The sequence below is a fragment of the Streptomyces sp. NPDC017520 genome, assembly GCF_044329855.1.
GTDB lineage: Bacteria > Actinomycetota > Actinomycetes > Streptomycetales > Streptomycetaceae > Streptomyces.
The window spans coordinates 86,407-201,749 of sequence record NZ_JBIRKB010000006.1 but is presented as its reverse complement, the minus strand read 5'-3'; the positions used below and the strand labels follow the sequence as shown (position 1 = coordinate 201,749).

At 72.4% G+C, this 115,343-nt stretch carries 86 protein-coding genes, 2 pseudogenes and 1 riboswitch (1 of these 89 running past the window's edge); of the genes and pseudogenes, 36 read left to right on the top strand and 52 right to left on the bottom strand.

The window, feature by feature from the left end; translation table 11 throughout:
- The 6 genes from ACH4KB_RS16660 to ACH4KB_RS16635 form a co-directional block, all read right to left on the bottom strand.
- Positions 1 to 1,161, bottom strand: the 5' end (the start) of a protein-coding gene (locus ACH4KB_RS16660) for an FtsX-like permease family protein (RefSeq protein WP_398066677.1). The gene continues 1,701 nt to the left of window position 1, outside the view; 1,161 of the gene's 2,862 nt are visible here — the first part of the coding sequence; its start codon is at positions 1,159 to 1,161; its stop codon lies off the left edge, out of view.
- A complete protein-coding gene (locus ACH4KB_RS16655; protein WP_398066676.1) occupies positions 1,158 to 1,940 on the bottom strand; it encodes an ABC transporter ATP-binding protein in 783 nt (260 codons plus the stop codon). The genes ACH4KB_RS16660 and ACH4KB_RS16655 overlap by 4 nt, the downstream gene beginning before the upstream one ends.
- A gap of 32 nt (positions 1,941 to 1,972) precedes the next feature.
- Entirely contained in the window at positions 1,973 to 2,113 is a 141-nt protein-coding gene (locus ACH4KB_RS16650) for a hypothetical protein (RefSeq protein WP_398066675.1), read from the bottom strand.
- A 20-nt stretch (positions 2,114 to 2,133) separates the two neighbouring features.
- Positions 2,134 to 2,757: a PadR family transcriptional regulator gene (locus tag ACH4KB_RS16645; protein WP_398066674.1), complete on the bottom strand. Its 624-nt coding sequence runs from the start codon at positions 2,755 to 2,757 to the stop codon at positions 2,134 to 2,136.
- Positions 2,758 to 2,862: 105 nt separating this feature from the next.
- On the bottom strand, positions 2,863 to 3,603 hold the full coding sequence (locus ACH4KB_RS16640) for a hypothetical protein (RefSeq protein ID WP_398066673.1): 741 nt from the start codon (positions 3,601 to 3,603) through the stop codon (positions 2,863 to 2,865).
- Positions 3,604 to 3,782: 179 nt separating this feature from the next.
- Positions 3,783 to 5,426, bottom strand: coding sequence for a protein kinase (locus ACH4KB_RS16635; protein WP_398066672.1), 1,644 nt, complete (start codon positions 5,424 to 5,426; stop codon positions 3,783 to 3,785).
- A gap of 353 nt (positions 5,427 to 5,779) precedes the next feature.
- Here ACH4KB_RS16635 and ACH4KB_RS16630 point away from each other — a divergent pair, with 353 nt between their 5' ends.
- On the top strand, positions 5,780 to 7,372 hold the full coding sequence (locus tag ACH4KB_RS16630) for a protein kinase (protein WP_398066671.1): 1,593 nt from the start codon (positions 5,780 to 5,782) through the stop codon (positions 7,370 to 7,372).
- 77 nt (positions 7,373 to 7,449) lie between these two features.
- Here the strand turns inward: ACH4KB_RS16630 and ACH4KB_RS16625 are convergent, their stop codons facing one another.
- The 3 genes from ACH4KB_RS16625 to ACH4KB_RS16615 all read right to left on the bottom strand — a co-directional run bounded on the left by ACH4KB_RS16625 (position 7,450) and on the right by ACH4KB_RS16615 (position 9,881).
- Positions 7,450 to 8,490, bottom strand: a complete 1,041-nt coding sequence (locus ACH4KB_RS16625; protein ID WP_398066888.1) for a phosphotransferase — start codon at positions 8,488 to 8,490, stop codon at positions 7,450 to 7,452.
- Positions 8,491 to 8,640: 150 nt separating this feature from the next.
- The gene (locus ACH4KB_RS16620; protein ID WP_398066670.1) at positions 8,641 to 9,132 is read right to left on the bottom strand and encodes a pyridoxamine 5'-phosphate oxidase family protein; all 492 of its coding nucleotides are present in this window, start codon (positions 9,130 to 9,132) and stop codon (positions 8,641 to 8,643) included.
- 89 nt (positions 9,133 to 9,221) lie between these two features.
- The gene (locus tag ACH4KB_RS16615; RefSeq protein ID WP_398066669.1) at positions 9,222 to 9,881 is read right to left on the bottom strand and encodes a response regulator; all 660 of its coding nucleotides are present in this window, start codon (positions 9,879 to 9,881) and stop codon (positions 9,222 to 9,224) included.
- 347 nt (positions 9,882 to 10,228) lie between these two features.
- On the opposite strand from ACH4KB_RS16615, the gene pdhA reads away from it, so the two are divergent.
- From pdhA to ACH4KB_RS16600, 3 genes are read left to right on the top strand one after another with little or no spacing between them, the layout of a single operon-like run.
- Positions 10,229 to 11,389 (top strand): pyruvate dehydrogenase (acetyl-transferring) E1 component subunit alpha, encoded by a 1,161-nt coding sequence (gene pdhA / locus ACH4KB_RS16610; protein ID WP_398066668.1) that lies wholly within the window; start codon positions 10,229 to 10,231, stop codon positions 11,387 to 11,389.
- Positions 11,390 to 11,391: 2 nt separating this feature from the next.
- Positions 11,392 to 12,372, top strand: a complete 981-nt coding sequence (locus ACH4KB_RS16605) for an alpha-ketoacid dehydrogenase subunit beta (RefSeq protein WP_398066667.1) — start codon at positions 11,392 to 11,394, stop codon at positions 12,370 to 12,372.
- A gap of 11 nt (positions 12,373 to 12,383) precedes the next feature.
- The gene (locus ACH4KB_RS16600) at positions 12,384 to 13,886 is read left to right on the top strand and encodes a dihydrolipoamide acetyltransferase family protein (protein WP_398066666.1); all 1,503 of its coding nucleotides are present in this window, start codon (positions 12,384 to 12,386) and stop codon (positions 13,884 to 13,886) included.
- Between the two features lie 59 nt (positions 13,887 to 13,945).
- Here ACH4KB_RS16600 and ACH4KB_RS16595 read toward each other — a convergent pair whose 3' ends face one another.
- The gene (locus ACH4KB_RS16595) at positions 13,946 to 14,374 is read right to left on the bottom strand and encodes an ATP-binding protein (protein WP_398066665.1); all 429 of its coding nucleotides are present in this window, start codon (positions 14,372 to 14,374) and stop codon (positions 13,946 to 13,948) included.
- A gap of 244 nt (positions 14,375 to 14,618) precedes the next feature.
- Here ACH4KB_RS16595 and ACH4KB_RS16590 point away from each other — a divergent pair, with 244 nt between their 5' ends.
- Both ACH4KB_RS16590 and ACH4KB_RS16585 read left to right on the top strand, forming a co-directional pair.
- Complete coding sequence (locus ACH4KB_RS16590; protein WP_398066664.1) at positions 14,619 to 15,497, top strand: helix-turn-helix domain-containing protein; 879 nt, start codon at positions 14,619 to 14,621, stop codon at positions 15,495 to 15,497.
- Positions 15,498 to 15,499: 2 nt separating this feature from the next.
- On the top strand, positions 15,500 to 15,685 hold the full coding sequence (locus ACH4KB_RS16585; RefSeq protein ID WP_398066663.1) for a DUF397 domain-containing protein: 186 nt from the start codon (positions 15,500 to 15,502) through the stop codon (positions 15,683 to 15,685).
- 75 nt (positions 15,686 to 15,760) lie between these two features.
- Here the strand turns inward: ACH4KB_RS16585 and ACH4KB_RS16580 are convergent, their stop codons facing one another.
- The 3 genes from ACH4KB_RS16580 to ACH4KB_RS16570 all read right to left on the bottom strand — a co-directional run bounded on the left by ACH4KB_RS16580 (position 15,761) and on the right by ACH4KB_RS16570 (position 17,754).
- Positions 15,761 to 16,660, bottom strand: coding sequence for a D-alanyl-D-alanine carboxypeptidase family protein (locus tag ACH4KB_RS16580; RefSeq protein WP_398066662.1), 900 nt, complete (start codon positions 16,658 to 16,660; stop codon positions 15,761 to 15,763).
- An 84-nt stretch (positions 16,661 to 16,744) separates the two neighbouring features.
- Complete coding sequence (locus ACH4KB_RS16575; protein ID WP_398066887.1) at positions 16,745 to 17,419, bottom strand: cation diffusion facilitator family transporter; 675 nt, start codon at positions 17,417 to 17,419, stop codon at positions 16,745 to 16,747.
- Positions 17,419 to 17,754, bottom strand: coding sequence for an ArsR/SmtB family transcription factor (locus ACH4KB_RS16570; protein ID WP_398066661.1), 336 nt, complete (start codon positions 17,752 to 17,754; stop codon positions 17,419 to 17,421). The genes ACH4KB_RS16575 and ACH4KB_RS16570 overlap by 1 nt, the downstream gene beginning before the upstream one ends.
- A 257-nt stretch (positions 17,755 to 18,011) precedes the next feature.
- Here ACH4KB_RS16570 and ACH4KB_RS16565 point away from each other — a divergent pair, with 257 nt between their 5' ends.
- The gene (locus tag ACH4KB_RS16565; RefSeq protein ID WP_398066660.1) at positions 18,012 to 18,695 is read left to right on the top strand and encodes a GntR family transcriptional regulator; all 684 of its coding nucleotides are present in this window, start codon (positions 18,012 to 18,014) and stop codon (positions 18,693 to 18,695) included.
- Positions 18,692 to 19,999: a nitrate/nitrite transporter gene (locus tag ACH4KB_RS16560; protein WP_398066659.1), complete on the top strand. Its 1,308-nt coding sequence runs from the start codon at positions 18,692 to 18,694 to the stop codon at positions 19,997 to 19,999. Before ACH4KB_RS16565 ends, ACH4KB_RS16560 begins: the two co-directional genes overlap by 4 nt.
- A 136-nt stretch (positions 20,000 to 20,135) precedes the next feature.
- Here the strand turns inward: ACH4KB_RS16560 and ACH4KB_RS16555 are convergent, their stop codons facing one another.
- Positions 20,136 to 20,960: a maleylpyruvate isomerase family mycothiol-dependent enzyme gene (locus tag ACH4KB_RS16555; protein WP_398066658.1), complete on the bottom strand. Its 825-nt coding sequence runs from the start codon at positions 20,958 to 20,960 to the stop codon at positions 20,136 to 20,138.
- Positions 20,961 to 21,182: 222 nt separating this feature from the next.
- On the opposite strand from ACH4KB_RS16555, the gene ACH4KB_RS16550 reads away from it, so the two are divergent.
- Positions 21,183 to 21,974, top strand: coding sequence for a carbon-nitrogen family hydrolase (locus ACH4KB_RS16550; protein WP_398066657.1), 792 nt, complete (start codon positions 21,183 to 21,185; stop codon positions 21,972 to 21,974).
- A 121-nt stretch (positions 21,975 to 22,095) separates the two neighbouring features.
- Here the strand turns inward: ACH4KB_RS16550 and ACH4KB_RS16545 are convergent, their stop codons facing one another.
- Positions 22,096 to 22,587 (bottom strand): LURP-one-related/scramblase family protein, encoded by a 492-nt coding sequence (locus ACH4KB_RS16545; protein WP_398066656.1) that lies wholly within the window; start codon positions 22,585 to 22,587, stop codon positions 22,096 to 22,098.
- A 64-nt stretch (positions 22,588 to 22,651) separates the two neighbouring features.
- Between ACH4KB_RS16545 and ACH4KB_RS16540 the strand changes: the two genes are divergently transcribed.
- Positions 22,652 to 24,469, top strand: coding sequence for a thioredoxin-like domain-containing protein (locus tag ACH4KB_RS16540; RefSeq protein WP_398066655.1), 1,818 nt, complete (start codon positions 22,652 to 22,654; stop codon positions 24,467 to 24,469).
- A gap of 62 nt (positions 24,470 to 24,531) precedes the next feature.
- Here the strand turns inward: ACH4KB_RS16540 and ACH4KB_RS16535 are convergent, their stop codons facing one another.
- The 6 genes from ACH4KB_RS16535 to ACH4KB_RS16510 form a co-directional block, all read right to left on the bottom strand.
- Positions 24,532 to 25,269, bottom strand: coding sequence for a DUF4232 domain-containing protein (locus ACH4KB_RS16535; RefSeq protein WP_398066654.1), 738 nt, complete (start codon positions 25,267 to 25,269; stop codon positions 24,532 to 24,534).
- Positions 25,270 to 25,445: 176 nt separating this feature from the next.
- Complete coding sequence (locus tag ACH4KB_RS16530; protein WP_398066653.1) at positions 25,446 to 28,223, bottom strand: AfsR/SARP family transcriptional regulator; 2,778 nt, start codon at positions 28,221 to 28,223, stop codon at positions 25,446 to 25,448.
- Between the two features lie 183 nt (positions 28,224 to 28,406).
- Complete coding sequence (locus ACH4KB_RS16525) at positions 28,407 to 28,628, bottom strand: DUF6458 family protein (protein ID WP_398066652.1); 222 nt, start codon at positions 28,626 to 28,628, stop codon at positions 28,407 to 28,409.
- Between the two features lie 103 nt (positions 28,629 to 28,731).
- Entirely contained in the window at positions 28,732 to 30,030 is a 1,299-nt protein-coding gene (locus ACH4KB_RS16520; RefSeq protein ID WP_398066651.1) for a M18 family aminopeptidase, read from the bottom strand.
- A gap of 60 nt (positions 30,031 to 30,090) precedes the next feature.
- Positions 30,091 to 30,717 (bottom strand): Uma2 family endonuclease, encoded by a 627-nt coding sequence (locus ACH4KB_RS16515; protein ID WP_398066650.1) that lies wholly within the window; start codon positions 30,715 to 30,717, stop codon positions 30,091 to 30,093.
- 108 nt (positions 30,718 to 30,825) lie between these two features.
- Complete coding sequence (locus ACH4KB_RS16510) at positions 30,826 to 32,652, bottom strand: acyl-CoA dehydrogenase (RefSeq protein ID WP_398066649.1); 1,827 nt, start codon at positions 32,650 to 32,652, stop codon at positions 30,826 to 30,828.
- A 167-nt stretch (positions 32,653 to 32,819) separates the two neighbouring features.
- On the opposite strand from ACH4KB_RS16510, the gene ACH4KB_RS16505 reads away from it, so the two are divergent.
- The 3 genes from ACH4KB_RS16505 (at position 32,820) to ACH4KB_RS16495 (ending at position 35,760) form a co-directional block, all read left to right on the top strand.
- Positions 32,820 to 33,287: an SseB family protein gene (locus tag ACH4KB_RS16505; protein WP_398066648.1), complete on the top strand. Its 468-nt coding sequence runs from the start codon at positions 32,820 to 32,822 to the stop codon at positions 33,285 to 33,287.
- Positions 33,288 to 33,500: 213 nt separating this feature from the next.
- Positions 33,501 to 34,457: a pirin family protein gene (locus ACH4KB_RS16500; protein ID WP_398066647.1), complete on the top strand. Its 957-nt coding sequence runs from the start codon at positions 33,501 to 33,503 to the stop codon at positions 34,455 to 34,457.
- 91 nt (positions 34,458 to 34,548) lie between these two features.
- On the top strand, positions 34,549 to 35,760 hold the full coding sequence (locus tag ACH4KB_RS16495) for an AI-2E family transporter (RefSeq protein WP_398066646.1): 1,212 nt from the start codon (positions 34,549 to 34,551) through the stop codon (positions 35,758 to 35,760).
- Positions 35,761 to 35,929: 169 nt separating this feature from the next.
- Here the strand turns inward: ACH4KB_RS16495 and ACH4KB_RS16490 are convergent, their stop codons facing one another.
- Positions 35,930 to 38,059 carry a SpoIIE family protein phosphatase gene (locus ACH4KB_RS16490; protein ID WP_398066645.1) on the bottom strand — a complete coding sequence of 710 codons (2,130 nt, stop codon included), beginning with the start codon at positions 38,057 to 38,059 and terminating at the stop codon, positions 35,930 to 35,932.
- 167 nt (positions 38,060 to 38,226) lie between these two features.
- On the opposite strand from ACH4KB_RS16490, the gene aspS reads away from it, so the two are divergent.
- Both aspS and ACH4KB_RS16480 read left to right on the top strand, forming a co-directional pair.
- Positions 38,227 to 40,026, top strand: a complete 1,800-nt coding sequence (gene aspS / locus ACH4KB_RS16485) for an aspartate--tRNA ligase (protein WP_398066644.1) — start codon at positions 38,227 to 38,229, stop codon at positions 40,024 to 40,026.
- 258 nt (positions 40,027 to 40,284) lie between these two features.
- Positions 40,285 to 41,076 carry a L,D-transpeptidase family protein gene (locus ACH4KB_RS16480; RefSeq protein WP_398066643.1) on the top strand — a complete coding sequence of 264 codons (792 nt, stop codon included), beginning with the start codon at positions 40,285 to 40,287 and terminating at the stop codon, positions 41,074 to 41,076.
- A gap of 221 nt (positions 41,077 to 41,297) precedes the next feature.
- Here the strand turns inward: ACH4KB_RS16480 and metG are convergent, their stop codons facing one another.
- Entirely contained in the window at positions 41,298 to 42,911 is a 1,614-nt protein-coding gene (gene metG, locus ACH4KB_RS16475; RefSeq protein WP_398066642.1) for a methionine--tRNA ligase, read from the bottom strand.
- A gap of 202 nt (positions 42,912 to 43,113) precedes the next feature.
- On the opposite strand from metG, the gene ACH4KB_RS16470 reads away from it, so the two are divergent.
- Both ACH4KB_RS16470 and ACH4KB_RS16465 read left to right on the top strand, forming a co-directional pair.
- Positions 43,114 to 43,767: a response regulator transcription factor gene (locus tag ACH4KB_RS16470; RefSeq protein ID WP_398066886.1), complete on the top strand. Its 654-nt coding sequence runs from the start codon at positions 43,114 to 43,116 to the stop codon at positions 43,765 to 43,767.
- Complete coding sequence (locus ACH4KB_RS16465) at positions 43,764 to 45,077, top strand: sensor histidine kinase (protein WP_398066641.1); 1,314 nt, start codon at positions 43,764 to 43,766, stop codon at positions 45,075 to 45,077. Before ACH4KB_RS16470 ends, ACH4KB_RS16465 begins: the two co-directional genes overlap by 4 nt.
- Here ACH4KB_RS16465 and ACH4KB_RS16460 read toward each other — a convergent pair.
- Positions 45,011 to 46,606, bottom strand: coding sequence for a VWA domain-containing protein (locus ACH4KB_RS16460; protein WP_398066640.1), 1,596 nt, complete (start codon positions 46,604 to 46,606; stop codon positions 45,011 to 45,013). The two genes, ACH4KB_RS16465 and ACH4KB_RS16460, sit on opposite strands and share 67 nt — an antisense overlap.
- A 293-nt stretch (positions 46,607 to 46,899) precedes the next feature.
- Here ACH4KB_RS16460 and ACH4KB_RS16455 point away from each other — a divergent pair, with 293 nt between their 5' ends.
- Both ACH4KB_RS16455 and ACH4KB_RS16450 read left to right on the top strand, forming a co-directional pair.
- Positions 46,900 to 48,969: a PhoX family protein gene (locus ACH4KB_RS16455; RefSeq protein ID WP_398066639.1), complete on the top strand. Its 2,070-nt coding sequence runs from the start codon at positions 46,900 to 46,902 to the stop codon at positions 48,967 to 48,969.
- A 64-nt stretch (positions 48,970 to 49,033) separates the two neighbouring features.
- Positions 49,034 to 49,435, top strand: coding sequence for a S4 domain-containing protein (locus ACH4KB_RS16450; RefSeq protein ID WP_018957216.1), 402 nt, complete (start codon positions 49,034 to 49,036; stop codon positions 49,433 to 49,435).
- A 143-nt stretch (positions 49,436 to 49,578) separates the two neighbouring features.
- Here ACH4KB_RS16450 and ACH4KB_RS16445 read toward each other — a convergent pair whose 3' ends face one another.
- Positions 49,579 to 49,824, bottom strand: a complete 246-nt coding sequence (locus ACH4KB_RS16445) for a DUF2630 family protein (RefSeq protein ID WP_398066638.1) — start codon at positions 49,822 to 49,824, stop codon at positions 49,579 to 49,581.
- 59 nt (positions 49,825 to 49,883) lie between these two features.
- On the bottom strand, positions 49,884 to 50,777 hold the full coding sequence (locus ACH4KB_RS16440) for a hypothetical protein (RefSeq protein ID WP_398066637.1): 894 nt from the start codon (positions 50,775 to 50,777) through the stop codon (positions 49,884 to 49,886).
- 131 nt (positions 50,778 to 50,908) lie between these two features.
- On the opposite strand from ACH4KB_RS16440, the gene ACH4KB_RS16435 reads away from it, so the two are divergent.
- The 5 genes from ACH4KB_RS16435 (at position 50,909) to ACH4KB_RS16415 (ending at position 55,504) form a co-directional block, all read left to right on the top strand.
- The gene (locus ACH4KB_RS16435) at positions 50,909 to 51,316 is read left to right on the top strand and encodes a hypothetical protein (protein ID WP_398066636.1); all 408 of its coding nucleotides are present in this window, start codon (positions 50,909 to 50,911) and stop codon (positions 51,314 to 51,316) included.
- 213 nt (positions 51,317 to 51,529) lie between these two features.
- Positions 51,530 to 52,156, top strand: coding sequence for an NADPH-dependent FMN reductase (locus ACH4KB_RS16430; RefSeq protein ID WP_398066635.1), 627 nt, complete (start codon positions 51,530 to 51,532; stop codon positions 52,154 to 52,156).
- Positions 52,157 to 52,214: 58 nt separating this feature from the next.
- Complete coding sequence (locus ACH4KB_RS16425) at positions 52,215 to 53,186, top strand: ATP-binding cassette domain-containing protein (RefSeq protein ID WP_398066634.1); 972 nt, start codon at positions 52,215 to 52,217, stop codon at positions 53,184 to 53,186.
- Positions 53,183 to 54,040 carry an ABC transporter permease gene (locus tag ACH4KB_RS16420; protein ID WP_398066633.1) on the top strand — a complete coding sequence of 286 codons (858 nt, stop codon included), beginning with the start codon at positions 53,183 to 53,185 and terminating at the stop codon, positions 54,038 to 54,040. Before ACH4KB_RS16425 ends, ACH4KB_RS16420 begins: the two co-directional genes overlap by 4 nt.
- A 132-nt stretch (positions 54,041 to 54,172) precedes the next feature.
- On the top strand, positions 54,173 to 55,504 hold the full coding sequence (locus ACH4KB_RS16415; RefSeq protein WP_398066632.1) for a MerR family DNA-binding transcriptional regulator: 1,332 nt from the start codon (positions 54,173 to 54,175) through the stop codon (positions 55,502 to 55,504).
- A 9-nt stretch (positions 55,505 to 55,513) separates the two neighbouring features.
- On the opposite strand, the gene ACH4KB_RS16410 is transcribed toward ACH4KB_RS16415, so the two are convergent.
- The 4 genes from ACH4KB_RS16410 to ACH4KB_RS16395 all read right to left on the bottom strand — a co-directional run bounded on the left by ACH4KB_RS16410 (position 55,514) and on the right by ACH4KB_RS16395 (position 61,687).
- The gene (locus tag ACH4KB_RS16410) at positions 55,514 to 59,101 is read right to left on the bottom strand and encodes an ATP-binding protein (protein ID WP_398066631.1); all 3,588 of its coding nucleotides are present in this window, start codon (positions 59,099 to 59,101) and stop codon (positions 55,514 to 55,516) included.
- A gap of 198 nt (positions 59,102 to 59,299) precedes the next feature.
- Positions 59,300 to 59,722: a universal stress protein gene (locus tag ACH4KB_RS16405; protein WP_398066630.1), complete on the bottom strand. Its 423-nt coding sequence runs from the start codon at positions 59,720 to 59,722 to the stop codon at positions 59,300 to 59,302.
- A 208-nt stretch (positions 59,723 to 59,930) separates the two neighbouring features.
- Positions 59,931 to 60,590, bottom strand: a complete 660-nt coding sequence (locus ACH4KB_RS16400; protein ID WP_398066629.1) for a CE1759 family FMN reductase — start codon at positions 60,588 to 60,590, stop codon at positions 59,931 to 59,933.
- Between the two features lie 5 nt (positions 60,591 to 60,595).
- Entirely contained in the window at positions 60,596 to 61,687 is a 1,092-nt protein-coding gene (locus ACH4KB_RS16395; protein WP_398066628.1) for an LLM class flavin-dependent oxidoreductase, read from the bottom strand.
- A 384-nt stretch (positions 61,688 to 62,071) separates the two neighbouring features.
- On the opposite strand from ACH4KB_RS16395, the gene trpS reads away from it, so the two are divergent.
- The gene (trpS, locus tag ACH4KB_RS16390; RefSeq protein ID WP_398066627.1) at positions 62,072 to 63,166 is read left to right on the top strand and encodes a tryptophan--tRNA ligase; all 1,095 of its coding nucleotides are present in this window, start codon (positions 62,072 to 62,074) and stop codon (positions 63,164 to 63,166) included.
- A gap of 158 nt (positions 63,167 to 63,324) precedes the next feature.
- Here trpS and ACH4KB_RS16385 read toward each other — a convergent pair whose 3' ends face one another.
- The 4 genes from ACH4KB_RS16385 to ACH4KB_RS16370 form a co-directional block, all read right to left on the bottom strand.
- The gene (locus ACH4KB_RS16385) at positions 63,325 to 65,352 is read right to left on the bottom strand and encodes an NAD-binding protein (RefSeq protein ID WP_398066626.1); all 2,028 of its coding nucleotides are present in this window, start codon (positions 65,350 to 65,352) and stop codon (positions 63,325 to 63,327) included.
- Between the two features lie 30 nt (positions 65,353 to 65,382).
- The gene (locus ACH4KB_RS16380) at positions 65,383 to 70,557 is read right to left on the bottom strand and encodes a DNA repair ATPase (RefSeq protein ID WP_398066625.1); all 5,175 of its coding nucleotides are present in this window, start codon (positions 70,555 to 70,557) and stop codon (positions 65,383 to 65,385) included.
- Between the two features lie 597 nt (positions 70,558 to 71,154).
- Complete coding sequence (locus tag ACH4KB_RS16375; RefSeq protein WP_398066624.1) at positions 71,155 to 73,311, bottom strand: flotillin family protein; 2,157 nt, start codon at positions 73,309 to 73,311, stop codon at positions 71,155 to 71,157.
- Between the two features lie 192 nt (positions 73,312 to 73,503).
- Positions 73,504 to 74,190 carry a hypothetical protein gene (locus tag ACH4KB_RS16370; protein ID WP_398066623.1) on the bottom strand — a complete coding sequence of 229 codons (687 nt, stop codon included), beginning with the start codon at positions 74,188 to 74,190 and terminating at the stop codon, positions 73,504 to 73,506.
- Between the two features lie 444 nt (positions 74,191 to 74,634).
- Here ACH4KB_RS16370 and ACH4KB_RS16365 point away from each other — a divergent pair, with 444 nt between their 5' ends.
- Positions 74,635 to 75,708, top strand: coding sequence for a PucR family transcriptional regulator (locus ACH4KB_RS16365; RefSeq protein ID WP_398066622.1), 1,074 nt, complete (start codon positions 74,635 to 74,637; stop codon positions 75,706 to 75,708).
- Positions 75,709 to 75,860: 152 nt separating this feature from the next.
- Here ACH4KB_RS16365 and ACH4KB_RS16360 read toward each other — a convergent pair whose 3' ends face one another.
- The 3 genes from ACH4KB_RS16360 to ACH4KB_RS16350 all read right to left on the bottom strand — a co-directional run bounded on the left by ACH4KB_RS16360 (position 75,861) and on the right by ACH4KB_RS16350 (position 78,305).
- Complete coding sequence (locus ACH4KB_RS16360) at positions 75,861 to 76,316, bottom strand: tellurite resistance TerB family protein (RefSeq protein ID WP_398066621.1); 456 nt, start codon at positions 76,314 to 76,316, stop codon at positions 75,861 to 75,863.
- Positions 76,317 to 76,542: 226 nt separating this feature from the next.
- Positions 76,543 to 77,832: a cation:proton antiporter gene (locus ACH4KB_RS16355; protein ID WP_398066620.1), complete on the bottom strand. Its 1,290-nt coding sequence runs from the start codon at positions 77,830 to 77,832 to the stop codon at positions 76,543 to 76,545.
- Between the two features lie 2 nt (positions 77,833 to 77,834).
- On the bottom strand, positions 77,835 to 78,305 hold the full coding sequence (locus ACH4KB_RS16350) for a cation:proton antiporter regulatory subunit (protein ID WP_398066619.1): 471 nt from the start codon (positions 78,303 to 78,305) through the stop codon (positions 77,835 to 77,837).
- 360 nt (positions 78,306 to 78,665) lie between these two features.
- Between ACH4KB_RS16350 and ACH4KB_RS16345 the strand changes: the two genes are divergently transcribed.
- The 5 genes from ACH4KB_RS16345 (at position 78,666) to ACH4KB_RS16325 (ending at position 82,162) form a co-directional block, all read left to right on the top strand.
- Positions 78,666 to 79,310, top strand: a complete 645-nt coding sequence (locus tag ACH4KB_RS16345; protein WP_398066618.1) for a dihydrofolate reductase family protein — start codon at positions 78,666 to 78,668, stop codon at positions 79,308 to 79,310.
- Positions 79,311 to 79,463: 153 nt separating this feature from the next.
- Entirely contained in the window at positions 79,464 to 80,003 is a 540-nt protein-coding gene (locus tag ACH4KB_RS16340) for a hypothetical protein (protein WP_398066617.1), read from the top strand.
- 300 nt (positions 80,004 to 80,303) lie between these two features.
- Positions 80,304 to 81,557, top strand: coding sequence for a helix-turn-helix domain-containing protein (locus ACH4KB_RS16335; protein WP_398066616.1), 1,254 nt, complete (start codon positions 80,304 to 80,306; stop codon positions 81,555 to 81,557).
- 94 nt (positions 81,558 to 81,651) lie between these two features.
- Positions 81,652 to 81,861, top strand: coding sequence for a hypothetical protein (locus ACH4KB_RS16330; RefSeq protein ID WP_398066615.1), 210 nt, complete (start codon positions 81,652 to 81,654; stop codon positions 81,859 to 81,861).
- 178 nt (positions 81,862 to 82,039) lie between these two features.
- Positions 82,040 to 82,162 (top strand): hypothetical protein, encoded by a 123-nt coding sequence (locus ACH4KB_RS16325; protein ID WP_398066614.1) that lies wholly within the window; start codon positions 82,040 to 82,042, stop codon positions 82,160 to 82,162.
- A gap of 59 nt (positions 82,163 to 82,221) precedes the next feature.
- On the opposite strand, the pseudogene ACH4KB_RS16320 reads toward ACH4KB_RS16325, so the two are convergent.
- Positions 82,222 to 82,582 (bottom strand): annotated as a pseudogene (locus tag ACH4KB_RS16320) (hypothetical protein); the annotation flags it as partial.
- 200 nt (positions 82,583 to 82,782) lie between these two features.
- Here ACH4KB_RS16320 and ACH4KB_RS16315 point away from each other — a divergent pair.
- Positions 82,783 to 83,862, top strand: coding sequence for a hypothetical protein (locus tag ACH4KB_RS16315; protein ID WP_398066613.1), 1,080 nt, complete (start codon positions 82,783 to 82,785; stop codon positions 83,860 to 83,862).
- 105 nt (positions 83,863 to 83,967) lie between these two features.
- On the opposite strand, the gene ACH4KB_RS16310 is transcribed toward ACH4KB_RS16315, so the two are convergent.
- Entirely contained in the window at positions 83,968 to 85,089 is a 1,122-nt protein-coding gene (locus ACH4KB_RS16310; protein WP_398066612.1) for a cobalt-precorrin-5B (C(1))-methyltransferase, read from the bottom strand.
- Between the two features lie 17 nt (positions 85,090 to 85,106).
- Between ACH4KB_RS16310 and ACH4KB_RS16305 the strand changes: the two genes are divergently transcribed.
- Positions 85,107 to 85,886 (top strand): cobalt-precorrin-6A reductase, encoded by a 780-nt coding sequence (locus ACH4KB_RS16305; RefSeq protein ID WP_398066611.1) that lies wholly within the window; start codon positions 85,107 to 85,109, stop codon positions 85,884 to 85,886.
- On the opposite strand, the gene ACH4KB_RS16300 is transcribed toward ACH4KB_RS16305, so the two are convergent.
- The 3 genes from ACH4KB_RS16300 to ACH4KB_RS16290 are packed head-to-tail and all read right to left on the bottom strand — an operon-like array spanning position 85,871 to position 89,416.
- Positions 85,871 to 87,391, bottom strand: coding sequence for a precorrin-2 C(20)-methyltransferase (locus ACH4KB_RS16300; RefSeq protein ID WP_398066885.1), 1,521 nt, complete (start codon positions 87,389 to 87,391; stop codon positions 85,871 to 85,873). The genes ACH4KB_RS16305 and ACH4KB_RS16300 overlap by 16 nt on opposite strands.
- A gap of 23 nt (positions 87,392 to 87,414) precedes the next feature.
- Positions 87,415 to 88,041, bottom strand: a complete 627-nt coding sequence (locus tag ACH4KB_RS16295) for a precorrin-8X methylmutase (protein ID WP_398066610.1) — start codon at positions 88,039 to 88,041, stop codon at positions 87,415 to 87,417.
- A 49-nt stretch (positions 88,042 to 88,090) separates the two neighbouring features.
- Positions 88,091 to 89,416 carry a cobalamin biosynthesis protein CobG gene (locus ACH4KB_RS16290; protein ID WP_398066609.1) on the bottom strand — a complete coding sequence of 442 codons (1,326 nt, stop codon included), beginning with the start codon at positions 89,414 to 89,416 and terminating at the stop codon, positions 88,091 to 88,093.
- 262 nt (positions 89,417 to 89,678) lie between these two features.
- Positions 89,679 to 89,758, top strand: a riboswitch (cobalamin riboswitch).
- A gap of 117 nt (positions 89,759 to 89,875) precedes the next feature.
- Here ACH4KB_RS16290 and cobN point away from each other — a divergent pair.
- Both cobN and ACH4KB_RS16280 read left to right on the top strand, forming a co-directional pair.
- A complete protein-coding gene (gene cobN / locus ACH4KB_RS16285; protein WP_398066608.1) occupies positions 89,876 to 93,481 on the top strand; it encodes a cobaltochelatase subunit CobN in 3,606 nt (1,201 codons plus the stop codon).
- 63 nt (positions 93,482 to 93,544) lie between these two features.
- On the top strand, positions 93,545 to 94,717 hold the full coding sequence (locus tag ACH4KB_RS16280; RefSeq protein WP_398066607.1) for a hypothetical protein: 1,173 nt from the start codon (positions 93,545 to 93,547) through the stop codon (positions 94,715 to 94,717).
- A gap of 80 nt (positions 94,718 to 94,797) precedes the next feature.
- Here the strand turns inward: ACH4KB_RS16280 and ACH4KB_RS16275 are convergent, their stop codons facing one another.
- Entirely contained in the window at positions 94,798 to 95,838 is a 1,041-nt protein-coding gene (locus ACH4KB_RS16275) for a ParA family protein (protein ID WP_398066606.1), read from the bottom strand.
- The gene (locus tag ACH4KB_RS16270; protein ID WP_398066605.1) at positions 95,835 to 97,034 is read right to left on the bottom strand and encodes an ATP-binding protein; all 1,200 of its coding nucleotides are present in this window, start codon (positions 97,032 to 97,034) and stop codon (positions 95,835 to 95,837) included. Before ACH4KB_RS16270 ends, ACH4KB_RS16275 begins: the two co-directional genes overlap by 4 nt.
- 269 nt (positions 97,035 to 97,303) lie before the next feature.
- On the opposite strand from ACH4KB_RS16270, the gene ACH4KB_RS16265 reads away from it, so the two are divergent.
- Positions 97,304 to 98,419 (top strand): DUF4037 domain-containing protein, encoded by a 1,116-nt coding sequence (locus ACH4KB_RS16265; RefSeq protein ID WP_398066604.1) that lies wholly within the window; start codon positions 97,304 to 97,306, stop codon positions 98,417 to 98,419.
- Between the two features lie 25 nt (positions 98,420 to 98,444).
- Here the strand turns inward: ACH4KB_RS16265 and ACH4KB_RS16260 are convergent, their stop codons facing one another.
- The 8 genes and pseudogenes from ACH4KB_RS16260 to ACH4KB_RS16225 all read right to left on the bottom strand — a co-directional run.
- Positions 98,445 to 100,532 (bottom strand): hypothetical protein, encoded by a 2,088-nt coding sequence (locus ACH4KB_RS16260; RefSeq protein ID WP_398066603.1) that lies wholly within the window; start codon positions 100,530 to 100,532, stop codon positions 98,445 to 98,447.
- Positions 100,529 to 102,586 (bottom strand): hypothetical protein, encoded by a 2,058-nt coding sequence (locus tag ACH4KB_RS16255; RefSeq protein WP_398066602.1) that lies wholly within the window; start codon positions 102,584 to 102,586, stop codon positions 100,529 to 100,531. Before ACH4KB_RS16255 ends, ACH4KB_RS16260 begins: the two co-directional genes overlap by 4 nt.
- A complete protein-coding gene (locus tag ACH4KB_RS16250) occupies positions 102,580 to 105,237 on the bottom strand; it encodes a hypothetical protein (RefSeq protein ID WP_398066601.1) in 2,658 nt (885 codons plus the stop codon). Before ACH4KB_RS16250 ends, ACH4KB_RS16255 begins: the two co-directional genes overlap by 7 nt.
- Positions 105,234 to 109,103, bottom strand: coding sequence for a tubulin-like doman-containing protein (locus tag ACH4KB_RS16245; protein WP_398066600.1), 3,870 nt, complete (start codon positions 109,101 to 109,103; stop codon positions 105,234 to 105,236). The genes ACH4KB_RS16250 and ACH4KB_RS16245 overlap by 4 nt, the downstream gene beginning before the upstream one ends.
- Positions 109,104 to 109,409: 306 nt before the next feature.
- Entirely contained in the window at positions 109,410 to 111,686 is a 2,277-nt protein-coding gene (locus tag ACH4KB_RS16240) for a VWA domain-containing protein (protein WP_398066599.1), read from the bottom strand.
- Between the two features lie 136 nt (positions 111,687 to 111,822).
- Complete coding sequence (locus tag ACH4KB_RS16235; RefSeq protein WP_398066598.1) at positions 111,823 to 112,374, bottom strand: Pycsar system effector family protein; 552 nt, start codon at positions 112,372 to 112,374, stop codon at positions 111,823 to 111,825.
- Entirely contained in the window at positions 112,371 to 113,420 is a 1,050-nt protein-coding gene (locus ACH4KB_RS16230; protein WP_398066597.1) for a hypothetical protein, read from the bottom strand. Before ACH4KB_RS16230 ends, ACH4KB_RS16235 begins: the two co-directional genes overlap by 4 nt.
- Positions 113,413 to 115,343 (bottom strand): annotated as a pseudogene (locus tag ACH4KB_RS16225) (hypothetical protein); the annotation flags it as partial. The gene ACH4KB_RS16230 and the pseudogene ACH4KB_RS16225, both read right to left, overlap by 8 nt.

Here is a 115,343-nt window from a genome sequence, read left to right as displayed (position 1 = left end):
TTCGCCGAAGCGGCTGCCCGCGTAATCCTCGATCATCGGGCGGAACAGGGCGGTCAGGCCGAATCCGGCGCCGACCCCGGCCACCGCGCCGACCGCGCCGAGCACCGCGCCACCGGCGAGCACCACGGCCCGGACCTGGCCCCGGCTGCCGCCGCACGAGCCGACCAGGCCGAGCTGCCGACGTGAACGGCGGGCGCCCACGGCGAACGCGGGACCGGCCAGCAGCACGATCTCCAGGACCGCCATGGCGGCCACCGTGAGCACCGCCGCGGTCAGCTCCGTGTCCGTGTCGTACGCCATGCTCGTCGCGGCCATCGGGACCTCGGAGCCCGGCGGCGGATCCAGGGCGACCTGGCGGGAGACGACCACCACCCCCCTGTCGTTGGCGGCGAGGATGTCCTGCCAGGTCACGCCCGCGCCGGGCGGGCCCTGGACCAGCCAGTCCGGGTCGCTCGCCTGGGGTGGCAGGACGTTCTTGTCGCGGTCGGCGGTCTTCTGCCACGGGGCGATGACCGAGCCGGGGACCGCGTACAGGGAGTCCGCCCGCAGGTCGGCGGGGAGTTCGACCGCTCCGGTGAGGGTGTAGGACCTGCCGGGGCCGCGCACGGTGACGCGGTCGCCGATGGACAGGCCGGACGCCTCGATGAACTTCTCGGTCGCCGCGATCTCGTTCTCGGCCCGGGGGTAGGCGCCGTCGGTCAGCTCGATCCGGCCGCGCAGCATCGGGTCGGCGATGGACAGTTCGGTGATCTGGGTGTCCGCGATGCCGTGCCGGGTGGTCACCGAGGCGGGAACGCTCCGCTCGGTGAGGTGCCGTGACCCCTCGGGGAAGGTGGCGGGCACGTCGACCGGCCGCTCCTGTTCCTCGGGGGTCGGGTTCGGCGCGCCGTCGAGCGGACCCCAGTTGACGCCGTCGGGCATCTGCTGGAGCTTCACCGGGCCCATGCTCGTGGCCGAGAACCGGGCGTCGGCCGCCCCCAGTTCACCGGTCAGCTCCTCGGCCCTGGTGGGCAGCGCGCTGCGGTAGGTGAGGTCGGCGGCGGTCACGCCGAGGACCGGCAGGGCGATCATCGCGACGACCAGGGCGCTGCGGCCCTTGGCCCGTACGGCGTCGCGCCGGGCTATGCGGAAGGCGGCGCGCCAGCCGGGGAGCGGGTTCACGTGGCGGCCTCGGCGGTTCCGGCGGAGAGCAGGGAGTCGGCCCCGGTGGTCAGCGTCTGGTCGACGATCGAGCCGTCCCGGAGGAACACGACCCGGTCGGCCCAGGCCGCGTACCGGGGCTCATGGGTCACCATGACGCCGGCCGCGCCCTGGTCGCAGCGGGTGCGCAGCAGGGCGAGGACGGCCTCGCCGGTCTCGGAGTCGAGCGCTCCGGTCGGCTCGTCGGCGAGGACGAGGCGCCGGTCGCCGACGAGGGCGCGGGCGATGGCGACGCGCTGCTGCTGGCCGCCGGACATCTCGTCGGGGAAGCGGTCGGCGATCTCCTCCAGCTTCAGCTCGGCCAGCGCGGCGAGGGCCTCCTTGCGGGCCTTGCGCACGGAGACGCCGTCGAGTTCGCGGGGCAGCGCGATGTTCTCGGCGGCGGTCAGGGCGGGGATGAGGTTGTAGTCCTGGAAGACGTAGCCGACGCTGCGGCGGCGCAGTGCGGCCATCCCCTTGGGGCCCAGGGCGGCGATGTCCTGGCCCTCGATGACCACCTGGCCGCTGGTGGCGGTGTCGAGTCCGCCGGCCAGGGTCAGCAGGGTGGACTTGCCGGAGCCGGAGGGGCCCATCACGGCGACCAGTTCGCCCGGGTGCACGGCGAGCTGGATCCCGCGCAGGGCGTGCACCTCGGCGACGCCGGAGCCATGGGTACGGGTCAGCGCCCGCAGTTCGAGTACGGGGCTGCCGCCGGGCGTCCCGGAGGACGGCGGGGGCGGGGGTGTGGCGGACGAAGGCATGGCGGGTGGTTCCCCCCTGGGAACGGACGGGGTCAGGTGTGGGCGGCGGTGGGGCCGGGGATGTGGGCGGCGCCGGTGGGGCCCGGGGAGTGGGCGGCGGCGGTGCTCGGGATGCTGGCGGTGGTGGTGCTGCCCGGGGTGTGGCCGGCGGCGGTGCCGGGACGGGCGCCCACCGGTACCGCGGGAGTCGGCGTCAGCGCCTGGACCGGGTCCGGCCGGCCAGTGAGCGGGCCGGACCGCGGGTGGCCGCGGGGCCGGGCTCGGCGGAGGGTTCGGTCGCGGCGGCCTCGGCGAGGCGGACGAGCCGGGACTCGCAGTGGTCGAGCCAACGGGCCTCGGCCTCCGCCTGGAAGATCAGCTGCTCCACGACGAGCAGCCAGGCGACCTCGTCCCGGTTGGCGGGGACGTCGGCCAGGGCCTGGGCCTTGAGCCGGGTGTAGTCCTGCATCGCCTTGAGCGTGTGGTGGCGCTGGGACTGGATGACGTCCCGGATGTCGACGCCGGGCGCGCCCACGGCCATGGCGAGCTTGATGGCCAGTTCGTCACGGGGCGGACTGGTGCGGTCCACCGGCGTCTCGAACCAGGAGCGCAGCTCCGTGCGGCCGTCGTCGGTGATCGCGTAGAGGTCGTGCCCGGCGTCGTCCGAGCCCTCCTGGACGATCATGCCGTCACGCTCCAGACGGCTGAGCGTCGTGTAGACCTGCCCGATGTTCAGGGGCCAGGTGGAGCCGGTGCGCGACTCGAACTCGGTGCGGAGCTGGGACCCGTAACGAGGGCCCCGCTCCAGCAGGGCCAGCAGGCCGTGACGAATGGACATACTGAGTATGTATACCGAGTATGTTTGTCCTGGCAAGTCCCGCCGGCCCGGCCCGGCGGGGACGCGACAGGGGGATGCGACGTTCAGTTCGTCCGGCGCAGGCGTTCAGTTCGTCCGGCGCATACGGAAGGCGAGGAAGCCGAGTCCCAGCCCGACCAGCGCGATGCCCGTACCGAGCGACACCTGTTGCACCCGGCGTACCGACGCGGCGTCCAGAGCCTGCCCGGACCGGGTCCCCGGAGCGGTGAAGGCGCTGGGCGGCGGGGTGGAAGCGGGCAGGTCGATCGGGTCCACGAGATCCGTAGCGGGCTCGTCCTCCGGCGCCGGCTCCTCGGCCCGCGCCAGCTCCAGCGGGGTCAGCGAACGTCCGGGCCGCGCCTTGCCCGCCCCGGCCTCGCGCCCGGCCAGGGGGGCGGTCGACCCGGATACGGCGGGGGAAGCGGAAGCGGAAGGGGAGGAGGAGGCGGAGGCCGGCGAGTCGGACCCGGGACCGGCGGGGGCCTGCGGCCCGTGCCCGGTCGCTGCCGGGGGAGGCGGGGCCGGGCCGGTTGCCGCCGCTCCGGAGACCGGGACGCCGGACCGCTCGGGCAGGGCGGAGGGGAGCGCCGACGGGGACGTGGAGCCCGGCGGTACGGGCCGTGGCGCAGCCGGACGGGCAGGGGCCGCGGACGCGGTGGCGGCGGGGCTCGACGTCCCCGGGGCTGAGGTCGTGGCGGTGCGGGACGGGCCCTCGGGCGCCGGTGCACCGTGGGCGGAGCCGCCCAGCGGCCCCAGCGCCGCTCCGGCCGCCGCCATCAGACAGACCGCACACCTCGACGACCATGCGGCCGGAAGTCCTGGAGCCATGAGATCAGCGTCACACGGGCCCCCTCATCCGGCATCCCGGACGCGGTATCCGGAAATACGGGCCCTGATAGTGCACCGATAGTGCCCTGATAGCGGTCCGGGACGGAGATGCGCGGGCCCGGAACGGTCACCTCCGGACACCGCCCGGCCGGACGGTGTCGCGACAGATGAACGGCGGATCAGGAGGGCTTGCCGGTGGAGACCTGGAGCTCGAAGTGGGCGCCGCGCTCGGAAACGGCCGCGCCGGAGGACGGGAACTGGCCGACGACCTGGCCGTCGGCGTAGGTGTTGCCCTTCTCCTCGATCTCCTTGATGGTCCATCCCGCGGCGGCCGCGCACGCCTTCGCGGACAGGATGTCCTTGTAGACGAAGTTCGGGGCCTGGACCTTCGCCGGGTCGTTGGAGTCCTCGGAGGCGTTCGTGCAGTCCGTGGTCTTCATCGTCCGGTTGCGCTCCGGCGGGCGGTACCCCTCCACCTCGGCGGTGCCCGGGTCGCCGCCCTTGCCCGCCTCGTCGTCCTTGTCGCCGTCCTGGAGGGCGATCGCGGTGATCAGACCGCCGACGGCCAGCAGCGCGACGACGATCGAACCGACGACGACCGGCATGTTCCGCTTGGAGCCGCCGGCGGCGGTGGTGCCCACGGCCGTCGAGTGCTGCGGGCTGATCGAGTACGGCGGCGGGGTCTGGTGGGCCAGCGGTCCCGGGCCCTGATAGCCCTGGGCCGCCTGCGGATAGCCGTAGCTCGGCGTGGGCGCCGGGGTCGGCCGGCTGTACGGGCCCGGCTGGTGGGGCTGCTGCTGCGGATGCGGCTGGTACGGCGTCTGGACGCTCTGGGGCGCCTGGGCGCTCTGGTCGACCGGCGGGAACACCGCCGAGCCGACACCGGAGCCGCTGTTGGCGGGCCCGCCGCCGGCCACGATCATCGGGGCGCCGGTCTGGCCGCCGGAGGCGTTCAGCACGCGGGCGATCTCGTCGCGCATCGCGGCGGCGCTGGGGAAGCGCTCGTTCGGGTTCTTCTTGAGCGCGCGGGCGACGAGGGCGTCCATCGCCGGGGTGACCGACCGGTTGATGCTGGACGGCGCGACCGGCTCCTCCTGCACATGCGCGTACGCGATGGCCAGCGGCGAGTCCGCGTCGAACGGGATCCGGCCGGTGAGCAGCTGGAAGAGCATGATGCCCACCGAATACAGGTCGGACCGGGCGTCGACGCCGCGGCCGAGGGCCTGCTCGGGGGAGAGGTACTGCGGGGTGCCGACGACCATGCCGGTCTGCGTCATCGAGGTGACACCGGACTGCATGGCACGGGCGATGCCGAAGTCCATGACCTTGACGATGCCGCGCTTGGTCATCATCACGTTGCCGGGCTTGATGTCCCGGTGGACCAGTCCCATCTCGTGGCTGGTCTCCAGCGCGGCGAGCACGTCCGCCGTCACCTTGAGGGCCTTGTCGGCGGGCATCGCGCCATGACTGCGGATGTCGGCGGCCAGCACCGAGCCGAGCGGCTGCCCCTCGACGTACTCCATGACGATGTACGGCATCAGCGCACCGCCGAGCTCGTCCTCGCCGGTGTCGAAGACGGAGACGATGTTGGTGTGCTGGAGCTTGGCGACCGCCTGCGCCTCGCGCCGGAAGCGCTCGCGGAAGGACTGCTCGCGGCCGAGCTCCGTGTGCAGGGTCTTGATCGCGACCTGGCGGTCGAGGGCGGAGTCGTAGGCCAGGTATACGGACGCCATCCCGCCCTCGCCGAGCAGGTCGCGCAGCTGGTAGCGGCCGCCCGCGACCGCCCCGCCCGCGTAGCGGCCCTGTGCGCCGTCCTGGCTCATGACTTGCATCCCCCTCGGCGGCGCGCGGTCGCACGCGGTGTATCCGTCTGACGTCGTTTCTGTCTGACGTGGTTGCGTGCGGCGCGGTTCCGTACAACGCGATTACGCGCCAAGTCTGCCGTAGGGGTCCGACACGTCAAGCCGGGTGCCCGTTCCGTGACCCTACGCACAAGAAGCGTCTCGGAAGCGTTACAGGAAACGCATCAAATCCATGGGTAGGACGCGCCGGGCGGTCCGATGTTCCTGCCGCAGCGGAACCGTGGTGTCCGGTGGAGGCTGTAGCGTGACGCTGCAATGCAGCAAGGCACCGTGAGAACCCGCGGACGCGCGGACAGATACGACGGCGAGGACTGATGGCACCCGATTCCGAAGCAAACGGCGGCGGAGTTTCGGATGGCTCCGACGCCTGGGGTGTCGGCGGCGTGGTCGGTGACGGACGTTACCGGATGACCTACCGGCTCGGCCGGGGCGGCATGGCAGAGGTCTACGCGGCGGAGGACGTCCGGCTCGGACGTACGGTCGCGGTGAAGCTGCTCCGTTCCGACCTGGCCGAGGACCCGGTCTCCAAGGCGCGCTTCACCCGCGAGGCACAGTCCGTCGCGGGCCTCAACCACCACGCGATCGTCGCCGTCTACGACTCCGGCGAGGACGTCGTGGGCGGCCAGACCGTCCCCTACATCGTGATGGAGCTGGTCGAGGGCCGCACCATCCGCGACCTGCTCCTGACCGCGGAGGCCCCGCCTCCCGAGCAGGCGCTGATCATCGTCTCGGGGGTGCTCGAAGCCCTCGCGTACTCGCACCAGCACGGCATCGTGCACCGCGACATCAAGCCCGCCAACGTGATCATCACGGACTCCGGCGCGGTCAAGGTGATGGACTTCGGCATCGCCCGCGCGCTGCACGGCGCGCAGTCGACGATGACCCAGACCGGCATGGTCATGGGCACCCCGCAGTACCTCTCCCCCGAGCAGGCGCTCGGCAAGGCCGTCGACCACCGGTCCGACCTGTACGCCACCGGCTGCCTGCTCTACGAACTGCTGGCACTGCGGCCCCCGTTCACCGGCGAGACCCCCCTCTCCGTGGTCTACCAGCACGTCCAGGACATCCCGGTGCCGCCGTCCGAGGTCTCGGACGTGGTGCCGCCGGAGCTGGACGGGATGGCGATGCGCGCGCTGGCGAAGGACCCGGACGACCGGTTCCAGAGCGCCGAGGAGATGCGCGGGCTCGTCCAGTACAGCCTCCAGATGCTCCAGGTGCAGGGCGGCCACACGGGCACGTGGAACACCGGCCCGGTCGCGCTGAACGAAGGGGGCCAGACCCCGCCGCACGGGATGTCCGGCTCCACCCGCGCGATGGGCCACCCGATGCACGGGGACACCTCGCAGGGCCCGATCCTGCCGCCGTACAACCCGGACGACGGGGGTTACGACGGCGGCGGCCGGCGCTCCGGCGGGCGCGGCAAGATGTGGCTCTTCGTCCTGCTCGCGCTGATCGCGATCGGCGCGGGGGTCGCCTTCGCCGTCAACGCCGCGAACGACAGCGGCGGGAAGAAGGACCCGGTCACCCCGTCCCCCTCGGTCAGTCAGTCCGAGAAGGAGAAGCCCTCGGAGTCGCCGTCCGAGGAGGAGGAGAGCGACGAGCCGGAGGACCCGGGCACCTCCACCGGCGGCCGGACGCAGCCCAACCCGCCGCCGTGGACCGCGGACCCGACCCCGAGCGAGCCCTCGTTCACCCCCTCCCCGGACCCGACCGGCACGGACCCCGGCACGTCGGACGGCAACACCAACGAGGGCAACAGCGGTGAGCCCACCGGCGACCCCGTCGAACCGACCGCCGATCCCGGCACGCCGGGCGGAAGCGGTGACGACGACGGCGGGGCCGGCGACGACGACGGCGGTACGGGCACGACGCCCGGCGGCACGCCCGTAGGAGCCACCACGCCGTAACGCACCACCGCACCACCCTGTGAGCCCGGCGTGCGCCCTCGTGGCGCGCGCCGGGCTCACGCGGTGCTGCAACCGCTTCACTCCGTGAAGGCCGCGCACACCGCCTCGTACTCCCGCGTCCACCACACCGCCAGGGCCGACACCGCGGGGAACTGCGGGTCGGCCCTGCGGTCGTCGAGGCGGTAGCGCCAGCGGAGTATCCAGAAGTCGTTGAGCCGCTCCCACCACACCCGGTGCACGGCCGCCGCCAGCTCGGCGGCGCCCGCCCCGGCGGCCCGCCGGTACGCGCGGGCGTACGCCCGCACCTTCGCGAGGTCCAGCTCCCCGGCCGGGCGGACGAAGAAGATCGCCGCCGCCCGTACCGCTTCCTCGGCGCGCGGCTGTACGGCCAGCCGGTCCCAGTCCACGATCGCGACCGGGTCGGAGCCCCGGTAGAGCAGGTTCAGCGGATGGAAGTCCCCGTGCACCCAGCCGGTGGCGGGCCCCTCCGGAGTGGGCGGCCGGCGGTGGGAGTGCTGTTCGAGCAGGGCGCGGCGCTCCACGAGCCGGTGCACGGCGAGTTCGTCGAAGGCGTCACGGGGGGCGCCCTGCCCGCCCTGCCCGCCCTGCCCGCGCGCGGCGGCCAGCAGGTCGTCGATCAGCGCGAAGGTGTCGGCGGCGTCCGGGCTGCGGTGGACCGGCAGGGCGGGCGGGCTCGCCGGATGCGGGCCGTCGCGCGGGGCCATCACCTGTTCCAGGCCGGTGTGCACGGCGCCGAGGAGCGCTCCGAGCCGGCGCGACTGGGCGAGGGTGAGCTGGGCGCCGACCCGGTGGAGGCCGTCGACCCAGGGGTGCAGGGCGTAACACCGTTCGCCGATCACGGTGACGGTGTCGCCCCGGGTGTCCGTCAGGGGCGGGACGACGGGAACGCCGAGCGATTTCAGGCGCTGGGTGGCGCGGTGCTGGCGCACGATCGCGGCGCGTTCGCCGCTGGGGTCGTCCAGGTGCTTCTTGTCGAGATGGTGCTTGAGGAAGTAGGACCCGCTCGTCGTGGAGACGCGGTACCCGTGGTTCAGCAGGCCCTTGGTGATCGGCTCGCAGGCGAGCGGCTCGCCCACGTTCGGGTAACGGCGCAGCACCTCGCCGACCGGGGGAACAGGTGGACGAGTGACATATGAGCGCGGCACTTACCAGATGTTAGATCACTCTGCGTGGCCGCTCGGCGGAGTTGCGGTCACACCCGGGGGTGCGCTAGAGGGGCTGCCACAGGCCCGCCGGGGCTCGACGCCTCAGAACGTCAGCGTGTGTTCCGTGACGAAGTGCGGATCGACCCGGAGATAGGCCGGCGCGAAGGGCTCCCCGTTGACGGAGACGGGCGCGGCCCCGAACAGCCGCTCCTGCTCGGGGCAGGGGTGCACGATCTCGGCGGGGCCGGTGAACTGCACCGACCACAGGTCGCCGCCGACGCCGCAGGCCGTGTCGTTGTAGTTGTCCGCGCCGTACGCGACGACGCTCCCGTCGCACGCCTCATGGTGGCCGAAGCCGCTGTGCATCCGGAGCAGGATGCGGCCGTCGCACACGATGTGCCGGGCCACCGTCAGGAACGGCAGGGCCCGCATGCTGGTCGCGAGGCGGCCGTACGAAACGCGGCGGAGCAGTTCGATGGGCTCCGCTCTCCGGATCGGCTCGGCCCGCTCGATCGTGCCGGTCGCCGGAGACCCGAGCGTGCCGGCCGGGGCCTGCCGGACCGTCCCGGTCGCGGGGAGTTCGTCGAAGGACATGGATTCCACTGTCCCCCGGCCGTAGGGACCGCGTAAGAGTCGCCTGCCCCGGGTGGCCCGGGACCAAAGTCCCTGCGGAGGGAGGCGACTCAGCGGCGCTCGGCCTGGAGCCGCGCGACATACGCGGCGGCCTGCGAGCGGCGTTCCATGCCCAGCTTCGACAGCAGGCTGGAGACGTAGTTCTTGATGGTCTTCTCGGCGAGGTGCAGCCGCTCCCCGATGACCCGGTTGGTCAGGCCCTCGCCGATCAGGTCCAGGATCTTGCGCTCCTGTTCGGTGAGGCCGGCGAGCTTGTCGTCGCCCTTGCCGCTGCCGCCGTCGCGCAACCGCTCCAGCACCCGGGCGGTGGCCACCGGGTCCAGCAGGGATTTTCCGGCCGCCACGTCCCGTACGGCATTCAGCAGTTCACTGCCGCGGATCGCCTTCAGCACATATCCCGACGCGCCCGCCATGATCGCGTCGAAAAGCGCCTCGTCATCCGCGTACGAGGTGAGCATCAGGCATTTGATGTTCTCGTCCTGAGAACGGACTTCCCGGCACACCTCCACACCGCTGCCGTCCGGCAGCCGCACGTCGAGCACCGCCACATCGGGACGCGTCGCCGGGATCCGCACCAGGGCGTCCGCGGCCGTACCGGCCTCGCCGACCACCTCGATGTCCGCCTCGACGGAGAGCAGCTCATGGACGCCGCGCCGGACGACCTCGTGATCATCGAGCAGAAATACCGTGATTTTTCCATCTTCGCGCACGATCGCAGTCTCACACACTCCCCTCTCCTCCGCTCTTCCCTGGCGCTGATCCGCGGGATAACGTGCCGTTGTTCCGGCGGCCCGCAAGGCTGCTTCCAGTGCCCTGACCAGCAGAGCTTCGCGTTTTTTTCGATTTACTTGGAAATCCAAGCAAAATCGCAGGTCAGATAGGGTTTCGCAGTTCTGCGACGCTGTGGGTAACGTGCCTATGACAGGGCACTCGCCGGGGCACCTGTCACGCCTGACTCCGGCCGACCGGCACCCACCCCGTGCACGGCTCCGGATCCAGGCGAGCCGCACTGGTCCCCGGCAGACCCCGGGGGCCGGACCGACGGAGGAGCACGCACGTGACCGTGGAGAGCACTGCCGCCGCGCGTAGACCGCGACGCGCCAGTAAGCGGACCAGCGCCGCCAAGAAGCCGCAGAGTTCCGAGCCCCAGCTCGTGCAGCTGCTGACGCCCGAGGGCGAGCGCGTCGAGCACCCGGACTACAGCATCGACCTGAGCGCCGACGAGCTGCGCGGCCTGTACCGGGACATGGTCCTCACCCGCCGCTTCGACGCCGAGGCGACCGCCCTCCAGCGCCAGGGCGAGCTGGGCCTGTGGGCCTCGCTGCTCGGCCAGGAGGCCGCCCAGATCGGCAGCGGCCGGGCCCTGCGCGACGACGACTACGTCTTCCCGACCTACCGGGAGCACGGGGTCGCCTGGTGTCGCGGCGTCGACCCGACCAACCTGCTCGGCATGTTCCGCGGTGTGAACCACGGCGGCTGGGACCCGAACAGCAACAACTTCCACCTGTACACGATCGTCATCGGCTCGCAGACGCTGCACGCCACCGGCTACGCCATGGGCGTCGCCAAGGACGGCGCGGACTCCGCCGTGATCGCGTACTTCGGTGACGGGGCCTCCAGCCAGGGCGACGTCGCCGAGTCGTTCACCTTCTCCGCGGTCTACAACGCCCCGGTCGTCTTCTTCTGCCAGAACAACCAGTGGGCCATCTCCGAGCCCACCGAGCGCCAGACCCGCGTGCCGCTCTACCAGCGCGCCCAGGGCTACGGCTTCCCCGGCGTACGGGTCGACGGCAACGACGTCCTCGCCTGCCTGGCCGTCACCCGCTCCGCGCTGGAGCGCGCGCGCCGGGGCGAGGGCCCGACCCTCGTCGAGGCCTTCACCTACCGCATGGGCGCCCACACCACCTCCGACGACCCGACGAAGTACCGGGCCGACGAGGAGCGGGCCGCCTGGGAGGCCAAGGACCCGATCCTGCGGCTGCGCGCCTACCTGGAGAAGGAGAAGCTCGCGGACGAGGCCTTCTTCACCGCCCTGGACGAGGAGAGCGAGACCCTCGGCAAGCGGGTACGGGAAGCGGTGCGCGCGATGCCCGACCCGGACCCGATGGCCCTGTTCGAGCACGGGTACGCCGACGGCAACTCCCTCGTGGACGAGGAGCGGGCCCAGTTCGCCGCCTACCAGGCATCGTTCGCCGATTCCGCCGAGGAGGGCAAGTAGCCATGGCCGTGAAAAAGATGTCCATCGCGAAAGCGCTCAACGAGTCGCTCCGCCTCGCCCTCGACACCGACCCCAAGGTCCTCATCATGGGTGAGGACGTCGGCAAGCTCGGCGGCGTCTTCCGCATCACCGACGGACTCCAGAAGGACTTCGGCGAGGACCGGGTGATCGACACCCCGCTCGCCGAGTCCGGCATCGTCGGCACGGCGATCGGCCTGGCCCTGCGCGGCTACCGCCCGATCGTCGAGATCCAGTTCGACGGCTTCGTCTTCCCCGCGTACGACCAGATCGTCACGCAGCTCGCCAAGATGCACGCCCGCGCGCTCGGCAAGATCAAGCTGCCGGTCGTCGTGCGCATCCCGTACGGCGGCGGCATCGGCGCGGTCGAGCACCACAGCGAGTCCCCCGAGGCGCTCTTCGCGCACGTGGCGGGGTTGAAGGTGGTCTCGCCGTCCAACGCGAGCGACGCCTACTGGATGATGCAGCAGGCCGTCCAGAGCGATGACCCGATCATCTTCTTCGAGCCCAAGCGGCGTTACTGGGACAAGGGCGAGGTCGACACCGAGTCCATCCCCGGCCCGCTGCACAAGGCCGTGACCGTCCGCGAGGGCAGCGACCTCACGCTCGTCGCCTACGGGCCGATGGTGAAGGTCTGCCTGGAAGCGGCCGCCGCCGCCCAGGAGGAGGGCAAGTCGATCGAGGTCCTGGACCTGCGCTCGATGTCCCCGATCGACTTCGACGCCATCCAGACGTCGGCGGAGAAGACCGGCCGGGTCGTGGTCGTCCACGAGGCGCCCGTCTTCTACGGCTCAGGCGCGGAGATCGCCGCCCGGATCACCGAGCGCTGCTTCTACCACCTCGAAGCGCCCGTGCTGCGGGTCGGCGGCTACCACGTCCCCTACCCGCCGGCCCGGCTGGAGGACGAGTATCTGCCCGGCCTGGACCGGGTGCTCGACGCCGTCGACCGCTCGCTGGCGTTCTGAGGAGAGGGTTCGTGACGACGATGACCGAAACGTCTGCTCGCTTCCGTGAGTTCAAGATGCCCGACGTGGGCGAAGGGCTGACCGAGGCCGAGATCCTCAAGTGGTTCGTCCAGCCCGGCGACACCGTCACCGACGGCCAGGTCGTGTGCGAGGTCGAGACCGCGAAGGCGGCCGTCGAGCTGCCGATCCCGTTCGACGGGGTGGTGCACGAGCTGCGCTTCCCCGAGGGCACGACCGTCGACGTCGGCCAGGTGATCATCGCGATCGACGTGGCCCCGGGCAGCGGCGACGCGCCTGCTCCGGCCCCGGCCGCCGCTCCGGCCCAGGAGCCGGTGGAGTCCGCCGATTCGGGCGACGGCGACGCGCCGAAGGGCCGCACGCCGGTCCTGGTGGGCTACGGCGTCGCCGAGTCCTCCACCAAGCGCCGCCCGCGCAAGGGGGCTTCGGCCGCTCCGGAGGCCGCCGCCGTCGCGGCGGCGGTGCAGGCCGAGCTGAACGGGCACGCGGCGCCGGCCGCTGCTGCCGCTCCGGCTGCCGCCCCCGTGGCCGGTGCTCCCGCTCCTCCTGCCGCCCCCGCTCCTGCGGTGCCGGCCCAGGGCGGCCGTCCGCTCGCCAAGCCGCCGGTACGCAAGCTCGCCAAGGACCTGGGCATCGACCTGGCGACGGTGGTGCCGACCGGCAAGGACGGCGTCATCACCCGCGAGGACGTCCACGCGGCGGCGGCGCCGGCCGAGGCTCCCGAGGCGGCCCCGGTTCCGCCGGCGTCCGCGCCGGTGACTGCCGAGGCTCCGGCAGCAGCCGTTCCCGCTTCCGCCCGGGAGACCCGTATCCCGGTCAAGGGCGTCCGCAAGGCCATCGCGCAGGCGATGGTGGGCAGCGCGTTCACCGCGCCGCACGTCACCGAGTTCGTCACGGTCGACGTGACGCGCACGATGAAGCTCGTGGCCGAGCTCAAGGAGGACAAGGACATGGCGGGGGTGCGGGTCAACCCGCTCCTCATCATCGCCAAGGCCCTCCTCGTCGCGATCAAGCGGAACCCCGAGGTCAACGCCGCCTGGGACGAGGCCAACCAGGAGATCGTTCAGAAGCACTACGTCAACCTGGGCATCGCGGCGGCCACCCCGCGCGGTCTGATCGTGCCGAACATCAAGGACGCGCACGACAAGACGCTGCCGCAGCTCGCGGCGGCCCTGGGCGAGCTGGTCAGCACGGCCCGGGACGGCAAGACGTCCCCGGCGGCGATGGCGGGCGGCACGGTGACCATCACCAACGTCGGCGTCTTCGGCGTCGACACCGGTACGCCGATCCTCAACCCGGGCGAGTCCGCGATCCTGGCGGTCGGTGCGATCAAGCTTCAGCCGTGGGTCCACAAGGGCAAGGTGAAGCCGCGTCAGGTCACCACGCTGGCCCTGTCGTTCGACCACCGCCTGGTCGACGGCGAGTTGGGCTCCAAGGTGCTGGCCGACGTGGCGGCGATCCTGGAGCAGCCGAAGCGCCTGATCACCTGGGCGTAGCTGCTTTTTCCGGTGGGCCCGTACGTTTCCGCGTACGGGCCCACCGGCATGTCCGGCCCTCACCGCACGGCGAGTTCGGCGAACACGGTCTTCCCCACCGTGCGCGGCTCGACGCCCCAGTCGTCGGCGAGCTGCGCGACGACCAGGAGCCCGCGCCCGTAGCAGTCGTCGGCGTCGGGCCGCCGGAGGCTGGGCAGCCGCTCCCCGCGCGGATCGCTGACGGCGATACGGAGTACGTGTGCGGTGAGGCTGAGGTGGACCCGGAAGAGGCGGCCCCGGATCGCCCCGTGCAGCAAGGCGTTGGTCGCCAACTCGCTGACCACGAGTGCCGTGTCCCCGGCGAGGGCGGGGTGCCCCCACTGGAGGACGAGCCGGGCGGCGCGGTGCCGGCTGAGGACGACGCTGTGCGCGGTGGGCGTGTAGTCGACGCGGTCCTCGCGGAGGAGGGGGGTGGGGGCGGGTACGGGGGTCTCCTGAGCTGCGGACATGGGCGCGTGCCTCCGGGGTGGGGTGGGCGGTGGCGATGTCGCTGCTGCGGTGGGCCGAGCCGGGAGTTCTTCGGTTCCGGCGCAGGGCAGTGCGGTGCACTTCCGCCGAGTTGGCTCCGCTGGGCTAGCGGCGGAGTACTGAAAGTATTGACCCTCCAGGTGCGATGCAAGTGAAACGGAGACAATTGTCCCCAACGGGTGACAGTGGTCGACGGCTCGACCCGGTAGGCGGGACACTGGAGCCGTGAATCCAGCGACACCGCAAGGAAACCGGTCGTCAACTGTCCTGGGGCGCAGGCTCGGTAGCGAGCTGCTGCGCCTGCGGGACGCGTCCGGGAAGACACAGCAGCAGGCCGCTCAGGTCATCAGCGCGACCAACTCGAAGATCGTGAAGATGGAACGGGGCTGGGTTCCCATGAGGGATCCGGACATCCGGACCCTATGTGAGTTCTACGGTCTGGAGGACGCGAAGTCCGTCGGGCGGCTGTTGGAAGTCGCCCGGATGGACCGTGAGCGCCGCAAGGCGAAGGGCTGGTGGAACCAGTACCCCGAGCTGCGTTCGCTGGTCGAGTACGTTGCGCTCGAAGACATCGCGACAGGTGTCCGGACCTGGCAGGGGGCTTTCGTTCCCGGGCTGCTCCAGACCCCGGACTACGCCAGGGCGCTTGCAGTCGGGAACGCGGACTGGGACGACCCCGACGAGATCGAGCGCTTCGTCGAAGCGAAGATCGCGCGGCAGGCGCGTCTCACGGAGAGCACTCCTCTGGCGTTGTGGGCGATTGTCGCCGAGGCGGCCCTACGTCAACTGGTCGGTGGCCGTGAGGTGATGCGCGCTCAACTGGCACACCTGGCGGACGCGGCTGCCGAGCCAAATGTCACGGTGCAGGTTGTCCCCTTCCTTGCGGGCTCGCACCCGGGCATGACCAGCGCTTTCAGCATTGTCTCGTTCGCTGAACCTGGTGCGATGGACGTGGTCTACATGGACACGACGTCGTCTACGCTGTGGCTGGAGAGCGAGACGGATGCCGCCCGCCACAACGTCACATTCGGTCGCATTGCCAGAAGCGGACTCGCTCCCCGCGATTCCATCGCTCTCATAGGGCGTATTCGCAAGGAGTTGTAGTTGTGCCCCACTTCGAGTTCGTCCGGTCCAGCTACAGCAGCGGCAACGGCGAGTGCGTCGAAGTGGCCCGCAACCTCCCCCGTACCGTCGCCGTCCGCGACTCCAAGCGCCTCGGTGGCCCCGTCCTCACCCTCGCGCCCGCCGCCTGGGACGCCTTCACCGCCGACCTGCGCCGCCGGCAGCCGTAAGCCTCGGCAACGCGAAGGGGCCCGGCCCGCACACACCGTGCGGGCCGGGCCCCTTCGCCGTACAACGCGTGCGGGCTACTTCTTGAAGCCGTAGTCCATCAGCTTCTTCGCGTCGGCGGTGCGGTTCGCCTCGGAGGACGACGTCAGCACCGTGCCGATGACCGTCTTGCCCTTGCGGGTCGCGGCGAAGACCAGGCAGTACTTGGCGGTCGGGCCGGAGCCGGTCTTGACGCCGACGGCACCGCTGTAGCTGCTGAGCATCTTGTTGGTGTTGCTCCACGACATGTAGCGGTAGCCACCGCTCTTCGTCGTCACCTTCTGCTTCGTCGACTTGGTCTTGACGATCGAGCGGAACGTGGAGTTCTTCATCGCCTTGCTGGCGATCTTCGTCAGGTCACGGGGGGTCGAGTAGTTGTTGCCGCCCCCTATGCCGTCGAACGAGTCGAAGCGGGTGTTCTTCAGCTTGAGGCTCTTGGCCGTGGCGTTCATCTTGCCGATGAACGACTTCACGCGGGCCGCACGGGTCTTGCCGGAGCCGAACTTGTCGGCCAGGGCGTACGCGGCGTCGCAGCCGGAGGGGAGCATCAGGCCGTAGAGGAGCTGGCCCACGGTGGGCTTGTCGCCGACGATGAGCCGGGCGGACGAGGCGTTCTTCTTGACGATGTAGTCGCTGTACGCCTTCTGGACCGTGACCTTGGATTTCAGGTTCACGTTCTTCTGCGACAGGACCACCAGCGCCGTCATGATCTTGGTGGTGGAGCCCGTGGCCCGACGGGTGTCCGCGGACTTGGTGAAGAGGGTCTTGCCGGTGCCGTTGTTCATCACGAAGCCGCCCTTGGCGACGATCTTCGGAGTCGGCGGCGTGGCGGCGTGCGCCGTGGAGGCGAAGGCGCTGCCCGCGAGCACCGCACCGGCGGTGAGCGTCACGGTGGCCGTGACGGTGACGCGATTGATGCGCTTGATGCCGATATTCAACTGAACGCTCCAAATGCCCCTGATATGCGGCCACATAAGGGTGCCGCTCGGAGGTGAGACTCCTGAGGCGGGGCAATGGATGTGTTACTGATCGGGTGAATTTGCGCAGGCTTGACCATGAGCCGTCGGGGCGCAGCAGCCCCTGCCCCGCCAGGCTTCGCGCCCTTCCTTGACGGCGAGGCCGGCGATAAGGAGTGCGGCGACCGGATCGGCCCAGGTCCAGCCAAGTGTCGCGTTGAGGAGCAGTCCGACCAGCAGCACGGCGGAGAGATACGTGCACAGCAGGGTCTGCTTCGAGTCCGCGACGGCCGAGGCGGATCCGATCTCGCGTCCCGCCCGCCGCTGCGCGGCCGACAGGAACGGCATGACCGCCAGCGAGAGCGCGGCGATGACGACGCCGAGAGGGGAGGGTTCCGCCTCGCCGGTCCCGGTCAGCGCCCGGACCGCGTCGACGGCGACGTAAGCGGCGAGCGCGAAGAACGACACCGAGATGATCCGCAGGGTGGTCCTCTCCCTGCTCTCGCGGACCGCGTGCTCCCGGGCGGAGAACTGCCAGGCGACGGCGGCTGCGGAGGACACCTCGATGACGGAGTCCAGGCCGAAGCCGATCAAGGCGCTGGAGGAGGCCATCGTTCCGGCGGTGAGGGCGACCGCCGCCTCGATGACGTTGTAGGCGATGGTGAACGCGACCAGCAGCCGTATGCGACGGGCGAGCGCGTCCCGGCGGGCCGGGGACGGGCCGAGGGAGACCATGGTCATCAGCAGCAGCCCTCCGTCTCCGCGTCCGCGCACGTGCGGTCGGTCTCGACTGCCACCACCGCGGAACGCAGGTCGTCCAGGGCGCTGCCGAGGCGTTCGTCGGCCAGTTCGTAGCGCGTCCGGCGGCCGTCCGGCACGGTGACGACGAGGCCGCAGTCCCGCAGGCAGGCCAGATGGTTGGAGAGCCGGGTACGCGAGATGCCCAGGGCGTCGGCGAGGTCGGAGGGGTACGCCGGCGCCTCGCGGAGCGCGAGCAGCAGGCGGCAGCGGATCGGGTCGGCGAGCGCGCGGCCGAACCGCGCGAGGACCTCGATGTCGGAAGCGACGGTCAGCATGACGTGACAGTACAGGGATCTCTGAATTCAGGGAAGCGTGAACTGTTGTTGTCGGGTGGTGGAGTGCCTGCGGCGCCAGCGGAAGCGCCGCGCCGTGGAAGCTCTTGAACGCGGTGAGACGTACCTCTTCGATGGCGTGACCTGTCACCCGCTTCACCCGCTCGACGTAACGCAAGGGGGTCGGTGCGGGCAGCTGGACGCCGTCCAGAATCCGGACGGTGGCCGACATGCGTGCATGTTGTATCTATGCTGTGCGCATGCCTGCCGCACCCTCCGCCCCCGTACAGCCGCCGACCACCTCCCTCAAGCGCCCGCCCGCCGCCGAGCGCGTCTACACCCACATCAAGGAAGCCGTCCTGGACCGCCGCTACGAAGGCGGGACGCTGCTCACCGAAGGGGACCTCGCGGACGCGGTCGGCGTCTCCCGGACGCCCGTGCGCGAGGCGTTGCTGCGGCTGGAGGTCGAAGGGCTGATCAAGCTCTACCCGAAGAAGGGCGCCCTCGTGCTCGCCGTCTCCGCGCAGGAGATCAAGGACGTGGTGGAGACCCGGCTGCTGGTCGAGGAGTTCGCCGCGCGCAAGGCGGTGCCCGCGTCTCCGCAGTTGATCGCCCGGCTGGAGCAGCTCCTGGAGGAGCAGCGGCAGTTGGCGGAGGACGGGGACCTGGCCGCTGTGGCGGTCAAGGACCGCTGTTTCCACGCCGAGATCGTGAAGAACGCCGGCAACGAGATCCTCTCGCGCCTCTACGACCAGCTGCGCGACCGTCAGCTGCGGATGGGCGTCGCGGTGATGGAGGCCCACCCGGGCAGGATCGAGGCCAACATCACCGAGCACGGTGAGCTGCTGGCGGCGATCCGCGCCGGGGACGCCGACGGGGCGGCTCTGGTCGTGCGCCGTCACGTCGGCCGGGTGCGCGTGCTGGTGCGGGGTGAGGACCGGTGAGTTCGGCCGCCCCCACGCTCTCCCTGCCCGGTGATCCGCCCGGCGGCCGGCGGGCCGCCTGGGTCTGGGGCATCGGGGTCGCCGTCTACTTCGTCGCGATCATCTTCCGTACCAGCCTGGGCGTCGCCGGACTCGACGCCGCAGCCCGGTTCGACGTCAACGCCTCGGCGCTGTCCACGTTCTCGATCCTTCAGCTCCTCGTCTACGCGGGCATGCAGATACCCGTGGGCCTGATGGTCGACCGGCTCGGCACGAAGAAGGTCCTCACCATCGGGGCCGTTCTCTTCACCGTCGGGCAGATCGGCTTCGCGCTCTCCCCGTCGTACGGCATGGCGCTGGCGGCCCGCGCGCTGCTCGGCTGCGGCGACGCGATGACGTTCATCAGCGTGCTGCGGCTCGGCAGCCGCTGGTTCCCGGCCCGGCGCGGGCCGCTGATCGGCCAGGTCGCGGCGCTGTTCGGGATGGCGGGCAACCTCGTCTCGACGCTGTTCATCGCGCGGGCGCTGCACAGCTACGGCTGGACCGCGACGTTCGTGGGCAGCTCGCTGGCCGGGGTCGTGGTGCTGGTGCCGCTCCTGCTGTTCCTCAAGGACCACCCCGAGGGCCACGAGCCGCCGCCCGCCGAGCACGCCGGGGCCGCGTACGTCCGCCGGCAGATCGCCGCCGCCTGGCGGGAGCCGGGGACCCGGCTCGGGATGTGGGTGCACTTCACCACCCAGTTCCCGGCGATGGTGTTCCTGCTGCTGTGGGGGATGCCGTTCCTGGTCGAGGCGCAGGGGCTGAGCCGGGCCACGGCGGGCACGCTGCTCACCCTGGTGGTGCTGTCCAACATGGTGGTGGGGCTCGTCTACGGGCAGATCATCGCCCGCCACCACGAGGCACGGGTCCCGATCGCGCTGGGCACGGTGGCCACGACGGCCCTGCTCTGGGCGTCAGCGATCTTCTACCCGGCCGACCACACGCCGATGTGGCTGCTGGTCGTCCTGTGCGTGGTGCTCGGCGCCTGCGGACCGGCCTCGATGGTCGGCTTCGACTTCGCCCGGCCGGCCAATCCGCCCGAGCGGCAGGGCACCGCCTCCGGAATCGTCAACATGGGCGGGTTCATCGCCTCGATGACCACCCTGTTCGCGGTCGGGGTCCTGCTGGACGCCACGGGCGACAACTACCGCGCCGCGTTCGCCTCGGTCTTCGTCCTGGAGGCGCTCGGCGTCACCCAGATCCTGCGGCTGCGCCGCCGGGCGGCGCTCAGGGAACGCGAGCACCACGTGGTGAGCCGCGTCGAGGCCGTGCACGTACCGGCTTAGCCGTCTCCTTCGCGCTCGGCAGCGCGCCCGTCGCCCATGGTCCGGGACGGGCGCCGCCGGGGCGCGGGGACGGTTCTACGGGGTCATGGAGCGCTGGGTCACGGGGTCACGGTCACGGGGTCACGGGGTCACGGGGTCACGGGGTCACGGCGAAGTTGTCCAGGATCGCGGTGGCCAGCTCCTGGTCGCCCTCGACCTTGATCCGGTCGGCGACGGCCGTGTGGCGGACGCGGCCGCAGGCGAGCCGGACGTACGTCTCCCAGTCCAGCGACAGCGTCACCGCCGGGCCCAGCGAGGGCGCGCCGTCCACGGAACCGCGGCCCTCCGCGTCGACCCGTACCGTCCGCAGGAACTCCACCGGCCCGTGCACGTCGAAGACGACCGCCGAGTTCGCGGGCGCGCCGGCCTTCTTGGCGACCACCTTCGGCAGCCCGGCGAGCAGCATGTCCCGGGTGATCAGGGCGCCGGGGGAGTCCAGGTTGCCGGGCTGCCCGAGCGTGGCGCGCAGGTCCTGCTCGTGCACCCAGACGTCGAAGGCCCGCAGATTCAGCGCTGTTTCGAGGGTCTGGTCGGCGCCCAGCGGCGCGCGGACCTTGGTCTCGGGGCTGCGCGACTCGTTGCGGATCTGACGGGCCCGGCGGATGAGGACGTACTCCAGCTCGGCGGTGATCTCCGGGGAGGTGTGGTGCCGCCGGACGTCGACCTGCATCTCCATGTAGCGGGCGAAGTCGCTCTGTACGTGGTAGAGGTCGCGCGGCAGGGTGTGGATCGGCCGGGGATCGCCGAGCATCTCGCACTCCATGCCGATGACGTGCGACACGATGTCGCGCACCGACCATCCCGGGCAGGGCGTTCGGCGGTTCCACTCGCCCTCGGGGAGGGGCTTCACCAGCTCGGCTATCGCCTCGATGGAGTGGGTCGCGGCGTCGGTGTAGGGCTGGAGGCTGGGATGGACGGTCACGGGACCCCTCGTGCGGTTCTGCGGTGCATGGGCTGGAGAGAGCAGGGAGTGCTGGCGGGTGGGCTGGCACTGACGGCGCTGTCGGCGAGCTGCGTGGGAGGTTCGACCGCCGGACCCACCGGCGGTGGGTCCAAGTTACGCTGCGAGCAGGCACCCCGGCAGTGCTTTGGTGTGACGATCGTAGGCCCGTGTTGACGGCTCGAATGCCAGGACGGTGGTAGTGTGCGCGCCTCGCTCATCCAGATCGCAGTGGACCCGGACGAATCCGTCGATGCCCGCAGGGCGCGAGCGGCCTCCTTGGTCGTCGCCCAGCGGGGCGCTGAACTGGTGGTTCTCCCTGAACTATGGCCGGTCGGGGCGTTCGCCTACACCGCCTTCGAGGCGGAGGCCGAGCCTCTGGAGGGCCCCACGCACGAGGTGATGGCTAAGGCCGCCGCCGAGGCCGGGACCTGGCTGCACGCCGGCTCCTTCGTCGAACGGGCGGACGACGGCACCCTTTACAACACCAGTCTGGTCTTCTCGCCCCAGGGCGAGCGCACGGCCGTCTACCGCAAGATCCACCGCTTCGGATTCGACAAGGGCGAGGCGGTGATGATGGGCGCGGGCGAGGAGTTGGTGACCGTCGCCCTGCCCGACACCACCCTGGGCCTCGCCACCTGTTACGACCTGCGCTTCCCCGAGCAGTTCCGGGGGCTCGTCGACGCGGGCGCCGAGACGCTGGTCGTCGCGGCGGGCTGGCCCGAGCGCCGACGCTCCCATTGGACGCTCCTCGCGCAGGCCCGGGCCGTGGAGAACCAGGCGTACGTGCTCGCCGTCGGGACGGCGGGCACCCACGGCGACATCCAGCAGGCCGGGCACAGCATCGTCGTCGACCCGTGGGGGGAGGTGCTGGCCCAGGCGGGCGCGGACGAGGAGGTCCTGACCGTCGAGCTGGACCCGGCGAAGGTGCACGAGACCCGGGAGCAGTTCCCGGCGCTGAAGGACCGCCGCCTGGGGCTCGCGCCGCCGCTCTGAGGGCTGCCCGGTGCGGGTGCTCGACGCGGGCGGCCGGGGCGCCCTGTGGCTCCACGTTTCACGTGAAACAACGAACTCCCGCGTGCGGGCGGGCGCGCGGCCTTCGCGAGCAGCCGGGCGCTCAGTCCTCGTTCTCCTTGTCCGCCAGCACGATCACGCACATCGCCACCGCGATGAGCAGCGCGGTGTCGGCGTCGTCCCGGACGACGTCGATGCCGTACGTGTCCCGGAGGGTCAGCCAGCGGCGCGAGATCTGGGCCAGCAGCTCGCCGTCGTACTCGATGGCGAACTCGCGGTCCAGGATCCTGCCGCTGACGTCCAGCTCCGTGCCGTCCACCAGCGTCACCCGGTAGTGGTTGCGGAGCAGCGACAGCCGCTTGCGCTTGACCTTGGCCAGCTCCTCGCCGCCCCGCTCGATGAGCATCGTGTCGCGCAGGCTGATCAGCTTCTGCCGCAGTTCGACCAGGACCCGGCCGTCGGCGTCCTTCAGCTCGAAGGTGTCGCGCAGCCGCATCGCCTTGCCGTCGACCAGGAAGACCTTGCGGCCCCCGTCGTCCTCGATCCAGTAGTCGTCGCCGATGGCGAACAGCCGCTCACGTACGAGAAGTCTCATGGGTCACAGGTTCCCCCGGGGTCCTGCGGAATGCGTGCAGGCGGTCACGGTGTTGACTGGTGTCATGGCAACACGTGCACGCGTCCGCGCCCCCGAACTCATCGGCAAGGGCGGCTGGCTCAATACAGGCGACCGGCAGTACACTCTCGCTGACCTGCGGGGACGCATCGTCATCCTCGACTTCTGGACGTTCTGCTGTGTGAACTGTCTGCACGTCCTGGACGAGCTGCGCGAGCTGGAGGAGAAGCACCGCGACACCGTGGTGATCATCGGTGTCCACTCGCCGAAGTTCGTCCACGAGGCCGAGCACCAGGCCGTCGTCGACGCCGTCGAGCGCTACGAGGTCCACCACCCCGTCCTCGACGACCCCGAGCTGGCCACCTGGAAGCAGTACGCCGTACGCGCCTGGCCGACGCTCGTCGTGATCGACCCCGAGGGCTATGTCGTCGCCCAGCACGCGGGCGAGGGCCACGCGCACGCCATCGAGAAGCTCGTCGAGGAGTTGGAGGCCGAGCACGGGGCCAAGGGCACGCTCCGCCGCGGTGACGGCCCCTACGTGGCGCCCGAACCCGTCGCCACGCATCTGCGCTTCCCCGGCAAGGCGCTCCTCCTGCCGGACGGGGGCTTCCTGGTCTCCGACACCACCCGGCACCGCCTCGTCGAGCTCGACGCCGACGGCGAGACCGTGCGCCGCCACTTCGGCACGGGCGAACGCGGACTGAGCGACGGAGGCCCGGACGAGGCCCGGTTCAGCGAACCGCAGGGGCTCGCCGTGCTGCCCGACGGCCGGGTCGCCGTCGCGGACACCGTCAACCACGCCATCCGCGCCCTGGACCTCACGACCGGTGTGACCAGCACCCTCGCCGGGACCGGCCGCCAGTGGTGGCAGGGAACCCCGACCAGCGGGCCGGCGCGCGAGGTGGACCTCTCCTCGCCGTGGGACATCGCCTGGTTCGGCGACCGGCTGTGGATCGCCATGGCGGGCGTCCACCAGCTGTGGACGTACGACCCGGAGAGCGCGACCGTACGCGTCGCCGCCGGGACCACCAACGAGGGCCTGGTCGACGGGCCGGCCGCCGAGGCCTGGTTCGCCCAGCCGTCCGGACTCGCCGTCTCCGCCGACGGCGAGCGGCTCTGGGTCGCCGACTCGGAGACCTCCGCGCTGCGCTGGGTCGACCGCGACCAGCACGTCCGCACCGCCGTCGGCACCGGCCTCTTCGACTTCGGCCACCGCGACGGGGCCGCCGACCAGGCCCTCCTTCAGCATCCGCTCGGCTTGACCGCCCTGCCCGACGGGTCCGTCGCGATCAGCGACACGTACAACCACGCCCTGCGCCGGTACGACCCGGCCTCCGGCGAGGTCACCACCCTGGCCACCGACGTCCGCGAACCCAGCGACGCGGTGCTGGTCGACGGCGATCTGGTCGTCGTCGAGTCGGCCCGCCACCGGCTGACCCGGCTCCGGCTGCCGGAGGAGGCGGTCAGGGTCGCTGACCAGGCGCACCGCACCCAGCGGGCCGCGACCGAGATCGCCCCGGGCACCCTCCGCCTCGACGTCGTCTTCCAGGCGCCCGCGGGCCAGAAGCTGGACACCCGCTACGGCCCCTCGACCCGGCTGCTGGTCTCCGCGACCCCGCCCGAGCTGCTGGCGGAGGGCTCCGGCCCGGGGACGGACCTCGGGCGCGACCTGGTCCTCGCGGACGGGGTCACCGAGGGCGTGCTGCACGTCTCCGCGATGGCGGCGTCCTGCGACGACGACCCGGCCAACGAGTACCCGGCCTGCCATGTGCACCAACAGGACTGGGGCGTCCCCGTCCGCGTGACCGCGGGGGGAACGCCCCGGCTGCCGCTGGTGCTGGCGGGCATGGACGAGCAGGGCTGAGGGGGGCCGACAGGCAGCCCGCCCGGCAGTCTGCCGGAGCGGGCGGCCTGCCCGGGACCCGCCTAGAAGTCGTCGGCGCCGTTGCGCAGCTCGGTGGTCCAGTAGCCCGTGGCCCACTTCTGCGGGTTGACGGAGAGGCCCTCGGCGGCGGGGGACCGCACGACCGCCATACCACCGCCGTTGGCCTTCAGCGTGACCGTGAACTCCTTCACCGTCTCGGTGCTCTCCTTCCGGCCGCCCTCGGACATGCGCACCGCGACATAGGCGGACTGGCCGGGCTCCAGGATCACTGGTGCCTCCGGCTTGCTCTTGGCGACGGGCGGGACGATGCCCCGCGCGTTGTCCAGGAAGTGGATGTGCGGGTACTCCTTCATCTCGCAGCCGGCGCCGGAGGTGTTCTTCGCGCTCAGCGTGAGGTGGGTGTACGGCGGGCCGTCCTGGCGCTCGGCGGTGATCGTCAGACCCTTCGCCGTGCAGAGGGGGGCGGAGGCCTTGGAGGCCGTGCCGCCGGTGGTTCCGGAGCCGTCGGAGCTCTGGGTGGTGCCCGCGGCCTGCGCGGTACCGGTGCCGCCGCCGACGGAGTCCGTGGTGCCGGACTCCGCCGCGTCGTCGGTGGTCTTCCCGGACTCGGCGGCCTTCCCGGACTCGGCGGCCGACGCGGCGACGGTCGCGGAGTCGCTCGCCGCCGAGCCCTCCGACCGGGTGCCGGTGCCGTCGTCACCGCAGGCGGTGAGCGTGAGAGCGAGAGCGGCCGCGGTCGCGGCGGCCAGGACGGTGGTGCGGTCGCGGAAGGTGCGCATGGAGATTCCCCCGAGGTGACGGTGGAGCGGGCGCCCGGTCAAGACGCTCGCCCGTGAGCGGCTTACGGGAACGACTCTGCCCGCCGCCGCTCACGTATCGCTGCTGTCCCGCTGACGTCCTGCTGACGTCGGGCCCCAGGGCCGGGGCTCACTCGGCCCCATGGCCGGGGCTCCGCTCAGCCTTCCTCCGCGAGCCGTCGCAGCGCCTCGTCGTGCCGCCGCCGGAACTCCGCCCGCGCGGACACCCGCAGCAGCGCCTCCAGGGCCCGTACGGCCCCCTCGTCGTAGCCGGCCCGCTCCGCCTCCTGTGCGGCCCGGTCCAGCAGCCGTACGCCGTCCTCCTCGTCGCCCAGCGCGAGTCGGGCCTCGCCGCAGACGGCCAGCAGCAGGGAGCGGCGCGCCGCCTCCTCGTGCTCGGGCCCCAGATCGAGCGCGGCCCGGGCACAGGCGAGGGCCTCCTCGGGGCGGTGCGCGGTGAGGTGCATCCGGGCGAGGTGCTGGAGTGTGAGCATCTCCGTGTGCCGGTCGCCCTCCCGGCGGGCCAGTTCGACGGCGCGCGCGCAGTTCTCCAGCGCGGTGGGGAGTTCGCCCAGTTCGGCCTGGACGACCGCCAGGTTGATCAGCGCGGTCGCCTCGCCCAGCGGGTCGTCGGCCTCCCGGGCGAGCGCGGGCGAGCGCTCCAGCAGCGCGGCGGCCTCGGCGGTGCGGCCCTCCTCCGTCAGCACCCAGCCCAGCAGGGTGAGCACCCTGGACTCCGCGTACGCGTCCTTCTCCGCGCGTGCCGACTCCAGGGCCAGTTCCAGCAGCGGGGACCAGCTGTCCCGCGCCCGCCACACCATCTGCGGCCACTGGAGCAGAATGATGCGCCAGGCCCGGTCGTCGAGCCCCGCCTCCCGGGCCGCGAGGGCGGTCAGCGCCAGGTCCTCGCGCTCGGTCGCCAGCCAGCGCATCGCCTCCGCACGGTCGGCGAAGTCCTGTACGGCGCTGGGCCGACGGTAGTCCTCCGGGAGCACGAAACAGGGTTCGCCGCCGGGCTCCGCCGTGTCGGCTGCGGCCAGGGCGGTGGCGATGCAGTGGTCGAGCACCCCGGTCAGGGCCTCGCGCGCGGACGCCGGGTCCAGGCTCCGGGCGTAGAGGCGCACCAGGTCGTGCAGGACCCAGCGCCCGGGGGCGGTCTCGGTGACGAGGTGGGCGGCGGCCAATTGCTCCAGCGCCGCCCGCGCGGTGACCGGGTCCGTCCCCGCGAGCGCGGCCGCCGCGTAGGGGTCGTAATGGCCGCCCGGGTGGTGGCCGAGCCGCGCGAGCTGGTGGACGGCGCCGGGCGGCAACTGCTGGACCGTGAGCCGCAGCGCGGCGGCGACCCCGGTGTCGTCCACGTCGAGATACGCCAGCCGGCCGCGCTCGTCGGCCAGCTCCCCCGCGAGCGTGGCCAGCGTCCAGCCGGGCCGTCCCGCCAGCCGGGCCGCGGTGACGCGCAGGGCGAGGGGCAGTCCGCCGCACAGCTCGGAGAGCCGACGGGCCGCCACCGGCTCGGCGAGGACCCGCTCCTCCCCCAGCACGCCGGCGAGCAGCGCCGTGCCGTCGTCGGTCTCCAGGGTGTCGAGCGGGACCGGCCGGGCGGCGTCCGAGGCGATGAGCCCCTCCAGCCGGTGGCGGCTGGTGACCAGCGTGACGCAGTCGGCACCGCCCGGCAGCAGGGTCCTGACGGTGGCGGAGTCGCGCGCGTTGTCCAGGACCACCAGCAGCCTCTGCCGGGCGGTCAGCGACCGGAACAGTGCGGCGGCGGCCGGCACGGACTCCGGAACGCGGCGCGGGGAGACGCCGAGCGCGAGCAGGAACTCCCGCAGGACGTCGATGAGTGCCGGCTCCCCGGCCGCGCTGAACCCGCGCAGATCGGCGAAGAGCCGCCCGTCCGGGAAGAGCGCGGGGTTGCGGTGCGCCCACTGGAGGGCCAGCGCGGTCTTGCCGACCCCGGCAGGACCGGTGACCAGACAGACGGGCGCCTCGCCCGCCGCCGACCGGCTGAGCGCGGCCAGTTCGGCGGTGCGCCCGTGGAAGCCGCGGGGTGCGCGTGGCAGCAGATCGACAGGGTGCGGTTCGCCGACGGGCGAGCCCCCGCCGCCCGCCCGGCCCCCGTCACCGGGCGGCCCGGCGGCGGGTGCGGGACCGGCGGGACCGGCCGGCTCCGACGGAGCGGTGCCCGTGGGCGGCCCGGGGGCTCCACGGAGGATCAGGGCGTAGGCGTCGGCGAGTTCGTGCCCCGGGTCGATGCCCAGCTCGTCGGCGAGGAGCCGCCTCGTACGGTGGAAACGGTCCAGCGCCTCCGACTGACGCCCCGCCCGGAACAGCGCCAGCATCAACTCAGCGGCCAGCGACTCGCGCAGCGGATGCGCCGCCGTCTCCGCCGTCAACAGGGCGGCGGCCCGGTGGTGCTCCCCGAGCGCCCCGTACGCGCGGGACAGGTGCTCGACCGTCGCCAGCCGCGATTCCTCCAGGGAGTGCGCGGCCACCCGGAGCGGCGGACCGGCGAACGCCCCGCTGAGCGCGGGGCCCTGCCACAGGGACAGGGCCTCCTTGAGCATCAGCACGGCGTCGGCGGGCTCGCGCTGCTCCCGCGCCAGCATCAGCAGCTCCTCGAACCGCTGCGAGTCCAGCAGCGTCTCCGGTGCCCGCAGCACGTACGCGTCGCCGAGGGTGGCCAGCTCCACTCCGTACGCCTCCGCGTCCGCGCCCGCCAGCAGGGCGCGCAGCCGGGAGACGTGCCCCTGAATGACGCCACGGGCCTGGGACGGCGGCTCGTCGTCCCACAGGCATTCCGTCAACCGCCCGATGGAGACGGGCGTGTTGGTGGACAGCAGCAGAGCGGCCAGCAGGCTGCGCCGTTTGGCCGGTCCCAGCGGCAGAGGCCCGGTGAGCGTTTCGACGGAGACCGTGCCGAGCAGCCGGAACTCCACGGGCGGCTCCCCTTCCGGGCGTGACGCGCCCACGGCGGGGGCGCGGGATCGGACCCAGAATATCGGGAATTCCGCAGGTCCCGCGCAGAGACGACCGCCCCGCGACGGCTTTCGGCCGTCCTCGCGGGCCGGTCGCCGCGCGGGCCTCTCAGCGCCGGCGAGGACCGGTCGTCACGCGGGCCGTCAGTGGTAGCGGCGCTCGTCGTCCGATACGACGGTGGTGGTGGGCGGCACGACCATACGGCGGCGCCGCGCGATGCTCATGTACACGAAGACCCCCACGAGGCCGACGAGCATCATGATCCAGCCGACCAGGTCGACGTTGACGGTGTCCATCTGCCAGTCGGTGGCGAACGCCAGGATCGCGCCCCCGCCGATCAGCAGAATGCATCCTCCGAGTCCCATGAATCACGCCTCCTCGACCGCCCGGTGAGTCCGGGCCGGTGTACAGGTCGCGTACCCGGCCCGGCAACAACCATGTGTGCGAGGGCGTTTGGGCGGGGGCGGGTCAGCCCGCGAGGAACGAGGTGAGCGCGTTCGCCAGCAGATACGGGTCGTCGGCGCCGCACAGCTCACGCGCGCTGTGCATCGAGAGGATCGCCACGCCGATGTCCACGGTCTGGATGCCGTGCCGGGCCGCGGTGATCGGTCCGATCGTGGTGCCGCAGGGCATCGCGTTGTTGGACACGAAGCTCTGCCACGGCACGCCCGCCTTCTCGCAGGCCGCCGCGAACACCGCACGGCCGCTGCCGTCGGTGGCGTACCGCATGTTGACGTTGACCTTGAGGATCGGCCCGCCGTTGGCGACCGGGTGGTGCGTCGGGTCGTGCCGCTCCGCGTAGTTGGGGTGCACGGCGTGGCCGGTGTCGGAGGAGAGGCAGACCGTGCCGGCGAAGGCGCGGGCGCGGTCCTCGTACGTGCCGCCGCGCGCGAACACCGAGCGCTCCAGCACCGAGCCCAGCAGCGGCCCGTCGGCCCCGGTGTCCGACTGGGAGCCGTTCTCCTCGTGGTCGAAGGCGGCGAGCACCGGGATGTACGGGATGGCGGCGTCGTCCTGCCCGGCGACGGCGGCCAGGGCGGCGGTCGCCGCGTGCACCGAGAGGAGGTTGTCCATTCGGGGCCCGGCCACCAGCTCCCGGTCCCGGCCGAGGTAGGAGGGCGGCTCGATGGCGTGCGGCATCAGGTCCCAGCCGGTGACGTCCTCCGCGTCGACGCCCGCCTCCTCGGCGACGAACCGGATCAGGTCACCCTCCTCGACTTCCCCGAGCCCCCAGATCGGCTGCATGTGCTTCTGCCGGTCGAGCTTGAGCCCCTCGGTGTTGGCCGACCGGTCCAGGTGCACGGCCAGCTGTGGCACCCGCAGCAGCGCCCGGTCGATGTTGACCAGCCGGTGGGTGCCGTCCCGCAGGGAGATCCGCCCGGCCAGACCCAGGTCCCGGTCGAGCCAGGTGTTCAGCAGGGTGCCGCCGTAGACCTCGACGGCGATCTGGCGCCAGCCGTGCGCCCCGGTGTCGGGCAGCGGCTTCACCCGCAGGTTCGGGGAGTCGGTGTGCGCCCCGGCGATCCGGAACGGGGTGTGCGCCTCGGCGCCCTCCGGCACGTACCAGGCGACGATCGCCCCGCCGCGCAGCACGTACTTCCCGCCGGCCGACGCGTCCCACGCGGCGGTCTCCTCGACCTGCCGGAAGCCGGCCTCCTCCAGCCGCGAGGCGGCGTTCGCCACGGCGTGGTACGGGGACGGGCTGGCCGCCAGGAAGGACATCAGGTCATCGGTGTGGGCGCGGTCGAACCGGAGAGGGGAACTCATGTTCTTCACTGTAACGAGGACTCGGGGTCCGGTATCCGGTGACCGGGGAGATCGGTAGCCCTACAGCTCGTCGATGGAGGTCAGGTCGATGTCGATGTCGTACGGGGCGGAGAGCTTGAGCCGGTCGTGGTGGACGCCGGTGGAGACGTACGTCTTGTTGACCGGGTCGAGCTCGTAGGTGATGACCATGGGGCGGTCCATCTCGCCGGTCATCTCGACGAGCCAGAAGTGCTGGATGCCCGCCGCCGCGTACTTGTGCGGCTTGGTGTCCCGGTCGCGGTCCTCGGAGTCGGGCGAGACGACCTCGACGGCGAGGAGGACGTCTGCAGCCTCATAGCGGGTCTGGCGGCGGCCCTTGATCGCTTCCGCCTTGACTACGACGAGGTCGGGTTCCGGGGCGTTTCTCTTGCCCAGCACGATCGCCATCTCGCGACGTACGCGAAGGTCGTTCGGGACGTGCTGCCGCAGACCCTGCTCCAGCAGGTACATCGCCAGCGTATGAAAGTCGCGCTGCGGACTCACGAAAACCAGGCTCCCGTCGATCAGCTCTGTGTGCGGCGGGAGGTCGTCAAGCGTGAAGAAATCGTCCACGGTGTAGCCGTCCGGTGGCGGGACCGGCCACCCGGGGTTGGTGCGCCGCTGCTGCGACGCTTCGGACTGTGCCTCGGCGGTCATGGTTCCTCCCATGGAAGGGATCCTGGCCCGTGCACTCAGCGTACCCAGCTGATACGACAGCGCCGCCACCCGAACGAATTCCGGATGGCGGCGCGTGTTGACGAAACAGCGAGCGATTCCCTAGAACGCGGCCTCGTCCAGCTCCATCAGCGAGTTGTCGATCGACTCGGCGAGCGCGCGCTCGGTGGAGACGCCCGGCAGGACGTTCGCCGCGAAGAACTTCGCGGCGGCGATCTTGCCCTGGTAGAAGGGGACGTCCTTGGCGGAGGCGGTCGGCAGCTTCTCGGCGGCCACGGCCGCGCCCTTGAGCAGCAGGTAGCCGACGACGACATCGCCGGAGGCCATCAGCAGGCGGGTCGTGTTGAGCCCGACCTTGTAGATGTTCTTGACGTCCTCGCCGGTCGCGGTGAGGTCGGTGATCATCGTGCCGACGATCGCCTCCAGGTCCACGGCGGCCTTGGCGAGCGAGTCCAGCGCCGGGGCCAGCTCCTCGTTGCCGTGGGCGCCCGCGAGGAACTTCTTGATCTCCTCGGAGAGCATGTTGAGGGAGGCGCCCTGGTCGCGGACGATCTTCCGGAAGAAGAAGTCCTGGCCCTGGATCGCCGTGGTGCCCTCGTAGAGGGTGTCGATCTTGGCGTCCCGGATGTACTGCTCGACCGGGTACTCCTGGAGGTAGCCGGAGCCGCCGAACGTCTGGAGCGACTGCGCGAGCTGCTCGTAGGACTTCTCGGAGCCGTAGCCCTTCACGATCGGCAGCAGCAGGTCGTTGAGGCCGTTGAGCGCCTTGGCGTCCTCGCCCGCGGCCTCCTGCTCCTGGATCGCGTCCTGGACGGAGGCGGTGTACAGCACGAGGGAGCGCATGCCCTCGGCGTACGCCTTCTGCGTCATGAGCGAGCGGCGCACGTCGGGGTGGTGCGTGATGGTGACCTTGGGCGCCGTCTTGTCCATGAAGTTCGCCAGGTCCGGACCCTGGACGCGCTCCTTGGCGTACTCCAGTGCGTTCAGGTAGCCGGCGGAGAGGGCGGCGATGGCCTTCGTGCCGACCATCATGCGGGCGAACTCGATGATGCGGAACATCTGGCGGATGCCGTCGTGCTTGTCGCCGATCAGCCACCCCTTGGCGGGGTGCTGGTCGCCGAAGGTCATCTCGCAGGTGTTGGAGGCCTTGAGGCCCATCTTGTGCTCGACGTTCGTCGCGTACACGCCGTTGCGCTCGCCCAGCTCGCCGGTGGTCCAGTCGAAGTGGAACTTCGGGACCATGAAGAGCGAGAGGCCCTTGGTGCCGGGTCCGGCGCCCTCGGGGCGGGCCAGCACGTAGTGGATGATGTTCTCGGACATGTCGTGCTCGCCCGAGGTGATGAAGCGCTTCACACCCTCGATGTGCCAGGAGCCGTCCTCCTGCCGCACGGCCTTCGTCCGGCCTGCGCCGACGTCGGAGCCGGCGTCCGGCTCGGTCAGCACCATCGTCGAGCCCCACTGCTTCTCGACGGCGATCTCCGCGATCTTCTTCTGCTCGTCGTTGCCCTCGTCGAAGAGGATGCCGGCGAACGCCGGGCCGGAGGAGTACATCCAGACGGCCGGGTTCGAGCCGAGCAGCAGCTCCGCGTACCCCCAGATCAGGGAGCGGGGCGAGGTGGTGCCGCCGATCTCCTCGGGGAGGCCAAGGCGCCAGTACTCGGAGTCCATGAAGGCCTGGTACGACTTCTTGAAGCTCGCCGGGACCGGAGCGGTCTTCGTCTCCGGGTCGAAGACCGGCGGGTTGCGGTCGGCGTCCGCGTAGGACTCGGCGAGCTCGTTCTCCGCGAGGCGCGCGACCTCGTCCAGGATGCTCTTCGCGGTGTCGACGTCCATCTCACCGAACGGACCGGTGCCATACACCTTGTCGCGCCCGAGGACCTCGAAGAGGTTGAACTCGATGTCGCGGAGATTCGACTTGTAGTGCCCCATGGGAAGGCTCCGTAATCAATAGCAGTGGCGCACAGCGCCCCGGGGAGTGATGCGGGTCGGGCGACAGGCAGGCGTAGGTCCATCAACTGACCTCTACGATGATGCTACCCGTCAGTAATAAGGTGCAACCCCTCTTGCCGTAGATGTGTCCGATTACTCTTTGCAGCATGTACGGCTACGACCAGAACCCTGGTGCTCAGCAGCAGATGGGTCAGATGGGCCAGATGGGTCAGATGGGCGGCGGCTACGGGGAGCAGCCGCTGTATCCCGAACCGTCGCCGCTCTCCCTGGCCGACGCGGTACGGGCCTTCACCACCGGCTCCCTCTCCGCCGAGGACTTCCAGCAGATCTTCGCCACGTCGAAGGTCTACTGCCCGCGCGGCGACAACCCTGGCTTCCTCGCGCTGCACAACACGCAGCAGCCGGTGATCCCGATGTTCACCACGCTGAAGGAGCTGCGGCTGTACGCGGGCAAGGAGTCCAAGTACTTCGTGATCACCGGGGCCGAGGTGATCGACCTGCTGCCGACGGGGTACGGCTTCGTCCTGGACATGGAGGGCGACCACCGGATGGTCTTCGACGCCAAGGCCGTCGAGCAGATGGTCGACTTCGCGATGCGCCGTATGTACGGGTAGGCGCCTACGCGGAGGGGTGGCCTTCCAGTGGGTCGCTGACCTGCGGTTCAGTTGTTCGGACGTGGGTCCGTGCCGAAAGTGGCGCGGGCCCTTTTCGCTGTCGGGGTCACGGGCGGGCCCACCGGCGTGGCCGCCCGGGAATGAAGGCCGCCTTGCAGGATGTTCATCATTCAACTAAATTGGTCGCAGAACACTCGCCCGGAGGTGGCTTCCATGCCCGCAGTGACCGTCGACAACCCGCTGACCCTGCCCAAGGTGACCGCTTCGGGTGACGCCGTGGCCCGTCCCGTGCTCACCGTCACGACCGCGCCGAGCGGATTCGAGGGCGAGGGCTTCCCCGTCCGCCGCGCGTTCGCGGGCATCAACTACCGGCACCTCGACCCCTTCATCATGATGGACCAGATGGGTGAGGTGGAGTACGCCGCCGGCGAGCCGAAGGGCACCCCCTGGCACCCGCACCGCGGCTTCGAGACGGTCACGTATCTCATCGACGGGTCCTTCATCCACCAGGACTCCAACGGTGGCGGCGGCACCATCGAGAACGGCGACACCCAGTGGATGACCGCCGGATCGGGCCTGCTGCACATCGAGGCCCCGCCGGAGTCGCTCGTCATGTCCGGCGGGCTCTTCCACGGCCTCCAGCTCTGGGTGAACCTGCCCAAGGCCGACAAGATGATGGCCCCGCGCTACCAGGACATCCGGGGCGGCGAGGTCCAGCTCCTCGCCTCCCCCGACGGCGGTGCGCTGCTCCGGGTCATCGCCGGTGAGCTCGACGGCCACGAGGGCCCCGGCATCACCCACACCCCGATCACGATGATCCACGCCACCGTCCGGCCCGGCGCCGAGGTGACCCTCCCGTGGCGCGAGGACTTCAACGGCCTCGCCTACGTCCTGGCCGGGCGCGGCACGGTCGGCGCGGAGCGCCGCCCCGTCGCGATGGGCCAGACCGCGGTGTTCGGAGCCGGCGGCTCGCTGACCGTCCGCGCGGACGAGCGGCAGGACGGCAACACCCCGGACCTGGAGGTTGTTCTCCTCGGCGGCCGTCCGATCCGGGAGCCGATGGCGCACTACGGACCGTTCGTGATGAACAGTCAGGCCGAGCTGCGGCAGGCCTTCGAGGACTTCCAGGCCGGCCGCCTGGGCACGGTCCCCGCGGTCCACGGCATGTGACCCCTCCCGCCGCCTCCGTCAGGTGACTCCCCGTCACCCGTACGGGGGCGGCGGACGGGCCGGCCGCCGTGCCCCGTGATCGGGTGGGAGGGTGCCCGCACCCCAGCCCCTCCTTCCCGAGAGCGCCCGCCGCGCGGCTGCCTGGTGCGGTGTCGTCCTGCTCGGCGTGGGCGTCGCCGCCGTCGCGATCTGGCTGGTCGTCGTCCTCAAGACCGCGGTCACCCCGGTGCTGCTCGCCCTGCTCGGCACCGCGCTGCTCGGTCCCGTCCACCGGTGGCTCATCGCCCGCAGGCTCAACCGGTCGCTGGCCGCCGGGCTGACCTGCGCGGCCCTCGTCGCGGTGGTCGGGGGCGCCGGGTACATCGTCGTCACCGCTCTCGTCGACTCCGGCGCCCAGATCGTCGACTCGCTGAAGGACGCCGGCCAGTGGGTCGTGGACCATCTGGACATCGCGGGGGCCACGGACGTCGACGACCTGGCCGACAACGCGAAGAACCTGGTCGAGAAGTTCGGGGCGAGCGCCGCGGGCGGTCTGCTCAGCGGGATCAGCCTGGTCGGTTCGCTGGTGGCGACCAGTGTGCTGGCCCTGCTGCTGACCTTCTTCTTCCTGCGCGATGCGGACCGCGCGGTCAATCTGGCCCACGCGGTGGCCCCGCGCGGCACCGGGGACCTGGTCGAGGCCATGGGGCGCCGGGCGTTCGAGGCCGTCGAGGGCTTCATGCGCGGCACCACGTTCATCGCCCTGATCGACGCCGTGTGCATCACGGTGGGCCTGCTGATCCTGGACGTGCCCGGGGCGGTGGGGCTCGGCGCGCTGGTGTTCGTCGGCGCGTACATCCCGTACCTCGGGGCGTTCCTCTCCGGCGCGGTGGCGGTGCTGGTGGCGCTGGCCGACCGGGGGCTCGTGATCGCCCTGTGGGCCCTGGGGGTGGTCCTCGCGGTCCAGGTGCTGGAGGGCCATGTGCTCCAGCCGATGATCCAGAGCCGTACGGTCCAGATGCACCCCGCCATGATCATGATCGCGCTGACGGCGGGCGCGAGCGTCGCGGGCCTGCTCGGCATGCTGCTGGCCGTGCCGCTGTGCGCGGCGGCCTTCGGTGTCCTGGGCGAGCTGCGAAACGGCCTCGGGCCGTCTCCGGGGCCGCCCGACGGCGGCCCCGGCCCGTCCGGCGGTGATCCCGGCCCGTCCGGCGGTGGTCCCGGCGCTGCGGGCAGCCACCCCGGCCCGTCCGGCGGTGATTTCGGCCCGCCCGGCGGTGGTCCCGGCGCTGCGGGCAGCCACTCCAGCCCGTCCGGCGTTTGAGGACGGAACCGTTACGGGGGTGGGCCCGCGCACTCCGGAAGCCAGGGCCGCAGGGGCCGGGGGAGCGCCAGGGCAGGGAGGCCCGGTTCCGGGGAACGGGCCGCGGGGGCCGGGGAACGGGCCGCGGGGGCCCGGGAACACCAAGGCCGCGGCGGCCTGTGGGCACGGCTCAGGAGGCCGAGGCCTCCACCAGCTCCTCCGGCTCGTCCGACTCGTACAGCTCGAACCAGGTCGACTTCCCCTCCCCGCGCGGATCCACCCCCCACGCGTCCGCCAGCATCTCCATCAGCACCAGCCCCCGCCCGCTGGACGCCATCTCGCCCGGCCGCCTCTTGTGCGGCAGTTCGTCGCTCGCGTCGGCGACCTCGACGCGCAGCCGCCGCTGCCCCTGCTCGCCGGAGATCTCCGCCACCATCAGCGCGTCCCCGTCGGTGTGGACGAGCACGTTGGTGGCCATCTCGGAGACCATCAGGACCGCCGAGTCGACCTGCTCGGCATCGCTCCAGTCGTGGAGCAGTTCGCGCACGAGCTGCCGGCCGACCGAGATCCGCTCGGGCTCGGCCTGCGCGATGGTCATGACGCTGCGGCGCGGCGGCGTCGCCCGGGCGGAGATGCTCTCGCGCCGCAGCACCAGGACCGCGATGTCGTCCTCCCGCCGGTCCGCGAGCGGCCCCGTCGTGTAGTGCGAGGTCGGCCCGTGCACGGCCTGGACCAGGGCGTCGGCCAGCTGTTCCAGGTCCTCGGCGGGCGCTTCCAGGACCGGGCGCAGCCGGTCCCAGCCGGTGGCCATGTCGTGCCCGCCGGTCTCGATGAGACCGTCCGTGCAGAGCATGATCGTCTCGCCGGGCTCCAGGACCACCCGGGTGGTGGGGTAGTCGGAGTCCGTCTCGATCCCGAGCGGCAGGCCGCCGGCCGTCTGCCGGATCACCGCGGTCCCGTCGGCGCTGATCACCACCGGGTCGGGGTGGCCCGCGCGGGCGATGTCCAGGGTCCCGGCCTCCGGGTCCACCTCCGCGTACAGGCAGGTCGCGAAGCGCGGCGTCGGGGGCTCCTCCTCGCCCTCGACGCTCTCGTACGCGTCGGTGAGTCCGGACAGGAAGCGCGAGGCCCGGGCGAGCACGGCGTCCGGGCGGTGCCCCTCGGAGGCGTAGGCGCGCAAAGCGATGCGGAGCTGGCCCATCAGCCCGGCGGCCCGCACGTCATGGCCCTGGACGTCGCCGATGACCAGGGCGATGCGGCCGTTGGGCAGCGGGATCATGTCGTACCAGTCGCCACCCACCTGGAGCCCGCCGCCGGTCGGCACGTACCGCGCGGCCACCGTCATGCCGGGGATCTCCGGGCCCAGGGTCGGCATCATCGAGCGCTGGAGCCCGAGTGACAGCTCGCGTTCCGTCTCCGCCACCCCGGCGCGGGCCAGGGCCTGGGCGAGCATGCGGGCAACCGTCGAGAGCACCGCGCGCTCGTCCGGCGTGAACGCCACCGGATGCCGGAACCCCGCCATCCAGGCGCCCATCGTGCGGCCGGAGGAGACCAGGGGCAGAAAGGCCCAGGACTGCCGCCCGAAGCGCCGGGCGAGCGGCCAGGTGGCCGGGTAGCGGCGGCGGTACTCCTCGGGGGAGGGGAGATAGATCGCCCGGCCCGTGCGGACGACCTCGGCGGCCGGGTAGTCCGTGTCCAGCGGCATGTCGGTGAAGGGCTCCTCGTCCCCCGTGCTGTGCCCGTGGTGCCCGATGATCATCAGCCGCTCCCCGGCGGAGCCGAAGACCGCGAGGCCGTCCGGGGTGAAACCGGGCATGGAGAGCGAACCGGCGACCCGCAGTACCTCCGCGGTGGAGCGGGCCTCGGCCAGCGCCCGCCCGGCGTCCAGCAGGAACGCCTCCCGGGACCGGCGCCAGTCCCCGGTGATCGGCGTGTGGGCGGCGTCGGTGGAGCCGGGCTGCGGCTCGGCTACCTCCTGGAGCGTGCCGAAGAGGACGTAGCTGTCGGCGTCCAGGTCCGGCGGGACGACCGGCTTGGAGCGGCTGCGCACGGTACGGAGCACCTGGCCGCGCTCGTCCACGATGCGCAGCCGCGCCTCCGCGAGCGTGCCCTCGGCGACCGCCAGGTTCACCACCGCGTAGATCTCGTTCCAGTCGACCGGGTGGAAGCAGGAGCGCACCGTGGACTCCCGGTAGCTGCCTGGCTCGGCGGGCAGCCCGAGCAGCCGGGCCGCCTCCGCGTCGAGCGTGACCGTGCCGGCTGCGTTGTCCCAGCGCCACAGGCCCGTCGCGATCGCGGCCAGGACTTCCTCGGTGCGCATTGCCCCACTTTAGGAAGATGTGCTCGGCGGACGCCACCGAGGGGCCGCCACCTGCCCCGGGGGCCGGCGAGTACGGCGGCGTAAAGGGAAATGAACCGTCCCGGTCCCGGGCGGTAGCCTGGGGAGGCTCCAATCCACCCCCAACCGCGAAGACTGGATGAACGACGATGCATCGGTACAGGTCCCACACCTGCGGCGAGCTCCGCGCCTCTGACGTCGGCACCGACGTCCGGCTGAGCGGCTGGCTGCACAATCGCCGAGACCTGGGTGGCATCCTCTTCATCGATCTGCGTGACCACTACGGTCTGGTGCAGCTCGTCGCCCGCCCCGGCACCCCCGGCAACGAGGCCCTGGCGAAGCTCACCAAGGAGACCGTCGTCCGGATCGACGGCAAGGTCTCCGCGCGCGGAGCCGACAACGTCAACCCGGAGCTGCCGACCGGCGAGATCGAGATCGAGGTCACCGAGGTCGAGGTGCTCGGCGAAGCCGGCCCGCTGCCCTTCACGATCAACACCGAGGACGGCGTCAACGAGGAGCGGCGCCTTGAGTACCGCTTCCTCGACCTGCGCCGCGAGCGCATGCACCGCAACATCATGCTGCGCTCGGCCGTGATCGCCTCGATCCGCTCCAAGATGGTGGCCCTCGGCTTCAACGAGATGGCGACCCCGATCCTCACCGCGACCTCCCCCGAGGGCGCCCGTGACTTCGTCGTTCCGTCCCGGCTGAACCCCGGCAAGTTCTACGCGCTGCCGCAGGCCCCGCAGCAGTTCAAGCAGCTGCTGATGATCTCGGGCTTCGACCGCTACTTCCAGATCGCGCCCTGCTTCCGCGACGAGGACGCCCGCGCGGACCGCTCCCCGGGCGAGTTCTACCAGCTCGACGTCGAGATGTCCTTCGTCGAGCAGGAGGACGTCTTCCAGCCGATCGAGAAGCTGATGACCGAGCTCTTCACCGAGTTCGGCAACGGCCGCGAGGTCACCTCGCCGTTCCCGCGCATCCCGTTCCGCGAGTCGATGCTGAAGTACGGCAACGACAAGCCGGACCTGCGCGCCAAGCTGGAGCTCGTCGACATCTCGGACGTCTTCGCCGACTCCGGGTTCAAGGCGTTCGCCGGCAAGCACGTCCGCGCGCTGCCGGTCCCGGACACCGCGGGTCAGTCCCGGAAGTTCTTCGACGGCCTCGGTGAGTACGCCGTCGAGCACGGCGCCAAGGGCCTCGCCTGGGTGCGCGTGGGCGAGGACGGGGCGCTGGCCGGACCGATCGCCAAGTTCCTCACCGAGACCGACGTCAAGACGCTCACCGAGCGCCTCTCGCTGGTCCCGGGCCACGCCGTCTTCTTCGGCGCGGGTGAGTTCGACGAGGTCTCCAAGATCATGTCGGCGGTCCGGGTCGAGGCCGCCAAGCGCGCCGGCCACTTCGAGGAGGGCGTCTTCCGGTTCTGCTGGATCGTCGACTTCCCGATGTACGAGAAGGACGAGGAGACCGGGAAGATCGACTTCTCGCACAACCCCTTCTCGATGCCCCAGGGCGGCCTCGCCGACCTGGAGGAGAAGGACCCGTTGGACATCCTCGCCTGGCAGTACGACATCGTCTGCAACGGCATCGAACTGTCCTCCGGCGCGATCCGTAACCACGAGCCCGAGCTGATGCTCAAGGCCTTCGAGATCGCCGGCTACGACCGCGAGACCGTCGAGCACGAGTTCGCGGGCATGCTCCGCGCGTTCCGTCTCGGCGCCCCGCCGCACGGTGGCATCGCCCCGGGCGTCGACCGCATCGTGATGCTCCTCGCCGACGAGCCCAACATCCGCGAGACGATCGCCTTCCCGCTCAACGGCAACGCCCAGGACCTGATGATGGGCGCACCGACCGAGCTGGACGAGAGCCGCCTGCGCGAGCTGAACATCCAGCTGCGCAAGCCGGTCGCGGCGAAGGGCGCGAGCGCGTCGGAGAAGCCCACGGAGAAGTAGCCCGCACGGTCCGCTCCACGGATGTTTCACGTGAAACAGCCCCCGATCACCTGATCGGGGGCTGTTTCGTTGCAAGCGGCTGAGTGCCGGTGACAGCAGGGCCGGGGGGTGTCCGGCGGATAGGGCGACGCGGTACAGCCGGATGGCCCCGGTTCGGGTTCGGTCGGGCCGGGCGCGGCAAAGACTGGCACCGAGACACCCCTCTCCCACCCCCTTGCCGCGTCGCGCCGTCCGCCGCCACCCGAGGAGTCCGCCACCGTGTCCGTCCCGCGCCGCCCGCCCGCCCTGCTCGCCGCACCGCTCCTCGTCCTGGCCCTGCTGCTCGCCGGCTGCGCCTCCGACGCCCCTCCCGCGAAGGCTCCCGTAGGAGCTCCGGGGCAGGGTGCCGCAGGTCCGGAGTCCGATGCCGCCTCCGTACGCCGGGCCTCGCCCAGCCCGGAGCCCACGCCGAGCCCCGCCGAGATCCCCGGTCTGGGACCGGAGACCCTGGCCCAGGTCCCCGCCGAGGCACGGCAGGTGTTCGTCGTGACCGGCGAGGAGGCCGACTCCCACCAGGCCGGCGCGGTCCTGTACAGCCGAGAGGGCCCGGCGAAGAGCTGGCAGCCGGTCCTGGGCCCCTGGCCGGCGCACAACGGTATGGAGGGCTGGACGGACCACCATGTGGCGGGCGACCTGAGGTCCCCCACGGGCGTCTGGGCACTCACCGACGCGGGCGGGCGGCTCCCCGACCCGGGAGCGCTGCTGCCGTATGACGAGCACCCCCGGTTCGCGCTGGACGGCGAGGGCTTCTTCGGAGAGCCGCTGGAGGGCTCCTTCGACTACGTCGTCGCGATCAACTACAACCGCACGGCGGGCGTCAGCCCCCTGGACCGCACCCGCCCGCTCGGCCTCGAACGGGGCGGCGGCATCTGGATCCACGTCGACCACGGCGGCCCCACCCAGGGCTGTGTCTCCATCCCGGAGGAACACATGGAGGAACTCCTGCGCACCCTGGACCCGGCCATGAACCCGGTGATCGTGATGGGGGACGCGGCGACGCTGAGGCGGTGAGGCGCTGATCGGACGTGCGGGCAGGGCCCCTTGCCCGCACGTCGAAGACGTTCCCGGTGCGAGTGACCGGGGGCGCGGTACAGGAGGTCGCTGTGAGCGTGGGCGCGGGATCGAGCTGGACACCGAGCCGCTCAAGAACTGGACGCGCTGACCCGAAGCCGGAACGCGAGGAGCCCGGGACCGCTGTTCACGGTCCCGGGCTCATCATGCGTACGAACGCGCTACGCCGGCTTCTCCTCCAGGCGCGGGAACAGCACCGCGCCCTTCGTCACCGTCGCGCCTACGGGCAGTACGCCCCAGGCGCCCGCGTCCTGGACCCTCTGGTCGGCCAGCGCTCCCAGGGACTCCTCGGCGCCCAGGGACTCCCACAGCCTCTGCGAGGTCTCCGGCATCACCGGGTTGAGCAGGACCGCGACCCCGCGCAGGGACTCGGCGGCCGTGTACAGAATGGTCGCCAGGCGGGCCTGGCCCTCCGGGCTGGTGTCCTTGGCCACCTTCCACGGCTCCTGCTCCGTGATGTAGCCGTTGACCTGCTTCACGAAGTCGAAGACCGCCAGGATGCCGGACTGGAAGTCCAGCTCCTCACCGATCTTCCGGTCGGCGGTCGCCACGGCCTTCGCCAGGCCCTCCCGCACGGCCCGCTCGGCGTCACCGGCGGCCGTCGCCTCCGGCAGCGCACCGCCGAAGTACTTGCCGACCATCGCCGCGACCCGCGAGGCGAGGTTGCCGTAGTCGTTGGCCAGCTCGGAGGTGTAGCGGGCGGTGAAGTCCTCCCACGAGAACGACCCGTCGCTGCCGTACGCGATGGCCCGAAGGAAGTACCAGCGGTACGCGTCCACGCCGAAGTGCGAGGTCAGGTCCTGCGGCTTGATGCCGGTCAGGTTGGACTTGGACATCTTCTCGCCGCCGACCATCAGCCAGCCGTTGGCGACGACCTTGCCGGGCAGCGGCAGACCCTGCGCCATCAGCATCGCGGGCCAGATCACCGAGTGGAAGCGGAGGATGTCCTTGCCGATCAGGTGCACGTTCGCCGGGAACGTACCGTCGAACTTCTCCTGGTTCGCGCCGTAGCCCACGGCGGTCGCGTAGTTGAGCAGCGCGTCGACCCACACATAGATGACGTGCTTGTCGTCCCACGGCACCGGGACGCCCCAGTCGAACGTCGAGCGTGAGATCGACAGGTCCTGGAGCCCCTGCTCGACGAAGTTCACGACCTCGTTGCGCGCCGACTCGGGCTGGATGAAGCCGGGGTTCGCCGCGTAGAACTCCAGCAGCTTCGGGCCGTACTCGCTCAGCTTGAAGAAGTAGTTCTCCTCCTTGAGGAGCTCCACCGGCTTCTTGTGGATCGGGCAGAGCTTCTGCCCGGCGAACTCGCCCTCGCCGTCGATCAGATCGCCTGGGAGCTTGTACTCCTCGCAACCCACGCAGTACGGGCCCTCGTACCCGCCCTTGTAGATCTCGCCCTTGTCGTACAGGTCCTGCACGAACTCCTGCACACGGTCGGTGTGCCGCTTCTCCGTCGTCCGGATGAAGTCGTCGTGTCCGATGTTCAGATGCTCCCAGAGGGGCTTCCAGGCCTCCTCGACGAGCTTGTCGCACCAGGCTTGCGGCGTGACGTTGTTCGCCTCGGCCGTGCGCATGATCTTCTGACCGTGCTCGTCCGTGCCGGTGAGGTACCACACCTTCTCGCCGCGCTGGCGATGCCAGCGCGTGAGCACGTCGCCTGCGACGGTCGTGTAGGCGTGGCCCAGGTGAGGAGCGTCGTTGACGTAGTAGATGGGGGTCGAGACGTAGTACGCCTTCGCCCCCTGCTTCTCGGATCCAGTGGCCGCCATGGTCGAAATCCTAACGGCCAGATCAGGATCCACTCACATCGATAAACGGGGGCCCCGTGCGGGCGGAGCGACGGCCTCCGGTGGAGAGCCCGGCGTATTCGGTGGAGAGCTTTGCGAAACATCCGTTCCCGTAATGGTTCCCGTAGGAAAGTCGCATCCTGGGAGGGAGCGGACAAGCGTGCACGAGGCAGGGGACATCACCATGCGGGTACTGGTAGCCGAGGACGAGGAGACCCTCGCGGAGCTGGTCGCCACCGGACTGCGCCGGGCCGGCTTCGCGGTCGACACGGTGTACAGCGGGGACGCGGCCCTCGCCTACCTCGGCCTGCACGACTACGACGTCGTCGTGCTCGACCGCGACCTCCCCCGGGTGCACGGCGACGACGTGGCCCGCCGGCTGGTCGCCTCCGGCTCCCGCACCCGGATCCTGATGCTCACCGCCTCCGGCACCATGGAGGACCGGGTCGCCGGGCTCGATCTGGGGGCCGACGACTACGTGGCCAAGCCGTTCGAGTTCCCCGAGCTGGTCTCCCGGGTGCGCGCCCTGCGCCGCCGCAGCGCCAGACCCGTACCGCCCCAGCTGGAGCGCCACGGCATCCGGCTCGACACCGTACGGCGCTCCGCGCTCCGCGACGACCGGGACCTGGACCTCTCGCCGAAGGAGTTCACCGTGCTGCAACTGCTCCTGGAGGCCGACGGCGGCACGGTCAGCGCGGAAGAGCTGCTGGAGCGCGCCTGGGACGCCAACGCCGACCCGTTCACGGGCGCCGTGCGCGTCTGTATGAGCAAGCTCCGCGCCAAGCTCGGCGAGCCCGCGCTGATCCGCACCGTGCAGGGCGTCGGGTACGCCCTGTGAAGCGGCCGTCCCTGCGGCGGCTGGTGGACGCCTCGAAGCTCCCGCACTCGACGATCCGGACCCGGATCGCCCTCGTGTACGGCGGTGTCTTCCTGGTGCTCGGCACCGCCCTGCTGGCCACCGTCAACCTCGCCTCCCGCGCCGGCACGGAGACCGAGGCCCGCTCCATCGCCTCGTCCGCCGCCGTCGCCCAGCCCGGCTACGCGGTGAACGGTCCGCTGATCTCCCGTCGGCACCTGGGGCCGCCCACCGTCTACGACCTCACCGACAACGTCAGCAACGCGGCGGGGCAACAGCTCCTGTACTGGTCGATCGCCGCCCTGCTCGTGATGACGGGCTGCGCGGTCGCGGTGGGCTGGTGGACCGCCGGGCGGGTGCTGCGACCCGTCCACGACATGACCGAGAAGGCCCGCCGCCTCTCCGCGCACACCCTGCACGAGCGCATGGCGCCCACCGGGCCCGACGACGAGCTCAAGGAACTGGGCGAGACGCTGGACGCCCTGCTGGCCCGGCTGGAGAAGGCGTTCGACAGCCAGCAGAGATTCATCGCGAACGCCTCGCACGAGCTGCGGACCCCGCTGGCCACCCAGCGCGCCGCGATCCAGATCGGTTTGGACGACCCGTCCCCCGAGGACCTCGTACGCACCCGGCAGACCCTGCTGGACACCAACCGGCGCAGTGAGCGGCTCATCGAAGGGCTGCTCGTGCTGGCCCGCAGCGAACGGGGACTGGCCGCGGACGAGCGCGAGGCGGTCCGTCTCGACCACGTGGTCAGGGAGGAGGCGGCCCGCCGTCCGGCGGTACGGGGCGCGAGCGGAGGACCGGAGAGCCGGGGAGCGGGGGGCGGTGGTCCGGAGGGCCGGGGGCCGGGCGGCGGGCCGGACGTGCACGTCGTGGTGGCCGCCTGCTCCGTGCGCGGCAACCGGCTGCTGCTCGCCCAGCTGGTGGCGAACCTGCTGGCCAACGCGGTCACGTACAACGTGCCGGGCGGCTCGGTGGAGGTCTCGCTGACCGGGGAGGGGACCCTGCTGGTGCGCAACACCGGGCCGGAGGTCTCGGAGGCCGATATCGCGGTGTTCTTCGAGCCGTTCCGGCGGGGCGAGGGCCGGGACCGGATGGGCCCGGGGTCGGGCCTCGGTCTCTCCATCGTCCGGTCGATCGCGGTGGCCCACGGCGGTACGGTCACGGCGATACCGGGCCCGGAGGGCGGCGGTCTCGCCGTGACCGTACGGCTGCCGGTCGATCAGGCGTCGGAGTCGCCCGCGCGCGCGGCGGTCCAGGCCGGCAGCCCGGCGAGGATCTCGCGGTAGAGCTCGGCGTCCGCGACCTCGCGGGGCGCGGGGCCCGCGTGGAAGAAGCCGGTGTTCGGGGCGTCGAGCTTCCGCAGGAAGTCGAAGCCCTTCGCGTCCTGCTCGCCGAAGGCGACGAACTGGAAGAACAGCGGCAGCCGCGCCGCCTCCGTGAGGGCCTGCCGGGCGGCCTGCTTGGCGTCCGGCGGGCCGTCCGTCTGGAAGATCACGAGAGCCGGACCGGTGGCCTCGGTCTTCTCGTAGTGCGCGACGATCTCCTCGACCGCACGGTGGTAGTGCGTCCGGCCCAGGCGGCCGAGGCCCGCGTGCAGCTCGTCGACGCGGCCCTCGTGGCCGGAGAGCTCGATGTCACCGGTGCCGTCGATGTCCGTCGAGAAGAAGACGACCGGAACGGTGGCGCCCTCGTCCAGGTGCGCGGCGAGCGCGAGCGTCCGGTCGCCCAGATGCTGGGCGCTGCCGTCCTTGTAGAACGGCCGCATCGAGCCGGAGCGGTCGAGCACCAGGTAGACGCGGGCGCGGAGCCCGGTCAGCCCGTGCGCCTTGAGCGCCGCCTGCGCCGCCTTGTACGGGGCGACGAGCTGCGGAGCACGCGACTTGACCCGCGCGAGCGTGGTGGCGGGCTTGCCGGGGGCGCCTTCCGGGGCGGTGGCGACGACCGGCTCCGGGGTGCCGACGACGGGCTCGGATGCGGTGGCGGCGGGCTCCGGTGCCGCAGGGGCCGCCGGGGTCTCTGCGACGGCCGGGGTCTCCGCGGTCTCCGCGGTCTCCGGAGCCTCTGTGGCTGCCGGTGCCACTGGGGTCTTGGGGGCTTGGGGGGTCTCGGGTGCCTCGGGGGCGGCCTGAGGTGCCTCGGGGGCGGTCTCAGGGGCCTTTGCCTCCGCTGCTTCGGGGGAGGCTTCCGCTTCTGCTGCCGGTTCCGCCTCCACCTCTGCCTCTGTCTCCGCTGCCGCTTCCGACTTGGCCTGCGGTTCCGGTGCGGGCTCCGGGGTTTCGTCGAGGTCGATCGTGATCGGCTCCGGCGTCGACTCGGGCTCCTCGGTGGCCTTGACCGGAGCCTCGGCGGTCACCGGCTCCTCGGGCTCCACAGCTTCCTCGGCGGTCACCGGCGCCTCGGGCTTCTCCGCCTTCTCCGCCTTCTCCGTCTTCGGAGTGTCTTCCGGGGCCGACTTCTGCGCGGGGACGGTCGGCGACGCCGGCGCGGCGGCCGCCTTGTCGAAGGCCTCCGCCACCAGGTCGGCGGCGAGCGAGCCGTCACGCTCCGTGGAGTCGGGCGCGGGGGAGGCCGTGGACGCGGTGGACGTGCTGGACGGCGTCTCCGTGGAGGAGACGGAGGACGAGGTGGGGGACGCGGGCGAGGCCGGGGCCGGGATCGACGCCTTCGGCTCCGCCGCGGGCTCGGCCGCCGAAGTGGTCTCCGGCTCCGTCTCCTTGGGCTGAACGCGCTCGGCCTGGGGCGGGACGGTGGCCGTGGTCGGCTCGTCCTGCTCCGTGCGGCCGAACACCTTACGCAGCAAGCTCCGAATGCCCATGGGCGAGGCCTTTCGCATGAGTTGGGTGCGGTGAATGTCCGACCTGGGTGAATTCATCCCTGGCCAGGACGGATACGTAAGGTTAGCGGCCGGATCCGGCCGTTCGCCGGTGCGGCCCGCCCCTGCGTCAACCGAGCCGAAACCGTTCCCGGACCGAGTCCACGACGGTGTTCTTCACCGGCTCCCAAGAGAACAGCGGTGGCCCGGACTTCACCCCCCGTTCACCGAGAGTCCCTCGGACCGCGTGGAGGCACACATACCGTCACGCACGACACCAGACGGAGGGAATCCACGTGCGCAATCTGCTGCCGTTCATCAGCTCGCATCCCGGTGGGCGTTCCGCGCTGACCTGCCGCTTCCGCTGCGGGGACGCCTGCTTCAAGGAGACGCCCAACAACAGCGACAACGAGTACGCCGGCGACATCATCGCCGGTGCCGTGTCGCGCCGCTCGATGATGCGCGCCGCCGCCGTGGTCACCGTCGCCACCGCCGCCGGCACCGCCGCCCTGACCGGCCCGAGCGCCCCGCAGGCCGAGGCCGCCGTGCTCGCCGGACACGGTCACAAACCGGGTCACCCCCACAAACCCGCCCCGTCCGGTGCGCGTGGCCTGCGGTTCTCGCCGGTCGCGCCCAACAAGGACGACAAGGTCACCATCCCCGACGGGTACGCCCAGAACGTCGTGATCCGCTGGGGCGAGCCGATCCTGCGCGGCGCGCCCGCCTTCAACCCGGACAAGCAGACGGCGAAGGCCCAGGCCGGCCAGTTCGGCTACAACAACGACTTCCTCTCCCTGCTCCCGCTGCGCGGCGAGCGCGGTCGGCAGGTCATGGTCGCGAACCATGAGTACACGGACGAGATCCTCATGTTCCGCGGTTACGATCCGGCCAACCCGACCCGCGAGCAGGTGGAGATTGCCTGGGCGGCGCACGGACTCTCCGTGGTCGTCGTCCAGGAGGAGCACCGCACCGGCAGGCTGGGGCCGGTCAACCGGCACCCGTTGAACCGCCGTTTGACCGCGACCAGCGAGTTCCGCATGACGGGCCCGGCCGCGGGCAGCACCCTGCTGCGCACCTCCGCTGACCGGTCCGGCCGCAAGGTGCTCGGGACCCTCAACAACTGCGCGGGCGGCACCACTCCGTGGGGCACCACGCTGCACGGCGAGGAGAACTTCAACCAGTACTTCGCCAACGGCAACACCGACATGCACAAGCGGTACGGGATCGGCACGGGCGCCACCGAGCGCAAGTGGGAGCGGTTCGACCGGCGGTTCGACCTGGCGAAGGAGCCCAACGAGGCCAACCGCTTCGGCTGGGTCGTCGAACTCGACCCGTACGACCCGGACTCCACCCCGCGCAAGCGGACCGCGCTGGGCCGGTTCAAGCACGAGGCGGCGGAGCCCCGGCTCACCTCCGACGGCCGTCCGGTCGTCTACATGGGCGACGACGAGAAGTTCGACTACCTCTACAAGTTCGTCTCCAGCAAGCGGATGAAGAAGGGCAACTCGCGGGCGGCCCGCGAGCACAACCTGACGCTGCTGGACGAGGGCACCCTGTACGTCGCCAAGCTGAGCGGCGACTCGCCGGTGACCGAGATCGACGGCACCGGAAAGCTTCCCAACGACGGGGAGTTCGACGGCAGCGGCGTCTGGATCCCGCTGGCCACCGGCACCACGTCGCATGTGCCCGGCATGACCGCCGACGAGGTGTACGTCTACACGCGCCTCGCCGGTGACAAGGTCGGCGCGACCAAGATGGACCGCCCCGAGGACGTCGAGCCCTCGCCGCGCACCGGCCGGGTGTACGTGGCGCTCACCAACAACACGGACCGCGGCAAGGCGGGCAAGGCCGGTGCGGACGAGGCCAACCCGCGCAACAACAACAAGCACGGGCAGATCCTGGAACTCGCGGAGAACTGGGACGACCCGGCGGGCGACGGATTCGCCTGGCGGCTGTTCCTCGTGGCGGGTGACCCGGACGACCCGTCGACGTACTTCGCCGGCTTCCCCAAGGAGAACGTCAGCCCCATCTCCTGCCCGGACAACGTGGCGTTCGACGACCACGGCAACCTGTGGATCTCCACGGACGGCAACAAGCTGGACTCGCACGACGGCCTGTTCGGTGTGGCGACCCAGGGTGACCGGCGTGGCGAGCTGAAGCAGTTCCTGACCGTCCCGGCCGGGGCCGAGACCTGCGGTCCGGTCATCCAGGACCGCCGGGTCCTGGTCGCGGTCCAGCACCCGGGCGAGATCGACGGGGCTTCCGTCGAGAAGCCGGCGAGCGTCTGGCCCGACGGCCCGGGCAAGATCGTCCGCCCCTCGGTCGTCGCCGTCTGGCGCAGGGACGGGCGCGACATCGGCGTGTGAGGTCCGGTGGGTGGGCGGCATTATTGCCGCCCACCCACCACCGGTCCGCATTACAGTCGGACCCATGGTTTCCGGTGACGCGCCGCAGGCGGAGGGAAGCGTCCGGGTCGACGTGTGGATCTGGTCGGTCCGGCTGACGAAGACCCGTGCCCAGGCGGCCGCCGCCTGCCGGGCGGGACATGTGAAGGTCGGCGGCGAGCGGGCCAAGCCCGCCCAGGCCGTACGCGTCGGCGACGAGGTGCGGCTCCGGCACGCGGGGCGGGACCGGGTGGTCGTCGTCTCGAAGATCGTGAAGAAGCGGGTCGGCCCGCCGGTGGCCGTGGAGTGCTTCGTCGACAACAGCCCGCCCCCGCCGCCCCGCGAGATCGCGATCCAGGTCCCCGTACGGGACCGGGGCACGGGCCGTCCGACCAAGCGCGACCGCCGGGAGATGGAACGCCTTCAGGGACAACCGCCGGAGCGCTGAGGCCGCCACCCGGTGTTTCACGTGAAACACCGGGCCGGCCGCCCCACGCACACCGCGGGCCCTCTGCCCCACGCGCGCCCTGGGCCCTCTGCCCAGGCGCACCCCGGGTCCTCTGCCCGGGCGTGCCCCGGGACCGGCCCTGGTCAGCTCTGGTAGCCCTCCACCTCGTCGGCAGGGCGGACCTTCGCCGTCGAGGGGTCCTCGCCGTACTCGCTGAGCGCCCGTCGTCGGCGCAGCAGGTCCCAGCACTGGTCGAGCTGGACCTCCACCGCCCGCAGCCGGGCCTTCTCGTCCGTGGACAGGCCCATCTTCGCCACGGAGCGGTCGCGCAGGTCGCGCTCCTCGGAGACCAGGTCGTCGATGTTCTCGAAGATGTCGCGGTCGGCCATGACGCCTCTCCCGGGTCGCTCGGCGGCGGTCAGGGTCCCACTCTCACCCCGGGGCCGTCTCATCGCACGTCGGCCGCGGACCGTCTGCTCCGCAGGAGCACCCGGGCCAGCACCGCACCCACGAGCAGGGCCGCACCGACCGCCAGCACCGCCCACCACGTGGTCCGCAGGGAGGCGGTCAGAGCGTCGACCACGGCGGCGGCCGCGTCCCGGTCGCTGTCCGGCACCTCGTCCAGCACCCGGCTCCGGCCGACCGCGACCAGCACCCGGAGCGCGATCGCGCCGAGCACGAATCCGGCCCCCACGGTCCCGGTGGCCCACAGCCCGGCCCGCGGCCCGCGCCGTACGGTGGCGATGCCCACCACCAGGACGAGGAACACCAGCGTGGCGACGGCCGGCCAGATGCTGCAGTAGCAGAGCCAGCGAAACGAGTTCCTGAGGTCGTCGGCCTGACCGGGGCCGAGCACGGTGATCTCCGTCCGCTCGACCGGAATCTGGTCGGCGAACGGCACGCCGTCACGGACCAGATCCTGCTTGACCTGGTCGATCACCGGGGCCAGATCGATCGTCACGGCCTCCCCGCTGTCGCCGTCCAGGGCGGCTGCCACGGCCTTGTGGGCGGTCCGGTTCGCGGTGTCCCAGGCGTTCCGGAAGGCCTCGGTGGTGGTGAACGACCGCACGGTCTCGTGCAGGAACTCCCGGACCGTGTCCTGGAGCGGCCCGAGATCGATCTGCCGCATCGCCTCCTCGGTGACCAGGTCCGCGACGGTGCTCCGCACCGCCGGGTCGGAGGAGAGCGGCGACACGGCGGCGACGTACCGGTCGGTGTCGTCGATCTCCAGGTCGACCCAGGCGGAGAGCGCGCTCAGCGGTACGAGGACGGTGAGCAGAGCGAGCAGGAGCGCCGAGAAGGCCGCGGTGGACGCCGGAATCGCCGAGGAAGAGGTCCGCACCCCTCCAGGGAATCGCGTACGGGGCCGGGCCGCTCCGGGCCGTACGCCATTCGAGTTGCCGGGCGGCGCGGTCGGGTGTGCTCTGGAGGAACGGGGGCGTGCGACGGGGGCGACGGAAGGAGCTGTCCGCGATGGCCACACATGCAGCCATGCCCGGCCGAAGCGGTTCCCGCGCCCATGCGCGGCCCCGCCACCACACCCCGCTCGCCTGGGCACTGCCCCTGGCGCTCGGCGTGGCCTACGGGTTCTACGCGGCGTTCATCCGTCGCGACGGCGGTCCCAGCACCGGCGGGCAGGTCCTGCTGGGGCTCGTCTCCGGTGTCGCTCTGGCGGTCCTCTGCTTCGTGGTGGGCCGGATCCAGCGCTCGCTGCCGCGCGAACTGCGGGCAGCCGTGTACGGCGCGCTGACCGCGTGCGCCATCGGCTTCCTGGTGAGCCTCACCGACACCAGCGTGCTGAGGTCGACCGTTCTGGGTCTGGTGGTCGGGGCGGGCGTCCTCTGCGTCTCGTTCTACGCGTTCTACACGCGGGAGAGCTGAATCCCGTCCGCCGTCCGCCGTCCGCCGTCCGGGACCGGGTTCCGGTTCTTCTGGTTCCGGTTCTTTCCGACCGCGTGCGCGGCCGCCAGATTCAATCTGGCGGCCGCGCCCCCGCGTCTGGCGCCCAAGAGGTGAGGGAGCGGAACGGGCCGGGCCGGACGGGAGGCCCGGAGGTCCGGGGGGCGGCGGAGATCGCGGGAGGAGGAGCGAGTGATGACGACGGACGGGAGCAGCGGTGGGAGCGCGGACGAGAGCGCCGGCGGGCGGCGGGACGCGGGGAGCAGCCTCCCCCTGCGTGTCGCGGTGATCATCGGCAGCACCCGCGAGGGCCGCATCGGCGATGCGGTCGGCCGCTGGTTCATGGAGCGGGCCCAGGACCGGAGCGAGCTGGATCTCGCCGTGCTGGATCTCGCCGATTACGACTTCCCCGTGCACTACCCAGGGCGGGCGACCGAGCAGATGACGGAGTTCACCGGGGAGATCGCCAGGGCCGAGGCGTTCGTCGTGGTCACCCCCGAGTACAACCGCTCGTTCCCCGCCTCCCTGAAGCAGGCCATCGACTTCGCCTATGAGGAGTGGCAGACCAAGCCGGTCGCCTTCGTGAGCTACGGCCACGGTTCCGCCGGGCTGTATGCCGTGGAGCAGCTGCGGTCGGTCTTCACCGAGCTGCACACGGTGACCCTGAGGAACGGGGTCGCGCTCGACTTCCTTCGGCAGCCGCTGGAGGGGCACCCCGGCGACACCGGCCGGGACCGGTCCGTGGGGCTGATGCTCGACCAGCTCGGCTGGTGGGGCTGGGCCCTGCGCGAGGCGCGCGCCGTCCGCCCGTACGTCTCATGAGCTCCCCGAACCAGACGCGGATCACCGACCTCCTCCGACGAACCACAAGGAATGGATCATGAGCACTGAACTGGCCATCGAGACCACGGGGCTGGTGAAGGTCTTCGGCGACAACCGCGCGGTGGACGGCATCGACCTCGCCGTCCCCACCGGCACCGTCTACGGCGTCCTCGGACCCAACGGTGCCGGGAAGACCACCGCCGTCCGCATGCTCGCGACCCTGCTGCGCCCGGACGGCGGCACCGCCCGGGTGTTCGGCAAGGACGTCGTGAAGGAAGCCGACGCGGTCCGCAGCCGGGTCAGCCTGACCGGGCAGTACGCCTCGGTGGACGAGGATCTGACCGGGGCGGAGAACCTCGTCCTGCTCGCCCGGCTGCTCGGCCACTCCAAGCCGGCGGCCCGGGACCGGTCGGCCCAGCTGCTCGAAGGATTCGGGCTGAGCGAGGCGGCGGGCAAGCAGGTGAAGAACTACTCAGGAGGCATGCGGCGGCGCATCGACATCGCCGCGTCCATCCTGAACACCCCGGATGTGCTGTTCCTGGACGAGCCGACCACCGGACTCGACCCCCGCAGCCGCAACCAGGTGTGGGACATCGTGCGGGCGGTCGTCGCCCACGGCACCACGGTCCTGTTGACCACCCAGTATCTGGACGAGGCCGACCAGTTGGCGTCCCGGATCGCGGTGATCGATCACGGCAAGGTCATCGCCGAGGGGACGAAGGGCGAGCTCAAGGCGTCCGTCGGCGCCGGAACCGTCCATCTGCGGCTGCGGGACGCCGACCAGCGGGTCGAGGCGCAGCAGGTGCTGGCGCTCGCGCTGGACGCGGAGGTCCAGCTGGACGCGGACCCGGTGGCGCTGACCGCCCGGGTCGACGGGCAGAGCACCGAGCAGGGGGCCGCGGAGCAGGCCGGGCGTGCCCTGGCCGAGCTGGCCCGTCGCGGCATCACGGTCGACAACTTCTCGCTGGGACAGCCCAGCCTCGACGAGGTCTTCCTCGCACTCACGGACAAGAAGGGAGTGGCGGCATGAGCACCGCGACCGCCAAGACGGAGCTGGAGGGCGTCGAGCTCGCCGCGCCGGACCAGGAACGCCTCTCGGCGCTCCTGGTGGGCCAGGAGCGCCCACCGAGGCCCAGCGCCCTGTCGGCATCGATGACCTTCGGCTGGCGCGCCATGCTGAAGATCAAACATGTGCCGGAACAGCTCTTCGACGTGACGGCTTTCCCGATCATGCTGGTCCTGATGTACACGTACCTCTTCGGAGGGGCGCTGGCCGGCTCCACGCAGGAGTACATCCAGTTCCTGCTGCCCGGCATCATGGTGATGAGCGTCGTGATGATCACGATGTACACGGGTATCGCGGTGAACACGGACATAGCCAAGGGCGTCTTCGACCGGTTCCGCACGCTGCCGATCTGGCGGCCCGCTCCGATGGTCGGCTATCTGCTCGGTGACGTCCTGCGCTATCTGCTGGCGTCGGCGGTGATGCTCGCCGTCGGCATGATCATCGGGTTCCGTCCGGACGGCGGTGTGCTCGGTGTGCTGGCCGGTGTCGCTCTGCTGATCGTGTTCTCGTTCTCGTTCTCCTGGATCTGGACCATGTTCGGGCTGCTGCTGCGCTCCGAGAAGTCGGTGATGGGCGTCAGCATGATGGTGATCTTCCCGTTGACGTTCCTCAGCAATGTCTTCGTCGACCCGAAGACGATGCCGGGCTGGCTCCAGGTCTTCGTGAACAACAGCCCGGTCACCCACCTCGGCACGGCGGTGCGTGAGCTGATGCAGGGCAACTGGCCGGCCTCCGACATCGCCTGGACGCTGGGCTGGTCCGGGGTGCTCCTGGTGGTCTTCGGTGCGGTGACGATGCGGCTCTACAACCGGAAGTGACCCGTGGCGGGGAGGTTCGCCCGCCCGTGCGCCGCGGACGTATCCGTCCCGTGTGACCTTGACCTTCCCCGCGGGGGAAGCCCCAGGATCGGTGGGGCCGGGCGGAAGGCGCCCGGTACGAGGAGGTACGGGGTGGGACGCGAAGGCCGCGCGGTGGGCGCCGCGAGCGGAGAGCTGGTGACGATCGGGGAGTTCGCCCGGTTGTCCCGCCTCTCCGCCAAGGCGCTCCGGCGCTACGACGAGTTGGGGCTGCTCCGGCCCGCCCTGGTCGACCCGGTGAATGGTTACCGGTACTACGACCCGGCGCAGGCGGAGGGGGCCCGGCTCGTGGCGTGGCTGCGCAGGATCGGCATGCCGCTGAGCCGGATCGGCCGGGTCGTGGCGCTCGACGCGGGTGCCGCGGCCGTGGAGATCCGGGCCTACTGGGCGCGGGTGGAGGCCGAGACGGCGGCCCGGCGCGATCTGGCGATGTACCTCGTCGACCATCTGTCAGCGGAGGGCAGGGGCATGTCGCGAATGGCGGGCAACACGGGCAACACGGGCAACACGGGCAACACGGGCAGCGTGGGCAGCGCGGGGAGCGCGGGGAGTACGGGGAGTACGGGGAGTACGTGGCGTACGGGGGGTACTGGGGGTACAGGCAACACGGGGAACACAGGAGACACGGGTAGCGGTGTGGGGGCGGGGCCGCTCGTGATCCGGTGTGCGGCGCTGACCGATACCGGAGCGGTCCGTACGGCGAACCAGGACGCGGCGTTCGCGGGGCCACGGCTGCTGGCGGTCGCCGACGGTTTCGGGGAGGGCGGGGCCGAGGCGAGTACGGCGGCGATCGAGGCGCTCAAGCCCTCCGCGTGGGGCGCCCGGGAGGGTGCGCTGTCCGTGGCGGATCTGCTGAACGCCCTGGAGGACACGGCGTATTCCGCTTCGCGGGCGGTCCGGGACGCGGTCGCGGCCTGTGCGGCCCCGGACGGTTCGGGGACCACGCTCACCGCGATGCTGTGGACCGGATCGCGGCTCGGCCTCGTGCACATCGGGGACTCGCGGGCGTATCTGCTGCGGGGCGGGGAGCTGTTCCGGATCACGCATGACCACAGCCTGGTCCAGTCGATGATCGACGACGGTTCGCTGAGCAGGGAGGAGGCCGCCTCCCACCCGGGGCCCGCGCTGCTGCTGAAGGCGCTGGTCGGGGAGGCGCGGTCCGCCCCGGTGGCCGTGGCGAGCCGCCCCGACGTCAGCTTGCGGGAGGTGATGGCCGGGGATCGCTATCTGCTCTGTTCGGACGGGCTGTCCGCAGTGGTGGACGAGGCGGAGCTGAGGGCCGCGGTCATCGCGGCGGAGGATCCGGAGGAGGCCGTACGCCGGTTGGTCGGACTGGCCCGCGAGGCGGGCGGACCCGACAACGTGGCGTGCGTCGTCGCCGACGTCGTCGTCGAGGAGCAGAGGAGCAGCCGCGAAGAGGCGTAGCGGCTCGGGTCAGAGTCGCCAGTCGGGGGTGTGCTCGGGGCGGTAGGCGCAGGTGGTCCCGGTCGTCACGGAGGCCTTCAGGTGGGCCGCCAGCGCGGGGTGCAGGGTGTCCAGCTTCCGCAGGGTGTCGCGGATCCGGGCGGTGACCGTCTTGCGGGCCCGCTCGGTCTGGTCGCCCAGTCGGCGGGTCCGGCCGCCGAGCCCGGCAGCGGTGCGGAGCTCGTCGAGGAGGGCCTGCCGCTCCCGGTCGTATGTCTCGACCCCCCGGGCGTCGTCCCGGGCGGCGGCTCGGTCTATCTCGGCGTCCAGCCGGGCCAGGTGTTCCTTGTAGCGGCGCTTGGCCTCCTCGTCGAGCACCGGATCGCCGCCGAGCTGCCCGGCGGCGATCACGAGGTCCCCGCCCTCGGGCGCGAGGAGCCGGACGGCCGGGACGTCGGCGCCGGGCAGCCCCAGCAGGCTGTGCAGGTCCCGCAGGCCCTTGGCGTCCGGGACGTGCACGGTCACCCCGGCCCAACGCAGCTGCCACACCGGCCCGTTCCGCCGGAACTCGGCGGACGGCACCGCCCGGGTCCCCGCCGACGAGTCGGCCGTGCCCTGGCCCCGGCCCGGGGCCGCGACCTGGTCCTGGCCCTGGTCCTGGCCCTGGCCCTGGTCTTGGCCTTGGTGGTGGCCCTGACCCTGGTCCGGCGGGACGGCGGGACCGGAAGCGGTGGTGGTGCTGGTGGCCGGGTGGGGGCCGGTGGAGGCGTCGATCGCTGTAGCGGTGGCAGCAGTGGGGGCGGTGGTGGGCGGGGCCGTGCGGAGGGCCGCGGCCTCGGTCTCCATGTGGGCCAGGTCCAATTCGCCCGCCTCCCGCTCCACTTCACCGAGGAGCCGACGGGCCTGCCCGGCGTCACCGGCTGTCGCGGCACCGGCTGTCGCGGCACCGGCCGCGTCGGCGCGGGCGAGCAGGGCGCGGGCCAGGCACAGCCGGGCGCGTACGGCCCAGGGGCGGGCGCCGAGGCGGTCCGAGGAGGCGGCGGCCTCGGTGAGCGCCGCCACCGCCGCGTCCTGGTCGTCGCGCGCGGCGGCGAGCATCCCGAGCCAGAGGTCGACGGGGCCGCCGATGTCGCACCCGTACAGCGAGACGACCCACTGGCCCGTGTAGGGCGTCAGCTCGTCCTCCGCGCGGGTGATGAGCCGCGGGTCGCGCGTGATCGCGGCCGTCTGGGCCAGCAGCCGGAGCCACAGCGGCATGAACGCCCGCGGATAGGGTGCGGCGCGGTCCGCGTGCTCGGCGATCAGGCGCAGCGCGGGAGCGGCGTCGCCCTGCTCCGCCGCGGTGACCGCTTCCAGCAGCCCGGGATAGGGATACCCGGAGCCCGGAAGCTCGCCGAGGGTCTCCTCGGCCTCGGCGAAACGGCCCCGGAGCAGGTGCATCGCCCAGCGCAGGTGATACCCCATGAAGCCGAAGGAGGCGTGGTCGCCGATCTCCTGGCTGAGCGCGTCGTCCTCCAGCGCGGTGGACGCCTCGGCGAACCGGCCCTGCATGGAGGCGATCAGGCTGGTGTCGACGGCGACCCCCAGGGCGAACCGGGGCAGCTCGGTCAGCTCGGCGAGCCGGACGAACGCCCGGAACTGGTCGAGGAACGCCGGGTCGCCCAGCTCCAGCAGCGTCACCCAGCGCATGGACGTCGCGTTCAGTTCCATGTCCTGGTGCTGGGTGCGCCGGCCGACGACGGTCATCTCGTCGGTCAGCCCGAGCCGCTCCTCCGCCGAGCCGAGACCCCACACGGAGTCGTGGCGCGCCCAGAGCGAGAAGGCGAGCGCCTCGTCGTCCGAGCCGCTCCGGGCCAGCGCCATGATGTGGATGGCCAGTTCCTGGGCGAGCCGGTCGTCGGAGAGCCCCTCCTGGCCCTCCTTGCCGGTGACCCTGCGGTGGGCCTCGGCGAGGAGGCCCGCCGTGGCCGCGCCGTGGCCGCCGAAGGACCCGTCCCGGTGGATGGTCATCGCCACCCGGGCCAGCAGCTCCGGTTCGTCCAGCTCCCGGGCCAGGGCGACCGACCGGTCCAGCAGCCGCTCCGCCTCGGCCGTCTCCCCCGCCTGCCGGAGCTGCCCGGCGAGGTCGAGACCGATCAGCGCGGCACGCCGGAGGTCCGGACCCCGGTCCCCCGCACCCGCCGGGCCCGCCGCACCTCCCGCACCCGCCGGGCCCGCCTCGGCCACCGCGAGTGCCCGCCGGTAGTGGCCGGAGGCCTCCTCGTCGGCCAGGCGTCCCGAGGCGTCCCGGGCGGCTGCCAGCAGCAGGTCGATCCGGCGGTCGCGGTCCAGGGCCTCGCCGGCGAGGTGGGCGTGCCGGGCGAGGTCGCCGGGCCGTACCGCGTCGCCGAGGCCGGCGCCCGCGTCCAGGGACCGTACGGCGGCGGCATGGCGTTCACGGGCCTCGGCGTCGTCCAGCGAGGCGTACAGCGTCTCGCGCAGCAGGTCGTGGGCGAAGGCGTACTGTCCGAAGGGGCGGGGGACGACGACCCGGGCGACGGCGGCGGGCTCCAGCAGCCGCTCCACGTGGGGGACCGGCGCGCCGTGCACCACGGCCAGGACCTGACGGCCGAATTCCCGGCCGAGCAGGGCGGCGCTGGTCAGCAGCGAGACGACGGGCTCGGGCAGCAGGGCGAGCCGTCGGCGGACCGCTTCCCGCACGCCGGGCGGAATGGTGGAGACCGGGCTCCCGCTGTGCCAGAGCCGGGCGGTCTGTTCGACGAAGAAGGGGTTGCCGCCGGTGCGCCGGTGGACCTCGTCGATCAGCCGCGGTGTGGGCTCGCGGCCCGTCGTCACCGTCATCAGCGCCCCTACTTCGTCCCGGCCGAGGCCGGTCAGGGTGAGGGTCGCGGCGGCGCGCGAGACCAGCGGCAGGATCAGCTGCTGGAGCGGATGCCCGGGGGCCTCCACCTCGACGTCCCGGTAGGTGCCGATCAGCAGCAGCCGCTCGAACCAGGCGTGCTGGGCGGCGAATTCGAGCAGGCGGAGGGAGGCCGGGTCGGCGCTGTGCAGATCGTCGAGGACGACCACCAGCGGTCGGCTCTGGGAGACCGTGACGAGGGCCGTGGTCACCGCGTCGAAGAGTCCGAAGGCCTCGGCCCCCTCCGGCGGACCGTCGCCCGGCGGGCTCGTGCCCGTTTCCGTGCCGGGCCCGCCGCCGTGCGCCCCGTCGGGGCCCGGGCCACCGGCGGAGCCCGGGGCCGGCAGCGTGGTGGGCCCCGGGCCGTCCGTGCCGCCCATGGCCACCCTGACCGGGTCGCCCAGGAGCATGGCGAGCCGGCCGTCCGACGCCTCCTGGGCCGCTGCCCACTCCGCCGCGGTGGCGGACCGGCGCAGGCCGCGCAGGATCTGGACCCAGGGCCAGTACCCGGGGGTGTTGTCCGAGTCCCAGCAGGAGCCTCCGACCACCAGCGCCCCGCGCCGCCGTGCCTCGTGGGCGGCGTCGGTGACGAGCGTGCTCTTGCCGATCCCGGCCTCGCCGGTGACCAGCACGAGACCGCCGTGGCTGTCCGTGGCCCGGGCGATCTCCGAGCGGAGGACGCCTGCGGGGTGGTCGCGCCCGAAGAGAGCAGGGGTCATGACCACACGATAGGAGCAGCCACTGACAACGGCCCCTCTGTCTCCTGACCGGCGGGAAGGCTCGATCGGGTGCGACCGGACCGGAGGTGCGGCTCGGTCGCGTACGTCGGTATGACGGGAGGTGCGGCTCGGTCGCGTACGTCGGTATGACGGGAGCTGCGGCTCGGTCGCGTACGTCGGTACGTCGGGAGCTGCGGCTCAGTCGCGTACGACCGTCACCGGGCACGGCGCGTGCTGGGTGACGTGGAGGCTGACCGAGCCGAGCAGGGTGGCCTTCAGGCCGGTGTGGCCGCGGGCTCCCACGACGAGCAGGTCGGCGCCCTGGGCGCGGTCGAGCAGGGCCTGGGCCGGATTGCCGATGACCACGACCTTGGTGACCGCGGCGGCCCCCTCGGCGCCGAGGGCCTCCTCCAGCGCCTCGGTGAGGGAGACGGTGGCCAGGGCCTGCGGGTCGAAGTCCTCCGGCATGCCCGGCATCATCGACGCCCAGCTGGTGGCGGGGTACTCCCAGCTGTTGACGGCCTCCACCGAGGCGCCGGTCAGCTCGGCCTGGCGCACCGCCCAGTGCAGCGCCTTGATCGAGGAGTCGGAGCCGTCGACGCCCACAACGATCCTGCCCATATCTGCCTCCAAGTCGGTACAGCGCGGTGAGTCCGTACAGCACGGTGAGACCCGTACAGCACGGTGAGACCCGTACAGCGCGGTGAGTCCGTACAGTGCGGTGAGTCCGTACAGTGCGGTCCGTTCTGTCCCGCTTGTACAGCGTTCGATCTCACTGTAGTCACATCGGACAAGTGCGGGCGGTTCGGGGTGAACCACCCCCACGGCATCAGTCCAGCCGCAGGTCGGCGAGCTGCTGCTCGAACGGGACGACCGCGTCCTCCCCGTCGTCCAGGCCCGGGGCCCGCGCGGCGCCGGAGACCGTACGGCCCAGGACCGCGGAGGCCAGCTCGCCGCCGGCGCGCCGGATCCGGGACGGCAGGCCCTCGGTGTACTCGTCGCCCGAGGAGCCCCAGTCCTCCGAGGCCGCGTAGACGGAGGTGGGCACGGTGACGGCCCGCAGGTAGGCGAAGAGCGGGCGCAGCGCGTGCTCGAGGACCAGCGAGTGCCGGGCAGTCCCGCCCGTCGCGGCGATCACCACGGGCTTGCCGGTCAGCGCGGTGTTGTCGATCAGGTCGAAGAACGACTTGAACAGACCGGAGTACGAGGCGGTGAACACCGGCGTCACGGCGATCAGCCCGTCGGCCTCCGTCACCGCGTCGATCGCTTCCCGCAGCGTGGCCGAGGGGAAGCCGCTGACCAGGTGGTGGGCGATGTCCACGGCGAGGTCGCGGACCTCGATGACCTGGACCTCGACGTTCCGGTCCTGCTCGGCCGCGAGGCGCTCGCGGGCGGCGGCGGCCAGCCGGTCGGCCAGCAGTCGGGTGGAGGACGGCTGGCTGAGCCCGGCCGAGACGGCGACGATGCGCAGGGGGGTGGTGGCGAACATCGGGGTCAGGCCTCCTTTCCAGGGGCTCGGGCGGCGGCGACCGCCGGGTGGACGGGCGCGGACTGGGGCACTCCGGCCGGCCGCAGGTTGGCGAACTCCTTGCGCAGCACCGGCACGACTTCCTCGCCGAGGATGTCGAGCTGCTCCAGGACCGTCTTCAGCGGGAGCCCCGCGTGATCCATCAGGAACAGCTGGCGCTGGTAGTCGCCGACCGCGTCCCGGAACCCCAGCGTCCGCTCGATGACCTCCTGCGGGGAGCCCACGGTCAGCGGGGTCTCGCGGGTGAAGTCCTCCAGGGACGGGCCGTGGCCGTAGACCGGCGCGTTGTCGAAGTACGGGCGGAACTCCCGTACCGCGTCCTGCGAGTTCTTGCGCATGAACACCTGACCGCCGAGTCCGACGATCGCCTGGTCGGCGGTGCCGTGCCCGTAGTGGGCGTAGCGGCGCCGGTAGAGGTCGACCATCTTCCTCGTGTGCTCCATGGGCCAGAAGATGTTGTTGTGGAAGAAGCCGTCGCCGTAGTACGCGGCCTGCTCGGCGATCTCGGGGGAGCGGATGGAGCCGTGCCAGACGAACGGCGGGACGCCGTCCAGCGGGCGCGGGGTGGCGGTGAAGGACTGGAGCGGCGTACGGAACTTGCCCTCCCAGTCCACGACGTCCTCGCGCCACAGCTTGTGCAGCAGGGCGTAGTTCTCGATCGCCATCGGGATGCCCTGGCGGATGTCCTTGCCGAACCAGGGGTAGACCGGCCCGGTGTTGCCCCGGCCCATCATCAGGTCGACGCGGCCGTCCGCGAGGTGCTGGAGGGTGGCGTAGTCCTCGGCGATCTTCACCGGGTCGTTGGTGGTGATCAGCGTGGTGGACGTGGACAGGATCAGGTTCTCGGTGCGGGCGGCGATGTAGCCGAGGGTGGTCGTCGGGGAGGACGGGACGAACGGCGGATTGTGGTGCTCGCCGGTCGCGAAGACGTCCAGGCCGACCTCCTCGGCCTTCTGCGCGATGGCCAGGGTCGCCTTGATCCGCTCGTTCTCGGTGGGGGTCCGGCCGGTGGTCGGGTCGGTCGTGACGTCCCCGACGGTGAAGATCCCGAACTGCATGGCGTCCGCCTTCCTGAGTCCCGGCCGTGGGTCCGAAACTCCGTTCCGAAGCTGTGGATCGAAGCCCTGGCCGATTTGGTTGAACGTTGAACTACACCCTACAACGGGACCCCCCTCCCGCCTATTCCTGCCTGTTCCACACGGCCCGGCGCCCTGCGGCCGCTACACTCGGCCCATGACCTCCGTCCTGTGCCGAAACTGGTGGCGCTCCTCCTAGGAGCGGCCACAGCATCTGCACGGAACCAGGGCCGTTCGACATGGACGGCCCTTTTCGCTGCCCCGTACAGCGCTCTCGTACGGCGCGGACACGGAGACGAAGCGCAGCGGCGCTCACCGGCGGGGCCGTCCTCCACGCAACATCCACGCGAGGAGAGACCCGATCCCATGACCAGCACCCCGGCCGCCCCTGCCGCACCCGCCCACACCGAGCTCCCCGGTGCCGAGCTCCCCGGTGCCGAGCTCCCCGGTGCCGAGCTGGAGCGCCGCATCGCCCGGGATCCCGGCAGTTTCCGGGTCCTCACCGGGGACCGTCCCACCGGCCCTCTCCACCTCGGCCACTACTTCGGCTCCCTGCTCAACCGGGTCCGCCTCCAGAACCTCGGCGTGGACGTCATCGTCCTCATCCCCGACTACCAGGTGATCACCGACCGGGACACGGCCGAGCGGCTGGGGGAGTACACCGACGGGCTGCTCCTGGACTATCTGGCCCTCGGTATCGACCCCGCCCGGTCCACCGTCTTCTGCCACAGCGCCGTCCCCGCGCTCAACCAGCTCATGCTGCCCTTCCTCAGCCTCGTCTCCGTCGCGGAGCTGAACCGCAACCCCACGGTCAAGGACGAGATCGCGCACTCCCGGCAGTCCACGGTCAGCGGGCTGATGCTCACCTACCCGGTCCACCAGGCCGCCGACATCCTGTCCTGCAAGGGAAACCTGGTTCCGGTCGGCCGGGACCAGGCGCCCCACCTGGAAGTCACCCGGACGATCGCCCGCCGCTTCAACGAGCGGTACGGCGCCGTCTTCCAGGAACCGGACATCATGCTCTCCGCCGCGCCCCTGCTGCTCGGTACGGACGGCACGAAGATGAGCAAGAGCCGGGCCAACTCCGTCCCGCTCGGCGCCACCGCCGACGAGACGGCCCGCCTCATCAAGGGCGCGACCACGGACGCCGACCGGCACATCACCTACGACCCCGCCGCCCGCCCCAACGTCTCGTCCCTGGTGCTGCTGGCCGCCCTCTGTCTGGAGCGGGACCCGCACGAGGTCGCGGCGGGAATCGGCGGCGGCGGAGCCGCCGCTCTCAAGCGGACGGTGACCGACGCGGTCAACAGCCACCTGGCCCCCTTCCGGGCCCGGCGGGCGGAGTACGCGAAGGACCTGACGTACGTACGGTCGGTGCTCCGCGCGGGCAACGAGCGGGCGAACGCACTGGCGGAGGCCACGCTGGACGAGGTGCGGGAGGCGATGGGCGCGTTCCGGTAGCCGGGTGACGGTAACCGGTGCCGGGTTCCGGTGGCCCGGTGACCGTAGCCGGTGCCGGGTTCCGGTGGCCGGGTGACCGTAACCGGTGCCGGCTTCCGGTGGCCGGGTGCCGTCGGGCACCTGCCGCCCCGGCGCCCGCCCCTGCCACCCCGGAGCCCCTACCGTCTCGGCGCCACCGACCGCTGCCGTCGCAGCAGTTCCGCGAGCCCCCGGCGGGTGGCGGCGATCACCACCCGGTCCGTGGCGCGCAGGACGTAGCCGGGGTGCAGGTCCCAGACCAGTCCGGACGGCAGCGGCTCCGCGTCGCCGTCCGGACTGTACGACGGAATCGCGGCGAGGTCCGGGGCCCGGTCGGCCGGCGGGGTCGCGTCGATGGCCAGGACCCGCCAGGCGCCCGCGCGGAAGGCCTGCTCGACCGTGTGACCCTCCAGCTGGGGGTGCCCCGCCACCTCCAGGGCCGCGAACAGCATGACCTTGCGCTCGACCGGGATCGCACCGAGGATCTGGCGGCCCATCATGGCGCCGGCGAAGGCAGGGGCGGCCAGGTGGGAGACGGAGCGGGAGCGGGTCAGGGCCCCGGGGTGCGCGGTGCGCAGGGTGCGGTAGACGGCGGTGGCGAACTCGTCGTCGTACAGCCGCAGCGCGACCCTGAGGTCCGGCTTCACCGAACGGGCGTACAGCGCCGCTTCCAGGTTCGTGGTGTCGATGCTGGTGAGGGCGAGGAGGGCGCGGGCGCGGCGGATCTTGGCCGCCTCCAGGACGCCTTCCTGGGTGACGTCGCCGATGACGGTCGGCACGTGCAAGGAGCGCGCCAGCGGGATGCCGCGCGCGTCGGGGTCCTCCTCGACGACGACCACGGGGACGTCGAGTTCGCGAAGCTGTACGAGGACGCGCGTGCCGATCTTGCCGAGCCCCAGCAGCACCACGTGCCCCGACAGACCGCGCGGTGGGCGGCGCAGCGAGGAGGCGGTGCGCAGAGTGCCGAACGCCTCCAGTACGGCGGCGACCAGCAGCGGGAGCAGGAGGAGCCCGGCGATACCGGAGAGGAGCTGGATGATCTGCCGGGCGTCCGGGCCGCCCTCCGCCGGATCACCCATCGCCAGCAGGTCGAGCAGCGTCAGATAGGTGGAGTGCACCACGCTGTCCTTGGTGGTCACGACCGACGCGATCACCAGGGCGATCACCGAAGCCGCGACCCCGAGGGCCGACCAGCGCAGCCTGCGGGAGAAGACCTGCGAGAGCGGAGCTCCCCTGCCGCCCATCCGGGTGGCCGGACGGGCCGGGTCGGCCCGGCTGACCGCTTCGAGGACCACCGTGCCCCGGCCCGTCGCGGCGGCGACGGCGCTCTCGTCGGGCAGCAGCTGCGGGGCCTCGTCGCCGCTGCTGTCCGAACCCTCCGCGCCCGCCGGGTCGTTGGTGGTGGAGGAGAGCAGGGCGAGGGTGCACAGACCGGGGTCGGCCGTCTCGCCGGGGCGCGGCGGCGGGCGTTCGGCGGCGCGCAGGAGCAGCCCCTCGGCCTGGATGATCTTGCTGCTGCCGGTGAGGGCGGTGGCGGCGAGGGCTGGGGCGGCGGTGTCGGCGTCGGACAGGACGGTGGTGGAGGCGTCCAGCAGCGCCGGGGCGATGCCGGGCATGGCGACGGCCGCCGCCTGGTCGAGCAGCTCCTCCAGGTGGAGCCCGAGCTTGCGGTTGTAGAGCCGGATCACCAGCCGCAGACGGGGGTTGAGGCGGCGGGCGGTCAGGGCGGCGCGGATGTTGCGCTCGTCGTCGTCGTAGACGAGCGCGAGGGCGGCGGCCCGGTCGACGCCCGCCTCCTCCAGTACGTCGTCGGACGGTTCGGGGGCCTCCATGATGCGGACGGCCTCGACCCCGGCGTTGGTGTCGCCGCTGCTGCCCCCGGCCGTCGCGCTGCCGTCCCCGGCCGTCCCGTTGCCGTGGCCCGCGCGGTTCATCGCCGCCGACATCCGGCCGAACAGGGCCGCCGCCCGCCCCCGTTGGGTCAGTGGCGTCTCCGGGCTGTTCGCCTCCCGGCCCGGGGGCAGGAGCAGGGTGACCCTCTCCCCGTAGACGTAGCGCAGCTCCACGGCGAGCCGGCGCGCCAGGGCGTCGTCGCCGCAGACGATCATGTGGCCGGCCGACGGCGGGCGTCCCGGCTGCTGAGGAAGTGGAGGCACGAAACCCAGCATGCCGTGATCCTTCCGGCTCGGTCTCCCCGGTCAGTGTGGAGTGTTGGCGATCTTCGCATGGTGGTTCGGAGCCGCCCGGTCGTTGAGCCCGCCCACCGGGCTCTGGTGTCCGTCCCCCGGGCCCTGGTGCCCGTCCCCCGATCCCTGCGGTCCGTCCCCCGGGCCCTGGCGCCCCTCCCCCGATCCCTGCGGTCCGCCCGCCAGCAGGTGCCGGGGGTCCGCCGCGCGCTGGATCGCCGTCTCTACCGCCGCGATCCGGTCCGCGAGCAGACCGAGCGCGGCCACCGCCCTCGTCATGGGGTCGCCGTCCGGGCCGCCGAGCGCCTGCGTGCGGACGTAGGACGCGGTGATCGCCGCCCACCGCTCGGCCTGTTCGGCGGTGAGCGTGGAGCGCAGGGCGGCCAGCTTGAGGAGGTTCGCCTCGGCCCCCGTGGTGAGCGTCTGGGCCTCGCCGGCGTAGTGGTCGTCGACGACGGCGGACAGCTCGTCGTCGTTCATGACGGGCACGATCCGCTCGGCGATCTTGTTCATGTTGCGGTAGGAGCCCTGGAGCCGGAACGGCGGCTCGGTGCGCGTGGCGTCCGTTCGCGCGGCCGAGGCGATGTACGCCGCGTTCACGGCGAGCACGGTGTCCCGGGCGGTGAGGAGATGGCGCAGCACGGCCAGGATGGAATCCAACTCGGCAGCGCTGTACGGGTGTTCAAGGTGCTCCGCACGCGCCGCCGGGTCGCTTCCGCCCGCCAGCCGCACCAGCAGCGCCAGGTCGTCCCGGGACCGGGCGGCCAGCGGGGCGAGCACCGGGTTGGCGGTCAGGGCGTTCTCCACGAAGCTCAGCGCGAAGACGTCGTCCCGGCCGCTGAGGACCTCGCCGAGGTTCCAGACGTCGGCCCGGTTGGCGAGCATGTCGGGGATCCGGAACTGCTCGCCGGACTCGGTGTACGGGTTGCCCGCCATGCACACCGCGAACCGCTTGCCGCGCAGGTCGTAGCTGCGCGGCTCGCCGTCCCGCACGCCCTCGATACGGCGCGTGGCGTCGCACAGGGGGATGAACTTCTGGAGCAGTTCGGGCGAGGTGTGCTGGATGTCGTCGAGGTAGAGGAGTGTGTTGTTGCCCGCCTCCAGTGCGAAGTTGATCTTCTCGATCTCCTGGCGCGCGGTGGCGCTCGGGGCCCGGTCCGGGTCGAGCGAGGTCACGTCGTGGCCCAGGTTCGGCCCGCTGATCTTGACGAGCACCATGCCGAGCCGGTCCGCGACGTACTCCATCAGCGTCGTCTTGCCGTAGCCGGGCGGCGAGACGAGCAGCAGCAGCCCCTGCGAGTCGGTGCGCCGGTCGGCGTCGGCGGTGCCGAGCTGCTTGGCCAGGCTGTCGCCGATCAGCGGCAGATACACCTCGTCGAGCAGCCGGTTGCGGACGAACGCCGACATCACGCGCGGCCGGTGGTCGTCCAGCCGCAGCCGCTCGCGCTCGGCGGTCACCAGGGAGGTGCGCAGCCGCTGGTAGGCGCGGAAGCCGGGCACGGTGTGCGCGCGGAACTCGGCGGTACGGGCGAGGAGTTCGTCGATCCGTACGGTGAGGGCCCCGCCGCCCGCGATGCGCGGGTGGTCGCCGAGGAGGCCCTCCAGGCGCTCGGTGAGCGGCGCGTCGCAGACGTACCGTTCCAGCTCCGGGCTGAGCTCCACCGCCACGGCCTCCGCCAGGTCGCCGCCGTCGAGACCGGGTCCGCCGCCGGCGCCCGCCGTCTCGGCGTACGGGGCGAGCCAGCCCTCCACGAGCTGCTGCCGGGCGGCCGGGTCGTCGCCGAGGGCCGCGAGATCGTCGCCGTACGCGTCGGGGCCCACAGCCCGGTGGAAGGCCTCCAGGAAGGCGCGGACCGAGGAGCCCACGACGAATCCGGCGGGCCCGGTGGTCAGCTCCTCGAAGAGGTAGGCGGCGACGGCGTGACCCGGCGCGGACGGGGACGGGGAGCCGATCACCGCCGCCCACTCCTCCTGGAGGGCGTCGATGGCCGGGGCGAGCCCGAAGGTGTCGCGGGCGCGCGCCAGGGAGACCGCACGCCTCGTCCAGGAGGTGCGCAGCGCCTCATCGGTGCTGCACGCCCAGAAGAGCTGGGCCGCCGCGCGGACGGCGGGCTCGTGGCGCAGCAGTCCCGCGTCCGCGTGCAGACGCAGCAGCGCGGCCAGGATCGCGGTGGCGTCCTCGTCGTGGACGCCCCGCGTGTACCCCTCGGCGTACGCCTCGGCCGCCGACTCCCGCACCAGCCGGGCCAGTTCGACGTCGGTGAGCGCGGCGAGAGTCCCGGCCCCGTGCTCGTCGAGGAGGCGGGCGGCGAGGTGCTCGGCGCGGTAGACGGAGGCGTTCTCGGAGGGGAGCAGCTGCTCCCAGTACGGCCGGGCCGCCGCGAACGCCGGGTCGGTGACCGGGGCCCGGTAGTCCGTCCCGGTCAGGGCGAAGGCGAGGCTGTGCCCCTGCCCGTCCTTGTCCCCGGCGGGCACGAGCGTCAGGTCGAACGGCTGGGTGTTCACGGCGAACCGGTGGCGGCCCAGCCTGATCACGGACCCGCCGTCCGCGTACAGCTCGGTGCGGTCGCGCAGGGCCCGGCCCGCCTCCTGACGGGCCGCCTTCAGCCGCCCGTCCAGCTCCTCCGCCCGTACGGGATCGCCCAGTTCGCGCAGTTCGCCGGCTGTCCGGCGGACCTTGGCGACCATCGGGTCGGAGGCGAAGTAGGTGTGGACGGCGTCGAGGTCCTCCAGCGAGGCCACCCGCCGGGCGATGGTCTCCAGCACCCGGCCCGCCGACCCGGCCAGCCGCTCCGCGCGGCGCGCCCGCTCGTCCTGGAGCGTCTGCTTGCGCGCCGAGAACGCCTCGTACACCTCGGTGCGGCGCTCGGCCAGTTCGGCGAGGAAGTCGTCGAACTCAGCGAACCGCGACTCCAGGTTCTCCAGCTGGAGCAGCAGCCGGGCCAGTTGGTCGTCGCACGTCTCTGGAGTGCCGGCGGCGGCCAGCGCGCCCGTCACCGCCTGCCCGAGCAGCGCGAACTCGGCGGCGAACTCGGCCCGCCCCTCCTTCGACAACAGCTCCCGGCGGCGCGCTTCGAGCGTGGCGCGGGCCCGGTTCGCGCCGCCCAGCACCTCCGCGATCCGCTCCAGGATCGACGTACGCACGGTGGCGTCGCCGATGTCGAGACCGGCGACGACGTCCGTGACGGTGGCCAGCCCCTCCGTCATCGCGGACAGCCGATCGGTCACGGCGGACGCGTCCCGGACGGTCTCCAGCGCACCCGCGTCGGCCACGAGCCCCGCGATGTCCGCGTGGTACCCGTCGAACGCGTCCTCGCGGGCGAGGAACGACACGGCCCGCTGGGCGGCCGAGGCGATGTCGTCCTCGGTCCGGGCCGACAGCTCCGCGACGCGCTCGACGTCGGCGTACCGCATGTCGCCGACCGTCGACAAGTGGCCGTGCGCCTGGCGGAGTTCGGTCAGCCGCTCGACCCAGGCGGACGCCGACCCGGGAACCTCTCCGCGCACCCGGCGCACCAGCGCGGTGATGCGGGCGGCGGTCTCCTCCAGCGCGTCGGCGGCCCGCCGGGTCAGCTCCTGCACGGCGGTGAACTCGGCCAGCACCTGCCGCGCGGTGGCCCGCAGCTCACGCAACGGCTCGTCGAGCGCACCCAGGTCGGGGTCGGACAGCCAGTGGTACCGGTCCTGGGCACGGGCGCAGTCGGCGGCGAGCTGCCCGTAGACAGCGATCGTCGGCGTCATGTCCCGTACGCCGTGGGCGAGGGCGAGACAGTCGGAGATCCCGCGTACCAGGTCGGCGTTGCCGGTCCGGGCGAGCGGGCCGGTCCCGGCGGGGCGGGCGGCGGCGTAGGTGTCGGAGACGTACGGGGTCTCCCAGCGCTGCAAGGGGTGCACGCGCGCCGGCCCGTCCGGGGCGTCCCGGAGCAGGATCAGCGTCCCGTCGTCCAGCAGGGCGTGCCCACGTCCGGTGAGCGGGGTGGCGACCTCCTGACGGATCAGGTTGTAGGGGAGCAGGAGGCTGCGGAGCCCGTCGCGGGAGCGGAAGACGTAGAGCACGTCCTCCCCGTTGGGCGAGCGGACCGCGCCCTCGAAGACCGGCTCGGTCAGTTCCTCGGCGGTATCGAAGGTCTTCGCGGTGCCGGTGGTGAGGTAGTAGCCGCCGGGGAAGATGATCCCCTGGTCCTCGGGGAGCCGGTGGCAGGACGGGCCGATGCCGTCGAGCCGCTGGACGGTGGCGAGCAGCGAGTTGAAGACCAGGTGCCGCCAGGCGTCCTCCTTGTACGGGCGGATGCGCAGCAGCACCAGTGGCCCGACCTCCGCGTACTCGACGTCGGCGTCGGCCAGCGACTGCAACGGCTCGTCGACGGGCTCCTCGTAGATCCCGTCCGGTGACTCGGTGTCGTCGGTGACCTTGACGGTGAGGGTGCCGCCGAGCGTGTCGACGAAGAGCCCGCCGCCCTTGCCGACGGCGATGTGCGGATGGCGTCCCGGGACGTGGGCCTCACGCCCCGCCACGGTCCACGCGAAGTCGTGGGAGGGCGGGAAGACGTGGTCGCGTTCGCCCTGAGCGTCGAGGAACGCCCCCGGCGACCCGTCCGGTCCCAGCGCCCAGCGCAGCACCCGGATGTCCTCGGCGTTCTCGCCGGTCCGGAAGACGGCGAGGAGCCTGCCGTCGACGCGGCGCAGCCGCAGCAGGCGGGCGTCGCGGAAGTAGCGGTGGAGGGAGGAGAACTCGCGCCGGAAACCGGCGTCGTCGAGGAGGGTGGACTGCGCACCGGACTCCGCACCGGTCTCCGCACCGGACTCCGCACCGGACTCCGCTGCCGGGGCGTCGTCCGCCGGCGCGGAGTCCCGTACGAGGAGGACGTCCTCGACCTCGGTCTCGCCGCGCGCGTCCGGCCCGCGCTCGAAGCCGAAGAGCAACTGGCCGCCCACCGCGACGAGATCGCGGGGCACGGAGGCGCGCTCGGTGCGCAGCTGCTCGGTGGCGAGCAGCCGCAGCCCGGTCGAGCCGAACTCCTCGGTCCGCCGTACGTTGAGCGCCTCGGCCCGCCGCACCAGCTCCCCGGCCTGCGCCGAGAGCCGCCGCCGCAGCACCTCGTAGGCACCGGCGTCCACGTCGCCTGTTTCGCTCGGGGTGCCCTGCGGCGCGGTGGCGGTGGCGGTGGCGGTGGTGTCGCTGTCCATGCGTACGGCTCCCTACGTAGTGCATCGTCTTAGCCCGATCCGGCTCCCCGCGCCGGGTCCGGCCGCACCCGCTCGGTCCGGCTCCCCGCGCCGGGTCCGGCCGCACCCGCTCGGTCCGGCTCCCCGCGCCGGGTCCGGCCGCACCCGCTCGGTCCGGCTCCACCCAGCCTGTCCGGCGTTTGAGGACGGAACCCTGGGCTTGGTGAGCCCGCCCTTGATGTGTGTGGGTGGGCCGGGGTTCCCAGCCGGTCCGGCGCTTGAGGACGGAACCCCCGGCCTGGTGGGCCGGCCCTGACGGGCAGGTCGGCCCCTGGTGCCTGCCCGCCCCCGCCGGCGGGACGCACAACGTAGACCGCCGGCCCCCAGGCCCGAGGGTTCCGTCCTCAAACGCCGGACGGGCTGGGAGTGGCCGCCCTCGCCCGGTCCTGGCCCCCGGCCCGAGGGTTCCGTCCTCAAGCGCCGGACGGGCTGGAATTGGCCGGGGGTTCGTCCTCAAGCGCCGGACGGGCCGGGAGTGGCCGGGGGTTCGTCCTCACGCGGCGGACGGGCCGGGAGTGGCCGGGGGGCGTCCTCGACCGGCGGGCCGGGTGGAAGGCGCTACCCGAGCGCCCCGGCGCCGGCCCCGGCCCCCGCCCCCGCCCCGTTCCGCGACGCGGTCGTGGCCGTCGGAGCCACCGACGTACCCCCCGTCAGCGACGACACCGGCAGATCCGCCAGCCCCAGCTCCTTCGCCGCCGCCAGCAACTGCTGCACCTGACCCGACGCCGCCCCCGAAGCCCCCGGCCCCATCAGCCGCATCAGCAGCGCCGACACCGTCAGGTTCTGCACATCACCCGTGGTGAACGAGCCCAGCACCCGGCTGATGTCGTCGGTGAAGGACGACGAACCGTCCAGCCACGGCCCCGCCAACGCCTGCGCGGTCTGCGAGTTGTCGACGAACCCGTCCACCGCCTTGCCGAGCGAGATCGACGAGACGAGCCGGTCGAAGAAGACCGAGTCACCGCCGACGATGTCGATGTCGGCGTTCTCCAGGCCCGTCGCCAGGATCGTCGCCTGTGCCTCGGCGACCTGCCGCTGCACGTCAAGGCCGGCCAGCCGGATCTCCTTCTCCGCGTCGAGCCGCAGCCGGTACTCCTCGTGCCCGCGCGACGCCTCGTCCAGCGCCGCCATCGCGGCCGCCTTCTCCGTGAGCCCCGCGGCCTCCGCCTTCAGCTTCTCGCCGATGACCGCCGCGTCGGCGGTCGCCTGGGCCGCGGTGCCCTCCGCCGTGGCGAGCGCCTTGAGCCGCGAGCCCTCCGCCTCGGCCTTGAGCCGGGCCGCCGTCGCCTCGGCCTCCGCGAGACCGGCCTTCTCGGTGACGTCCGCCTCCGCGTCCCGCACCTGTACGGCGGCGAGCCCGGGAGCGGCCGTCTCGGCCTGGATGCCCTCGGCGAGCCGCAGCTTGGCCTGCGCGTCGAGGTCCGCGGTCTTGAGCCGGGCCTCGGCGAGTGTGAGCTGCTCGGCCGCCAGGTGGGTGGAGGCCGCCTCCGCCGCCTCGGCCGCCTTGATGTCCTTGACCAGCTTCTCCTGGGCCTCCGCCTCGGCCGCGATGATGACCGACCTGCGGGACCGCTCGGCGTCCTCGACGGCGCGCAGGGTGAGGATCGACTCCTCCTGCTCCGCGACCGTGCGGTCCACCGCGATCCGCTCCCGGATGACGTCGGCGACCTCGCGGCGCTCGGCCTCGACCTCCTTCATGGCGGCGATCCGGTTCAGCTCGGTCTCGCGCTCGCGCCCGATGACCTCCAGCATCCGGTCCTTCTCGATGCGCTCGCTCTCGACGGCGATGACGCGCTCGCGGTTCTTCTGCGCGACGGCGATCTCCCGCGACTGGTTCTCGCGCTGGATGCCGAGCTGCTCCTCGGTCTTGATGAACGCGGTCTGCGAACCGAGCCGCTCCTCCTCCTGCACCCGGGCGGTCGCCGCCTCCTCGCGGGCCCGCAGCACCTCGACCTCGCGGCGCTGCTTGATCTCCGCCTCGGCCTGCCGGCGCTCCAGTTCCAGGATCGTCTCGCGGGCGTCGACGTCCTGCCGGGTGATCTCCTTCTGCTCGGTGCGCTGGAACTCATTGGTCCGCACGTGCTCGATCGCGGTCAGCTCGGTGATCTTCCGGATGCCCTGGGCGTCCAGGATGTTGGCCCCGTCGAGCTGGGCCATCGGGGTCTGCTCAAGGAAGTCGATCGCGGCGTCGTCGAGGTGGTAGCCGTTCAGGTCGGTGCCGATGACCTGGATGATCCGGTCCCGGAACTCCTCGCGCTTGGTGTACAGGTCGACGAAGTCGAGCTGCTTGCCGACGGTCTTGAGCGCCTCGGAGAACTTCGCGGCGAAGAACTCCTGGATGGCGACCTTGTCGCTGGCCCGTGCCGTGCCGATGGACTGTGCGACCTTGATGACGTCCTCGACGGTCTTGTTGACCCGGACGAAGAAGGTGATCTGGATGTCGGCGCGGATGTTGTCCTGGCAGATCAGACCCTCGCGCCCGGCGCGGCGGATCTCGATCGTCTTCACCGAGATGTCCATCGTCTCGGCCTTGTGGAGCACGGGCAGGACGACGGCTCCGGTGAAGGTGACGTCGACCTTCTTGGTCTTGGAGATGATCAGCGCCTTGCCCTGCTCGACCTTGCGGAACAGCCGGGTGATGACGAAGGCGATGGCGATGACGATGAGCAGGACAACGGCGATGAGCACGCCGATGCCCAAGGAGATGGCATCCATTGAAGAGTCCTTGGCGGCTTGTCGGTACGGAAAGGGCACAAGCGAAGTAGAGGCGGCCTGCCCGTCCCGGGGGAGGGCGGCCGGTGGGCGGCGACGACGGTGGTGACCTGAGGTTGAAGTCCCGGCGGCCCGGAGTCGGCGGTCCGGCGGTCCGGCGGTCCGGCGATCCGGCGGTCCGGCGGCCCGTCCGGGTCAGCCGGTCGTTCCGCCGGGCAGCTCGTGCGGTCTGGTGTTCGGACCCGGATCGAGCGCCGCGTCGTAGGGCGAGACCCAGAAGAACTCGCCGTCCTCGTCGTACGCGTAGAGGAGTCCGGAGCCGCCCTTGACGAGCGGTGCTTCCTCGGCGGCCCGCCCGGAGAGCCGGGAGGCGGACGGGAACGGCCCGGCCGTGCGGACCTGCACGATGGCCGTCGACCCGTCGTGCGACACGACCTCGGCCTGGCCGAACGTCGCGGTGACGGAGCCGGTGCGGATCGTGCAGACGCTCCCGACGAAGTCCAGCCGCGATGGCGGAGGTTCCGCCGGGAAGTACCGGCGGAAGCGGTGGACGAGGAGCCGGACGGCCGCCCAGGCGAGGCACAGCGACCCGGCGAGTACGGCGACGGCGAGTACGGCGCGGGTGGTGCTGCCGATGTCGCTCCGGTGCAGCAGGACCGTGCCGCTCACGCTGCCGAACCAGGCGAACACGATCAGCAGGGAGACGGAGACGGAGACAGGGACGCCGCCGAGGCCGACCGGGCCGGTGTCGAGGTCCGCGTCGAAGGAGTCGTGGCCGGCGGCCCCCGCGAGCACCAGCAGCCAGAAGCAGACGACGACCACCAGAGCGGCGCCGAGGACGACGGCGGGGAATCCGAGTGTCGCGCTCAGGAATTCGCCCATCGGTCCTGCCCCCTGCGGTTCTGCGCACGGGCCGTGAGGCGGTGCGCGTCCGTGTCATTCGGTACGGGGGCGGCGAGCGGTCGCCCGGCGGGCGGGGCCCCGGCGCCGCGGCGTTGTCCGAGCCTGCCGCGGCGGCCGGGGTGCCCCCCCTCGGGACTCCTCCCGCCGGACCCCGGATCCTGGATGGTGGACCGTCCCCGATCCCCCGTGGACGGTCCGGAACCCGGAACCCGGAACCCGGGATTCGGGAGGGGTTTCTCCCCCCGTTTCCCGTGCTCCCCCGTGCTTCCCCCGTGTTGTTGCTGACCTGATCGTGTCATCCGGGACCGGCCCAGTGCATTGCCGGAACCCGGCAATCTTTACGCTTCACTCATGCCGGGCACCGGCATCGCCCCTTGTGCGTTGGGGAAATGACAAGACCGTTGCAAGGCTGAAGGAGATTGTGTGGCCGAGCTGAGGATTCCCGAGGCAATGCTGGGCGATTATGCCCGCATACTGGGCGAAGTCGCCCTCACCGGCCGCCGTTTGACCCGTGACGAACTGGAAGCCCGCCGTGCGCTGGGCCGTGCGGCGGCGGACGCGGGGCATCAGCTCCGCGCTCTGGTGACGATGCATCTGGCGCAGACCCGAGAGGCCTGGCCACGTGGAGCTGCCGGAAACTCCCCTGCCACGACCGACGCCGTCCTGGCCGCTGTGGAGCAGGCGGTCGACGCGTTCGCCGAGGGTTTCGAGCGTGCCCAGCGGCTCACCGTGCGCCGGGAGGAGGCGGCACGCCGGGAGTTCATCGACGACCTGCTCTACGGGCGCAGCGATCTGGTGCGGCTCGCGGAGCGGGCGACCCGCTTCGGCCTGCGGCTTTCCCGGGCGCACGCGGTGGCGGTGGCGTCCGGCCCGGAGGCGTACACGGAGACGGACGCGGCGCCGCGCAGTGTGGAGGCGGCGCTGCTGGCGCGGTTCGGCGGTCGCAAGATCCTGCTGACGACGAAGGACGGCCGGATCGTCTGCATCGCACCGGGCAGTCAGCCCGACGTCCTGCGCTACTTCGCCAAGCAGGCGCACGCGGCGACGGACGGCGGCCAGGTCGCGGTCGGCCGCCCGCACAAGGGCCCCGGCGGGGTGGTCCACTCGTACGACGAGGCGCTGCAAGCCCTCGACCTGGCGGACCGGATGGGGATGGACGACCCCGTGCTGTACGCCTCGGACCTCATGGTCTACCCGGTGCTGACCCGGGACCGGCAGGCGATGGCCGATCTGGTGCGCAGCGAGCTGGGCCCGCTCCAGAAGGCGCGGGGCGGCGCGGAACCGCTGCTGAACACCCTGGCGGTCTACTTCGACGCGGGGTGTGTCGCCGCCGAGACCGCCCGCCGGCTGGCGCTGAGCGTGCGGGCGCTGACGTACCGCCTGGAGCGCATCCACCAGTTGACCGGGTCAGACCCTTCGGACCCGGTGCACCGCTACAGCCTTCAGACGGCGGTCATCGGGGCCCGGCTGCTGGACTGGCCGGCCAAGGAGCTGTGACGGTCGCCCGCGGAGGGAGAGTGGGGGCGGGGGACGGAGAGTGCGGCCGGGGGTGCTCAGGGGGGTGACGCACCCCCGGCCTGCCGGTGGGGAGGGGACGCGGTCCGGTGGTCTGCCGGCCCGCGCGACCGCACCGGCGGTCCTGGTGGGTTCTACACGTCGAACTCGTGCGGCGGCAGGTCGAGCGCGAAGCACGCCTCCCGCACGACGGCCTGCTCGGACGGGTCGAAGTCACCGTCGGCGCCGCCGATGACGATGCCGATCTGGACCACGGCACGGGCCTCGGTCGGCTTCTTCTTCGCCTTGGCGATCTCCTGGAGAACGCTGACCTTGCCGAAGGCGAAGTCGGCGGTGAGCTGGTCGACGTAGCCGTTGAAGCGGCGTTGCAGGTCGTCCGCGGGGAAGTTCCGCAGGACGTCGTTGGTCGAGATGAGCGTCGCTACGCGCTGACGCTCCGACGGGTCGATGGAACCGTCGGCGGCGGCGACGAGGGCGCACATGGCCATGCTCGCGTCCCGGAATGATCCCGACTTCAGGTCGTTCTTCTTCGCCTCCAGCTGCGTCTGCATCGACGACGCGGATTCTTTGATGCGATCCCACAGAGCCATGACGTCTCCCTACGTTGCGGTGCGAATCCGGAACCGGAACCGGAGCGGGAACCGGAACCGTCGTAACTCTACAGTCGTGTAGATATCAACGGTGAGGCGCGGGGTGCCTTCACCACCCTGTGCCACCCTTCACCACGAAGTTCCCGGACACGGCGAAGCCCCCGGGCACGGTGAAGGGTGTCCGAGGGCTTCGTCGTGGGCCGCGAGCGGCGGGGCCGGAAGGCGGCTACTCGCGCGTCTCCCCCGCCGGTTCGGGGGTGAGGTCGTCGTGCGACGGCAGCCGGCGCTCGGGAGCGGACTTCGCGACGGGCTCCTTCTCCGCGCCGCTCGTGCCCTTGCTCTTCCCGTCGCCGTCGCCGCCGCCGCGACGGGCCTCGATCCTCGCCGCGAGGGGCTGCGTCCACCGGGCGGTGAGCGGGCCGAGGACGACGAGGATCAGGACGTACGCGGTGGCGATGGGGCCGATGCGCGGCTCGGTGGCCACAGCCAGACCGGCGATCACGATGGAGAACTCACCGCGCGCCACGAGGGTGCCGCCCGCCCGCCAGCGGCCGCGCGAGCCGATGCCGGCGCGCCGGGCCGCGTAGTAGCCGGTGGCGATCTTGGTGAAGGTGGTGACGATGGCCAGCAGGGCCGCGGGCAGCAGAACCGGCGGGATGTCGGCCGGGTTCGTGGAGAGCCCGAAGAAGACGAAGAACACGGCGGCGAACAGGTCCCGCAGCGGGGTGAGCAGCTTGCGGGCGCCCTCGGCGACCTCGCCGGAGAGCGCGATGCCGACGAGGAACGCGCCGACGGCCGCGGACACCTGGAGCTGCTGGGCGACACCGGCGACGAGGACGGTGAGGCCGAGGACGACCAGGAGCAGCATCTCCGGGTTGTCGGAGGAGACCGCGCGGCTGATCAGGCGGCCGTGGCGGAGCGCCAGGTAGAGGACGAATCCGACGGCCCCGAGCGCGATCACGAGCGCGAGGCTGCCGCCGGCCAGGCTGACCCCGGCGAGCATGGCGGTGAGCAGCGGCAGGTACACCGCCATCGCCAGGTCCTCCATGACGAGGACGCCGAGGACGACGGGTGTCTCGCGGTTGCCGAGCCGACCGAGATCGGTCATGACCTTGGCGATCACCCCGGACGACGAGATCCAGGTGACACCGGCGAGCGCGACCGCGCCCACGGGGCCCCAGCCGAGGATCAGGGCCGCGACGGCGCCGGGCGTCGCGTTGAGCACGAAGTCCACGGCGCCGGACGGGTACTGCGTCTTGAGACTGGTGACCAGCTCGGACGCGCTGTATTCGAGCCCCAGCAGGAGAAGCAGCAGGATGACGCCGATCTCGGCGCCCACCATGGTGAACTCTTCGCTGGCCTTGAGCGGGATCAGCCCGCCGTGTCCGAACGCCAGCCCGGCGAGGAGGTAGAGCGGGATCGGGGAGAGGCCTATCCGCCCGGCGAGCCGCCCCACGAGCCCCAGCCCGAGGATGACGGCTCCCAGCTCCACCAGCAACGCAGTCGTGTCATGCACGGTCAGCCCTCCGCAATGATCTCGGAGAGCGCGTCGACGCCCTCACGCGTACCGACGGCGACGAGTGTGTCCCCGATGGCCAGTCGAAAATCCGGTTCCGGCGACGGGTGCGCGCTGTGGGTGCGCAGCACCGCCACGATGGACGCCCCGGTCCGTGTCCGTGCCCGCGTCTCCCCCAGCAGCCGCCCGCCGTACGGGGAGCGGGAGCCGAGCGGGATGTGCTCGGTGACGAGGTCGATGCCATCGGTCCGTACGGCGTCGATGGGTGCCGGATCGATGAGGTGCGCGAGCGCGGTGGCCTCGGACGTCGTCAGGGGGACGGAGAGTTGGCACGCATCAGGGTCGTCCTGTTCGTAGAACCCGATGAACCGGCGGCCGTCGTGGTGGACGACGACCGAAATGTGTTGGCCCGTCTCGGTCGTGAAGTCGTACTGAGCGCCCACTCCGGGCAGTGACGTGCGGCGGGTTCCCATGGCTTCCTCCCGAGACGTGCGGCGGTGCGCGCACTTGGCGATCTCTTTATCCGGCCATGACCTTATCGGGCGGCGAAAATTCGCCGGGGGGCCGAGGCCCGATGCCGTGAGGGCAGGTATGACGGGTGAATCCCACGAGCCACCGCCGTGGCCGACCTCGCCGCCCTGGCCGAAAATCGCCCTGGTCGTTCGGTGCGCGTACGCAGAAGTGGAGGGGCTATGTGCCGGCCGAGCCCGCCACCCAGGGCTTCTGCCGGGCGGTGCCGTGCCGTCACGTGATCTCTGCCCTCCGGCCGATGAGTTTTCCCTCCCCGCGGAGTCTCACCACCGTCGTTGACCACACAGAAGCAGGAGAAGCGCGTGACTCAGCTGTTGAAAGTCCAGAACTTCACCGTCTCCAGCGACGGCGTCGCCGCCGGAGAGGAGCAGTCGCTGGAGCGGCCGTTCGGTCACGTCGACCCCGAGCGGCTCTTCTCCTGGGCCGGGGCGACGGCGAGCTGGCCGAACCGCACGGAACCGGGCGGCAGCCGGGGCCTGGACGATTACCTCACGCGGGACTTCGCCCACAACATCGGCGCGGAGATCATGGGCCGCAACAAGTTCGGCCCCCAGCGCGGGCCTTGGGAGAACCACGAGTGGCAGGGCTGGTGGGGCGAGGAACCTCCGTTCCATACACCGGTGTTCGTGATGACCCACCACGAGCGCCCGTCGCTCACGCTGTCGGACACCACGTTCCACTTCGTCGACGGCGACCCGGCGTCGGTCCTCGACCGGGCGCGGGAAGCGGCGGAAGGCAAGGACGTGCGGCTCGGCGGCGGCGTCACCACGATCCGTGAGTTCCTCGACGCCGGCCTGGTAGACACCCTGCACGTGGCGGTCGCACCGGTGAAGTTGGGCACGGGCCTGCGTCTGTGGGACTCACCGGACGACCTGCGCGACCGTTACCACCTGGACGTCGTTCCGAGCCCGAGTGGCATGACGCACCACCTGTTCTGGCGAAAGTGACGCCGGGAGCCGGTCGAATCCGCGAAGTGCGGGGCGCGACCGCCGGGGATCGTGGAGAGTCTCTTGCGTAGTCGTCCGAGTGCGCAGAGGTACGGAGCGCGCCCGGACACCGCGTGATTGATTCCACCCGCAGCCTCGAAAAGGACTCCCGTCATGTCGCCCTTCGAACCTCGACACGCTCCCGCCGGCGATGTGGCCGCGGCGCTCATGCTGATCGACTCCCGGCTCAGGACCGTCCATGCGGGCAGGGACGGGACCGACCCCGAGCAGGAGCAACTGACCCAGCAGCTGCTCGCGTCACTGGGTCCGGAGGGCGTCGACGACGTGTTGGACGGAACCTGCACGCTCATCTACCTGTACATGAAGTGGCTCCGGGAGGCCCACGAGGCGCACGAGAAGGATGTCGTCGAATATGTGGTGCCGACCCTCGTCACCTCCCTGAAGATGCTGCCGAAAAGCGTCCCGCCCGAGGCCGTCCCCATGATGGCCGGCATGGCTATCGCGGCCGCCATCGGCCTGAGCCCCACCCTGTGGCGCAAGCAGTACGGCGACTGGACGGACGCGGAACTGACCCCGCTGGAGGCGACGGCGTTCCTGCTCGCCGAACACATCAACCGCATGACGGACGACCAGAACTTCGCGACCCGCATGATCACGGAGGCGATGACGCAGGTGGAGGCGGGGGCGGAGTAGGAGGGTGGGCGAGGATTGGCGCTGCGGGCCCTTTGAGGTGTGTTGGTCTATGTGACCGGCGTACGAGCAGCGGTTGTCCCGCCGATGCGTGTTCACCGGCCGTGACGGTGCAAGAGGACGGTGGCGGCGCACAGACACCGTCAGCGCGCCGGTCTGCTGCTCCGCCCACCCAGTGCGCTCCAAGGCGATCAGGGACTCGGGATGTCAACGTCAGCCATGACCGAAATCCCACGGACCGCCCACGAAAAGGGCCTTGCCCCATACCCTGAAGTGACGAGCTGTTCAGAGAGGGGCAAGGCCATGCCATCTGATGCTAGCCCGGACCCGTACACCGACCCGTTGGGATTCGGTCAGCGGATGCAGATTCTCCGGACCCGCCGAGGGATGAGCCGACCGGTCGCGGCCGGGCTGCTCGGCATGTCCCCCTCGTGGGTGAAGCAGCTGGAGCGAGGAGAGATCGGCATGCCCAAGCTCCCTGTTGTGCTGCGCATCGCCGAGCTGCTGCGGGTGCGGGACCTGTCGGACCTGACCGGCGACCAATCGGCGCCGGTCGACCTCTTCATCGGGCCTGGCCACTCCCGGCTGCCAGCGGTGCGGGACGCGGTGAACGCCCTGACGCTGAGCGGCCGGGACCGGCAGGCGCCGTCGGCCGTGCACCTCGCGGCCCGGCTCACGAAGGCCTGGACGGCACGCCACAAGGCACCGAACCACCGGGAGGTCATCGGCGAGTTGCTGCCTGGTCTGATCCGCGATGCCCAACTGGCGGTGCGGCAGGCGGACACGGCGGTTGACCACCGGGCGGCACAGGCCGTGCTGTCCGAGGTGTACTCGCTGGCCCAGTTCTTCATCGCGTACCAGCCCGACAGTGCCCTGCTGTGGCGGGTCGTCGAGCGGGGTATGGTCGCCGCTCAGGAGTCCGAGGACCCGCACGCGATCGGAGTGGCCGCGTGGCTGGCCGCGCAGGCGCACCGCGACTCCGGCCCGTCGCACTTCGACGCCGCAGACGCCATGACCCGCGAGGCACTCGGCTACTTGGAGCCCATGCTTCCCGACGCGGACGACCGGACGGCGGCGATCACCGGGGCACTGCAGCACGAGGCCGGGTACACGGCCGCCCGGCGGGGCGAGAAGGGCACCGCGTGGGGGTGGTGGGACAAGGCGCAGGCCACGGCCGGCCGCCTGCCCGCGGCCTATTACCACCCGGTGACGTCGTTCTCGCAGGCCATCATGGGTGCGCACGCGGTCACCATCGCGGTGGAGCTCCGGGCCGGCGGAGAGTCCGTGCGGCAGGCGGTTGCGTCGGACACAGCGACAATCCCCTCGCGGCCTCGGCTGGCCCGGCACCGGATCGAGGAGGCGCGCGCGTACCAGCTGGACGGGCAGCCCGAGACGGCGTTGGCGACGCTGGAACGCGCGCACAAGGCGGCCCCGGAGACGATCCGCTACAACGGTTACGCGAGGCGCATCGTGCTGGAGGAGACCGAATCGCGGATTCCGGCCCGGCGGCAGCGCGCGGCAGCGCTGGCTGAGCAGCTGGGGCTTCTGGCCGCGTAGCTCGAACAGGTGGGCGAGGGGCAGGATTCCTGCCCCTCGTTTGCTGTGCCCGCTCCTATGGTCCGAGGACTACTTCGACGACCGAGGAGACGCCGTGGTCACGCGACAGTTACCGCCGGTCCGCGACATGCTCGACCAGCAGCAGCGCGGCTGGGCGTGCGTCTGGTGCAGGGCCTTGCTCCCCGTCGGCTCAAGCGCCGACCTCGGCCAGCAGCGCGTGGTTCCCGAGACGGGGGCCGCCTACCTCTGGTTCCCGCGCGAGTGCCTGGACAAGGCCGAGTGCGCCCGGCGGACTGCCGGGTGACGCCAGTGAGCGAGCAGACAGCGCGCCGCCCGCGAGCCGGGTACACGTCGCCGGATTGCCGCGTCGCCACCGAATGGCCCGAGGGGCACCGGCTGTGCGTGGGTAACCGCCAGACCCTTGTGGGCACCGCCGTGGTCGAGACGCTGCGCTGTGCCTGCACCTGCCACCAGGAGAGATCATGAGCGACAGCAAGAAGCCCCCGCCGCCCGCGCCGAAGGACCCGGTGCTGGAGGACCTGGAGTGGCTCCAGCGGACCCGCGAGAAGCGGCTTGCCGAGGCTCGGGAGGACCGCGGCCGCTGATCTCCCGCCGGTACGGGGGTCACGGCGAGCCCGGGGCCGGCGCCCCCGATGCCCCTCTCTCACCAGCTCAGCAGCGTTCTCATCGTCTCCTCCGTCAGCCCCCGCGCCGGGTCCGTGGCCACCAACAGCGTTCGGGCGCGCGGGATTCCGCCCACGCCCGGCCTTCCGCCGTATGTGCGTCGTCCACCCAGGCCGTCGGGCGGTCCCCCGCGAAGGCCGCGATCGGCGGCGCCTTCTCCGCCGGGGCGAAGGGGACCGGGGGGAAGCGGATCACCGGCAGCGGCGGGAGGCCGAGGAACGGGGACAGGTACGTGTTCGCCTCGTCCTCCCGCCGGTGGCCCACACCAGGTCGAAGCGGTTGGCGAGGAGCTCCGGCCAGGGGGCGTGCGAGTCGTTCAGGCGGACCGGGGGGTCGTCGTCGCGCATGCGCCCACGGAATCAGTAAGTCACCTGGTCGGGTGGGGTGTTCCGCCTTTTGGTCCTCGCGCCTTCGCGGCTGCGGTACCGTGATCGCGTCATCACGCTCTGTGTGTACCCACACATGGGGCGGCCCCCGGTGGTGTTCGTAGCACCGTGCCGAGGGCCTTCACCCAACTAGTGGAACCAGGAGTCCACGCAGGATGCTTTGGCATGCTATCGCGCCCTCTCGGCGCTACACGAAGGCTTCGCACGATGTCGTGCGGCATCCGCGTCTGTGCAGTGACGCGAAGGTTCTGATTCTCTACGTTCAGGGGTTGCCGGACGGCGGCACGGACCTGGCGTTGTCCGAGCACGCCCGGAAGCTGGGCATCAAGGGGCGGGCGTTCCAGCGGGCCAAGGAGCAGTTGGTCATGTGCGGGTTCGTGCATGAGCGGCGGGTCTGCGGGGAGCGGGGGCGTTGGGTCACCCAGCAGCTGTTCGCCAACATGCCGATGGCCGAGGGGGATGTCCTGGCGCTGTGGCGCGACGCGGGCATCGGCGTCAGTGTTGCCTCGTCTCCGAGTGCACGGTTTCCGACCGTCGGTCAGCCGGGGCCCCGGCCGGTCGGTCACCAACTACCGGTAGACGAAGAACGAGAGAAGAACTTTCCCCACCCACCCACCGAAACCCCGGGCGCGGACGCGGAAGTGCCTGTGGGTCCGCTGACGGCTGAAGAGGCCGAGGCCGAGCGGGTGTTGTTGTCGCTGCGGCATGCGAGCCGTGGTCTCCGCCTCGGTGTCGCCGAGGCTCGTTCGCTCCTCGCGCAGACGGTGGAGTGGCTGCGGCGCGGGGTCTCCGGCGGTGAGTTGCGCCATGCGCTGAGCAGCAATCTGCCGCAGGACGGGGTCCGGTGCGCCGTGGGGTTCCTGCGGCACCGGCTGGAGCAGAAGATGCCCGAGGCCGCCGTCTCCGTACCCGACGCCGAGCCGGTGCGTCCGCCCTCGGACCCGCCGCCCCCGCCCCCGCCTGCCGTCCCCCGGTACGTCGCGCCCCTCGTCACCTGCGCCGGGCCCGGGACCGAGCACGTCTTCCGGGCCACGGCCGGGGAGACCGAATGCCCCGACTGCCAGCAGGCCGCCGCCTGGGCCCGCTGGGCCGAGCGCCGGGCCGCGGACCTCGGCGTCGACCTCGCCGACGACGCGGCGGCCGCCGTGGAGGCCGGGCGTGACCCGGACGGGTGGCGGGGTCGGCTCGCCGCGGCTGCTGCTGTCGGGGTGCCCGGGGGGCCCGGGGCTCTGTAGGGGGTTCAGCCGCGACCGGCAGGAGCCCGTGGGGTGATCGGGCGCGATCCGGCGGTTGACGCACCTTCGATGGTGCGCAGGGCGGGAGCCCGTTGTTTCGCCGCCCTATCCCCGCCCCACGACCACCCCCGCCCGGTCGATGCAGATCACGTCCACCTCCACCGGTGCGCCCCGCAGGACGGACAGCGCCTCGTCGCGGGCTCGGGCGGCGACCAGGTCGCCGAGGGGGACGCCCGCCGCTTCGCAGAGGCGCAGGGCCTCCAGGCCCGTGTTGGCGGTGGCGATCCGGGAAGCCAGCTCCTCGTTCGCGCCGCCCGTCCGGGCCAGCTCGGCCAGGAAGGGCTTGTCGACCTGGGAGCGGGCCGAGTGGAGGTCCAGGTGGCCCGCCGCGAGTTTGGAGAGCTTGGCGAAGCCGCCGCAGATCGTGAGGCGGGGGACCGGGTGGCGGCGTACGTATTTCAGGACCGCGCCCGCGAAGTCGCCCATGTCCAGCAGGGCGATGTCCGGCAGGCCGTACTCCGACACCACCGTCCTCTCCGATGTCGAGCCCGTGCAGCCCGCCACATGGGCCAGGCCCGCCGCCCTCGCCACGTCCACGCCCCGGCGGATCGAGTCGATCCACGCCGAGCAGGAGTAGGGGACGACCACCCCCGTGGTGCCCAGGATCGACAAGCCACCCAGGATGCCGAGCCGGCCGTTCCACGTCGAACGGGCGATCTCCTCGCCGTGGTCCACCGAGACCGTGATCTCCACGTCCCCCGTCCCGCCGTGCTCCGCCGCCACCCGCTCCACGTGCTCGCGCATCAGCCGGCGCGGGACCGGGTTCACCGCGGGCTCACCGACATCGAGGGGCAGCCCGGGGAGGGTGACCGTGCCCACGCCCGGGCCCGCCCGGAACACCACGCCGGAACCGGGCGGCAGTCTCCGTACGGTCGACCGGACCAGTGCCCCGTGCGTCACGTCCGGGTCGTCGCCCGCGTCCTTCACCACTCCGGCCGTCGCCACCGCCTCGACCGGCCCGGCCGTCAGCTCCTCCACCGCCAGCGCGAACGCCGGTGTCTGCCCCTTCGGCAGGGTGATGGTCACCGGGTCCGGGAAGTCGCCGGTCAGCAGCGCCGTGTACGCGGCCGTCGTCGCCGCCGTCGCACAGGCCCCGGTCGTCCAGCCGGGGCGCAGGCCGGTGTGCTTGAGTTGGGCACTGCGACCGCCCCGCGCCTCAGCGTTCATGAGAAGAGTCCGTTCCGATGCCTGTGCTGCCTGTGCGTGCTGTGCATGTTCTTGTTCTGGGGGGTACGACCGAGGCCCGCCGGCTGGCCGAGAACCTCGCCGCCCATGCACCGGAGGTGCGGGTCACCACCTCGCTCGCCGGGCGGGTCTCCGCTCCCCGGCTGCCGCCGGGTGCCGTGCGCGTCGGTGGGTTCGGGGGGCCCGAGGGGCTCGCCGCCTGGGTGCGTGAGCACGGTGTGGATGCGATTGTCGATGCCACCCACCCCTTCGCCGCGACCATGAGCCGGAACGCGGCCGAGGCCGCCGCACAGGCCCATGTTCCTCTCCTCGCCCTCCGCCGGCCCGGCTGGGTCGCCCAGGACGGCGACCGCTGGCACACCGCCGGATCGCTCGCCGAGGCCGCCGGGTTGCTGCCCGCACTCGGCGAGCGGGTCTTCCTCACCACCGGGCGGATGGGGCTCGCCGCCTTCGCGGGAGCGGGACTCGACGCGCTGTGGTTCCTCGTGCGGTCCGTCGACGCTCCCGAGCCGCCCTGTCCCGCCCGGATGGAGGTCCTGCTCGACCGGGGGCCGTTCGACCTCCGAGGGGAGCGGGAGCTGCTCCGCCGCCATCGGATCGATGTGCTCGTCACCAAGGACAGCGGCGGGGACGCCACCGCGCCCAAGCTCACCGCCGCCCGCGAAGCCGGGATTCCCGTCGTCGTGGTCCGGCGGCCACCGGTACCGGAAGGGGTGCCGGTGGCCCGTACGCCCGACGAGGCCGTGGAATGGGTGCGCCGGCTCTACGCCTCCGGGTAGCGGCGCGGTGTCCAGACGATGCCCTGATCCGAGCCGGAACCACCTCTTCGTACCCAGCGCGTCTGCGAAGAGCCCACGATCAGCAGCGTCCGCATGTCCACCTCCGCCGGGTCCAGATCCGCCAGCCGCACCGTCCGTACGCTCTCCGCCGGGCCGCCCACATCGCGCGCCAGCACCACCGGGGTGTCCGGCGAGCGGTGCTCCAGGAGCAGGTCGCGGGCCTTGCCGACCTGCCACGTACGGGACGTGGAGCCCGGGTTGTACAGGGCCAGCACCAGGTCCGCCGAGGCCGCCGCGCGCAGGCGCTCCGCGATGACCTCCCACGGCTTGAGCCGGTCCGAGAGGGAGATCGTGGCGTAGTCGTGGCCCAGCGGCGCACCCGCGCGGGCCGCCGCCGCGTTCGCCGCGGTGACGCCGGGGAGGACCCGTACGGGGATGTCCGCGTACGGCTCCTGCGAGGCCACCTCCAGCACCGCCGTCGCCATCGCGAAGACCCCGGGGTCGCCGCCCGAGACCACCGCGACCCGGTGACCCCGCCGCGCCAGGTCGAGGGCGAACTCGGCGCGCTCCGACTCCACCTTGTTGTCCGAGCCGTGCCGCGCCTGGCCCGGACGGACCGGCACCCGGTCCAGGTAGGTCGTGTAGCCGACCACGGCGTCGGCGGCGGCGAGTGCTCCGCGGGTCTCCGGCGTCAGCCACAGCGGGCCCGCCGGTCCTGTGCCCACCACCACGACCTCACCCGAGCCGCCCTGCCCGGACGGGCGCGGCGCGTCGACGCGGCTCGGCAGGACCGCCACCGAGAAGTACGGGACGGACGCCGGGTCGATGTCCGCCAGATCGCCCGTGCGCTCCCCGGCCATCGTCGCCCGCTCCACGTACCGGGCCTCCGCCAGCCTCCCCGACGCCTCGAACGCCCCGCGCACCGCCGGGAACGTACGTCCCAGCTTCATCACCACGGCCGTGTCCGTGGCGGCGAGACGGGCCGTCAGCTCCTCCTCCGGAAGGGTGCCGGGGAGGATCGTGAGGATCTCCTCGCCCTCGACCAGGGGGGTGCCGAGGCGGGCCGCCGCCGCGCTGACGGACGTGACGCCCGGGATGACCTCGGTGGTGTAGCGGTCGGCCAGGCGCTTGTGCATGTGCATGTACGAGCCGTAGAACATCGGGTCGCCCTCGGCGAGCACCGCGACGGTCAGGCCCGCGTCCAGGTGCGCCGCGAGGCGGGCCGCGGCCTTCTCGTAGAACTCCTCCAGCGCGCCCCGGTAGCCGCCCGGGTGGTCCGTGGTCTCCGTCGTGACGGGGTAGACCAGGGCCTCTTCGATGTGGTCGGGCCGCAGGTGCGCCGCCGCGATGGACCGGGCGATCGAGCGGCCGTGCCGGGCGCTGTGGTACGCGACGACGTCGGCCTCGCCGATGGCCTGGACGGCCCGCAGCGTCATCAGGTTCGGGTCGCCGGGGCCGAGCCCGACACCGTAGAGCCTGCCGCCGCCACCGCTGTTCTCGGTCACTGGAGAAGTCACTGGAGAGTTCACTACTCCTCCTCGCTCGCGATGGCGTTGAGCGCCGCGGCCGCTATCGCGCTGCCGCCGCGCCGGCCCCGGATGATCAGGTGCTCCAGGCCCGACGGATGCTCGGCCAGCGCCTCCTTGGACTCCATCGCGCCGACGAAGCCGACCGGGACGCCGATGACGGCGGCCGGGCGCGGGGCGCCCTCCTCGATCATCTCCAGCAGGCGGAACAGGGCGGTCGGGGCGTTGCCGATCGCGACCACCGCGCCCTCCATCCGGTCCCGCCACAGCTCCAGGGCCGCCGCGCTCCGCGTGGTCCCCATCTTCGCGGCCAGCTCCGGCACGGACGGGTCGGACAGCGTGCACACCACGTCGTTGCCGGCCGGCAGCCGCTTGCGGGTGACCCCGCTGGCCACCATCGCCACGTCACAGAGGATCGGAGCGCCGGACCGCAGGGCCGCGCGGGCGTCGGCCACGGCGTTCGGCGAGAAGGCGAGGTCAGTCACGAGGTCGACCATGCCGCAGGCGTGGATCATCCGGACGGCGACCTGGCTGACGTCGGCGGGCAGCCCGGCCAGATCCGCCTCCGCGCGGATGGTGGCGAAGGACTGGCGGTAGATCGCCGGTCCGTCCTTCTCGTACTGGTGCACAGTGCTGTCGCTTTCTTCTGCCGGTAGGGGGAGGATGGAGGGAGCGTGATCAGGCGCGGGCCGCGGCCACCGTCGCCGCGAGTGCCGCCGGGGCGTTCCGGACCGTCGCCGGGGGGTCCCGGCGTTCGCCCCGTACGTGTGAGATCCGGTGCCCGTCGGGCGTGACGACCACGTCGATCCACTCCCCGTGGGGGTGGCCGCAGCGGCGTTCGCACCCGGACCAGTACACAGGGAGCCGCCCGACCGGTCCGACAGCGGCCCCCGCTTCGGCCCGCACGTCGGACAGCGACTTCGCGCAGCCGGGGTGGCCGATGCAGGCGCCGACGCCGGTCCACGGGGAGTCAGGCGCGGTGATCAGCCCTGCCGCGTCCAGCGTGCGGAGTGCCTCAGCCGCCTCGTCGTGCGCGAAGGGGCCGGGGATGACGATCCCGCGCCACGGGGTGAGCCGCAGCTCGTTCCCGTACCGACGGGCCGTATCGGTGAGCAGCCGCCACTGGGTGGCCGACAGTTGGCCCAGGGGTACGCCGATGCTGATCGCGGTCGCGGTCGCGGTCGTGGTCGCGTTCGCGGTCGTGGTGCCGCCGTTGTCGTACGGTCCAGTGACCGGGCCCGGTTCCGGAGCCTTCGCCGTACGCGGGCGGGGGCGGTGGACGGCCGGGCCCGCCGCCGGCCCGATGGCTCGGACCACTTCGGCCCGTACGTCGTCGGGCAGGTCCTTCACGCGCCACGCGCCGGAGTCCCGGGCGGCGCGGAGGAACGCCTCGGCGGCCAGGAGCGCGGCGCGCGGGCCCTCCTCGGCCGGTACCCGGAACACCTCGTCCTCGGCCCCGACCCTCAGGAGGCAGTCGCCGCCCTCCGCGATCAGCGTCACGTCCGCGCCCAGCGCGTCCACGTCACCGCGCCCGTCGTCCAGGGCGAAGAGGAAGCGGCCGGAGAGCGATGCGGCGGCGGCCGATCCGCACACCAGGCCGTCCAGCTCGGACAACCAGCCGCTGACCGAGGGCGATCCGTCGAGTCCGGCGAGCGGTGAGGCCACGATGTTGCGGGCCCGCTCGTGCGCGGCGGACGGCAGCAGCCCGGCGGCGCCGAGCAGTTCGGCGGGCCCGCCGCCGCACTCCGCGTCGAGGCCGCGCAGCTGTACGTTGCCCCGCGAGGTGAGATGCAGCTCACCGTCGCCGAACCGGCCGGCCACCGCGAGCAGCGCGTCCGCCCGGTCCGCGCTCAGCACCCCGCCGGGGATGCGTACGCGGGCCAGCGCCCCGTCGTCGGCCCGGTGCAGCCGCAGCGTCCCCGGGCAGGCGTCACCGCCGTCGCGGGGGGATGTGTCGCCCGTGGAAAGGGGCGAGGGGGCGGAATCGGGCATGGCGGCGAGCATACCGACCGTGCAGATCCGATCGGTGGGCTCGCTCCTGTGACCTGCGGGACAGCCGAACGCCGCGAACCGACTCGTACCTCGGGACAGCCGAACGCGGGGGACATGGCTCCGGTGACCCGCGGTACAGGGGTGCGTCCGGCACGGAGCCGCACCCGCGAACAGTGATCACCACCGCACCCCCGCCCCCTGCCCCTGTCCCGCTCCGCCGCTTAGGATGCAGGCGGTGGTCCGTTCAGGCCGCCATCGCCAGACGGCGACAGGGGAGGAAGCCCGGTGAGATTCCGGCGCGGTCCCGCCACTGTGAGCACGGCCGCCACCACCGGCCGGGCGAGTCAGGAACTCCCTTCCCCGAACGCCAGGTTTCCGAACCGGGCGCAGCGCCCGGCTCCCGAGCCGGACGTGGGGAAACCCTCCGACACCGCCCGGGGCGTGGACACCCCGAGGAAGGCCTGACGCAGCATGATCCTGCTCCTGTCGACGTCCGACACCGACCTCCTGAGCGCCCGCGCTTCCGAGGGACCCGTCAGCTACCGGTACGCCAACCCCTCCCGCGTCTCCCTCGACGGACTGCCGGACCTGCTGGACGGTGTCGACCTCGTCGTCGTACGCCTCCTCGGCGGCGTACGGGCCTGGCAGGAAGGGCTCGACGCGGTGCTGGCCACCGGCCGCCCCGTCGTCGTGCTGACCGGTGAACAGGCCCCCGACGCCCAGTTGATGGCCGCCTCCACCGTGCCGATCGGCATCGCCGCCGAGGCGCACGCCTACCTCGCGCACGGCGGGCCCGCCAACCTGGAGCAGCTGGCCCGGTTCCTCTCCGACACCGTGCTGCTGACCGGCCACGGCTTCGAGCCGCCCGCCCCGGCCCCCGCGTGGGGGCCGCTGGAACGGGAGGCCCGTGAGGTGGCCGAGGGCGCGCCGACGGTCGCCGTCCTCTACTACCGCGCCCACCACATGAGCGGGAACACCGCGTTCGTCGACGCGCTGTGCACCGCCGTGGAGGACGCCGGGGCCCGGCCGCTCCCGCTGTACGTCGCGTCCCTCCGTACGCCGGAGACCGAGCTGATCGACGCGCTCCGCGCCGCCGACGCCATCGTGACCACCGTCCTCGCGGCGGGCGGCACCAAGCCCGCCGAGGCGTCGGCCGGCGGCGACGACGAGTCGTGGGACGCGGGCGCGCTCACCGGGCTCGACGTGCCGATCCTCCAGGCGCTCTGCCTGACCAGCCCGCGCAGCGCCTGGGAGGAGAACGACGAGGGCGTCTCCCCGCTGGACGCGGCCACCCAGATCGCGGTGCCGGAGTTCGACGGCCGGCTGATCACCGTCCCCTTCTCCTTCAAGGAGATCGACGAGGACGGGCTCCCGGCGTACGTCGCCGACGCCGAGCGCGCCGCCCGGGTCGCCGGGATCGCCGTACGGCACGCGAAGCTGCGGAACATCCCGAACGCGGAGAAGCGCATCGCGCTCGTGCTCTCCGCCTACCCGACCAAGCACTCCCGGATCGGTAACGCGGTCGGGCTCGACACGCCCGCCAGTGCCGTCGCACTGCTGCGGCGGCTGCGCGCCGAGGGGTACGACTTCGGCCCGGAGGCCGACATCCCGGGGCTGGTCTCCGGCGACGGCGACGAGCTGATCTACGCGCTGATCGAGGCGGGCGGCCACGACCAGGAGTGGCTGACCGACGAGCAGTTGGCCAAGAACCCGGTCCGTATCCCGGCCGCCGACTACCGCCGCTGGTTCGCCACCCTCCCCGAGGAGCTGCGCCTTGCCGTGGAGCGGCACTGGGGCCCGGCCCCCGGCGAGATGTTCGTCGACCGGTCCGCCAACCCGGAGGGCGACATCGTCCTCGCGGCCCTGCGGCGCGGCAACCTCCTCATCCTCATCCAGCCGCCGCGCGGCTTCGGCGAGAACCCGATCGCGATCTACCACGACCCCGATCTGCCGCCCTCGCACCACTACCTGGCCGCCTACCGCTGGATCGCCGCCTCCGCCGACGACAACGGCTTCGGCGCGGACGCCATGATCCACCTCGGCAAGCACGGGAACCTGGAGTGGCTGCCCGGCAAGAACGCGGGTCTCTCGGCCGCCTGCGGTCCCGACGCCGCCCTCGGCGACCTGCCGCTGATCTACCCGTTCCTGGTCAACGACCCGGGCGAGGGCACGCAGGCCAAGCGCCGCGTCCACGCCACGCTGATCGACCACCTGGTGCCGCCGATGGCCCGCGCCGACAGCTACGGCGACATCGCCCGCCTGGAGCAACTCCTCGACGAGCACGCCCAGATCGCCGCGATGGACCCGGCGAAGCTGCCCGCGATCCGCGCGCAGATCTGGACGCTGATCCAGGCCGCGAAGCTCGACCACGATCTCGGCCTGGAGGACCGGCCGGAGGACGAGGGCTTCGACGACTTCATCATGCATCTCGACGGCTGGCTCTGCGAGATCAAGGACGTCCAGATCCGGGACGGGCTCCATGTGCTGGGCAACCCGCCCGCCGGGAACGACCGGGTCAACCTGGTCCTCGCCGTGCTCCGCGCCCGCCAGATCTGGGGCGGCACGGCCTCGCTGCCGGGGCTGCGCGAGGCGCTCGGCCTCGACGAGTCGGCCGCCACCCGCACGGACGCGGACGCGATCGAGGAGCAGGCCCGCGCGCTGGTCCAGGCGATGGACGACGCCGGCTGGGACCCGGCCGCCGTGGCGTCCGTCGCCGCCGGGCTGCCGGACGCGGTGGCCGACATCCTCACCTTCGCGGCCACCGAGGTCGTCCCGCGCATGGCGGCCACGACCGACGAACTCACCCACGCCGTCCACGCGTTGAACGGCGGCTTCGTGCCGGCCGGCCCGTCCGGCTCCCCGTTGCGGGGGCTCGTCAACGTGCTGCCGACGGGCCGCAACTTCTACTCGGTAGACCCGAAGGCCGTCCCCTCCAAGCTCGCCTGGGAGACCGGCCAGGCCCTGGCCGACTCCCTCCTGACCCGCTACCGCACCGACAACGGCGACTGGCCCACCTCGGTCGGCCTCTCCCTCTGGGGCACCAGCGCGATGCGCACGGCGGGCGACGACATCGCCGAGGCGTTCGCGCTGCTCGGTATCCGCCCCGTCTGGGACGACGCCTCCCGCCGCGTGACCGGCCTGGAGCCCATCCCGTACGAGGAGTTGGGCCGCCCCCGGATCGACGTGACGCTGCGCATCTCGGGCTTCTTCCGCGACGCGTTCCCGCACACGGTCGGGCTGCTCGACGACGCCGTACGGCTGGCCGCCTCGCTGGACGAGCCCGCCGAGCAGAACTACGTACGGGCGCACACCCAGGCCGACCTGGCCGAGCACGGCGACGAACGGCGGGCCACCACCCGGATCTTCGGCTCCCGCCCCGGCACCTACGGCGCGGGCCTCCTCCAGCTCATCGACTCCCGCGACTGGCGCACCGACGCCGACCTCGCCGAGGTCTACACGGTCTGGGGCGGCTACGCCTACGGCCGTGAGCTGGACGGCCGCCCGGCCCGCGAGGAGATGGAGAGCGCCTACCGGCGCATCGAGGTCGCCGCGAAGAACACCGACACCCGCGAGCACGACATCGCGGACTCCGACGACTACTTCCAGTACCACGGCGGCATGGTGGCCACCGTGCGCGCCCTCAAGGGCACGGCACCGGCCGCCTACATCGGGGACTCCACCCGCCCCGAGACCGTCCGCACGCGGACGCTCGTCGAGGAGACGTCCCGCGTCTTCCGCGCCCGGGTCGTCAACCCCAAGTGGATCGAGGCGATGCGCCGCCACGGCTACAAGGGCGCGTTCGAGCTGGCGGCCACCGTCGACTACCTCTTCGGGTACGACGCCACGACCGGCGTCGTCGCCGACTGGATGTACGACAAGCTCACCGAGACGTACGTCCTGGACCCGGAGAACCGGCAGTTCCTCCAGGAGGCCAACCCCTGGGCCCTGCACGGCATCGCGGAACGCCTCCTGGAGGCCGAGTCGCGCGGCATGTGGGCCAAGCCCGACCCGGCGGTGCTGGACGCGCTGCGCCAGGTGTACCTGGAGACGGAGGGGAACCTGGAGGGCGAGGACTGACCTCGTCGTATTTTATCCGCCGCCCCCTGCCCCGGATCGCCCCCGACCGGCACAATCACGGTCATGGGGAAAACGGGGCAGGGGCAGGTCGTGCAGGACTCGGCTGAGGTCAACGGGCCTGCCGTGCAAGGGCGTTCGGTCTTACGGGGAATTCTCGCCGGGCTGCGTCTGACGGTCACCTCGGTAGCGGCCGGAGCGGCGGTCGCGGCCCTCGTGGTCGGCGTGATCCTGGAGCGGGTCCCGGTCTTCCTCTCCGGCGGCGGAGTCCTGGTCCTCCTCCTCCTGATCGGCTTCGTCTCCGGGCGCCGGACCCCGGGGCCCGCCGAGCCGCCGGTCACCCGGACCGCCCTCGCCCGGATCGAGGACCTGAGGGCGACGAGCGGCGAATCGGCCGACGTACCGGTGGACTTCCGGCTCACCGTGGCGCCGGAGCCGGAGGACGGCCGGCCGGCGTACCGCGTGAACACCACCCAGCACATCAACCTGGTCGACATCCCTGTCTACCGGCCGCGCTCCACCGCCGTCGTGGAGTACCGCCCGGACGAGCCCTGGGAGGTGCGGATCGTCACCCGCCCGACCCCGGAGTGGAGCCGCCGGGCGAAGGAGGCGGAGATCGACTCCGCGCCCGAGTCCACACTGGTGGAGAACCCGGGGCTGAGCGAGGGCCCCTGGTGCATGCTCGTGCTCTTCACCTTCCTGGCGGGTGCGGCGTTGGTGGTGCTCCTCTTCCGGGGCGAGCTGTTCACGTCCGACGACGACACGGGGCCCTCGTCGAAGCAGCCCTCCGTCACGTCGTCCGCCTCCTCCTCCCGGACGTTCACCTCGTCCACCACCGTCTCCGGGCCCGCCTCCTCGCTGCTGGTCCTCGGGCGGATGCGGGAGACGGCCACGGAGCTGGAGGCCCGCGTGGGGACCTCGGAGGTCACCGCGATCACCATCGAGGAACGCCACATGAGGCTCCGCGGCGACGCCGCCCGCCCGGCCGCCGAGACGATGCACGTCCAGATGCTCCCGTACGAACTGTTCCCCACGCTGGTCCACGAGGCCCGCACGACCCTGGGCGTACGCGAACCGAAGAGCTGGCGCATCGACGTGACGCCCGGCGCCGGCCCGGGAGAGGGCCCCCGGGTCAGGGTCACGGTGACCGGCGAGGAAGGCACCGCCCACCTGGACGCGGACGCGACGGCCCGGGTCGTGGACCGGCGGCCGGTGGGGGAGGCGGGGAAAGCGGGCTGACGCGGGGAGGCCCGGCAGGGAGCACCGTGGTCACGGCGACGAGTCCTCGACGGCGCTGAAGAACCGCGGCCCTGGCCTCGCTACCGGTCGGCCACGCGGTCCAGAACGTTCTCGGCCAGCCCTTTGAACTCCCTGTAGCAGGTCTGCACGTACTTCTGGGTGCTGCCGAGCGCGCCGTCCGCGGCCTTGAGTTCGAACATCGGCTTGCGTGCGTCGTGAGCGAGGGGCATCAGGCTGCGGTAGTTGCGCAGTGTGGCGATGTGATGGGGGGCCTCCCCGGACGAAGGGTTCTTCGCGTCGTCCAGCACTGCGGAGGAATAGACGAGAGGAATGCGCCCGAGCCAGCGCTCGTAGGCTTTCACCGGGCGGTCAAGACGCATCTCCGGCTGCATGATCACGTATCCCAGCGGTGTCATCTCCGCCGGGGGCGCCGAGATCCCCGCCGGCACCTGGGGCAGGACGACCTGACGCCAGTTGTGCCGCCATTCCCGGAGGGCCGGCCCCAGGTTGCTGAGTCCCTTGAGGGAGAACAGATCAGCGGCGAGCGGCATCAGCACGCTGTCGGCGGCGATCAACGCGGCGCGGTTGATGGCACCGAGGTTGGGGCCGACGTCGATGAGCACGATATCGGCCTCGACGGACGCGGCGGCGTGTTCGATCATGCGGTGGAACGCGGTGGTGGTGCGGATCGCGGCGATGTCCCCGGCGAACGACTTGAACCACTCGTTCGAGAGCTTGTCCTCGAACCGGCTGAGGTCGAGGCTTCCGGGAAGCAGCCACAGTCCGGGCTTCAGCAGGACCGGCTCCACCAGGGCCACGTCGCCCGTGCCCTCCAGGATGGGCCGTACCGCGTCGGCGACGGTCCGGCCCTCACGGATACGTCCCGTGCCGTTGAGCTTCGCCGGTACGAGGCCTTGGGCGATCAGTTCCGAGGGGTTGGACCACAGGTCCTCGATCTCGCTCTCGTCCAGGCACACGGACGTCAGGTTGGCCTGCGGATCGAGGTCCACGGCCAGGACGTTCCGGCCGAGGCGGCCCATCATGTGCGCCAGGTGATAGGCGAGGGTGGTCTTGCCGACGCCGCCCTTGTTGTTGAACAGCGCGATCGAAGTCGCGGTCATACGACCCTCCTGAGGGTCACGGCCCAGGACGAGTCGTCCACCTGGAACTCGGCGGGCGGGTTTCCGTTGCGCTCCAGGGCCGCCCGCACCCTGCCGATGCCCCGGCCGAAGCGGTTGACGTAACCGAGTCCCTTCAGGGCGGCTGCGAGCGACGGGTTGCGGTAGTCCGTCACCAGATCGAAGTTGTCGTCCCGTACCTGGCCGAACGGCCCGCCCGGATTGGTCACCTCGATGCGGTCGTCGAACCAGACGATGCGGGTCGGGGCGTAGGAGGTTTCGTAGTTCCGGTGCATCAGGGCGTTCATGCAGATCTCCCGCAGGGCTTCCAGCGGGTAGTCCGGTTGCGGGGTCTCCCGAAAGCCGTCTCCGACGATCCGGGTCCTCAGATTGCTGCGCAGGAGAGGCTCCAGCCGGGCAGCCGTCCCGATCAGGTTCTGCCGCAGCTCCTGCTCGTCGGCGACGGGCGCGTCGAGGTCGACCCCTTCGTACCGCACGAACTGGACGTAAGCCCCCGGGATGCTGCTGGACGGGTCGAGCCCGACGGTCAGCAGGCCGAGTGCGGTGGGGGTGCCGTCCGGCGTGGCGAGATGACAAGAGGCCAGCTGGACATCGAGCGGGCGGCCGTTCTCCTCGATCACCTCGGGGTCGACCATGGAAGGCAGATAAGAACGCTGGAACAGGTCGAGGTCCAGATCCTCGCGCGTCGCGCGGACCACCGGCCGGACGTCGAACGGCCCGTCCCCCGACCGGCGGCGCTCGGACAGCACGCGTTCGTCCTCCCGCCCGGCCCGTCGGGTGGTGGGTCCCGGCCGGACCCAGACCACGCCGTCGCACCGCACGGGCGGCGCGGCCGAGGCTTCCACGCGCAGACGCACGACCGGCTTGCCCTTGTAGCGGGCAACGTGAACAGTGAGCGAGGGCCGGTCGAGAATGCGGCCGTCGTCCCGGAGGTCCGTCAGGGCCAGCAGCGCGCGATCGCTCGTGTCGACACCGTCCACCGGCTCTCCGGCGTCGTCCACGCCCACAAGGATGTCCCCGCCCCCATGGCCACAGAGGTCGTTGGCCATGGCACACACGGCCATGGCGATGGCGTCACCGCGCTTGCCCTCCCGCTTCGCCGTGCGCTTGAACTCCAGCGTCGTGCTCTCGCGGGTGCCCAGGACCTCGGCCAGATCATCGTTGCTCACGTTGCGCATCCTCTCAGTTCCCGGCGGGCCGGGCAGCGGGAGCGCGGGCGCCCGCCGGGAGGCCCCGGACCGGCCCGACGATCAGGCCGCCGGACGCTTCGGCGCGTACGGGAGGCCGGCCCGTGTGCGGGCACCGACACCCGGCGGGTGGGCGGGTCCGAAGCCCCGGACGCGGAGACGCGCCTCCCCGACCGGTCCTCCGGGGCGGACGCGAGCCGTGGCTCCGCGACACGGAAATCGCCTGGAAACAGACGCCCCCCGGCGGGGAGAGTGGGCGGATGACGACCCCCGCCCGCGCGTTCCTGCCCGGACTCGACCTGTCCCGGATCCTCTACGAGGAGGCCGTGCGGCCGGTCCTCGACGCGGAGTACCCCGGACTGCGGTACGCCGCCGCCCGGATCGGCTCCGGCTCCGAGGTGCTCGGCTTCGACACCGCCCGGTCGGCGGACCACGAATGGGGCCCGCGCCTGGACCTGTTCCTGGAACCGGCCGATGCCGCCGCGCACGGGGAGCCGCTGCGCCGCCTGCTCGCCGAACGGCTGCCCAAGCAGGTACGCGGCTGGCCGACGCACTTCCGGCACGCCGATCCGGACGGTCCGGTCGGGCACCTGGAGCTGACGGACGGCCCGGTCCACCACCGCGTCCTCGTCGCCGACGTCGGCGGGTGGCTGCACGATCGGCTCGGCCTCCGCCCCGGCCCCGGCGGGGAGCCCCCGGTGCCGGCGGTCCGCGACTGGCTGGCCATGCCGCAGCAGAGGCTGGCGGAGACCACGGGCGGCGCGGTGTTCCACGACGACGTCGGCACGCTGACCCGGGCGCGGCAGGAGCTGGCCTGGTATCCGGACGAGGTGTGGCGCTATCTGCTGGCCTGCCAGTGGCAGCGGATCTCCCAGGAGGAGGCGTTCGTCGGGCGCTGCGCCGAGGTGGGGGACGAGCTGGGGTCCGCCGTGGTCGCGGGGCGGCTCGTGCGCGACCTGATGCGCCTGTGCCTGCTCCTCGCGCGGGAGTACGCGCCGTACGGCAAATGGCTGGGGAGCGCCTTCGCCCGGCTGCCCGCGGCCGACGTACTGCTGCCCGCCCTGCGGGGAGCGGTCACGGCCACGGACTACCCGGCGCGCGAGGGGCATCTCTGCGACGCGTACGAGGCCGTGGCCGCGCTCCAGAACCGCTCGGGCCTCGCGGAAGCGCTGGCCCCCGGGCGGCGGCCCTACCACGGCCGCCCGTTCCAGGTGCTGCACGCCGAGCGCTTCGCCGACGCCCTGGCCCGGAGCATCACCGACCCGGAACTCCGAGCCCTGCCGCTGACCGGGAGCGTGGACCAGTGGGCGGACAGCACGGACTTCCTCGGGCGGCTGGGGGCCGCGCGGGCCGCGGCCGACGCGCTCGGCGGCTGACGGGGCCCGCGCCACCGGACGGCGGTCAGGTGAGAACGATCAGGAGGAGGAAGCCGATGACGAGCAATCCGATCCCGACGAGGGTGCCCACGAACACCTTGTCCCAGAAGTCCGACGACGGCCGCTGGGATTTTCCGCGCCCTTCCGAGGGAGTCGACTGAGCCGCCTTGGGCTCCTTCGGCGGGGGCCCGGCCGGCTGCGCCTTCGGCTGCGCCTTCGGCGACGGTGCGCTGGACGGTGCCGATGCGGACGAGGGCGGGAGAGGCACCGACGGCTTGGCGGGGGCCGGCACACCGGCGGACCGGACGGGTTCGGGTGTCCGTGCCGGTGCCGATGCCGGGGCGGATGCCGGTGCCGATGCCGGTGCGGACGCGGGTCGGGGCACGGGCGCGGACGCGGGGTAGGCGAGGAGGTCCGTCACCACCTGCTGCCACAGTTGCGGGGGCAGGTCGGGGGCCCGGCCGCCCGGGGGCGTGACCAGGATGCGGCGCAGCCAGTCCATACCCGTGTCGCGACCGTCCTTGAGGACGATGTTGAACAGCGGCCGGAGATCGGGGGCCCGGAGGGGGTCCCGTACGAGCGGGGCGACGGCCCAGGAGAAGAGGTCGGCCGCACGCTTCCGCATCTCCGGGGTGGACGGACCGTCCGCTCCGGACCGGCTGGGCCGGAAGTACAGGTTGTGCCGCAGCACTTCGGTGCAGAGCGCGTGTGCGGTCGCTTCGTCGCGGGCCCGCTGTCGCCCCTCGTCGGCCAGTTCGGCCAGGACGAGATCGCGGGAGGCCCACGGCAGCCCGTCGGCGGACAGGAGGGTCAGCAGCGCGGTGTCCAGGAGGTCCCCGAGCCGGGCGGCCAGCCGTGCGGACTGGGCGGTGTCGACACGCTGGTGGACCAGCAGTTCCTGGTACAGACGGTGGAGTTCCCGCTCGTGGCGAGCCTCCCCGTCCTGGTGCTCGTACCGGTTCTCCTGGGGTTCCCGGCGTTCGTACGGGTCTTCCCGTCGGGGTTCGATCGCGTACCGGTCCTCCTTCGGTTTCCGGCGCTCGTACCGGTCCTCCTGCGGTTCCCGGCGCTCGTCGATCGCGTACCGGTCCTCCTCCCGGCCCCCGCGCCCGTACCGGTCCTCCTCGCGTACGCGGTGGTGGCGGCCCGCCTCCGGTGCGGGGGCGTGGCGGGCGTCCAGCATGCGGCGCAGGGCCGCGCGCCGTTCCTGCCGGGGCAGGTGGGCCCCGGAGAGGAGTTCACCGGTCAGATGGGGCACACCAGGAGGTGCGTCGGGGCGGTCGAGCACGTACTCGACCATCTCCTTCGCCGCTGCCATCTCGACGTCCCCCTCGGCGGGGGCGGGCAGCCGCAGCCGGATGCGGGCCAGCGACCGGGCCCCCGCCGCCTGGGACGACCACTCGGGCACACAGGTCAGGCGCAGGGAATGGGTGTCCACCGTGTCGTACGTGGCGTAGCTCCACTCCGTGCCGAACCAGTCGCCGAACACCGACAGCAGCCCCAGGTACAGCAGGGGGGCCTTGTTCTGGCGCGGCCAGCCGGGCAGCTCGTGCTCCTTGGCGAGGAGTGAGAGCCGCCGGGTGGGGTCGCGCAGCCACTCGGCGGTCGCCACCATCAACGGCTTCTTCACCGCGGGGAGTTTGTCGAACATGTCGCGCAGCTGCTCGGCCGCCGCCTCCCGCAGCCGGGCCCCGTCCAGCGGCGGGAGGCTCCCCGAGGCGGTCTCGGCGACGGCTTGTCCGCTCCAGGCATTGCCGCCGAGTCCCAGGCAGCGCAGCGGCGTCAGGGTGTCCGCGTCGCCGAACACCGCGTGGCAGGCCATGCTGGGCCGGCCGCCCCGGTCCAGGGTGGGCCACCGCTGGAGGAGCACGGTCCCGCAGGTCTGCGAGGAGACCCGGACGCTGCTCTGGCGGGCCGCCGGGCCGGGGCCCGGCACCCAGAGCAGCGGGCCCAGGTCACGGAGGAGGGACTCCGCGCGCTCGGTGGAGCAGGAGTGCGCCACCGCCGTCATCCCTGAGATGGAGCGGCCCTGGTTGCCGTTCCAGCGGAAGACCACCTGGTCGAGCCGGCCGCCCGGGCCGCTCTCCTCGCGCCGATCGAGGGCGTCGTTCACTGCGGTTCCCTTCCCACGCCGAATGATGCGGCGCCTCCGGGCGCCTCGATGATCCCGTGCATCGCGAGCAGCGACACCAGGGGTTCCAGCACCCGGCGCGGTCCCGCGCCCGCCGGGTAGCGGCCCTGGCTCTCCTGGCCCCCGGTCGCGGACGCGATGTGCAGGGTGCAGCGACGGAACGCGTCGAAGGGCCGTAGCCAGGCCTGCCCGGCGTACTGCCGCAGCAGCGCGTAGACGTCCCCGCTCTCCTCCCGGAACTGGTCCGGGCCGATCGCGGCGGGCGGCGGCTCGCCCAGCCAGCGGTCGACCGGCGGCTGGAACCGGAGCAGGTCGGACTTGCCGAGCACCATCGCCGCCGGGGTCTCCAGATAGGGGCCCCGGCGCGGCAGCCGGTCGAGGACCGTGCCGAACGCCACGTCGCCGTCCCGGTCCACCTCGGTGCCCCAGCGCTCGCGCACCCCGTCGAGCTGCGGCAGCGGCAGCGCGAGCGCCGGGTCGACGACGAAGACCAGGGCGTCGATGCCGAGCAGGAAGCGCAGCGCCCCGTCGGTGCGGACGAGGTCCTCGCCGCCGAGGTCGAAGAAGGCGACCGGGCGTACCCGCCCGCGCGCGTCGGTGAGCAGCAGCGACTCGACGAACCGGGCGAAGCCGTCCAGGCCGACCCCGCTCGTGTGGTCGAGCACCTTGCCGCTGCGCAACGGCTGTACCCGCTCACGGACGAAGCGGGCGTGCTGTTCCGGGTTGACGGACTGCCAGCCCACCCCGTACCGCTCCAGGCCGCCGTCGGTGATCTCGGCGATCATCTGGGTCAGCAGATGGCTCTTCCCGGTGCTGGACTGGCCGATCATGGCGACCGTCAGCGGGCGGCCGTGGGTGAGGTAGGGCACCGGGATGTGGTGCTCCGGGAAGTCCGGGTCGGCCGTGCACTGCTGGACCGCGCCCCGCATCACGTCCTCGCGCCGCACCGGGTTGCCGATACGGGAGAGGTCCAGGGGCCGGTACTGCATCTGGTCGTCCGTCACGAACAGCTTGTCGAGGTCCAGTTGGATGCCCTCCAGGCAGTACGGGCAGAGCACCTCCCCCGGGGCCCGGTCCTCGGGTGATCCTTCCGCCGGGTCCTCCGGGGGAGCGGGCGTCCGCCGCTTGGCGTCCAGCGCACGGTCGAACGCCTCCTGGTGCGGGCGGGAGCCGTCCGTCGGAGTCGAGGGCCCCAGCCGCCGGGCCTCCTCGGGGGCCAGCAGTTCCAACAGGGCCCCGGGGGCGGGGCGTCCGGCCGCCGTGGGGGCGAAAGCGCGGGGCAGCGTCCCGGCGAGCACCCGGTGCCGGTCGAGGTCGGCGGGGGCGCGGTCGGCGGGTCCTGGCCGGCCGGTCACGAGCTGGTAGAGCACCTGGGCGGTGCTCCACACCGCGTCCCGGGGGTCGACGTGTCCCTCGCCCCGGTGCTGCTCGGGCGAGGCGAACGGGGCCCGGCCCCACGGCGTCCGGGGCCGTCCGGCGCGGGTGACGCCCTCAAGGCCCCAGAGCTGCACCGACGTACCGTCCCAGAACACCGTCGCGGGGGAGATCCCGCGCGCCACGAGACCCTGGCTGTCCAGCAGACACAGGGCCAGCGTCAGATCCCGGGCGAACACCCGCTGGTCGGACGCGGACATCACATGGGTGCGTCCGACGGGCGTGCCGCGCGGGGCGGCGTACAGCAGGAACGGCTCGGCGGCGTCCAGCTCGTAGCCGACGACGGTGGGGAACAGGTGGGCGTACGGGGTGTTCTCCAGGGTCCGGTCGAGACGCAGGGCGGTGCCCGCCTCCGTGTCCAGCAGGGCGCGGGCCGCCGGGTTGGCGGCGTCGGCCGGCGACAGGAACACCTGGACGCACCGCTGTCCCCGGTCGTCGAGCAGCACGTTGCGGATGCCCTGGGGCAGCGCCGGGTCCCGCCGCGAGGCCGGGCCGAAGCGGGCCGGGGCGGTGCGTCGCCGCCCGGTGGGGTCGGTGAGGACGAGGTGGGGGCGCGGGGCCCCCGGTGGCCCGGACCGGCCCGGCGGGGTGGTGGTCACCACCGGTCGTCCTCCCTGAACTCGGCGTGCGTGGAGGGCTCGGCGCGGTCGGCGTCGGTCCGGGCGGTGCCGCCGGTGCTCTGCCGGGGCAGGACCGTGTCGACGACGCCCATCCGCAGCGGGGTGAGCCGGATCAGCCCCGCGTACCGCCCGGAGGAGGTCCACAGCGTCTCCTCGGCCGGCGGCGAACCGCTCTTCCGCCAGGCCGCCTCGATCTCCCCCTGGAGAGTGCCCGGGGCGAACCGGATCCACAGGGCGGCCTCCGGGTCGCGGCTGAGGAGGGCCCCCTGTTCGGGCGAGGACAACTGGACGACGGCTCCCCGGTCCGTCTCCCGGCCCACCAGCTCGGCGACCCGCAGCGAATCGGTGCCCAGCAGCCCCGCGGCCGTGGTGCGGGCCCGGTGGTCGGCCGGGTACGGCGGCGGGGCCAGTACCCCGTAGCGCCACAGGTGGTGGCGGGCGGCGGACAGCAGTTGACGGACCCGCTCCTCGGTCCGCGCGAGGGCGAGCGCCCCGGCCTGGCCGCGTTCGACCGCGCCCCAGTAGGGGGCCATGGCGGCCATCGCGGTGTTGCGGAGGTCCCCGGCGAGGGTGGCGACCAGGTCCGGTCCGCCCTCACCGATCTCCCGGTCCAGCCAGCGCGGTGCGCGGTCGCCCTCGCCGCTCGCCCACGGGGCGTCGTCGGTCCCGGCCAGATACGCGGCCGGGGAAGGTGTGCCGTACGGTCCGGGGTCCCCGACGTGCCGGTCGCCGTACGGGTCGCTGTCCCGGTCGGCCTCGTGGTCGCCGTGCCGGTCCCGGGTGTTGTCCCAGGCGTAGGCGGCGGCCCAGTCGCCGTCGTCCGCGCCCCCGTCGCCGGCGTCGGACTCCGGGGTCTCCAGCGCGGAGGGCTCGTCGAGCCAGTCCTCCTCCTCGTTGGAGCCGGCACTGCCCGTTCCGGCCGGGGCGAGGGGCTCCGGTGAGGCCTGGGCGTCGGCGGCGGCGGCGGTGGCCCGCAGCATCCCGGCGACCGAACGCGCGGCGTCCGCGCAGTACAGCCGCTCCTCCGCCGCCCAGTGCTCGCGGACCAGCTCCGCCAGCAGGGTGTCGAGCCCGTCCAGCGCGGTGCGCAGCGCCGTCGTGCCGCGTCCGGCGGCCCAGGAGTCGGCGGCGTCCCGCCAGAGCCTGCGGACCGCCTCGGCGGTGAGACCGAGACCGGCCAGCAGCCCGGTCCCGCCGAGCCAGAGCGGCGGGTCGGCGGCGTACGCGACCGCCGCCCCCGCCACCGCGCCGGCTACGGCGGCGATCCGGGGGCCCATCGGCCACCGGGCGGCGCGCCGGCCCGTGTGCAGCCGCTTCGCGCCCAGCAGCGCGACGATCACGAACAGCACCGGCACCAGCAGCGCCGCCAGGACGGCGGGCCACTGCCACAGGCCGCCCAGCAGCCCCGCCGCGCCCGCCATGAGCAGCACCACGCCCGGGGTGCGGGGCGGCGCGGCGTACTCGGTGGCGGAACCACGGTTGACCGACTCCTCGGAGTGGTCGGCGAGCCGGTGCAGCAGGGCGGTGCCCGGCACCGGCTCGACCCGCCCGGCCAGCGCGGTGAAGTGCTGGGCCACCGAACGCAGTGCGAGCCCGTCGCCGAGGAGCCTGCCCGCCAGCTCGCGGAGCCCCTCGCCGACGCGTTCCCCCGCACTGTCGGCCGACGGCACCCGCAGTCCGAGCGCGCCGAGCCGGGCGGTGGCCTCCGCGGTGGGCGCCGCCGCTCCGCCGCCGCCCTGGAGAGCCCGTTCCACCAGGGCGCGGAACCCGTCCAGATCCTCGCGGGCCTGGTGCAGATCCGCCTCCAGGGCGTCGCGCCGGGCCGGGTGCAGCAGACCGGGGAAGGACCGCAGGGCGACGAGGCCCTCGTCCGCGCGGTCCAGGGACTCCGCGCACCTGCGGTGCGCGAGGTTCGCCTGGCCGTCCGGCCGCCGGTGCCCGTGGCCCCGGCCGTCCCGCCCCGTCACGAGTGTGCGCAGCGCTTCGGGCAGCTGGGAGTCCGGGACGATGTCGACCGGGTCGCCCGCCCCGCTGTCCTCACCCGCGAACCGGGTCAGCGCGTCCCGCCAGGCCCGGTCCCTGACCTCGGTCGGGAGGTCCTGCTCCAGCAGCCGTACCCCGGGGGCGGCGACGGAGTCGGGCAGCTTCCGCAGCCCCTCCAGGACCTGGACGAAGACGTCCGGGACCGACAGGAGGTCCACCAGCACGGCCAGCGCCGCGGGGTCGTCCGGCTCCGGCCGGTCCAGGGCGGTACGGGCGGAACGCAGATCACCGGCCCACACCAGGCCGGTGGTGGCGGCCCGCAGGGTCGTGGGGCGCACCAGCCGGCGGTCGGGGAGGTACGCCTCCTCCTCGCCGGCGTACGAACCGGGGGAGCTGCCCACCAGCAGCACCAGGATCCGGGTCTCGCCCACCGCCCGGTAGCCGGAGAGCAGTTCGTACTGGAGCTGGTGGTCGGTCAGCCCGGCCGGGGTGTCCGTGACCAGGAACAGCGGGTAGTCCGGTTCCGGCAGTCCGGCCCGGCCCAGCTGCTCGGCCACCCGGTCGCGCACGGCCTGCGGGGTCGCCAGGGCCGCTGCCCCGGCGCGCAGGTCGAGCCGGACCACGGCGGTGGTGTCCTCGGGAGAAGTCACTGCGGGCCCCCGTTCCGGCGCCCGGCGTCGCCCTCGTCGTCCGTGCCCCAGCCATCGGCGTCCCAGCCGCCCGCGGCCGGAGGGCGGACCGGTGGCCTGTCCTGTTCGCCGAACCCGTCGGCGGCGCCGTCATCCCTGTCACCGTCATCCCAGCCGCCGATGCCCCTGCCGCCGATGCCTCTGCCACCGACGTCCCGTGCGCCGGCGGGCTCGCCCCCGCCGAACCGGTCGTCGTCGGACCGGGAGCCGGTGTACCGGTCGTCTCCCGACCGGGAGTCGGCGTACCGGTCGTCTCCCGGCCGCGAGCCGGTGTACCGGTCGTCGTCGAACCGGGCGTTGCCGGGGGAGTCGGTGAACCGGGCGTCACCCGCCCGCGACTCCGGGTACGAGTCGGTGAACCGGGCGTCGCGGGGCCGCTCGTCCGCGAACCGCTCGTCCCGGCGTTCTTCGCCCCGGACCGGCCGGTCCTCGCGTGCGGCGTCCCGCCTGTACCGCTCCTCCCCGTGCCGGGCGCCTGTGTGCCGGGTGTCCGCGCGCCGGTCCGCGCCGGCGTACCGCTCCTCCGCGTCGTAAGGGGACGGGAGGGGAGCCGAGCGCGGACCGGGCAGGGTGTCGTCGCCCAGCCGTTCGTCGGTGCTCGGGGCCGAGGTGCCCCAGTCCTCGTCGTCCTCCACGACGCGCCGGCGCTCCGGCGCGGGCCGGGCGGGGGGTGTCTTCGGGACGCCGCCGCGTACGTACTCCAGCAGCGTGCGCAACGTGGGCTGGATCGCCTTCTGGTCGCCGAACTCCATGTCCAGGGCCGCGGGCAGGGTCTCCGCCCAGAACTCCCACAGCGGCCGGATCCAGCCGTCCACGCGCCGGCCGCCGAGCTCCCGGCGCTCCTCCAGGAGCTCCAGCTGGCGCGGGGCGATGCGCTCGACGAGCTCGACGAACATCGGGTGCGGTTCGGTGCCCGCCCGCCCGACCCCGAGGGGCTGGGCGCTCATCAGCTTGCTGCAGTAGTCCTCGACGGTCCGCTCGTCGTCCAGCACCGTCCAGCGTTCGTAGGAGCGCAGCAGCTCCGACCAGCTGGAGATGGAGCCGGGGAAGTCCCCGAGCCGCAGCCGTACGCCCGGGATGCTCGCTCCCTTCTCCGGGAACAGCCGCAGCCGGACCCGGGAGGGTGAGGCGGTGTCGCCGTCCAGGATGTCGACCTGGCCGTTCCACATGCAGCACAGCAGCCGGTGCAGGATCGTGCGCCGGTCCTCCTCGCTGCTGACCATCCAGTCGTCCTCGAACCCGAGGCGCTGGCGCCAGCGCAGCACGTCGTGGGCCTGCTCGTCGTCCTTGGCCCTGGCCCACTGGCGCAGCACCTTGCGGGCCTCGGGCACCTGGGTGAGGCTCATCTCGCTGCGGAAGAGGACCACGGTGATCGAGTCGCTCTCCACGCCCCGGTACTCGACGGAGTTCTTCGCGTCGGACGGCAGCCGCAGCGCCTTGGAGAGGTGTTCCTGCACCTCCTCCGCCGCCTGGACCCGCGGGTAGGTGACCAGGACCCGCAGCCGTCCGGTGCCCTCCGGGGTGAAACCGACCGGCAGCAGAGCGGCGAGCTTGCGGCTGAACAGGTCGAGCGCTTCCTTGCTCACCTGGTCGGTGGCGTCCGCGTCACCGGCGGCGGCCGCCAGCAGCATGCTCATCGTGGGCAGCAGGGGCCGCTCCTCCACCTGCGCGCCGCTCTCGGCGAAGAGCCGGGTGATCCGCCCCTCCAGCCGCGCCTTGACGGCTCCGACCGCCCCGTCGGAGTCGCGGTGGCTCCGGGCGTGCACCTCCCGCCAGGTGTCCCCGTCGATGAGCCGCAGCAGCAGCGACGCCTCGTCGTCGCTCTCGCGGAGGCCCTCGCGGCGGACGAGCCGGTCCACGACGTCCTCGTAGAAGTGGTTGAGGCTGCGCTGCGGCGGCAGGAGGTAGGAGATGCCGGTGCGCTCCGCGTACAGCTCCAGGCCCTTCTGCTGGGAGGACTTGGGCTCCTGGTCGGCGTGTTTGCGGAAGGCGTTCACCAGGCGCGCCAGGTCGGTGCCCGCCGTGTCCGCCTGCGACTGCCAGCGCTGCTGCTGCTCCCGCCAGGCCTCGTGCCACACGGCCCGGCTGCGCCAGCGGTACCAGCTGTCCTGGGCCTGGAGGACGACCCGTACGTCGTCGTCGCCCCACCGGGCCGGGGCCAGCCCGGCGATGCCGCCCTTGATCCGGGGGGTCTTCGGCGGCTGGTCGGTGATGCCCGGGGGCCGCTTCGGGGAGCGGGAGCGGGCGGTGAGCATGCCGAGGAACCCGAGCCGGGTGATCTCGTCCTCGCTGTCCGGGACACCCCGGACGAGACGTTCGGCGAGGAACGGGTCGACGCTCTGGAGGAGCTTCTCGATCGCCGGGCGCGGGCTGAACCGGGCGGCCATCGCGGCGGCCTGCCGGTCGGCGATGGACTGGAGCTCGGAGAGCAGGCGCTGCATGTCCCCGAGCCGGTTGTTGAGCGCCTCCTCGATCGCCTTGCCGCCGCGCGGCAGCGGCTGTGGGTCCTCGACGGGCAACTGCTTGCGCTCCCACAGCTCTTCGAGCTGCGAGTCGGCGAACAGCTGCCGGACCAACGGCACGGTGTCGTCCTTCACCGGGCTGCGCGGCCGCTCCACCAGTTCGGTGACCGCGACCCGCAGCAGCCGCCCGGCCACCAGGTCGGCCAGCTGGTCCATGGGGGCGGTCATCGAGGCGACCAGGCTGGTGGAGACGCCCTGGCGGCCGATGCCGGTTGGGGAGAGCGCGCTGCGCTGCACACCCCGGTTGATGAAGCTCGCGGCGAAGGTCTGGAAGTCGTCGTCGCCGGCCATCGACCGGCCCTGGGCCCGGCTGTCGCCCAGTTCGGTGCCGATCAGCGACATGACCAGCGAGACGATGGAGCGGCGCAGGTCGTCCTGGCGGATGCCCGCGGTCGGGCTGAAGAGGAACGCGGTCGGCAGGATCCCGGTGCGCAGCCGGACCGGGGTGATGCCCGGGTAGCGGATGCCGAGGCCGGTCTCCTGGTCGAGGTCGCCGATCTCCGCCCCGGCGGTCGGCGCGTTCTGCCCGTCGACCAGCCGGAACAGGTCGACGAGCGAGCGGGCGGCGTTCAGCTCCGCCTCGCGTCCGCCGCCGGTGGAGGCGGGGAACGAGGACGGCATGACGACCAGCGGGTAGATCTTCACCCCGTTGAAGCGGCGCATCTTGAACGCCTGGTTGATCAGGTGCAGATAGTCCAGGAAGATCCCGGCCCCGGTGCCCCCGGCGACCGAGAACGCGACGAACACGTCGCAGCCGGTGACCCGGCCGCCGCCCAGTTCGCTCAGCTCGCCCGCCGACTTGGCGATGGCGTCGATCGCCTGGAGGAGGGGTTCCAGGACCGGCTGGAGGGAATGGCGCAGCGTGGCGAAGAGCGCGGCGCGGCCCACCGTGGGGAGCTGGCCCGCGCCGTTGTGCAGCGGGGTGACGCGCGGTTCGCCGTCGCGCGGGGGCAGCCAGCCCGCGACCTCGTCGCGCAGGCTCGCCCGCAGCATCTGCGTCACCTCCGGCGAACTGTCGAAGTTCGGCAGGAGGTTGTGGGTGGCCCGCGAGGTGCGGGCGTACGCCGCGCGCAGCGAGGAGTCCACGTTGAACTGGGGCAGCCGCTGGAGGTCGGACTCGCTGAAGTCCGCGTACACGAACTGGAGACAGTCGGGCAGTTGGTAGGGGGCGAGGCCGCCGATGTGCTGGAGTGCGGTGCCGTCGGGGCCGCACAGGTCCACGCGCAGCTTGCGTTCCAGTTCGGCGCCGACGAGGCCGCCGGTGCCGCCCAGGCCGACGAAGAGCATCGGCTGGAAGATCTTCATGGGTTCCTCCCGCTTCCGGCCGGGGTGGGGCCGGTTCGTCCATGGGCGTCACCGCACGGCCGCGAGTCTCGCGGCCGTGCGGTGACGCCGGGTCCTGCGGCGCGGGGCCCCCGCGGGGGGGGGGGGGGCGGGGGGCCGGGGGGGGGGGGGCGCCCCCGCCCCCGGGGCCCGGGGGCGGCGCCCCCCGGGGGGGGGTGTGGGGGGCGGGGACCGGGCGCGCCCCCCCCCCCCCCCCGCGGCCGCGGGGGGGGGGCCCCCCCCCGGGGGGGGGGGGCGCCCCCCGCGGGGGGGGGGGGGGCGCGCGCCTCACAGGTAGTCGTCGCTCCCACCGCTCGTGGTCACCGGGTCGGGCCGCCCTGGCGTGGTGGTGCGCACGGAGTCCTCGCCGAGGGCGAGGCTCAGCCGGTCGGTGAGATCGACCCGCCCGGTCGCCGTGAGCCGCTCCCGGGTACGGCCGCCGTGTCTGCGGAGCACCGCGCCGCCCTCGGGGCTGCGCTGCACGGCGTACCGGCCGTTGGTGCGCCGTTCGATGCGCGGGTTGCTGTGCGCCTCGGCGATGTCGAACGCGTACCACTGCTTCTGGCCGTGTCCCGCGGTGTGGACGCCGAGCACGTCGCCGTCCTCGGAGAGCAGGTGGAGCGTCAGCCCGTGCGGGTCGCGGCGGGTCCGCCACTGCCGGAGCCAGGCCAGCGCCCCCAGGACGCCGACGACGACCAGCGCGACGGCGCCGACCAGCACCCACCAGTACCGGTCCAGCAGGCTGGGTTCGGGGGTGACCTGGACGGACAGGGGGGTGCGCACCAGGGTGCGGTCGCCGTCGGTGGAGTCCTGGACGGTGACGGTGCCGCCGATGCCGAGCGGGCCGTCGTCGAGCCGCCCGTCGAAGGACTTCTCCGGGCCGATCGTCAGCTTGATCTCGTGGGTGGAGGAGGCGCCGGGTTTCACCACGATCTCGGCGGGGCTCACGGTGAGGAGCCCGGCCCGGACGTCCGCGAGGGACAGCTTCAGGGTGTGCGGGGCGTTGGTGGTGTTGGTGACGGAGAGGTTGGCGGTGACCGTGTCCCCGGGGTGGCCGTCGCCGCGGACCGGGGAGAGCGCCGTGGTGACGGGCAGCGCCCCGGGGGCGACCTGGCCGCCCTCGCTGCGGGTGTCGGCGCTGAGCCCGGAGGCGGTGAGGGTGCCGCTGACCTTCAGGGCGCCGTCGGCGCTCTTCGGGACGGTGACCGTACCGCTGAAGGAGCCGTCGCTTTTGGTGGGGTCGGGCCCCTTGCCGTCGTCGGTGAGCCGCAGCGGCAGTGGGGCGAAGCCGTCGCCGGTGAGTTGGCTGCTGACCTTCAGACCGGCGTAGTCGGCCGGGTCCTTGATCTCGTAGCCCTCACGGGTCTGGAGCCGCATGGTGACGGTCGCTTTCTCCCCGGCCTGCGGGGAGGGCGGGTCCATCGTGATGGAGCCGCGCAGCTCCCCCTGCCACAGGACGCTGACGCCGACGGGCAGCGAGCGGTGACCCTCGGGGGCCTTCACGTCGACCTTCCACCGGCCGGGCACCGGGTCGATGATCTTCAGCGCCTCCACGGTGCCGCCGCCGCCCGCGAGTTCGAAGGTGGAGTCCTTGAACTTCCCCGTGGTGGGCACCTTGTTGCCGAGCGGGTCGGTGTAGGTGACGGTCACCTCGGGGGTGCCCTTGTCGACGACGATGCTGCCCACGGTCGCCAGCGGCGAGATGGTGACGGGCAGGGTGGCGGGCGGGCGTTTGCTCGGGCCCGCCTCGTAGCGCAGGCAGTGCGCGGCGGCGAAGATCTTCTCCAGCACCGGCCCGACGTCCTTGGCCCCGGAGACCTTGCGGGCGGTGGGGCGGGCGGACGGCAGGTCGACGCAGCCCTTCTGGAAGCCGCCGGCGGCGATCTCGTCGAGCTGCTCCTTGTCCGGGTCGGGGCCGAAGCCGAGCGGCCAGATCTGTACGTTCTTGGCGGCGGCGTTCTTCAGCTCCAGCTTCAACTGCCGTTTGCCCTCGGCCTCGCGGTGCGCCGGGTCGCCGTACTGGGGACTGCCGGTGACGTCCATCTCCCCGTCGGTGAGCAGGAACAGCACCCGGGGGACCGACGGGTCGGTGCCCGAGGTCAGTTCGTGCACGCCCTGGCGGATCGCGCTCGGGAAGTCCGTCCCCGTGCCCTCGCTCTTCTTGCGGCTGCGCAGCTTGTCCACGCAGCCGGCGACCGATTCCCGTCCGGCCGCGTCCAGTCGGGTACGGGGGCACACGGCGTCCACCGCCCGCTGGTCGGCGGACTCGGCGGCGGCGAAGCCGAACACGCTGATGTGGGAGGTCGCCGAGACGTCGCCGAGCGCGATCCGGGCGGCGGCGGCCTTCTCCGCCTTGATGTCCGCGGGCGCGAGGCTCGCGGACTGGTCGACGGCCACCGCGTAGTTGACGGAGGCGAAGGCGGGCGCGGCGGCCGAGGCCGGCTCCGGATCGGCGGCGGCCGGTGCCGTCAGGGAGGTGAGCAGGGCCGCACCGGCCAGGACGGCCAGCGCCGCCCGCCCGGCCCGGCCGGCGCCGGCCAGGCCTCTTCTTCGGTCATTCCGCACGACCGTCCCCTTTTATTGTCGTTGCCGTGTCTGCGTGTCTGCGTGTCTGCGTGTCTGCGTGTCTGCGCGTCTACGTGCTGCGTGTCTGCGTGCTGTGTCTGTGTGCCCCTGGACGCGGCACACCCGTGCGGGGCGGTCAGCGTCCGGCCAGGCTCCAGCCGAGAGCCAGCGCGGCCGCCGGGGCGAGCGTGGCGACCGCCCAGCGGATCGCCCGGTACTTGGCGGACAGGATGGCGCTGACGTCCACGGCCTGGACGAGCAGCCAGCCGACCGGGTCGCGGCCGGCCTCGTTGACGCGGGCGGTCAGCACGTCGTAGTCGAACGGGGCCAGCAGGTCCCCGAAGTAGGTCACCCCTTCCTGGTCGCGGACCGTGCCCGTACGCGGCAGAAGCGCGCGGACCAGAGCGGCCACCGCGACCACCCACAGCACGCCCGCGGCCACCAGCGCCAGGTCGCCGGGGCCCCGCCAGTCGGGCGAGCCGTGCCGCCCGATGAGGAAGGCGGGCAGGGCGAGCGCCCCCGAGAGCAGCACGGCTGCCTTCGAGTCGGCCCTGCCGAGGTCCTCCCGGACGGTGACCAGAAGCCGTTCCGCGATGCGTTCCCCCGCCCTGTCCGGCCCGTGCTGACCCCCGTCCGGCACCGGCGCGGTCGGGGCGGGGGAAGTCCGTGTGGTTCCGTCGGCGCTCATCCGTCGCCCTCCACCCAGCCCCAGCCGTCGTCGCGGTTGCGGTCGCGCGGCGCGGGCGGTTCCGGTTCGGCGTCCCGGACGGGTGGGCGGGGCTGCCGCACGGGAGGCTCGTCCGCCACCCAGTCGGGGATGAACGGCTCCTCGCGGGCCGGCGTCAGCTCCCGAGGGGTGCGGCGGGCGGGCCGGGTGCCGAGGGAGCCCTGGATGCCGAGATGCTGCCTGCTGAGGTCGTCGAGCACCCGGGTCTCGATCTCGTCGGAGTGGATCTGGCCGTCGGCGATCATGGCGAAGAGCCGGTCGACCCGGTCCCTCTCGTCCTGCCGGCCCTCCTGGCGGATCTTCTCCAGGAAGTTGTTGGCCTCCTTGGGGTCCGCTGCCAGCATGTGGCTGAGCTGCTCCAGCTCACCGCCGCGCAGCATCCTGAGGTAGTTCTGCTGCCGCATCCCCGCCAGCTCGTCCTCGCTCCGCTGGCTGCGGACCTTCTCCTCGTGGCCGATCGTCCGGTCGTCCACCCGCAGCCGTACGTACAGGCGCACCCGCAGCCCGAGGTCGGTGCCGAGGTCGTTCCACCGGCCGGAGACGCACGCGTGGGTGATGGCGTTGTTGGCCTGCTCCGCCTGGTGCACCGGGAACTGTGCGGAGATCTCCCGCAGCCGCTCCAAGGTCGGCGCGGTGAGCCGCTGGGCGATGTCGGTGACCACCTGCACCGCCACCAGGTGCGGGTCCTCGACGGTCCAGTGGATGTCCACCTCCGCCTTGAAGAACGTCGCGCCGCCGGACGCGGGCAGCTCCATCCGCAGGGTGGTGACGAAGGTGCCGGTGGCGATCTCGCAGATGGTGTGCGGCCTCGCCAGCGGCGGCTTGTCGTAGTGCTCGATGCCGGAGACACCGGCCACGCTGTAGCCCCGCCGGTAGAACAGCACCGACGTGGTGCGGGCCCCGCCCCGCCGGAACGCACCCGTCGGCGTGTACTCCCGCAGGAACGGGCCCGCGGGCCGTGAGGGGTCCACCGCCCCGTTCTCCGCCACGCCGTTCTGCTCAGCCATGACTCTCCTCCTCCTCGGACCGCCGCTGCGGCGCGGGCACGGCGAGCCTCCACAGGGCGCGCGCCCGTTCCTCGGCGAGCGGGCGGTCCTGATCCCTCATCATTCGGCGCAGCAGCCAGTCCAGCCGCCGCCGGTCCTGCTCCTCGGCGGTCAGGGCGGGCAGCAGCACGGCCAGCCCCTCCCGCGCCCACTCGCGGCCGTTCTTGCGCCACGCGGAGCGCAACAGGGTCTCCAGGGCGTCGAGCGCGACGTCCCGGGACCGTGCGGTGTTGAGCGCCGTCCAGAACAGGTCGGCCAGCTTCCCGGTCAGTTCGGGCCGGGTCGCGGCCAGCGCGAGCAGCAGCGGCCAGTCGCCCCGGTCGCCCAGCGGGGTGCCGGGCTCCTCGTCGAGGACCTCGTCCACATCGGTCAGCGCCAGCCGGACGATGCTCACCAGCGCGAGGTCCTGATACTCCTCACCGCGGTGCCCGGTCCAGTCGGCCAGCCGCCGCAGCACGGTGGCGCACTCCGGGAGCGTCAGCAGCCGGACCACGTTCAGCGAGGCCACGGCCAGCTGCTCCCCGTCGTCGCGGACCCCGATCCCGGCCAGCGCGTCCAGGGTGTCGTCCATCGAGTCGGCGGACCGGCCGTAGCCCAGCGCCATGGCCGCCGTCCAGCGCAGGGCCGGGGTGCCGTGCCGCGACCAGTTGTCGACCACCTTGCGCACCGCCCGGCGGTGCGAGGCGTGGCCGGCGGCCTGGTCCAGCGCGGTGGCGGCGAAGACCCTGCGGCGGGGCGTGGGTGCTTCGGCGAGCGGCCGGATCAGCTCCGCGTACCCGTGCTCGAAGTCGCGTACGGACAGCTCCCCGGCGGCCACCGCGGCGCGCATCGACACCTGGGGCCGGGGGTCGTCGGCGAGCAGCCGCAGCCAGCGGACGACCGGGGCGCGGACGGGGAAGTGCCGGTCCCAGACCTCGGCCAGCACGGCGGCGGGCAGCGCGGACCCGCGATAGAAGATCAGCCGCCCCGTCACCTCGGCGCCCGCCACGTCGACGGCCCCGTCGGCCGGCCGGGCGCGCGAGAGCGCCAGGTCGGATTCCGGATCGTCGCAGAACAGGGGGCGGGCCGGGGTGCTGTCCGGATCGCTCTGTACGGACAGTTCCCAGGTCAGCAGGTGGGCGGCGGCGGACACCGCGCTGTGCGACGCGCCGCCGAGGACCGCGAGCGCGATCCGGAACGCCACCGGGTGGAACAGGGCGGCGGTTCCGGAACGCGCGGGCGTCCGGCCGTCGCCGGGCGGCGGGGCGGCCAGGGCCCGGTCCACCCCGGCGAACCACTCGTACGCCTGGACGGCCGCGAGACCGCGGCAGCCGGAGAGCAGCTCCTCACGGCCGACGGAGCCCAGGAGGTGCCCGGCCAGCAGCGAGGCGAACAGCTCGGCCTCGGCGGGCCGCAGGTCGTCGAGGCCCACCGCCTCGGTGACCTCGGGGTCCTCGCGGAGCTCCGCCGCACGCTCCAGCAGCCGGGAGAGCGAACCGTCCCGGTCGGGGCTGCCGTCCCGGTCCCGGTCGGTGTGCCCGTTCGGGCGGCTGTCCCCGTCCCGGTTCCGGTCACGATCCGGGCTCCCGTCCCGGTCTCGGTCGGTGTGCCCGTTCGGGCGGCTGTCCCCGCCCCGGTTCCGGTCCCGGTCGCCGTGCCCGTTCCGGGCGCCGCCCCCGCCCCGGCCCCGGTCGGCGTGCCCGTTCGGGGCCCCGCCACCGTCCCCGTCCCGGTCGGCGTGCCCGTCCCCGGCCAGGTCCCCGTTCAGGGCGTCGCCCCCGTCCCGGCCCCGGTCGGCGTGCCCGTTCGGGGCGCCGCCCCCGCCCCGGCCCCGGTCGGCGTGCCCGTTCGGGGCCCCGCCACCGTCCCCGTCCCGGTCGGCGTGCCCGTCCCCGGCCAGGTCCC

Coding starts and splice junctions, on each gene's coding strand:
- ACH4KB_RS16655 (WP_398066676.1), bottom strand. CDS start 1,940: ATGCCTTCGTCCGCCACACCCCCGCCCCCGCCGTCCTCCGGGACGCCC.
- ACH4KB_RS16645 (WP_398066674.1), bottom strand. CDS start 2,757: ATGTCCATTCGTCACGGCCTGCTGGCCCTGCTGGAGCGGGGCCCTCGT.
- ACH4KB_RS16640 (WP_398066673.1), bottom strand. CDS start 3,603: ATGGCTCCAGGACTTCCGGCCGCATGGTCGTCGAGGTGTGCGGTCTGT.
- ACH4KB_RS16635 (WP_398066672.1), bottom strand. CDS start 5,426: ATGAGCCAGGACGGCGCACAGGGCCGCTACGCGGGCGGGGCGGTCGCG.
- ACH4KB_RS16630 (WP_398066671.1), top strand. CDS start 5,780: ATGGCACCCGATTCCGAAGCAAACGGCGGCGGAGTTTCGGATGGCTCC.
- ACH4KB_RS16620 (WP_398066670.1), bottom strand. CDS start 9,132: ATGTCCTTCGACGAACTCCCCGCGACCGGGACGGTCCGGCAGGCCCCG.
- ACH4KB_RS16605 (WP_398066667.1), top strand. CDS start 11,392: ATGGCCGTGAAAAAGATGTCCATCGCGAAAGCGCTCAACGAGTCGCTC.
- ACH4KB_RS16595 (WP_398066665.1), bottom strand. CDS start 14,374: ATGTCCGCAGCTCAGGAGACCCCCGTACCCGCCCCCACCCCCCTCCTC.
- ACH4KB_RS16575 (WP_398066887.1), bottom strand. CDS start 17,419: ATGACCATGGTCTCCCTCGGCCCGTCCCCGGCCCGCCGGGACGCGCTC.
- ACH4KB_RS16570 (WP_398066661.1), bottom strand. CDS start 17,754: ATGCTGACCGTCGCTTCCGACATCGAGGTCCTCGCGCGGTTCGGCCGC.
- ACH4KB_RS16565 (WP_398066660.1), top strand. CDS start 18,012: ATGCCTGCCGCACCCTCCGCCCCCGTACAGCCGCCGACCACCTCCCTC.
- ACH4KB_RS16545 (WP_398066656.1), bottom strand. CDS start 22,587: ATGAGACTTCTCGTACGTGAGCGGCTGTTCGCCATCGGCGACGACTAC.
- ACH4KB_RS16540 (WP_398066655.1), top strand. CDS start 22,652: ATGGCAACACGTGCACGCGTCCGCGCCCCCGAACTCATCGGCAAGGGC.
- ACH4KB_RS16535 (WP_398066654.1), bottom strand. CDS start 25,269: ATGCGCACCTTCCGCGACCGCACCACCGTCCTGGCCGCCGCGACCGCG.
- ACH4KB_RS16525 (WP_398066652.1), bottom strand. CDS start 28,628: ATGGGACTCGGAGGATGCATTCTGCTGATCGGCGGGGGCGCGATCCTG.
- ACH4KB_RS16520 (WP_398066651.1), bottom strand. CDS start 30,030: ATGAGTTCCCCTCTCCGGTTCGACCGCGCCCACACCGATGACCTGATG.
- ACH4KB_RS16515 (WP_398066650.1), bottom strand. CDS start 30,717: ATGGGAGGAACCATGACCGCCGAGGCACAGTCCGAAGCGTCGCAGCAG.
- ACH4KB_RS16510 (WP_398066649.1), bottom strand. CDS start 32,652: ATGGGGCACTACAAGTCGAATCTCCGCGACATCGAGTTCAACCTCTTC.
- ACH4KB_RS16505 (WP_398066648.1), top strand. CDS start 32,820: ATGTACGGCTACGACCAGAACCCTGGTGCTCAGCAGCAGATGGGTCAG.
- ACH4KB_RS16500 (WP_398066647.1), top strand. CDS start 33,501: ATGCCCGCAGTGACCGTCGACAACCCGCTGACCCTGCCCAAGGTGACC.
- ACH4KB_RS16490 (WP_398066645.1), bottom strand. CDS start 38,059: ATGCGCACCGAGGAAGTCCTGGCCGCGATCGCGACGGGCCTGTGGCGC.
- aspS (WP_398066644.1), top strand. CDS start 38,227: ATGCATCGGTACAGGTCCCACACCTGCGGCGAGCTCCGCGCCTCTGAC.
- metG (WP_398066642.1), bottom strand. CDS start 42,911: ATGGCGGCCACTGGATCCGAGAAGCAGGGGGCGAAGGCGTACTACGTC.
- ACH4KB_RS16470 (WP_398066886.1), top strand. CDS start 43,114: ATGCGGGTACTGGTAGCCGAGGACGAGGAGACCCTCGCGGAGCTGGTC.
- ACH4KB_RS16460 (WP_398066640.1), bottom strand. CDS start 46,606: ATGGGCATTCGGAGCTTGCTGCGTAAGGTGTTCGGCCGCACGGAGCAG.
- ACH4KB_RS16450 (WP_018957216.1), top strand. CDS start 49,034: ATGGTTTCCGGTGACGCGCCGCAGGCGGAGGGAAGCGTCCGGGTCGAC.
- ACH4KB_RS16445 (WP_398066638.1), bottom strand. CDS start 49,824: ATGGCCGACCGCGACATCTTCGAGAACATCGACGACCTGGTCTCCGAG.
- ACH4KB_RS16435 (WP_398066636.1), top strand. CDS start 50,909: ATGGCCACACATGCAGCCATGCCCGGCCGAAGCGGTTCCCGCGCCCAT.
- ACH4KB_RS16430 (WP_398066635.1), top strand. CDS start 51,530: ATGACGACGGACGGGAGCAGCGGTGGGAGCGCGGACGAGAGCGCCGGC.
- ACH4KB_RS16425 (WP_398066634.1), top strand. CDS start 52,215: ATGAGCACTGAACTGGCCATCGAGACCACGGGGCTGGTGAAGGTCTTC.
- ACH4KB_RS16420 (WP_398066633.1), top strand. CDS start 53,183: ATGAGCACCGCGACCGCCAAGACGGAGCTGGAGGGCGTCGAGCTCGCC.
- ACH4KB_RS16410 (WP_398066631.1), bottom strand. CDS start 59,101: ATGACCCCTGCTCTCTTCGGGCGCGACCACCCCGCAGGCGTCCTCCGC.
- ACH4KB_RS16405 (WP_398066630.1), bottom strand. CDS start 59,722: ATGGGCAGGATCGTTGTGGGCGTCGACGGCTCCGACTCCTCGATCAAG.
- ACH4KB_RS16400 (WP_398066629.1), bottom strand. CDS start 60,590: ATGTTCGCCACCACCCCCCTGCGCATCGTCGCCGTCTCGGCCGGGCTC.
- ACH4KB_RS16395 (WP_398066628.1), bottom strand. CDS start 61,687: ATGCAGTTCGGGATCTTCACCGTCGGGGACGTCACGACCGACCCGACC.
- trpS (WP_398066627.1), top strand. CDS start 62,072: ATGACCAGCACCCCGGCCGCCCCTGCCGCACCCGCCCACACCGAGCTC.
- ACH4KB_RS16385 (WP_398066626.1), bottom strand. CDS start 65,352: ATGCTGGGTTTCGTGCCTCCACTTCCTCAGCAGCCGGGACGCCCGCCG.
- ACH4KB_RS16380 (WP_398066625.1), bottom strand. CDS start 70,557: ATGGACAGCGACACCACCGCCACCGCCACCGCCACCGCGCCGCAGGGC.
- ACH4KB_RS16375 (WP_398066624.1), bottom strand. CDS start 73,311: ATGGATGCCATCTCCTTGGGCATCGGCGTGCTCATCGCCGTTGTCCTG.
- ACH4KB_RS16370 (WP_398066623.1), bottom strand. CDS start 74,190: ATGGGCGAATTCCTGAGCGCGACACTCGGATTCCCCGCCGTCGTCCTC.
- ACH4KB_RS16360 (WP_398066621.1), bottom strand. CDS start 76,316: ATGGCTCTGTGGGATCGCATCAAAGAATCCGCGTCGTCGATGCAGACG.
- ACH4KB_RS16350 (WP_398066619.1), bottom strand. CDS start 78,305: ATGGGAACCCGCCGCACGTCACTGCCCGGAGTGGGCGCTCAGTACGAC.
- ACH4KB_RS16340 (WP_398066617.1), top strand. CDS start 79,464: ATGTCGCCCTTCGAACCTCGACACGCTCCCGCCGGCGATGTGGCCGCG.
- ACH4KB_RS16335 (WP_398066616.1), top strand. CDS start 80,304: ATGCCATCTGATGCTAGCCCGGACCCGTACACCGACCCGTTGGGATTC.
- ACH4KB_RS16325 (WP_398066614.1), top strand. CDS start 82,040: ATGAGCGACAGCAAGAAGCCCCCGCCGCCCGCGCCGAAGGACCCGGTG.
- ACH4KB_RS16315 (WP_398066613.1), top strand. CDS start 82,783: ATGCTTTGGCATGCTATCGCGCCCTCTCGGCGCTACACGAAGGCTTCG.
- ACH4KB_RS16310 (WP_398066612.1), bottom strand. CDS start 85,089: ATGAACGCTGAGGCGCGGGGCGGTCGCAGTGCCCAACTCAAGCACACC.
- ACH4KB_RS16305 (WP_398066611.1), top strand. CDS start 85,107: ATGCCTGTGCTGCCTGTGCGTGCTGTGCATGTTCTTGTTCTGGGGGGT.
- ACH4KB_RS16290 (WP_398066609.1), bottom strand. CDS start 89,416: ATGCTCGCCGCCATGCCCGATTCCGCCCCCTCGCCCCTTTCCACGGGC.
- cobN (WP_398066608.1), top strand. CDS start 89,876: ATGATCCTGCTCCTGTCGACGTCCGACACCGACCTCCTGAGCGCCCGC.
- ACH4KB_RS16280 (WP_398066607.1), top strand. CDS start 93,545: ATGGGGAAAACGGGGCAGGGGCAGGTCGTGCAGGACTCGGCTGAGGTC.
- ACH4KB_RS16275 (WP_398066606.1), bottom strand. CDS start 95,838: ATGACCGCGACTTCGATCGCGCTGTTCAACAACAAGGGCGGCGTCGGC.
- ACH4KB_RS16270 (WP_398066605.1), bottom strand. CDS start 97,034: ATGCGCAACGTGAGCAACGATGATCTGGCCGAGGTCCTGGGCACCCGC.
- ACH4KB_RS16265 (WP_398066604.1), top strand. CDS start 97,304: ATGACGACCCCCGCCCGCGCGTTCCTGCCCGGACTCGACCTGTCCCGG.
- ACH4KB_RS16245 (WP_398066600.1), bottom strand. CDS start 109,103: ATGAAGATCTTCCAGCCGATGCTCTTCGTCGGCCTGGGCGGCACCGGC.
- ACH4KB_RS16235 (WP_398066598.1), bottom strand. CDS start 112,374: ATGAGCGCCGACGGAACCACACGGACTTCCCCCGCCCCGACCGCGCCG.
- ACH4KB_RS16230 (WP_398066597.1), bottom strand. CDS start 113,420: ATGGCTGAGCAGAACGGCGTGGCGGAGAACGGGGCGGTGGACCCCTCA.